General features: G+C 38.5%; 98 protein-coding genes, 4 tRNA genes and 1 riboswitch (2 of these 103 only partly in view). Of the genes, 56 read left to right on the forward strand and 46 right to left on the reverse strand.

All coding sequences use genetic code 11. The annotated features are described in order from the left end of the window. Positions 1-3,275, forward strand: partial view of a choice-of-anchor L domain-containing protein gene (locus P1K33_RS12595; RefSeq protein ID WP_284653340.1) — the 3' portion only. Its footprint begins 4,696 nt before the window's first position; the window shows 3,275 of its 7,971 coding nt (coding positions 4,697-7,971); its start codon lies off the left edge, out of view; it ends in the stop codon at positions 3,273-3,275. A 36-nt stretch (positions 3,276-3,311) separates the two neighbouring features. Here the strand turns inward: P1K33_RS12595 and P1K33_RS12600 are convergent, their stop codons facing one another. The 3 genes from P1K33_RS12600 to P1K33_RS12610 are packed head-to-tail and all read right to left on the reverse strand — an operon-like array spanning position 3,312 to position 5,280. Continuing rightward, positions 3,312-3,662, reverse strand: coding sequence for a DUF1801 domain-containing protein (locus P1K33_RS12600; RefSeq protein WP_350028979.1), 351 nt, complete (start codon positions 3,660-3,662; stop codon positions 3,312-3,314). Positions 3,663-3,674: 12 nt separating this feature from the next. Further along, positions 3,675-3,896, reverse strand: a complete 222-nt coding sequence (locus P1K33_RS12605) for a hypothetical protein (RefSeq protein WP_284653342.1) — start codon at positions 3,894-3,896, stop codon at positions 3,675-3,677. A 10-nt stretch (positions 3,897-3,906) separates the two neighbouring features. Further along, positions 3,907-5,280, reverse strand: a complete 1,374-nt coding sequence (locus P1K33_RS12610) for a M28 family peptidase (RefSeq protein WP_284653343.1) — start codon at positions 5,278-5,280, stop codon at positions 3,907-3,909. Between the two features lie 86 nt (positions 5,281-5,366). Between P1K33_RS12610 and P1K33_RS12615 the strand changes: the two genes are divergently transcribed. Genes P1K33_RS12615 through creD form a run of 6 tightly spaced genes read left to right on the forward strand, consistent with a single transcriptional unit; the run spans position 5,367 to position 9,135 of the window. Beyond that, positions 5,367-5,978 carry a hypothetical protein gene (locus tag P1K33_RS12615; RefSeq protein WP_284653344.1) on the forward strand — a complete coding sequence of 204 codons (612 nt, stop codon included), beginning with the start codon at positions 5,367-5,369 and terminating at the stop codon, positions 5,976-5,978. Next, positions 5,979-6,275 (forward strand): winged helix-turn-helix domain-containing protein, encoded by a 297-nt coding sequence (locus P1K33_RS12620; protein WP_284653345.1) that lies wholly within the window; start codon positions 5,979-5,981, stop codon positions 6,273-6,275. Between the two features lie 53 nt (positions 6,276-6,328). Beyond that, on the forward strand, positions 6,329-6,784 hold the full coding sequence (locus P1K33_RS12625) for a hypothetical protein (RefSeq protein ID WP_284653346.1): 456 nt from the start codon (positions 6,329-6,331) through the stop codon (positions 6,782-6,784). Beyond that, the gene (locus P1K33_RS12630; RefSeq protein ID WP_284653347.1) at positions 6,785-7,462 is read left to right on the forward strand and encodes a DUF1361 domain-containing protein; all 678 of its coding nucleotides are present in this window, start codon (positions 6,785-6,787) and stop codon (positions 7,460-7,462) included. It begins immediately after the preceding gene. Continuing rightward, positions 7,443-7,766 (forward strand): hypothetical protein, encoded by a 324-nt coding sequence (locus tag P1K33_RS12635; protein WP_284653348.1) that lies wholly within the window; start codon positions 7,443-7,445, stop codon positions 7,764-7,766. Before P1K33_RS12630 ends, P1K33_RS12635 begins: the two co-directional genes overlap by 20 nt. 13 nt (positions 7,767-7,779) lie before the next feature. After that, positions 7,780-9,135, forward strand: a complete 1,356-nt coding sequence (creD, locus tag P1K33_RS12640) for a cell envelope integrity protein CreD (protein ID WP_284653349.1) — start codon at positions 7,780-7,782, stop codon at positions 9,133-9,135. A gap of 42 nt (positions 9,136-9,177) precedes the next feature. Here the strand turns inward: creD and P1K33_RS12645 are convergent, their stop codons facing one another. From P1K33_RS12645 to P1K33_RS12675, 7 genes are all read right to left on the reverse strand, one after another. After that, complete coding sequence (locus P1K33_RS12645; protein ID WP_284653350.1) at positions 9,178-10,224, reverse strand: o-succinylbenzoate synthase; 1,047 nt, start codon at positions 10,222-10,224, stop codon at positions 9,178-9,180. A 3-nt stretch (positions 10,225-10,227) separates the two neighbouring features. Then, a complete protein-coding gene (locus P1K33_RS12650; RefSeq protein ID WP_284653351.1) occupies positions 10,228-11,442 on the reverse strand; it encodes a tetratricopeptide repeat protein in 1,215 nt (404 codons plus the stop codon). 148 nt (positions 11,443-11,590) lie between these two features. Next, positions 11,591-12,268, reverse strand: a complete 678-nt coding sequence (locus P1K33_RS12655) for a metal-dependent hydrolase (protein WP_284653352.1) — start codon at positions 12,266-12,268, stop codon at positions 11,591-11,593. Between the two features lie 15 nt (positions 12,269-12,283). Then, the gene (menA, locus tag P1K33_RS12660) at positions 12,284-13,234 is read right to left on the reverse strand and encodes a 1,4-dihydroxy-2-naphthoate octaprenyltransferase (RefSeq protein ID WP_284653353.1); all 951 of its coding nucleotides are present in this window, start codon (positions 13,232-13,234) and stop codon (positions 12,284-12,286) included. 16 nt (positions 13,235-13,250) lie between these two features. After that, entirely contained in the window at positions 13,251-14,753 is a 1,503-nt protein-coding gene (locus P1K33_RS12665) for a PH domain-containing protein (RefSeq protein ID WP_284653354.1), read from the reverse strand. After that, complete coding sequence (locus P1K33_RS12670) at positions 14,753-15,286, reverse strand: PH domain-containing protein (protein ID WP_284653355.1); 534 nt, start codon at positions 15,284-15,286, stop codon at positions 14,753-14,755. Before P1K33_RS12670 ends, P1K33_RS12665 begins: the two co-directional genes overlap by 1 nt. Next, positions 15,274-16,116 (reverse strand): 1,4-dihydroxy-2-naphthoyl-CoA synthase, encoded by an 843-nt coding sequence (locus P1K33_RS12675; protein ID WP_284653356.1) that lies wholly within the window; start codon positions 16,114-16,116, stop codon positions 15,274-15,276. Before P1K33_RS12675 ends, P1K33_RS12670 begins: the two co-directional genes overlap by 13 nt. Positions 16,117-16,243: 127 nt before the next feature. Here P1K33_RS12675 and P1K33_RS12680 point away from each other — a divergent pair, with 127 nt between their 5' ends. From P1K33_RS12680 to P1K33_RS12705, 6 genes are all read left to right on the forward strand, one after another. Continuing rightward, positions 16,244-17,335 (forward strand): C1 family peptidase, encoded by a 1,092-nt coding sequence (locus P1K33_RS12680; RefSeq protein WP_284653357.1) that lies wholly within the window; start codon positions 16,244-16,246, stop codon positions 17,333-17,335. A gap of 87 nt (positions 17,336-17,422) precedes the next feature. Then, positions 17,423-18,667, forward strand: coding sequence for an MFS transporter (locus P1K33_RS12685; RefSeq protein WP_284653358.1), 1,245 nt, complete (start codon positions 17,423-17,425; stop codon positions 18,665-18,667). Between the two features lie 10 nt (positions 18,668-18,677). Beyond that, positions 18,678-19,199, forward strand: coding sequence for a hypothetical protein (locus P1K33_RS12690; protein ID WP_284653359.1), 522 nt, complete (start codon positions 18,678-18,680; stop codon positions 19,197-19,199). A gap of 114 nt (positions 19,200-19,313) precedes the next feature. After that, complete coding sequence (gene lipA / locus P1K33_RS12695; protein WP_284653360.1) at positions 19,314-20,183, forward strand: lipoyl synthase; 870 nt, start codon at positions 19,314-19,316, stop codon at positions 20,181-20,183. A gap of 12 nt (positions 20,184-20,195) precedes the next feature. After that, positions 20,196-21,188: a type I glyceraldehyde-3-phosphate dehydrogenase gene (gene gap, locus P1K33_RS12700; protein WP_284653361.1), complete on the forward strand. Its 993-nt coding sequence runs from the start codon at positions 20,196-20,198 to the stop codon at positions 21,186-21,188. 46 nt (positions 21,189-21,234) lie between these two features. Continuing rightward, entirely contained in the window at positions 21,235-23,403 is a 2,169-nt protein-coding gene (locus P1K33_RS12705; protein WP_284653362.1) for an ATP-binding protein, read from the forward strand. Here the strand turns inward: P1K33_RS12705 and P1K33_RS12710 are convergent. Continuing rightward, positions 23,400-24,212 (reverse strand): purine-nucleoside phosphorylase, encoded by an 813-nt coding sequence (locus P1K33_RS12710; protein ID WP_284653363.1) that lies wholly within the window; start codon positions 24,210-24,212, stop codon positions 23,400-23,402. The two genes, P1K33_RS12705 and P1K33_RS12710, sit on opposite strands and share 4 nt — an antisense overlap. Further along, entirely contained in the window at positions 24,184-25,227 is a 1,044-nt protein-coding gene (gene lpxK / locus P1K33_RS12715) for a tetraacyldisaccharide 4'-kinase (RefSeq protein ID WP_284653364.1), read from the reverse strand. The genes P1K33_RS12710 and lpxK overlap by 29 nt, the downstream gene beginning before the upstream one ends. A gap of 57 nt (positions 25,228-25,284) precedes the next feature. Here lpxK and P1K33_RS12720 point away from each other — a divergent pair, with 57 nt between their 5' ends. The 12 genes from P1K33_RS12720 (at position 25,285) to P1K33_RS12775 (ending at position 38,022) form a co-directional block, all read left to right on the forward strand. Then, positions 25,285-25,854, forward strand: a complete 570-nt coding sequence (locus P1K33_RS12720; RefSeq protein ID WP_284653365.1) for a hypothetical protein — start codon at positions 25,285-25,287, stop codon at positions 25,852-25,854. Between the two features lie 97 nt (positions 25,855-25,951). Next, positions 25,952-27,046 carry a Nif3-like dinuclear metal center hexameric protein gene (locus tag P1K33_RS12725; RefSeq protein WP_284653366.1) on the forward strand — a complete coding sequence of 365 codons (1,095 nt, stop codon included), beginning with the start codon at positions 25,952-25,954 and terminating at the stop codon, positions 27,044-27,046. Between the two features lie 3 nt (positions 27,047-27,049). Then, the gene (locus P1K33_RS12730; RefSeq protein WP_284653367.1) at positions 27,050-27,829 is read left to right on the forward strand and encodes a zinc ribbon domain-containing protein; all 780 of its coding nucleotides are present in this window, start codon (positions 27,050-27,052) and stop codon (positions 27,827-27,829) included. Between the two features lie 31 nt (positions 27,830-27,860). After that, positions 27,861-28,706: an alpha/beta fold hydrolase gene (locus tag P1K33_RS12735; RefSeq protein ID WP_284653368.1), complete on the forward strand. Its 846-nt coding sequence runs from the start codon at positions 27,861-27,863 to the stop codon at positions 28,704-28,706. Between the two features lie 222 nt (positions 28,707-28,928). Then, positions 28,929-29,756, forward strand: coding sequence for a helix-turn-helix domain-containing protein (locus tag P1K33_RS12740; RefSeq protein ID WP_284653369.1), 828 nt, complete (start codon positions 28,929-28,931; stop codon positions 29,754-29,756). 99 nt (positions 29,757-29,855) lie between these two features. Then, positions 29,856-30,425, forward strand: a complete 570-nt coding sequence (locus P1K33_RS12745) for a sugar O-acetyltransferase (protein WP_284653370.1) — start codon at positions 29,856-29,858, stop codon at positions 30,423-30,425. A gap of 10 nt (positions 30,426-30,435) precedes the next feature. Then, positions 30,436-31,479, forward strand: a complete 1,044-nt coding sequence (locus P1K33_RS12750) for an alpha/beta hydrolase (RefSeq protein ID WP_284653371.1) — start codon at positions 30,436-30,438, stop codon at positions 31,477-31,479. Continuing rightward, positions 31,476-31,943 carry a cyclophilin-like fold protein gene (locus tag P1K33_RS12755; protein ID WP_284653372.1) on the forward strand — a complete coding sequence of 156 codons (468 nt, stop codon included), beginning with the start codon at positions 31,476-31,478 and terminating at the stop codon, positions 31,941-31,943. The genes P1K33_RS12750 and P1K33_RS12755 overlap by 4 nt, the downstream gene beginning before the upstream one ends. Before the next feature lie 231 nt (positions 31,944-32,174). Next, on the forward strand, positions 32,175-34,799 hold the full coding sequence (gene cphA / locus P1K33_RS12760) for a cyanophycin synthetase (protein WP_284653373.1): 2,625 nt from the start codon (positions 32,175-32,177) through the stop codon (positions 34,797-34,799). Positions 34,800-34,903: 104 nt separating this feature from the next. Further along, the gene (locus P1K33_RS12765) at positions 34,904-35,362 is read left to right on the forward strand and encodes a DinB family protein (protein ID WP_284653375.1); all 459 of its coding nucleotides are present in this window, start codon (positions 34,904-34,906) and stop codon (positions 35,360-35,362) included. Between the two features lie 10 nt (positions 35,363-35,372). Next, positions 35,373-35,834: a DUF1569 domain-containing protein gene (locus P1K33_RS12770; RefSeq protein ID WP_284653376.1), complete on the forward strand. Its 462-nt coding sequence runs from the start codon at positions 35,373-35,375 to the stop codon at positions 35,832-35,834. Between the two features lie 55 nt (positions 35,835-35,889). Beyond that, positions 35,890-38,022 carry a S9 family peptidase gene (locus P1K33_RS12775; protein WP_284653378.1) on the forward strand — a complete coding sequence of 711 codons (2,133 nt, stop codon included), beginning with the start codon at positions 35,890-35,892 and terminating at the stop codon, positions 38,020-38,022. A 61-nt stretch (positions 38,023-38,083) separates the two neighbouring features. On the opposite strand, the gene P1K33_RS12780 is transcribed toward P1K33_RS12775, so the two are convergent. The 9 genes from P1K33_RS12780 to P1K33_RS12820 all read right to left on the reverse strand — a co-directional run bounded on the left by P1K33_RS12780 (position 38,084) and on the right by P1K33_RS12820 (position 48,245). Then, on the reverse strand, positions 38,084-39,343 hold the full coding sequence (locus tag P1K33_RS12780) for an asparagine synthetase B (RefSeq protein WP_284653379.1): 1,260 nt from the start codon (positions 39,341-39,343) through the stop codon (positions 38,084-38,086). An 87-nt stretch (positions 39,344-39,430) separates the two neighbouring features. Beyond that, positions 39,431-40,975 (reverse strand): replicative DNA helicase, encoded by a 1,545-nt coding sequence (gene dnaB, locus P1K33_RS12785; RefSeq protein ID WP_284653380.1) that lies wholly within the window; start codon positions 40,973-40,975, stop codon positions 39,431-39,433. Positions 40,976-41,114: 139 nt separating this feature from the next. Continuing rightward, on the reverse strand, positions 41,115-42,068 hold the full coding sequence (locus P1K33_RS12790; RefSeq protein WP_284653381.1) for an acetyl-CoA carboxylase carboxyltransferase subunit alpha: 954 nt from the start codon (positions 42,066-42,068) through the stop codon (positions 41,115-41,117). Positions 42,069-42,168: 100 nt separating this feature from the next. Continuing rightward, on the reverse strand, positions 42,169-43,059 hold the full coding sequence (locus tag P1K33_RS12795) for a DMT family transporter (RefSeq protein WP_284653382.1): 891 nt from the start codon (positions 43,057-43,059) through the stop codon (positions 42,169-42,171). Continuing rightward, entirely contained in the window at positions 43,046-44,131 is a 1,086-nt protein-coding gene (locus P1K33_RS12800) for an LptF/LptG family permease (protein WP_284653383.1), read from the reverse strand. Before P1K33_RS12800 ends, P1K33_RS12795 begins: the two co-directional genes overlap by 14 nt. Positions 44,132-44,203: 72 nt before the next feature. Further along, a complete protein-coding gene (gene tgt / locus P1K33_RS12805) occupies positions 44,204-45,334 on the reverse strand; it encodes a tRNA guanosine(34) transglycosylase Tgt (RefSeq protein ID WP_284653384.1) in 1,131 nt (376 codons plus the stop codon). A gap of 189 nt (positions 45,335-45,523) precedes the next feature. After that, positions 45,524-45,838 carry a hypothetical protein gene (locus P1K33_RS12810; RefSeq protein WP_284653385.1) on the reverse strand — a complete coding sequence of 105 codons (315 nt, stop codon included), beginning with the start codon at positions 45,836-45,838 and terminating at the stop codon, positions 45,524-45,526. A gap of 148 nt (positions 45,839-45,986) precedes the next feature. Continuing rightward, positions 45,987-47,651, reverse strand: coding sequence for a T9SS type A sorting domain-containing protein (locus tag P1K33_RS12815; RefSeq protein WP_284653386.1), 1,665 nt, complete (start codon positions 47,649-47,651; stop codon positions 45,987-45,989). 189 nt (positions 47,652-47,840) lie between these two features. Next, positions 47,841-48,245 carry a response regulator gene (locus tag P1K33_RS12820; RefSeq protein WP_284653387.1) on the reverse strand — a complete coding sequence of 135 codons (405 nt, stop codon included), beginning with the start codon at positions 48,243-48,245 and terminating at the stop codon, positions 47,841-47,843. A gap of 198 nt (positions 48,246-48,443) precedes the next feature. On the opposite strand from P1K33_RS12820, the gene P1K33_RS12825 reads away from it, so the two are divergent. From P1K33_RS12825 to P1K33_RS12835, 3 genes are read left to right on the forward strand one after another with little or no spacing between them, the layout of a single operon-like run. Continuing rightward, on the forward strand, positions 48,444-49,295 hold the full coding sequence (locus P1K33_RS12825; RefSeq protein WP_284653388.1) for a transketolase: 852 nt from the start codon (positions 48,444-48,446) through the stop codon (positions 49,293-49,295). 26 nt (positions 49,296-49,321) lie between these two features. Beyond that, positions 49,322-49,975 (forward strand): hypothetical protein, encoded by a 654-nt coding sequence (locus tag P1K33_RS12830; protein ID WP_284653389.1) that lies wholly within the window; start codon positions 49,322-49,324, stop codon positions 49,973-49,975. Between the two features lie 2 nt (positions 49,976-49,977). After that, on the forward strand, positions 49,978-50,931 hold the full coding sequence (locus tag P1K33_RS12835) for a transketolase family protein (protein WP_284653390.1): 954 nt from the start codon (positions 49,978-49,980) through the stop codon (positions 50,929-50,931). 68 nt (positions 50,932-50,999) lie between these two features. On the opposite strand, the gene bamM is transcribed toward P1K33_RS12835, so the two are convergent. After that, on the reverse strand, positions 51,000-52,049 hold the full coding sequence (bamM, locus tag P1K33_RS12840) for a BamM family beta-barrel-assembly machinery protein (protein WP_284653391.1): 1,050 nt from the start codon (positions 52,047-52,049) through the stop codon (positions 51,000-51,002). A 79-nt stretch (positions 52,050-52,128) separates the two neighbouring features. Between bamM and P1K33_RS12845 the strand changes: the two genes are divergently transcribed. Beyond that, positions 52,129-52,509: an RNA-binding S4 domain-containing protein gene (locus P1K33_RS12845; protein ID WP_284653392.1), complete on the forward strand. Its 381-nt coding sequence runs from the start codon at positions 52,129-52,131 to the stop codon at positions 52,507-52,509. Between the two features lie 98 nt (positions 52,510-52,607). On the opposite strand, the gene P1K33_RS12850 is transcribed toward P1K33_RS12845, so the two are convergent. The 3 genes from P1K33_RS12850 to P1K33_RS12860 form a co-directional block, all read right to left on the reverse strand. Continuing rightward, positions 52,608-61,103, reverse strand: a complete 8,496-nt coding sequence (locus P1K33_RS12850) for an NIDO-like domain-containing protein (protein WP_284653393.1) — start codon at positions 61,101-61,103, stop codon at positions 52,608-52,610. 229 nt (positions 61,104-61,332) lie between these two features. Beyond that, positions 61,333-66,759, reverse strand: a complete 5,427-nt coding sequence (locus P1K33_RS12855; RefSeq protein ID WP_284653394.1) for a RemA C-terminal-like gliding motility protein — start codon at positions 66,757-66,759, stop codon at positions 61,333-61,335. A 653-nt stretch (positions 66,760-67,412) separates the two neighbouring features. After that, positions 67,413-73,268, reverse strand: a complete 5,856-nt coding sequence (locus tag P1K33_RS12860) for a RemA C-terminal-like gliding motility protein (RefSeq protein WP_284653396.1) — start codon at positions 73,266-73,268, stop codon at positions 67,413-67,415. 400 nt (positions 73,269-73,668) lie between these two features. Between P1K33_RS12860 and P1K33_RS12865 the strand changes: the two genes are divergently transcribed. Beyond that, positions 73,669-74,166 carry a phosphoribosyltransferase family protein gene (locus P1K33_RS12865; RefSeq protein WP_284653397.1) on the forward strand — a complete coding sequence of 166 codons (498 nt, stop codon included), beginning with the start codon at positions 73,669-73,671 and terminating at the stop codon, positions 74,164-74,166. Here the strand turns inward: P1K33_RS12865 and P1K33_RS12870 are convergent. Beyond that, positions 74,158-74,676 (reverse strand): shikimate kinase, encoded by a 519-nt coding sequence (locus tag P1K33_RS12870; protein WP_284653398.1) that lies wholly within the window; start codon positions 74,674-74,676, stop codon positions 74,158-74,160. The genes P1K33_RS12865 and P1K33_RS12870 overlap by 9 nt on opposite strands. Before the next feature lie 128 nt (positions 74,677-74,804). On the opposite strand from P1K33_RS12870, the gene P1K33_RS12875 reads away from it, so the two are divergent. The 7 genes from P1K33_RS12875 to P1K33_RS12905 all read left to right on the forward strand — a co-directional run bounded on the left by P1K33_RS12875 (position 74,805) and on the right by P1K33_RS12905 (position 79,158). Then, positions 74,805-74,877, forward strand: a tRNA-Lys gene (locus tag P1K33_RS12875). A gap of 26 nt (positions 74,878-74,903) precedes the next feature. Further along, positions 74,904-74,976, forward strand: a tRNA-Lys gene (locus tag P1K33_RS12880). Positions 74,977-75,015: 39 nt separating this feature from the next. Beyond that, a tRNA-Leu gene (locus P1K33_RS12885) sits at positions 75,016-75,099 on the forward strand. Between the two features lie 263 nt (positions 75,100-75,362). Further along, entirely contained in the window at positions 75,363-76,259 is an 897-nt protein-coding gene (locus tag P1K33_RS12890) for a MerR family transcriptional regulator (protein ID WP_284653399.1), read from the forward strand. 49 nt (positions 76,260-76,308) lie between these two features. Beyond that, complete coding sequence (gene crtID, locus P1K33_RS12895) at positions 76,309-77,769, forward strand: bifunctional phytoene desaturase/3,4-desaturase (RefSeq protein ID WP_284653400.1); 1,461 nt, start codon at positions 76,309-76,311, stop codon at positions 77,767-77,769. Between the two features lie 100 nt (positions 77,770-77,869). After that, positions 77,870-78,709 (forward strand): phytoene/squalene synthase family protein, encoded by an 840-nt coding sequence (locus tag P1K33_RS12900; protein ID WP_284653401.1) that lies wholly within the window; start codon positions 77,870-77,872, stop codon positions 78,707-78,709. A gap of 5 nt (positions 78,710-78,714) precedes the next feature. Beyond that, a complete protein-coding gene (locus P1K33_RS12905) occupies positions 78,715-79,158 on the forward strand; it encodes a sterol desaturase family protein (protein ID WP_284653402.1) in 444 nt (147 codons plus the stop codon). 27 nt (positions 79,159-79,185) lie between these two features. Here the strand turns inward: P1K33_RS12905 and P1K33_RS12910 are convergent, their stop codons facing one another. The 5 genes from P1K33_RS12910 to P1K33_RS12930 form a co-directional block, all read right to left on the reverse strand. Next, on the reverse strand, positions 79,186-80,397 hold the full coding sequence (locus tag P1K33_RS12910; RefSeq protein WP_284653403.1) for a carboxypeptidase-like regulatory domain-containing protein: 1,212 nt from the start codon (positions 80,395-80,397) through the stop codon (positions 79,186-79,188). A 135-nt stretch (positions 80,398-80,532) separates the two neighbouring features. Continuing rightward, entirely contained in the window at positions 80,533-81,114 is a 582-nt protein-coding gene (locus tag P1K33_RS12915; RefSeq protein ID WP_284653404.1) for a GFO_1091 family lipoprotein, read from the reverse strand. A 7-nt stretch (positions 81,115-81,121) separates the two neighbouring features. Then, positions 81,122-81,670, reverse strand: coding sequence for a GFO_1090 family protein (locus tag P1K33_RS12920; RefSeq protein ID WP_284653405.1), 549 nt, complete (start codon positions 81,668-81,670; stop codon positions 81,122-81,124). A gap of 15 nt (positions 81,671-81,685) precedes the next feature. Then, positions 81,686-82,126 carry a PG0215 family putative anti-sigma factor gene (locus P1K33_RS12925; RefSeq protein ID WP_284653406.1) on the reverse strand — a complete coding sequence of 147 codons (441 nt, stop codon included), beginning with the start codon at positions 82,124-82,126 and terminating at the stop codon, positions 81,686-81,688. Next, positions 82,113-82,622 (reverse strand): GFO_1088 family ECF-type sigma factor, encoded by a 510-nt coding sequence (locus P1K33_RS12930; protein WP_284653407.1) that lies wholly within the window; start codon positions 82,620-82,622, stop codon positions 82,113-82,115. Before P1K33_RS12930 ends, P1K33_RS12925 begins: the two co-directional genes overlap by 14 nt. A gap of 120 nt (positions 82,623-82,742) precedes the next feature. On the opposite strand from P1K33_RS12930, the gene P1K33_RS12935 reads away from it, so the two are divergent. Continuing rightward, positions 82,743-84,161, forward strand: a complete 1,419-nt coding sequence (locus tag P1K33_RS12935; protein ID WP_284653408.1) for a GFO_1087 family putative carboxy terminal peptidase — start codon at positions 82,743-82,745, stop codon at positions 84,159-84,161. A gap of 49 nt (positions 84,162-84,210) precedes the next feature. After that, positions 84,211-85,395, forward strand: a complete 1,185-nt coding sequence (locus tag P1K33_RS12940) for a T9SS type A sorting domain-containing protein (protein ID WP_284653409.1) — start codon at positions 84,211-84,213, stop codon at positions 85,393-85,395. A 59-nt stretch (positions 85,396-85,454) separates the two neighbouring features. On the opposite strand, the gene P1K33_RS12945 is transcribed toward P1K33_RS12940, so the two are convergent. Then, the gene (locus tag P1K33_RS12945; RefSeq protein WP_284653410.1) at positions 85,455-85,640 is read right to left on the reverse strand and encodes a hypothetical protein; all 186 of its coding nucleotides are present in this window, start codon (positions 85,638-85,640) and stop codon (positions 85,455-85,457) included. A 165-nt stretch (positions 85,641-85,805) separates the two neighbouring features. Next, positions 85,806-87,758 carry a TonB-dependent receptor plug domain-containing protein gene (locus tag P1K33_RS12950; RefSeq protein ID WP_284653411.1) on the reverse strand — a complete coding sequence of 651 codons (1,953 nt, stop codon included), beginning with the start codon at positions 87,756-87,758 and terminating at the stop codon, positions 85,806-85,808. An 82-nt stretch (positions 87,759-87,840) separates the two neighbouring features. Continuing rightward, positions 87,841-88,041: riboswitch (cobalamin riboswitch) on the reverse strand. A gap of 47 nt (positions 88,042-88,088) precedes the next feature. Here P1K33_RS12950 and P1K33_RS12955 point away from each other — a divergent pair. The 4 genes from P1K33_RS12955 to P1K33_RS12970 are packed head-to-tail and all read left to right on the forward strand — an operon-like array spanning position 88,089 to position 91,490. Next, entirely contained in the window at positions 88,089-89,225 is a 1,137-nt protein-coding gene (locus P1K33_RS12955; protein WP_284653412.1) for an ABC transporter substrate-binding protein, read from the forward strand. Between the two features lies 1 nt (position 89,226). Next, complete coding sequence (locus tag P1K33_RS12960) at positions 89,227-90,258, forward strand: iron chelate uptake ABC transporter family permease subunit (RefSeq protein ID WP_372508248.1); 1,032 nt, start codon at positions 89,227-89,229, stop codon at positions 90,256-90,258. Position 90,259: 1 nt separating this feature from the next. Then, positions 90,260-90,700, forward strand: coding sequence for a hypothetical protein (locus tag P1K33_RS12965; protein WP_284653413.1), 441 nt, complete (start codon positions 90,260-90,262; stop codon positions 90,698-90,700). Position 90,701: 1 nt separating this feature from the next. Further along, positions 90,702-91,490, forward strand: a complete 789-nt coding sequence (locus tag P1K33_RS12970; RefSeq protein ID WP_284653414.1) for an ABC transporter ATP-binding protein — start codon at positions 90,702-90,704, stop codon at positions 91,488-91,490. Here P1K33_RS12970 and P1K33_RS12975 read toward each other — a convergent pair. From P1K33_RS12975 to P1K33_RS12985, 3 genes are all read right to left on the reverse strand, one after another. Continuing rightward, complete coding sequence (locus tag P1K33_RS12975; RefSeq protein ID WP_284653415.1) at positions 91,477-91,929, reverse strand: tRNA (cytidine(34)-2'-O)-methyltransferase; 453 nt, start codon at positions 91,927-91,929, stop codon at positions 91,477-91,479. The genes P1K33_RS12970 and P1K33_RS12975 overlap by 14 nt on opposite strands. Positions 91,930-91,943: 14 nt before the next feature. Beyond that, positions 91,944-92,516 (reverse strand): pseudouridine synthase, encoded by a 573-nt coding sequence (locus tag P1K33_RS12980; RefSeq protein ID WP_284653416.1) that lies wholly within the window; start codon positions 92,514-92,516, stop codon positions 91,944-91,946. A gap of 72 nt (positions 92,517-92,588) precedes the next feature. Continuing rightward, entirely contained in the window at positions 92,589-93,536 is a 948-nt protein-coding gene (locus tag P1K33_RS12985) for a proline and serine-rich protein 1 family protein (RefSeq protein WP_284653417.1), read from the reverse strand. A 146-nt stretch (positions 93,537-93,682) separates the two neighbouring features. Here P1K33_RS12985 and P1K33_RS12990 point away from each other — a divergent pair, with 146 nt between their 5' ends. The 6 genes from P1K33_RS12990 to P1K33_RS13015 all read left to right on the forward strand — a co-directional run bounded on the left by P1K33_RS12990 (position 93,683) and on the right by P1K33_RS13015 (position 102,219). Further along, positions 93,683-95,005, forward strand: coding sequence for a DNA recombination protein RmuC (locus tag P1K33_RS12990; protein WP_284653418.1), 1,323 nt, complete (start codon positions 93,683-93,685; stop codon positions 95,003-95,005). Next, the gene (locus P1K33_RS12995) at positions 94,998-95,540 is read left to right on the forward strand and encodes an acyl-CoA thioesterase (RefSeq protein ID WP_284653419.1); all 543 of its coding nucleotides are present in this window, start codon (positions 94,998-95,000) and stop codon (positions 95,538-95,540) included. Before P1K33_RS12990 ends, P1K33_RS12995 begins: the two co-directional genes overlap by 8 nt. Positions 95,541-95,656: 116 nt before the next feature. Next, positions 95,657-96,757, forward strand: a complete 1,101-nt coding sequence (locus P1K33_RS13000; RefSeq protein ID WP_284653420.1) for a hypothetical protein — start codon at positions 95,657-95,659, stop codon at positions 96,755-96,757. Positions 96,758-96,792: 35 nt separating this feature from the next. Beyond that, a complete protein-coding gene (locus P1K33_RS13005; RefSeq protein WP_284653421.1) occupies positions 96,793-98,823 on the forward strand; it encodes a CRTAC1 family protein in 2,031 nt (676 codons plus the stop codon). Between the two features lie 163 nt (positions 98,824-98,986). Beyond that, complete coding sequence (locus tag P1K33_RS13010) at positions 98,987-100,111, forward strand: hypothetical protein (RefSeq protein WP_284653422.1); 1,125 nt, start codon at positions 98,987-98,989, stop codon at positions 100,109-100,111. Between the two features lie 50 nt (positions 100,112-100,161). Next, positions 100,162-102,219 carry an FG-GAP-like repeat-containing protein gene (locus P1K33_RS13015; RefSeq protein WP_284653423.1) on the forward strand — a complete coding sequence of 686 codons (2,058 nt, stop codon included), beginning with the start codon at positions 100,162-100,164 and terminating at the stop codon, positions 102,217-102,219. Between the two features lie 69 nt (positions 102,220-102,288). On the opposite strand, the gene P1K33_RS13020 is transcribed toward P1K33_RS13015, so the two are convergent. Both P1K33_RS13020 and P1K33_RS13025 read right to left on the reverse strand, forming a co-directional pair. After that, positions 102,289-103,137, reverse strand: a complete 849-nt coding sequence (locus tag P1K33_RS13020; protein ID WP_284653424.1) for a DUF5777 family beta-barrel protein — start codon at positions 103,135-103,137, stop codon at positions 102,289-102,291. Between the two features lie 46 nt (positions 103,138-103,183). Continuing rightward, entirely contained in the window at positions 103,184-103,576 is a 393-nt protein-coding gene (locus tag P1K33_RS13025) for an OB-fold protein (RefSeq protein WP_284653425.1), read from the reverse strand. A gap of 77 nt (positions 103,577-103,653) precedes the next feature. Here P1K33_RS13025 and P1K33_RS13030 point away from each other — a divergent pair, with 77 nt between their 5' ends. After that, the gene (locus tag P1K33_RS13030; RefSeq protein WP_284653426.1) at positions 103,654-104,022 is read left to right on the forward strand and encodes a hypothetical protein; all 369 of its coding nucleotides are present in this window, start codon (positions 103,654-103,656) and stop codon (positions 104,020-104,022) included. Between the two features lie 9 nt (positions 104,023-104,031). Then, positions 104,032-104,568, forward strand: a complete 537-nt coding sequence (locus tag P1K33_RS13035; RefSeq protein WP_284653427.1) for a YceI family protein — start codon at positions 104,032-104,034, stop codon at positions 104,566-104,568. A gap of 30 nt (positions 104,569-104,598) precedes the next feature. Here P1K33_RS13035 and P1K33_RS13040 read toward each other — a convergent pair whose 3' ends face one another. The 3 genes from P1K33_RS13040 to P1K33_RS13050 are packed head-to-tail and all read right to left on the reverse strand — an operon-like array spanning position 104,599 to position 106,525. Then, entirely contained in the window at positions 104,599-105,555 is a 957-nt protein-coding gene (locus P1K33_RS13040; RefSeq protein ID WP_284653428.1) for an ion channel, read from the reverse strand. Next, entirely contained in the window at positions 105,512-106,066 is a 555-nt protein-coding gene (locus tag P1K33_RS13045; protein ID WP_284653429.1) for a GNAT family N-acetyltransferase, read from the reverse strand. The genes P1K33_RS13040 and P1K33_RS13045 overlap by 44 nt, the downstream gene beginning before the upstream one ends. A gap of 3 nt (positions 106,067-106,069) precedes the next feature. Then, complete coding sequence (locus tag P1K33_RS13050; protein ID WP_284653430.1) at positions 106,070-106,525, reverse strand: DUF1801 domain-containing protein; 456 nt, start codon at positions 106,523-106,525, stop codon at positions 106,070-106,072. A gap of 71 nt (positions 106,526-106,596) precedes the next feature. Here P1K33_RS13050 and P1K33_RS13055 point away from each other — a divergent pair, with 71 nt between their 5' ends. From P1K33_RS13055 to P1K33_RS13065, 3 genes are read left to right on the forward strand one after another with little or no spacing between them, the layout of a single operon-like run. After that, positions 106,597-107,664, forward strand: coding sequence for a DUF3667 domain-containing protein (locus P1K33_RS13055; protein ID WP_284653431.1), 1,068 nt, complete (start codon positions 106,597-106,599; stop codon positions 107,662-107,664). 11 nt (positions 107,665-107,675) lie between these two features. Further along, complete coding sequence (locus tag P1K33_RS13060; protein ID WP_284653432.1) at positions 107,676-108,698, forward strand: M28 family metallopeptidase; 1,023 nt, start codon at positions 107,676-107,678, stop codon at positions 108,696-108,698. Between the two features lie 12 nt (positions 108,699-108,710). Continuing rightward, positions 108,711-109,286, forward strand: a complete 576-nt coding sequence (locus P1K33_RS13065) for a hypothetical protein (protein WP_284653433.1) — start codon at positions 108,711-108,713, stop codon at positions 109,284-109,286. A 39-nt stretch (positions 109,287-109,325) separates the two neighbouring features. Here the strand turns inward: P1K33_RS13065 and P1K33_RS13070 are convergent, their stop codons facing one another. From P1K33_RS13070 to P1K33_RS13090, 5 genes are all read right to left on the reverse strand, one after another. Beyond that, complete coding sequence (locus P1K33_RS13070) at positions 109,326-109,751, reverse strand: DUF1801 domain-containing protein (protein WP_284653434.1); 426 nt, start codon at positions 109,749-109,751, stop codon at positions 109,326-109,328. A 486-nt stretch (positions 109,752-110,237) separates the two neighbouring features. Further along, positions 110,238-110,313 (reverse strand) — tRNA-His (locus P1K33_RS13075). Positions 110,314-110,399: 86 nt separating this feature from the next. Beyond that, positions 110,400-111,116 (reverse strand): bacillithiol biosynthesis deacetylase BshB1, encoded by a 717-nt coding sequence (gene bshB1 / locus P1K33_RS13080; protein ID WP_284653435.1) that lies wholly within the window; start codon positions 111,114-111,116, stop codon positions 110,400-110,402. 100 nt (positions 111,117-111,216) lie between these two features. Beyond that, positions 111,217-112,281, reverse strand: a complete 1,065-nt coding sequence (locus P1K33_RS13085) for a chorismate-binding protein (RefSeq protein WP_284653436.1) — start codon at positions 112,279-112,281, stop codon at positions 111,217-111,219. After that, a complete protein-coding gene (locus P1K33_RS13090) occupies positions 112,278-112,703 on the reverse strand; it encodes a PaaI family thioesterase (RefSeq protein ID WP_284653437.1) in 426 nt (141 codons plus the stop codon). Before P1K33_RS13090 ends, P1K33_RS13085 begins: the two co-directional genes overlap by 4 nt. Positions 112,704-112,882: 179 nt before the next feature. Here P1K33_RS13090 and P1K33_RS13095 point away from each other — a divergent pair, with 179 nt between their 5' ends. Together P1K33_RS13095 and purL are read left to right on the forward strand one after the other, a co-directional pair. Further along, a complete protein-coding gene (locus tag P1K33_RS13095; RefSeq protein ID WP_284653438.1) occupies positions 112,883-114,397 on the forward strand; it encodes a hypothetical protein in 1,515 nt (504 codons plus the stop codon). Positions 114,398-114,512: 115 nt separating this feature from the next. Beyond that, positions 114,513-115,343, forward strand: the beginning of a protein-coding gene (gene purL / locus P1K33_RS13100; protein ID WP_284653439.1) for a phosphoribosylformylglycinamidine synthase. It continues 2,832 nt past the right edge of the window; only the first 831 of its 3,663 coding nucleotides appear in the window; its start codon is at positions 114,513-114,515; its stop codon lies off the right edge, out of view.

Genomic DNA, 115,343 nt, shown 5'->3' on the forward strand with positions numbered 1-115,343 from the left:
TTGACAATACACAAACTGCCACTTACACATTCACACCGACCCCGGGACAATGTGCTGCAACAACAACCATGTCAATTACAGTTTATCAAAACTGTGCTTTCGGAAGTTTTGCAAGTGCGGTTTGGTTGACCAATTGTGCAACCGGTAATTTCTTTAATACCGTTGGATCAGGAAGCTCAATCATCGGGCCTGCTGAAAATATATTCCCTAATACTGATTTCGGAACTTATGTTTCCAATTCAAATACCTTTAAATTAAGAGGTGCTGAAGTTAAAACATTCAAAAGTGCTACTGCCAATGTATGTAGTGCTAGATTGTTCTATAGAATTTATCCGCAATCGGGAACACCGGGAGCTTTCACAACATTAAATCTTCCTTTCTTTGAAGATTGTACCGCTGGTACATTCCCAAGTGGTGGACCTTGTAATACCGGTGATCAAAAATGGCAACGTGTATTGAATGATGCTCAATCACCTGTTGATTTAACGGCTTATCCTGCCGGGGATTATGTAATAGAAGTGTATTATGAAGTTACAGGTGATGTGACTTCAACCACTGAATGTGATGACACGATTTTAATCAATAACAATGGTGCCAATTTTATTGCTACTTATACGTTACAGGCAAATCCAACATTCACATTTACTAATCCAACAACCTGTACAGGTTCTGACGGTACTATTACCATTGGAAGTTTAGCTCCTGCAACTGTCTATTCACTGACTTATTCAGATGACAGTACTTCTGTTGGGCCAATTACCATTACTACTGATAATAATGGAAACTATACCTTAACCGGATTAAGCAATGGAACTTATTCAAACTTTAATTTAACCGTTAACAGTTGTGTAATCAACTCTACGGATGTAATTACTTTGAATGCGACAGGAACTGCTGTTGCAACCAGCACCAACCCTGCTACATGTGGTGGAACTACTGGTACAATTACCATCAGTAATTTAGATCCTAATCAAGTATATACAGTGACCTATTTGGATGATACCGTAACGGTTGGCCCAACAAATATGACAGCCGATGCAAACGGATTAATTGTCTTGACTGGATTGAATGCCGGTGTTTATGGTCCATTTACCTTTGTTACGCCTAACTGTACTGTAACGGCACCAACGGCAACTTTAGTTGATCCGGGAGCACCGATAGTAACAGTTAACAGTGCTAATATCTGTAACGGTCAAAACACTACGATCACAGCAACTCCTCAAGTGCCGGGAAGTTATAGTTATGCATGGACTGTACCTGCAGGATTCCCGAATCCTGGTAACGTTGCCAGTTTCGTAACATCTGTACCGGGTGCCTATACTGTAGTGGTTACACCGCTGGTTACTACTTTCTGTAATGGAAGTTTTGAAACTCCAACAGCGACAGGTCAGTTCCCTAATATGCTTAATGAAAATCTTGTTCCATGTTGGGATACAACTGCTGCTGATGGTGTTATTGAAGTATGGCCTCCAGCTGGATTTGAAAATGTATTTGCTTATCAAGGCGGTCAGTTTATAGAAATGAACGGAACCTCGATAGCTACAATATTCCAGGATTTCACAACATCACCCGGAGCTCAACTGCAAATTTCATTTGCACACAGAGGTCGTCAGGGTAATGATACCGTAGGAGTTGAAATCGGACCTACTGGTGGACCATACGTAAACATAGGAAACTTTACAGATGGCAATACAGCATGGGTTTTACACAATTTAACCTATACTGTTCCGGCTAGTGGCGGAAATAATTACACCCTAAGATTTGTATCAGTATCAAGTACCGGTGGAAATCCGTCAGTTGGTAATTTCCTTGATGCTGTAAATGTTACTTCATCGGGTTGTGCTTCAAGTCCGGTTACCGGAACTGTTACACTAACGCCTTCTGTAACTTTGACTTTGACAACTGCCAATAATACACAAACGGTTTGTGTAAACACTGCGATTGCCAATATTGTCTATGCTTCAACTGATGCAACTGATGTTACTGTTACCGGTCTTCCATCTGGAGTAACCGGAGTGTATAACGCTACAACCGGTGCATTCACCATTAGTGGAAGTCCAACACAAACCGGCACGTTCAATTTCACAGTGACCTCAACTGTAAGTTGTAATACTGTAACCCTAACCGGTACTATCACTGTAACGCCAACAAATAACTCAACATTTGCGCCTATTACTATTTGTAGTGGACAAAATGTGACGTTACCGGCAACTTCGCTGGAAGGAACAACAGGAACCTGGAATCCGGCAACTGTAGACAATACCCAAACAGCAACTTATACATTTACTCCAAACACGGGTCAATGTGCGCTTCAGGGAAGTTTAACGGTTACCGTTAACCCGAATATCACACCGACATTCCCTGGGGTAGCTCCAATTTGTTCAGGTGACACGTTGAACCCATTACCAACTACTTCAAATGAAGGTTTTGTTGGAACATGGTCACCGGCTTTAAACAATACAGCAACCACGACGTACACATTTACACCTGATGCAGGTCCGTGTGCGACGACTGCAACGATGACCATTACGGTTAACCAACCGGTAGCTGCTACATTTAATGCAATTCCGGCGCTTTGTTCCGGAGGAACTGCTCCTACGCTTCCGGCAACTTCATTAGAAGGATTTACCGGAACCTGGACACCAGCAGTAATTGACAATACAGCTTCAGCAACCTATACTTTTGTTCCGGATGCTGGTCAATGTGCTACCAATGGAAGCCTTGCGGTAACTGTACAAAGTAGTTTTGATTTTGAAATCACTGGAAATTGTGTTGGAAATGATTTCGTTCTTGAAGTTACTGCAGTAAACGGTACTTTTGATGTTGATACCGCTAGTTATAACTGGTTTAATAGCGACCTACAATTAGTCGGTACAAATTCAAATACCTTCAACGTTAGTGACTATTTGAGTTCAACGCCTGCAAGTGAAACGCTGCCAATTACATTCTCTGTAACGGTTACTACACCTGATGGTTGTACCAAAAATGAACAAATCACTTTGGATCAAATCTCTTGTGGTATTCAAAAAGGTATTTCTGCCAATAATGATGGTAGCAATGACTTCTTTGATTTGACACAATTCGATGTTAGAAACCTGACTATCTTCAACCGTTACGGTATGAAAGTTTATAGTAAAAGTCAGTATAGAGACGAATGGAAAGGTCAATCTGATAAAGGAGATGAATTACCGGATGGTACTTACTATTATGTCATCGAATTTAACGGTGGTGGTGAAGCCAAAACAGGTTGGATTTATATCAACCGCGAACAATAAAAACAATTAAAAAAGCCCCGAATCTCGGGGCTTTTTTTAATATAGCTTTTTAGCTTCTTCTATAACTGAAGCCAAAACATCATTTTCAATTTTATCTAAAGCATAATAACGCAATGACTTAATTGTATTTCTGCCGTTATCTGCAATCAAATGCTCCAGATTATTTTTCAACTGAAAACCTTTGGCAAAACCCACATCTACAAATTGGTGTTTGTGACTGGCATTGAGATAGCAAAATGGTTTTTTCTTATAGTAGAAATAGGGAATTCCCCATTTGTATTCCAAACTAACTTCCGGCAACGTATGCTCAACAACTGTAATAATGTGAAGCAACATACTGCGGTACTTTTCGGGTTGATTGAGGATGTAAATTTCTGTTGGTTTCAATTGAGTAAAATACTATTTCTCCTTATTTCTTTTTGTTGCGAATTTATATAATTTAATATTCAGCCAAAACAATGCACTAAAAACTAAAACTGCTGCAAAGCAATAGCCAAGATTAAAAGCCAGGTCTTTTTTATTATTAATAACATCTTTGATTATACCGAAAATACCACTCAGCAAAAGAACAAACAAAAACATACTCAACAGCTGCAAACCAAAAAACAGAAACTTCTTCATAATCAATAAATTAATCGATTCCGTATTGGTCAAACAAATAAACCAAAGCAGCCATCGTGGCTGAACCTAATTCCAATTCTCTTTTATTGATTGCATCAAAAGTATCATTGGCGGCGTGATGGTAATCAAAATAACGCTGAGAATCGGGTCTTAATCCGGCTTTTACAAGCTTATTAGAGGTTAATGGTTCAATATCTGAACCGGTATGTCCTTTTACAAAATTGTGGATTAGATAAGGCTCAAATAATGAGTTCCATCCTTTCGCTTTATTGAAGTTGGCTTCGTCACATTCAAATGAAAATCCTCTTGGCGAAAATCCACCGGCATCGCTTTCCAAAGCAAAAATGTGGTTTTCCTTATTGGCTTTTGACAATTCCTCATATTTCTTTCCACCTTTTCCACCAAACTCTTCATTCATAAATAACACAGCCCTGATGGTGTTTTTTGGTTTATAATTCAACCGTTTGAAAAGTTCCAAAACCGCCATGCTCTGCACACAACCTGCACCATCGTCATGTGAACCGTCGCCCAAATCCCAGGAATCCAAATGACCGCCAACCACCATGATTTTTTCAGGATGTTCAGAACCTGTAATTTCTCCAATCACATTGTACGAAAGCACATCTTCATATCGCTGACAAGATTGCTTGAAGTAAAATTTCAGGTGTGGATTCTCCTTTAGTCTTTGGCTCAATAATTCAGCACCATTCGTACTAATCGCTGCCGCAGGTATTTTTTGAGCATCAGGTAAATCCCCATAACTCGTAGCTCCGGTATGTGGAAAATCATCAAGTCTTAAATTTAAGGAGCGAACAATCGCACCAACAGCACCAAACTTAGCTGCTTCCTGAGCACCGGCTCTTCTCTGATCACCACAACGACCGTAAGAAACAAAAGCATCTATGTTTTCCGGCTCCATCGGACGATTGTAAAAAACTATTTTGCCTTTGATTTTGGCTTCGCCTAATGTTTCCAATTCTTTAATACTGTGCACTTCGATAACCTCGGCAGTCAAACCGTTTTTAGAAGTAGCAACCGAACCGCCAAGCGCACAAATCGGCACACTGGTTTTACTTTTTTTGTCCAAAATATAAGCCGTTTCCTTTTCGCCTCTTACCCATTTCGGGACCATGACTTCCTGAAGATAAACCCTGTCGAGTCCTAATGTTTCCAATTGTTGCTTGGTATAAGTCACGCCTTTTTCAGCACCGACCGAACCCGACATTCTCTGTCCTACTTTGTTAGACAAATCATCCAGCCAGGAATAGCATTTCGAATTGGTTAAAGCCGATTTATAGATATCACTCAGCATCTGCTCATCTTTGGTTTGGGCAAAACCCATCGAACATAATAAAAACGCCGTACCGAAAAGGACTTTTTTCATAGGAATAATTTTTATCAAAAATAAATGAAAAAACATTTGGTCACAGAAAAAATATTCATTTACTTTGTTTTTCAAAGTACTTTAATATGGAAGCTAAAGATTATCTAAAAGACATTCAGGACATCAAACAAATGATGGCACAATCGACTCAGTTTATTTCTTTGAGCGGTTTATCGGGAATCATGGCCGGATTGTATGCTTTAGGCGGTGCAGTCGTGGTAAACTTTTTAATAGATAATCACCAGTCAAGGTACATCACCCTGGAAAGCACTACTTTCAAATTGATCATCGCCGTTGCTATGGCTGTATTGGTTTTGTCTCTAATCACAGCTTATATCATGACCGCAAACAAGGCGAAGAAAATGGGTGAAAAAGTGTGGAACCCTTCGTCGAAAAGACTGTTAATTAATTTTTGCATTCCGCTGTTTACGGGTGGTATTTTGTCCTTACTTTTATTAAGACACGGAATTTACGGACTCATAGCGCCTATCACGCTGATATTTTATGGATTGGCTTGTGTGAATGCCAGTAAATATACCTTGCGCGATGTTCGGTATTTGGGCATCACCGAAATTATTTTGGGCTTAATTGCCGTAGAATACTCAGGTTACGGATTGTATGTGTGGATTGTTGGTTTTGGGCTTTGCCACATTATTTACGGTGCGGTGATGTATTACAAATACGATCGAAATAATTAAATGAAAAACATTATCCAAAATATCAATAAAGCCTTTGATCATCGAATACGTTTGGGGATTATGTCGGTATTGATGGTCAATGAGAGTGCCGATTTTAATATGCTCAAGGAACTACTGGGCGTCACGGACGGGAATTTAGCCAGCCACACCAAAGCATTAGAAACAGAAGAATACATCATGATCGAAAAACAATTCATAGGAAAGAAACCCAATACGCGTTACATCGCGACGGCAACAGGAAAAAAAGCCTTTCAGGATCATATTGAAGCACTTGAAAAATTAATATCAAAAAGCTAACCCATTTTTTTATCTATTTACTTTGAAAAACAAAGTACTTTTAAAATTAATTTATGAGAGATTTAATCATCGAAAAAATGTATGAGTGGAGCAAAAAGCCCTATCAAAAGTTCTTCAAGAAGAACGAACCCTGGAAAGTCAAACCCAAAGAACTAATCCAATATCCGCAGGAAAGCCTGGGATTTCACATGGGTTGCTTTCTGTTGAAATACAATTTTGAAATGCAGCCAAAACTCGAAGACCATGACGTGATTCACGTGCTGACCAACACCGGCGTTTCGGTTATTGAGGAAATCGGGATGCAATATTATTTATTGGGTAACGGCAAAAGAAGTGCCTATCTGTATATGGTCATTTTCATTGGAACGCTCTTCTATCCTACCCGATTCAAAACCTTTTTGGATTATTATAAAAGAGGGAAAAACGCGCATCATTTCTACGATTTAGATTTTGAAAAATTACTGCTTATCCCAATAGAAAACATTCAAAACTCCTTTAACATCAAATAAATGAACTTAGTCCTAAAACTTTTCAATCAGAATAAAAAAGCCAACCAATTGCTGCTTTTCTATAGCATTTATTGCGTTTCACTCTTACTGGTCAGAGCCAAAATTACCCATTCAATTTACCTGTTCTTCCTCATTTGGAATCTATTCCTGGCGGTGATTCCTTATGCAATCACTACACATTTGCTGACTTTGGATTTTAAAAACACCTCCAAATTTAAAATCCTGGCGATTACAGCAATTTGGCTGGCTTTTATCCCGAATGCATTTTACATCATCACCGATTTGGTGCATTTGGCCAATTCTGAAGGCCATATTTTCTGGCTCGATTTGATTATTGTGAGCTCACATGCGTTGATTGGGTTTGCCTTTGGGTTGATGTCCTTACAGCATTTTGAAAAATTAGTCTGGGAATTAACCACGGCTCGAAAAGTCAGCTTACTCATTCCTGTCATTTGCTTTCTGTGTGGCATCGGAATTTACATTGGGCGGATCCTGCGCTACAACAGTTGGGACATCATCAGCAATCCGCTGGACTTGGCCATTGATTTATTCCAAATGGCATTTTCGCCAAAATCGATGCTCTTTGCCATTCACTTTGGCGTATTCATCTATTTCTCTTTTCTCATCAAAAAGAATTTAACATCAAATAATCATACTCATGGAAACACAAATTTTTAACAAAACCGAAACCTCAGGCCGGTTTTCAACCTATCTGGCTATTGGTTCATTTGCCATCGGCACATTAATCCTACTCCTTTATCTGCTCTTTCAGGATAATGGCTACTTACTGATAATCGGCTTCTTTTATGTGCTTTTTGCTTCGCTATTCAACGGACTTGTCTTACTGAATCTGTTATATCGGTTTTGTATTTATCCCAATGACCGGGAAACTTTAGCCATAAAAATGCTGATAATGATAGCCAACATTCCCATCGCCATTCTCTATTTCTATATCGCAATGCAACAAAATTATTCATACTAAAAACAAGTAAATCATGGAAAATCAAGAACACCAAAACACCGAAGAAAAAACATTCTTTCAATCGACAACCGCCAAAATGATTATGGTCGGTTTGCTCACGCTCTTTTTACTCATTCCGCTCTTTTATGTTCAGAATTTAATTGCTGAACGTTCCCAGCGAAAGTCGGAAGTCGTCAATGAAATTGCCACATTATGGGGAAGCGATGTTGCTTTTTACGGACCGGTTTTGAGAATACCGTATAACTCTTATGAAAATATCAATGTAACCGATACCAAAACCGGTGTAACGACCATTCAGAAGAAAGCAACAACCAGTTATGCCTATTTCTTCCCGAATGAATTGACCAATACTTCAAAAGTGAAGAAAAATGAATCCCTAAAACGCGGACTTTTCAATCCGGTAGTTTTTACGGCAGACATGAGTTTTAAAGGAAATTTCACCGCGCCTAATTTTGCCAAACTCAATATCCCGGAAGAAAGCATTCAATGGGACAAAGCTTCTATTATCGTTAAAACAACCAATCTGAAAAGCATCAAAAGCGAATTAAAAATTCAGCTGAACAACGAAAAACTTTCTTTTGAGCCGCAAAACAACGACAAAAGCGAATACAGCATTTTGGCGACCACTATTTTTAATTACAAAACTTTGGCCGGTAATGACAAAATCAATTTCAATTTTGGCATTACCTATAACGGAAGCAACAGCATCAACTTCATTCCGATTGGAAAAGTGACCAATGTGTCTATCGACTCCGATTGGGAATCACCAAGTTTTGAAGGCACATTTGCTGCCAATGACACTACCAAAGTGGTAAATAAAGATGGTTTTCACGTAGATTGGAAAGTTTTGGACATCAACAGAACGTTTTCGCAGCAATACACCAACTTTATGCCCGATTTGGATGATTACCTCTTTGGCGTAAAATTAATCGATACTGTGGATGAATATCAGCAAAACGAAAGGGTTTCCAAGTATGGCTTCCTGGTGATTGGTTTAACCTTCCTGATTTTCTTCCTGATTCAGTCCATCAGCAAAATCAATATCCACATTTTCCAGTATTCTATGATTGGCATCGCGCTGATTATGTTCTATACACTTTTGATCTCCATTACAGAACACAGTAGCTTTACTTTGGCGTATGGCATTTCCGGAATTGCAGTAGTCATCATGATTACGCTCTATTCAATTTCGATACTCAAAAACAGAAAGTTTCCGCTCTTTATCGCAACCTCACTTTCGGTATTGTACACGTTCATTTATGTAATTATCCAAATGGAAGATTATGCACTTTTGGTAGGAAGCATTGGCTTGTTCTTTATCCTCGGAGCAGTGATGTATTTCTCCCGAAAAATTGATTGGGGAAAATAACTTTTCAGCCTATAAAAAACCTGCTTTATGAGCAGGTTTTTTTTATTTAAAATTGTCCAAATCGATTTTCCAGTCGAGGTCATTTCGATACCAAAGTTGGCCTTGGGAAACTTCGAGCGGACAATCAAAATTATTGTCATACAAACTTCCGGTACCTAAACCTTGCGGCATCAAATTATTCAGTCCAAAAGTAAATTGGGCAATAGCGTTCAAACCGATGTTACTTTCCAAAGCGGAAGTAATCCACCAACCGATACTTAATTTTTCGGCTATGGAAATCCATTCCAAAGTACCGCGAAATCCACCGATAAAACTCGGCTTCAAAATGATGTATTGTGGCTTAATTTTTTGCAGCAATTGTTCCTTCTCTTCAAAAGAAAACACACCGATGAGTTCTTCGTCCAAAGCAATGGGCAAATTGGTGTTTTTACACAGAACTGACATCATGTCAGTATGATTTTTTTGAATCGGCTGCTCTATGCTATGTAATTTAAAACCAGTGATTTGATTAATTTTATTTAAAGCTTCATTTTCAGAAAAAGCACCGTTAGCATCGACCCGAATCTCAATGGTTTGCTCATCAAAATTTTGACGGATAAAACGCAAAAGATCTAATTCTTTATCAAAATCTATCGCGCCAATCTTCAATTTTATACAGCTAAAACCCTGCGCAATTTTGTCTTCAATTTGCTGTTTCATAAACGCTTCGTCACCCATCCAAACGAGTCCGTTAATCACTATGGATTTTTCTCCGGAAGTAAATTCAGAAGGAAATAAAACAAACGGATTTTGACTTCTCATCGACAGAAAAGCCATTTCAATTCCGAATTGAATCGATGGAAACTCGAGTAATTCATTCCACAATTTTTCCTCCCCAAGATGAATATTTTCACAAACCCATTGCAGTTTTTCTTCATAATCGGGACGATCATCAGCCGATAATCCACGTAGAATTCCGCACTCACCTATTCCTTTTTTAAACTCATTTTCGATCACAATAAACCAGGTTTCCTTAGTCGTCAAAACGCCTCTGGAAGTACCCGAAGGTTGCTTAAAACGGAGCACATATTTATGGTAAGTTGCTTTCATTTTTTAGTCTAAAACGCGAAGGATTTTTTTGAAATTTTTTGTTGGCAATCCTCTTTTTTGAAAGTTGAGAAAGTCAATTCTGACTTGTTCCTTCCAAGGTTTTTCTGTTGATAAATTTTGACTCTGATACTTTTTATGGATTTCTTTAGCCTCAGAAAGTCGATCCGTAAACATATAAACATGGGCCAAATCAAGATAAAAAATGATTTCGGCTGGATTTAATTCTAATCCTTTTTGATAAGCTTCTTCGGCTTTTGAATATTGCTTAGAAAGCAAATAATAATCGCCCAATATACCGTAACCTCTATAATTTTGCCTATTCTTGGCCACCATTTCAGATTGAATCAAGTCAATGGCTTCAGTGGTTTTTCCATCCTTGAACAGCTTTGCCGCTTTATCACAAACCACTTGACACCATTTATCAATTTCACCCGTTTTGGTCAGACTTGCTTCAGTAGCAATTTCAATGGCTCTGTTTTTCTCGGCTGGCAATAATTGTTTAAAATAGGGATATTTGAATTTGTCCATGATGTTTTCCAAAAACAAACCATAAAACTGGTCTTTTTTAGTAAGATAGTTCACAACTTCCAATTTTGAAGCCAATGCCAATACCTCCTTTTTGCCTTCCACTGTCCAGCCTTTTCTTAAATTGTAATCAACCCACGGCACAACTTCCAGGACAACCTTTGCCTTCATGAGCCAATTGCCACTTTCAAAGCCAAACCAGAGGTTTTGCGCACCCTGAGGAATGCATCTTGACTTTTCTGTAAGCAACTTTGCTGATTTGCTTACCGGTTCGTCCTGACTGGCACAGGCATTTTTGAGAACGCCTGTTTTTTCATATTGTAAAGCATCATTCTCATTGGTAAACACATAAAACTTACACTTGTCTTCCCCGGTAATCGCAGAAAGCAAAAATACCGTTCCGGCTGCGCCCTGACTAATCCCTGACGGATCAGGAATGGATTTTAGGATAGAAACCAAACTGGAACTCAATTTCTGATTGTCATCCAAAACGGACATGCGGTAAACGACTTCAGTGGTTCCGACAGGAAAGTCGGCTGTTTTAAGTATTTTACGCTTTCCGGCGTCGAGGATAATGGTTTCATTGGTGTTTCTGACATTGTCCCAAAAGCCTTCTTCGCTTTGCGCAAAGCTGATAGTCGAACAACCCCAAAACAAACCTAATAACAAGTACTTAATATATGTAAATTTCATTTTTTTAGTGGTCATATATTGAATCACCTTTTATTTATTGGTGTTTGCTTACGCAAACTCTTTGTCTGTGGTGATTTCATATTCTATTTTTCGTTTTTAAAACAAGAAGAGTGCCAAAACTGACACTCTTATTTTTGTATGGAGCAAATCATAATTTAATACTTTGCCCGATATCAAGCAGCATCAGGTCTTTTCCGGCGTCGAAGAACTTCTTCTTCGCTTCATCATGATTGATGACAATAAATCCGAAAGTATCATAATGACAACCCAATATCTTGTCGCAATCGACAAAATCTGCTGCTAAAATCGCATCTTCCACATCCATGGTGAAATTATTGCCGATGGGGAAAATGGCCAAATCCAATTTGGTTCTCATCGGAATCAGTTTCATATCCATTGTCAGCGCCGTATCGCCCGAGATATAGATGTTTTTGTGTTCGCCTTCAATCACAAATCCGCCCGGATTTCCGCCATAACTGCCATCAGGAAACGAGCTTGAATGAATGGCATTAACATATTTTACTTTTCCAAAATCAAATTGCCAGCTTCCACCGTGATTCATCGGATGGTATTGAAAACCTTTGTTGCCATAATGTGTTGCGATTTCCCAATTGGAAACAACAATCGAATTGTTATTCTTCGCAATGGTTTCCACATCGAGGATATGATCCTGATGCGCGTGTGTCAAAAGGATATAATCGGCTTTTAAGCTATTAATATCAATATGACCGGCATTTGGATTACCTGAGATAAACGGATCGATTATGATGTGTTTTCCGCTTACTTCAATTCCGATGCTGGAATGTCCGTAGAAGGTTATTTTCATAACTTAACTTTTAAATTAAACTAAATTCACCACAACATCTGAGATAAAAAATATCAAACTCAAAGCCAGTAAAATCGAAAGCAAAAAAGTAGTAATAGCTAATTTTTTCAACTCAGGATCTAAAAGTTTTGGGTTTTTATTTCTGTAAACAGTTAACAAATGGCTCATCAAAGGAAAATAAGCCACCACAAAAATATATTGGTCAAAATTAAAATCATTTAGAAAAGCAAACAACAACACCAGAACCATAGCGGTAATCACCAAAAAGAAATGGTATTTTTTGGCAGTTGCACCGCCCATTTTTACAACAATCGTATTCTTTCCTGCTTTTCTGTCGCTTTCTTCATCACGCATATTGTTTAAATTCAGCACTCCAACACTCAAAAAACCAATCGCAATGGAAGGTAGAAACAACAGCCAGTTGAGTTCTTTGGCAAACATAAAATACGAGCCAAAAGTACTCACCAGTCCAAAGAAAATAAACACAAACAAATCGCCGTAACCTCTGTAACCATAAGCGCCTTTTCCAACGGTATAGCGGATTGCAGAAGCAATCGCCATAATCCCGAGTACCAAAAAGATAATCGAATAGTAGAAATATTTAAAGTGAAACGCATTGTAAATTAAGGCGATGGCTGACAAGAATGTCAATAAGGCCGTAATGACAATTCCTTTTTTCATCGCTTGTGGTGAAATGGCACCGCTTTGAATGGCGCGTTTTGGCCCAACTCTATCATCATTATCCGTGCCTTTTACGCCGTCACCGTAATCGTTGGCGAAATTGGACAATATCTGCAAACCAACAGTGGTCAGTAACAGTAATCCGAAAATCCTCCAGTTAAAAACTTGTGTCGGTGTCAAAACTTCTTCGGTCGGTCTGGAAAGTGCATAAAAACTTCCAACAATAATTCCCGATACCGAAAGTGGCAATGTTCTAACGCGTGCGGCTTCAATCCAGTGTTTCATAGTAGTTTTAATTTATTTACATCCAATTGCTGTTTGAGGTTTCAATCTCATACAACCAAAGGTTTACATACTCGTTTATTTTATCAAACTTTCCCAAATGAAAAGTAATGTTTCCGCCTGCAGTATGCATCGTCAGCGAACCTATATTTAAGCTTTTGTGCCAAAATAACTGTGAAGTCGTTATGGCTTGTATTTTTTCAATCTGAATGATGTTATGATCAATATCCCAGGCACCACTTTGCTTGATGATATGATTGTCATTGACAAACAATCGGTAATTCCTGAACCCGAAAAACAATACAACCAATACAAAAACGGCATAAAAAACAGCCACATTTAAGTATTCAAATGCTTTGGGTTCAATATAATTTCCAAATATCCAATAACCCGTTAAAGGTAGTACAATTATCAGAAAAATGGAAAATATCAGTTTGCGAAAATTAGGCTTCATCATAATGCCTTTTTGCGGTAGTTCCTTGAACAACAATTTCAAAATTTCATCGCGTTCAAAAGCATTACAGCCTGGAATTTCAATCAGTGATTTGCTTTCCTGCTTTCCGTTGCTAATGGCCTGCTTGATTTTTATCTCAAGGACATCGAGCTTTTTTTGAAGATAATTTCTGGAAATTTTGACAATCTGAACTTTCTCTGGTTTCAATATGGTGCTTTGGGTATTTATAAGACCATACGTCAACATTAACGAACCTTTTTGTTTCGTTACTGCATAATCGAAAAACTTGATTAAGGTACGGCCGATATTGATCAGAAAAACAACACTGAACATAATCAGGACGAATATCAAACCTGAATACCACAGCGAATTGTTATCGACAAAACCTTCTATGCGTTCGGTTTTGATAAAGTCTTCCGCTCCGGCCTGATGGAGGTTTTCATAAATCGTAAAAAAGAACGTCAGTATCAATCCGACACTTTTGACATAATTAGAAGTAATCCCGATTTTCAGTAAGCTGACCAAATTAATTTTGAGGAAAGGAATGGCTTTCTGTTCTGTTGTTTCTGTTGTAACTTCATTTTCAGCAACAACCGCTTTCTTGCCTTCGTTTTCCAGCAATTTCGATTTTAAGGCAATCGCCAACTTATGCGAAATGGCTTTGATATTACCTTCTTTCTTATCGCTTCCGGCGGTATCGACATCTAACGCATAAACACCAATGATTCGTTGTACCAACGATTGTTTGATATTTACCTGCTGGATTTTATGCAGTTGAATAGTCGTTCTGGTTTTGTTGATGATGCCATCGCTGATGATAAACTCATCGTTTTCGTCATCAATATGGAAAGTAAAATTGCGGTATTTCAGAAAAGAATATATTCCCAACCAGGTAAACATCCCTAATAAAATCAATGAACCAACCAAAATTGATTTTGAGTCTGCTTTAAATAAGGTAATCACAATAATCGGCCAGGTCGCTTTTAACACCTGAAAGGCGGATTCTAAAAAAATCACTAAAATGCCCACCAAAGACTGGCGTTGTGGCTGATTAAAATTGGTTTCCATTACAATTGCTTTTGAATTTTACCCATCAACAATTGTTTGATATTTTCGGCTTCTTCTTTGGCAATTCCGGGAATTTCAATATCACTCGAAACACCACCTGCAGTGAATATTTCCACTTTGGCCAAACCAAAAAAACGGGCAATAAAACCTTCGTGAAGTGCTACGTGCTGTACGCGATTATAAGGAATAACCATCGTATTGGTCGCAATAATGCCACTGCGAAAGATAACATCGTGATTCCTGAAAGCGTATGCTTTTTTCTTAAATCCGATATAGGCAAAAAGCAAAAAGAACAAAACAAACAGTATATAAGCCGTAATAAAAAGCCAATTATTTTCGGCGATTTCTTCAATAAAAATGATTGCAACTGTAAGCGCAATACCAACCAACAAAAGCAGTATTCCCCTGGAGAGCAATATCTCCTTCCAATAATTTGGATGCAATTTGGTCAATGCTACCGTTTCATATCTCGGTAAACTTGTAGTATCTATGGTTTCGTTTGTAAAGTCTTCCATAGCCGTTAAGGAATCCATTTATTTTTCCCAAAGTTGGGTTTTCTCTTTTCCAAAAAGGCATTTCTTCCTTCAATGGCTTCATCCGTCATGTATGCCAAACGCGTGGCTTCTCCAGCGAAAACCTGTTGACCAACCATACCGTCATCAGTTAAATTCATCGCAAACTTCAGCATTTTGATGGAGGTTGGTGATTTCTCCAAAATCTCCTGCGCCCATTGGTAAGCTGTATCTTCCAGTTCTTCATGCGGAATCACCGCATTGACCATGCCCATTTCAAAAGCGTCCTGTGCGGAATAATTTCGACCCAAAAAGAAAATCTCACGCGCTTTCTTTTGCCCAACCATTTTGGCCAGATAAGCCGAACCATAACCACCGTCAAAGCTTGTTACATCCGCATCGGTTTGTTTAAAAATAGCGTATTCCTTGCTCGCCAATGTCAAATCACAAACTACGTGCAAACTGTGTCCGCCTCCAACAGCCCAACCCGGAACAACCGCGATGACCACTTTTGGCATAAATCGAATCAAACGCTGTACTTCAAGGATATTTAACCTGTGGTAGCCATCTTCGCCAACATAACCCTGATGACCGCGGGCTTTTTGGTCCCCGCCGCTGCAAAAAGACCAAATACCGTCTTTGGTGCTTGGGCCTTCAGCCGATAACAAAACCACACCGATAGAAGTGTCTTCCATGGCGTCATAAAAAGCTTTATATAATTCGCTGGTGGTTTTCGGGCGGAAAGCATTGCGGACATTCGGTCGGTTAAACGCAATTCGGGCAACGCCATCACATTTTTTATAGGTGATATCTTCAAATGCTGCGGCAGTAATCCAATTGATGGTACTCATATCAAAAGTTGCTTTATAAGGATTATTATATTTTAGTTAAAAATATTTGTCTGCTGACAAAAACTATTATTTTAGCGTAAAAATAAATCATTTGTTTGACTTTAACCACAACACAAATCATATTCTTATGAATAAAACACTGCTTACCATTGCCTCGCTATTTTTCGGTTTAAATACGTTTGCCCAAGCGTATGATTTTCAAACCATTAAAAATATTGAAGCCACTCCGGTTACCGCACAGGAAAACACGGGAACGTGCTGGAGTTTCTCTTCCACTTCCTTTTTAGAAGCCGAAATCATTCGTACTACAGGTACTACAATCGACTTATCTGAGATGTACAATGTGAGAAATACCTATTTGGATAAAGGAGAAAATTACGTTTCGCGTCAGGGAAAAGCACAATTTGGCGAAGGTGGCTTGAATCATGACGTTATCAATAGCGCTTTGAAATATGGTATTGCACTTCAAAATGAATTCTCAGGAAAAATTTATGATACCGCCAAACACGATCACACCCGATTGGTAAAAGAACTGAATGCCATACTCAAAAAAGCAGTTGAAGACACTCCGGTTAAATACCCAACATGGAAAACCGACTATACAGCGGTTTTAGATAAATATATGGGCACGACAGCCAATGTAAAACCAATTAGTGCTGCCGCTTTTTTAGCCAATTACAAAATCAATTTACACGATTATGTTACGATTACTTCTTTTACCCATCAGCCTGTTTATAGCCAATTCATTCTGAATATTCCTGATAATTTTGCCAATGGTTCTTTTTACAATCTGCCTTTGGATGAATTTGTTCAGAATATTGATTATGCTTTGGACAAAGGATTTACCGTTGCCATAGACAGTGATGTGAGCGAAGCAACTTTTTCGACCAGAACCGGTGTCGCAGTAATCCCTGAAAATGCAGAAGATGTTAACCTGATTAAAGTCGAAATCAAACCGGAGAAAAAAATCACCCCAGAATTCCGCCAGGCTGAGTTCGAAAATTACAATACTACCGATGATCATTTGATGCATATTGTAGGCAAATCCAAAGACCAAAAAGGAAATATCTATTACAAAGTCAAAAATTCCTGGGGCAATAAATCGGGAATTGAAGGCTATGTTTATATGAGTGTTTCTTATTTGAGATTAAAAGCCATTTCAGTTTTATTACACAAAGACGCACTGATGCCGCAGACTAAAAAAGCTTTGGGTTTATAGCCAACCAACATAGAATCACATTATTAAAACCTGCTTTTAGCAGGTTTTTTGTTTTTATTTCTATATTTATCCAAACAAATAAACAAAATGCAACAATTTACCCGCCAGGAAAAGCTCAGGCACTTATTTGGTTTCCCCGTAATCATTGCCTCTTTGGGCTATTTTGTAGATATCTATGATTTGCTTCTTTTTGGGATTGTACGCATTCCCAGTCTGAATGATATGGGATTGGAAGCTGATACTGTTGGTACCATGATTATCAATTACCAAATGGTTGGACTCGTTTTGGGCGGTATTATCTGGGGCATTTTCGGGGATAAAAAAGGAAGGCTTTCGGTGCTTTTTGGTTCAATAATAGTGTATTCCTTAGCCAATATTGCCTGTGGCTTTTTACCGCAAATGGATTTTGCAGACAAAGGCGTAATTTATGCCTGGCTTCGTTTTATTGCCGGAATTGGTTTGGCTGGTGAATTGGGTGCCGGAATCACTTTGGTTTCCGAAACCTTACCCAAAGAACTTCGTGCTATCGGAACGTCAATCATTGCCGGCTTTGGGGTTTTGGGTGCTGTGGTAGCACAATTCACCGTAGAGCTCGCGGGAAGCTGGACAACCGCTTATTTTATTGGCGGTGGATTAGGATTGATGTTGTTGGTACTGAGAATCAGTGTTGCTGAAAGCGGCATGTTTAAAAATGTTAAGGAAAACCATTCGATTAAAAGAGGTGATTTTTTGGCTTTTTTTACCACCAAAAAGCTTTTTGTCAAATATCTAAAATGTATTTTAATTGGTGTCCCGATTTGGTATTGCATTGGGATTTTGGTTTTTATGGCCAATCAATTTGCTCCCGAAATGGGCATCACGTCTATCAATCCGGGGAAAGCCATTATGTGGACCTATATCTCAACTTCTGTGGGTGATTTTTCCTCCGGCTTTATTTCCCATGCTTTGCGTTCGCGTAAAAAGACCATTCTTTATATGCAAATGTTTACCTTTATTGGGGTAGCCTTACTCCTTTTTAGTGGTAACAAAAGTGAAAATATGTATTATTTCTACTGTGGCTGGATTGGCTTGGGCTCTGGTTTCTGGGCAATGTTTGTAACCGTTTCCGCAGAACAATTTGGCACCAATATGCGAAGTACTGCCACTACCAGTGTGCCCAATATGGTTCGTGGCTCAGTACCGATTATGCTGATTGGGTTCGATTATTTAAAACTCAGCAATACGGTGATTTTCTCGGCGGCTGTTATCGGACTGATTGCATTTTCTTTGGGAATTTATGCAACCTTTACCATCAGTGAAACACATAATAGAGAAATGGATTTTGTGGAATGATAATAACACTATGAAAAAACTCGGAACCTTTCTGCTTATCATTTTAATTTCTGCACTATTAGCGGCTATTTACGGTGCATTGCACGATCAGGTAACTTATACTATTTCGAGTGAATATTTCACCGTATTTAAGTTTGACCAATTTGGCTTTACCGATTGGGGCCATAAAAATCCGAGGGCAACAACTGCTTTAATTGGAATATTGGCTACTTGGTGGGTCGGATTGTTTATCGGTATTTTTCAGGGCTTGATTGGTTTCATTCACAAAACACCAAAGCTGATGTTTCAATATGCTTTCAAAGCGGTATTGATAACATTAGGCATTACCATAATTTTTGGTTTTGTTGGTTATCTAACCGAGAAATTTAACCCTACGGCTTATCCTGATTGCTGTTCTCCATATACCATAAAAGATGGAAAGAGTTTTCGGATTGTTGGTTCCATTCACAATTACAGTTATGCCGGCGGTGAAATTGGTGCCTTTATCGGAATTGCTTATCAAATTATTATGAAAAGAAAAACGATGGTTTAAATCCGCTTTTTTAACAACAATTTTGGAATCTAAAATTAAGAATTCTAAATCCAACCTTTGTATCTTTGCAATTCGAAAACGAGCGTCAGCATACTGACGAAGCAAATTGCAATTATGGAATCAGTCCTCGACAATAACTTACCCGTTGGCAAACCTAAATGGCTAAAAGTCAAATTGCCTATCGGTCAAAAATATACTGAACTTCGCGGTTTGGTTGACAAATACAAACTCAACACCATTTGTACTTCGGGCAGTTGCCCAAATATGGGCGAATGTTGGGGCGAAGGAACAGCCACCTTTATGATTTTAGGGAATATCTGTACGCGTTCCTGTGGTTTTTGCGGCGTTAAAACCGGAAGACCTGAAACCGTAGATTGGGACGAACCGGAGAAAGTAGCGCGCTCGATTAAAATCATGAAAATCAAACACGCCGTAATCACCAGTGTGGATCGCGACGATTTGAAAGATATGGGTTCGATTATCTGGTTTGAAACCGTGCAGGCGATTCGCAGAATGAATCCGGAAACAACTTTAGAAACCTTAATTCCCGATTTCCAAGGCGTAGAAAGAATTATCGACCGCATCGTGGAAGCCAATCCGGAAGTGGTTTCACACAACGTAGAAACGGTTCGTCGCTTAACCCGTGAAGTGAGAATCCAGGCAAAATATGACCGTAGTTTGGCTGTGTTGAAATACTTAAAACAACAAGGCATCAAAAGAACCAAATCGGGTATCATGCTTGGCTTGGGTGAAACCGAAGAAGAAGTGATCCAAACAATGCGCGATTTAAGAGATAATGATGTCGACATCGTAACGATCGGACAATATTTGCAACCCAGCAAAAAACACTTACCCGTAAAAGAATTCATCAGACCGGAACAATTCGAGAAGTACGAAAAAATCGGAAAAGAAATGGGATTCCGTCACGTAGAAAGTGGCGCTTTGGTACGTTCTTCTTATCACGCCGAAAAACACATTCTTTAATACGCTGTTTCCATGAGCAAAACATGCATTGCCATCAATGGTTTTGGAAGAATTGGCCGTAATCTGTTTCGATTATTGCTCAATCATCCTAACATTGAAGTCGTAGCCATCAATGACATCGCCGACAATCGCACGATGGCGCATTTAATCAAGTACGACAGCATTCACGGCGTTTTGCCTTTTGAAGTTTCTTATGATGACAAATCAATTATCGTAAACGGACAACATTATACTTTTTTTCACGAAAGCAACATCAGCAACCTCAAATGGGAGAATATTGATTTTGTGGTGGAAAGCACCGGGAAATACAAGACATTCGAAGAAATCAACCAACATGTTTCAGCCGGAGCCAAAAAAGTCATTCTTTCCGCACCAAGTGAAGTACCCGAAATCAAAACAGTAGTTTTAGGTGTTAACGAAAACATTTTAGAAGGAACTGAAGTTATCGTGTCCAATGCCAGTTGTACGACTAATAATGCCGCACCGATGATTCAGGTCATCAACGAATTGTGTGGCATTGAACAAGCCTATATCACTACGGTTCACTCCTATACTACCGACCAAAGTTTACACGATCAACCGCACAAAGATTTGCGTCGTGCCCGTGGTGCGAGTCAGTCGATTGTACCAACCACAACCGGTGCGGCCAAAGCACTTACTAAAATCTTCCCTGAAATGGAAGGCAAAATCGGAGGCAGCGGTATCCGCGTTCCGGTTCCCGATGGTTCACTAACAGATATTACCTGTTATGTCAAAAAACAAGTGACCATTGAAGAAATCAATTTGGCGTTTAAAAAAGCGGCGGAAACCAACTTAAAGGGAATTCTCGCTTATACCGAAGACCCGATTGTTTCTGTCGATATTTTGGGCAATCAAAACTCCTGCCTGTTTGACGCGCAACTCACTTCTGTCATTGATAAAATGGTAAAAGTCGTGGGTTGGTATGACAATGAAATAGGTTATTCTTGTCGAATAATTGACTTGATTATTTTGTTAAAAAAATAATTTTACTACATTTATAGCCCTAAATCTTTATAAATCCTGCAAAACCATGAGATGGTTCTTTCTTATATTACTATTTCAAACCTTAAGCTTTGGACAAAAAAAAGCGGCTGTACCTCTTGACAGTACGGCTTATTATATTGATTTAGCCAATTTTAATAAAAAGACCAACAACTACAAGTCTTCTTTATATTTTTCGCAGAAAGCAATCAATTACGCAAAATTTCACGGCAATACGAAGCAAAAAGCTGACGCATTGTATTCATTGGGCTCAACCTATTTTGAACTTAAAAAATATGATGATGCTATAGATGTTTTTTCCCAATGTGCCACTTTATTAAGCAATATTCCACCATCGAGCCAGCAAGCCATTTGCTATTACAACATGGGAATGTGTTATATGAATCTGGATGATTTTGCCAAAGCGGAAGTCAATTTTAATAAATCACAAGCCGTTTATAATATTTTAAAAATTGATGCTTCGGAACCGTTGATGCTTCAAAAAGGGATTTTATATCGAAATAAAGGAAGAATACAATTAGCCTCAAGGTTATTCAATGAAATTATTTCAAAACCTGATACTGAAGATATTTACAAAACCAAAGCGGAAGCTTTGTACCAATTGGGCGCTATTGAAGAAAGTCTGAACCACAACAACCTGGCGATAAATTATCTCAATAGGGCTTTAATGTTAAATGCCAGGGATAACAATCTGGATCAAAAAGCAGCCATTTTATTATCACTCAGCCGCACCAACGAAAAGTTGCTAAACCTAAAAAAATCACATGATTTCCTTAAACAGCATTTGGAATTAAAAGACAGTCTTTCCAGTTCCAATAACCTAAAACTGGATGCCAATGATTATGCTGAATTCAAGGAAAGTGAGCGAATGAAGGCGATTGACCAAATGACAAAAGAAAATTTGGCACAACAAAAAACCAACAAATTCATCAAACTGATTAGTATTTTAGGGATTGCCTTAATCTCGATATTATCGCTTTTGAGTTTGTCGCTTTACAAAAACAACATCATCAGAAGCAAAACCAATGAGCTGTTAAAAGACAAAAACTTTGAACTGCAATTGGCCAAAGAAAAAGCTGAAAAAGCGTCTCAGGCAAGAGCAGAATTTCTCTCTACGGTGAGTCATGAGTTGCGAACGCCATTGAATGCCATTAACGGAATTACACATTTGTTGATTGAAGATAATCCAAAGCAAACCCAATTGCATTACCTCAATTCGCTCAAGTTTTCGGGGAACTATTTAATGACTTTTATCAATGAAATCCTCGAAATCAACCGAATTGATTCGAGCAATATCCAAATTGAGTACATCCATTTCAATCTGAAACAGTTATTGACCGATATTCAAAATTCGATGGAAGAAATTGCGGCCCGAAACCACAACAAATTCATCTTAGAAATTGATGATTCCATACCGGAAGTCTTGTTGGGCGACCCGACAAAGTTGTCGCAAATTTTTATCAATCTGATCAACAATGCCTTAAAGTTTACACAAAATGGCGAAGTAACGGTTTTGGCCAAAATGGTAGATCAGGGCGACGATTTTTCGAGAATTAATTTTATCATCAGCGATACCGGAATTGGGATTCCGGAAGAAAAACAGGAAACCATTTTTGACAGTTTCTCGCAAGGTTCCATCGAAATCAACCGAAAATATGGAGGCACAGGTTTAGGCTTGACCATTGTAAAAAAACTGGTTGATTTATTGGGTGGCGAAATCAGCCTGAAAAGTGAAGTGGGCATCGGAACTACTTTTGCCTTTGAAATCAATTTACTCAACGGGAATCCGGAAGTTAAGTTTGAAAAACCGGCTCAATATTCTGATGAAGTCTTAGTAAACAAAATTGTTTTTGTGGTGGAAGACAACAAAATCAACCAAATGGTAACCAAAAAAATGCTCGAAAACAAAGGCATGAAATGCAAAATCGTTGACAACGGTGAAGAAGCTGTCGAAGTGATGCGCGGTGATCATGACTTTGATTTGGTACTGATGGATGTGCATTTGCCGGGCATCAACGGAACCATTGCGACACAAAACATTCGTGAATTCAATAAGGAAATACCAATCATCGCGCTAACTGCAATTTCATTGAATGAGAACAGGGAAATGCTGATGTCTTTCGGAATGACCGATGTAATAACCAAACCATTCGAACCGGAAAATTTCTATCGGGTAATTGCCCAGAATTTGAGTTAATATTGCAAAATCAACTCTTTGATGAGTTGTCTAACCTTTGGTTCAGCTTCCTGAGCTGCTTTCAATACTTCTTCATGAGTAATGTTTTCCAAATGCTCTTCGCTTCCGATATCGGTGATGACTGAAATCCCGAAAGTTTCCAATTCCATATGACGGGCTACGATAACTTCCGGAACGGTTGACATTCCAACGCAATCTGCGCCCAAAACTTTGACCATTTTGTATTCGTGCAAGGTTTCAAATGTAGGTCCCTGCAATCCCATATAAACACCGTCTTGAAGTTCGATGTTGGCCGCTTTGGCTATTTCTTTAATCTTAGCAATCATTTTTGGACTGTAAGGTTCGCTCATATTGACAAATCGCGGGCCGAAACGGGAATCATTTTTTCCCCTTAACGGATGTTCGGGCATCATATTGATGTGATCGGTAATAATCGCAATCGTTCCTACTTTATAATTCGGATTCACACCACCGGAAGCATTGGAAACAATAAGTTTTGTTACCCCAATATATTTCATCACTCTCACCGGAAACGTAACTTCCTGCATCGAATAACCTTCATAAAAATGAAATCTTCCCTGCATCGCCACGACTTTTTTGTCGCCAATGGTTCCAAAAACCAAAGCGCCTTTGTGGCCTTCGACTGTTGACACCGGAAAGTTGGGTATTTCGTTGTATGGTAAAGTGAATTCCACTTTAATGTCATCGGTAAAGCTTCCCAATCCTGAACCCAAAATCACGCCATATTCGGGCGTAAAATTGGTTTTATTCTTTATATAATTAACGGTTTCCTGTACGAGTTCCCACATAGTCTAAAATAGTTTGGTCAAAAGTGCCGCTGTCGCGAAGTAATTTACTTTTGATTGGTAAATAATATAATTGCGCTGCGAAAATTTCAGCCTCCAAACGTACAAAATCTTTTTCGGTGGTGACAATTATTTTATGGTTGGCTTTGTTTTTTATGTCCAAAATATCGCTGTCGCTAAAATGATGGTGATCCGGAAATTCCATAACCATATCATTTCCAGACTGTAATTCGTCAAAGAATGGTTTGGGTTTGGCAATACCGGCCAGTAATAATTTTTCCTGTGATTTGATATCAGCGACTTCCAAACTGCCATTTTGATTATAAACCTTGTCATCATACTCCACAAAACTGAAGAAAATAACCTTGGCATTGTCATTGCGAGGAACGAGGAATCTCATCAATTTTCTACTAATTTCTTCCTGCTCAATATCGCTTAGATTTGACGGACATTTAGTAACTATAATCACATTGGCTCTTTTGGCTCCATTTCTGCTTTCGCGAAGATTTCCCGTTGGTAAAATATAATCATCACAAAACAAATCGCCATAAGAAGTTAAGAGAATATAAAATCCGGCTTTGACTTTTCGGTGTTGGAAAGCATCATCGAGTAAAATGATTTCAGGCTTTTCCTTTTGACTCAACAATTGAGAGATACCGTTTCTTCGGTCGGCATCGACTGCAACTTGAATCTGAGGAAACTTTTGAAAATACTGAAATGGTTCGTCACCAAGGATTTCCGCATTTGCATTGGCATCCGCCAAAATAAAGCCTTCTGATTGTCGCTTGTAACCCCGACTTAAAGTAGCCACTTTATAATTGGGAGAAAGCAACCGAATCAAATACTCAATCTGTGGTGTTTTTCCGGTGCCGCCAACGCTAAGATTTCCCACAGCAATTACGGGAATGTCGAAAGAATACGATTTTAGTATACCTTTATCGTAAAGATAATTTCTAACAGAAGTGATGAAGCCATAGAGAATGGCAAAAGGGAAAAGTAATTTTCGCAACAAAATCATAGTACGAAAGTAACGATTTTTTATCTTTGAATGAAAATATTACAGTTGCAATAAGTAATGAAACCACTCCATCTACTATTTCTTTTATTATTTCTATTGGTTGCGCCTATGTCTTTTTCCCAGGAAACAGACAATACGGCTATACTCAAAATCATTTTTACCAAATATTATAAAAACGAAAAAGTCATTGCCAAAGGCAGATTGCAACTCCTGAGCTTTTATTGCAACAAAGCGCCTAACAACGAAGAAGTATTGGAAGTCATTTCGAAAAACGATTTGCTCAAAAAAAACGCTGCCGAAATCAAAAAACAGATAGTGATTGGCATAAACGAAGATTGGTCCAAGGAATACAATATGTTGTTTGACAACCAAAACCAATATTTGAAAAGCAAAGTCAATGCCTGTTTGTCTTTGGAAGAATTTCAAAAACTCTCTGAGCAATATGGTGAGAACAACCAGCGTTTGCTTATTGTCAACAAACCGATTTATTTTGCCAAAGGCCAATACGCTTTGGTTAAAGTCGCTTTCTACAGAAACATTGAACACAACAGCGGACGGTTTCTATTACTCGAAAAAATCAATGGGGAATGGATTATTAAAGAATATTTAAACGAATGGGCGACTTAGTCAGAAGGCAGTTGGCAGAACGCCGTTGGCAGAACGCCGTTGGCAGATTTAAAATAATTTAAAAAAATATTCGTGCATTCGTGGCGAAAAAAACGATATGAAAATAAAAGAAATCCTCTCAACCTTAGAAGAAATGGCGCCTTTAGCCTATGCCGAAGACTTTGACAATGTAGGTTTGCTCGTTGGCGACGCCAATGCGGAAGCCACCGGAATTCTGGTTTGCCACGACGCTTTGGAAATCGTTATCGATGAAGCGATTGCTAAGCATTGCAATCTGGTGGTTTGCTTCCATCCTATTATTTTTTCAGGACTGAAGAAAATTACGGGTAAAAATTATGTCGAGCGCGCCGTACTCAAAGCCATCAAAAATGATATTGCCATTTATGCGGTTCATACCGCTTTAGACAATCACAAACACGGCGTGAATAAAATCTTTAGTAATGCTTTAGGCTTGACCAATACTAAAATTTTGGTTCCAAAGAAAAACTTCATCCAAAAACTGGTGACCTATACCATTCCGGAAAATGTGGAAACCTTACGCAATGCTTTATTTGATGCCGGAGCCGGAAAAATCGGCAACTATGAAGATTGTAGTTTCAACTCCAAAGGGATTGGCACTTATATGGGCAACGAAGACAGTAATCCTGAAGTAGGCAACCGATTTGAATTTGTCGAAAACGAAGAAATCAAAATCGAAGTCACTTTTGAAAAACATTTGCAGTCCAAAGTACTCAAAGCGTTATTCACCAGTCACATTTATGAAGAAGTCGCTTATGAGATTTACGAACTCCAAAACCAACACCAAAACATTGGCCTCGGAATGATTGGCGAACTCGAAAAACCAATGAGCGAAAAAGACTTTTTAGCCTTTGTAAAAGACAAAATGCAATGCGGTGGCATTCGCCACAGTGCCTTATTGGGCAAACCCATTCAGAAAGTCGCTGTTCTTGGCGGTTCGGGAAGCTTTGCCATCAGCAATGCCAAACAAGCCGGAGCGGATATTTTTCTCACCGCCGATTTGAAGTATCATGACTTTTATCAGGCCGAAAACCAACTGATTTTAGCCGATATCGGACACTTTGAAAGCGAAAGATTTACAAAAAATTATATTGTTGATTTTCTTAAGAAAAAAATCCTTAATTTTGCAATCATTTTTTCGGAAGAAAATACAAATCCAGTTAAGTACTTATAAAATATGGCGACTACAAAAGAACTAAGTGTTGAAGACAAATTAAGAGCTATCTACGACCTGCAAATCATAGATACAAGAATTGATGAAATCAGAAACGTTAGAGGAGAATTACCTTTAGAAGTGGAAGATTTAGAAGATGAAGTTACTGGTTTGAGCACTCGTTTAGATAAATTAAAATCTGATTTGGTTACGATTGAAGACCAAATCAAAACTAAAAAAAGTGCCATCGAAGAACACCAGGCAGCAATTAAAAAATATACTGAGCAACAAAAAAACGTTCGCAACAACAGAGAATTCAACTCTTTGACTAAAGAAGTAGAATTCCAGGAATTGGAAATTCAATTGGCTGAAAAGCAAATCAAAGAATTGAAAGCTTCTATCGAACACAAAAAAGAAGTGATTTCAAGCTCTAAAGAAAAATTAGACCAAAAATCTTCTCACTTAAAACACAAAAAAGCGGAATTGAACGATATCATGGCAGAAACCCAAAAAGAAGAAAACTTCTTGATGGAAAAATCAGCCGAGTTTGAAGCTTTAATCGAAGAAAGATTATTAGCGGCTTACAAAAGAATCCGTTCAAGCGTTCGCAACGGTTTGGCAGTAGTTTCAATTGAGCGTGGTGCTTCGGCAGGATCGTTCTTTACGATTCCACCACAAACTCAGGTTGAAATTGCAGCCCGCAAGAAAATCATCACCGATGAGCATTCAGGAAGAATCTTAGTAGATGCTTCATTGGCTGAAGAAGAAAGAGAAAAAATGCAAAAATTATTTGCTCACCTATAATAATTAATCCCGATTCGTTCGGGATTTTTTTATGAAGAAAATCCAGTATTTTTTGATCACCAAATCGGTTGGTTTGTACATCAACCTCATCAGCTATTTCCTTCCTGAAAAGGCCAGGGATATGGCATACGAGATTTTCAGCCAACCGCGAAAAGGCAAACTAAAAAAGGACAAACTCCCAAAAACCTTAAAAAACACCCAACAGGAAACTTTGCATTATGACGGGGAAGATTTCCAAACCTATATTTGGCAAGGTTCGGAAGAGATTATCCTTTTATTGCACGGCTGGGAAAGCAATGCTTCACGTTGGAAAAAATTGCTGAATTACCTCAAACCTTTGGGCAAAACTATCATTGCCATTGATGCGCCGGCGCACGGTCAAAGCACCGGTAAAGAATTCAACACACCAAGATATGCTGAATTCATCCATGTTCTGGCACAAAAATACAATCCAAAAATCCTGATTGGCCATTCCATTGGCGGCGCTTCCATCACTTATTATCTGCACAAATATCCCAACGATAATATCGAAAAAGTGGTCATGCTCGGCGCACCTTCAAGCTTCAAAAAAGTAAGCGATAATTTTGTCGATATCCTGAGCCTGAATGACAAGATGAAAACGCTTTTGGAAACGTATTATCAGGAAAAATTCAACATCCGCCTGGATGATTTCGCCGGACATTTATTTGCCAAAAACTTTGTTCAAAAAGCCATGATTGCCCACGACCTTCACGACAATGTCATCCTCGTGGAAGAAGGAAGAAACTACGCCAATTCCTGGAAAAATGCCACCTATATCGAAACCCAAGGCTTAGGCCACAGTATGCACGACAAGGATTTGTACCAAAAAATCTCCGATTTTATTTCAGAAGCGTAAAGGCTTGCGCTCATTTGTTTTCCATTTCCCTGCTGTCCGTTCTACTTGATATCACTTCCATCAGGGCTAAACAGCCATTGTCTTTTGTATCAGTAAACTCATTTCAAACCAACAATATTACACTTCAATTGAGCTTTACAGAAAGACAAAATGAACCTTACAGTAAAGCAATTCAAGAATATAAACTCTACTTTTGTATGTTAATAAGGTAATAAGAAAATTATGAACGTTCAACAAGACGATAAATTAAAAACCATCGCTTATTCAGGAATATTTCTTTCGTGCTTTTCTGATTACAGCGAAAAGTGCATTCATGCAACACCGGAGCACGTTTTGGTGTACTTGTATTCGGGCGAACAACTGATTGAGGATCGCAATAGAACAATAACACTTCAGGCGGGCGACTGTGCGTTTATACGAAGAGACCACCGATTAAAAATGTACAAAAACAGCAAAGGGGAAGAATTGTACAAAGGTATTTCTTTGACCTTTAAACGTAATGTTTTGCGTGAATTTTACAGCAAAATGGACAAAGCCGAAATGCCAAAAAATATTCCACTTTCAGATGATTATGTTTTTAAATTATCGCCAACACCTGATATTGAAAGTCTCTTTCAGTCTTTAACACCATATTTTGACAGCAACGTGAAACCCACAGAAGGCGTTACGCATTTGAAATTATTGGAAGGAATTTACGCTTTATTAAATAATAACGAACAGCTTTACCCAATTCTTTTCGACTTTGCAGAACCTTGGAAAGTGGACATTTTAGAGTTTTTAAATGAAAATTATGCGGATGAACTTTCGATGGAGCAAATCGCTTCATTTACAGGAAGAAGTTTGGCAACTTTCAAAAGAGATTTTAAAAAAATAAGCGGTCTAACACCACAAAAATGGCTCATCAAAAGAAGGCTCGAAGCTGCTTATGTAAAACTAAAAGAAGAAGGCAAAAAAGTACAAGATGTATATGTGGAAGTCGGTTTTAGAAATCCTTCTCACTTTTCAACCGCTTTTAAAAAACAGTATGGCTTTCCTCCTACAGAGATTTGATTTCAACAAAATATTGAGCTTCTAAGAAAGATTATTTGAGCCTTGCAGTAAAGTCACTGCGGGGCTTTCTGTTTAATTTTGCTTTGTTAATTAGTCCCAATGGAAGCAATTGCAACAGAAAACATATTCTACAGATTAAAGAAAGGCAAAACCATTTCGCACCTTGATTTAGATGCTTATCAAATACGAGAAGCGTCGTTTGCGACAAAAAAATTACTCATTCAAATGAATAACACTAGTAATGAAAAAGAAATTCGGGATTTGTTGAGCCAAATTACAAACATCAAAATTGACGAAAGCGTAACTGTATTTCCACCGTTACACATCAATTACGGAAAGCATACTAAAATTGGCAAAAATGTATTTATCAACTTTGATTGCGTTTTTCTTGACTTGGGAGGAATTACTATAGAAGACAATGTCCTGATTGCTCCAAAAGTGAGTTTACTGACAGAAGGTCATCCTACTTCAATAGCGGACCGACATTCTTTAATCCCGAAACCCATTCACATCAAAAAAAATGCCTGGATTGGAGCAAATGCTACCATTTTGCAAGGTGTAACCATTGGCGTAAATGCAATCGTAGCCGCAGGCGCAGTGGTTTCAAATGATGTCCCTGATAATACCATCGTAGGTGGAATTCCTGCAAAAATTTTAAAAACAATTTAATTTAATAAAAATGAAAAAAACTTTGATTATTGCAATAATGTTCCTTGTAACACTACAAGCATTTGCACAAGACACAAAATCTAAATCTAACAAAATGGAAACAACAGAACATTATACTTTTCAATTAAGTGATAAAGTAACCCGTCAAAAAGTAACCTTCAAAAACCGTTATGGAATCACGCTTTCCGGCGATTTATATGTTCCAAAAAATAGTGGAACTGAAAAATTATCTGCATTAGCTATCAGCGGCCCTTTTGGAGCAGTAAAAGAACAATCTTCCGGTTTGTATGCTAACCAAATGGCCGAACGTGGTTTCATTGCTTTTGCTTTCGATCCATCATATACAGGAGAAAGCAGTGGCGAACCTCGTAATATTGCTTCATCTGATATTAATACCGAAGATTTCAGCGCAGCTGTGGATTTTTTAGGACTTCAAAAAAATGTAGATAGAAATAAAATTGGCATCATTGGGATTTGTGGTTTTGGAGGTTTTGCATTAAACGCTGTAGCTGCAGACAAAAGAGTAAAAGCAGTAGCTACAACAAGTCTGTATGATATTCCCAGAGTGATGTCAAACGGATACAATGATAAAACAACTCTTGAAGAACGTACTAAAATGTTAGAACAATTGAGCATACAGCGATGGGAGGATGCTGAAAACAGAAAACCAAAGTATAGCGCACAACCTAATCCTGATAAATTAACCGGGAATGAACCACAATTCATAAAAGAATATTTTGATTATTACAAAACGCCACGTGGCTTTCATTCACGTTCTATCAATTCAAATGGAGCTTGGGCTAATACTTCTGCAATTGGATTAACAAATATGCAAATCTTAGCACATCTGAAAGAAATCTCTCCACGACCAATGCTACTAATTGCTGGAGAAAATGCACATTCACGTTATATGAGTGAAGATATTTACAAATTAGCAGCCGAGCCAAAAGAATTAATGATTATTCCAAATGCTGTTCACGTTGATTTATACGATAAAATTGATGTAATTCCTTTTGACAAACTGGAAGCCTTTTTCAAGAAAAATTTAAAATGATGAAGCATTCATTATTCATTGTTTTGACATTTATTCCAGTTGTTATCAGTTATGCATCGTCTTGCACTAAAGGGGACAACAATATTGCAAGGGTAAACAACAACAAAATAACTAATTATAAAATTAAAATAACAGCCAATTCACAAACGTTTACAGCTACACTTTTCGCTAATAATTCGGCAAAAGCATTTAAGGAAATGTTACCCTTAACCCTTAATATGATTGAGCTGAACAGTAACGAGAAATATTATGATTTGCCAAACAATCTTCCAACAAATTCCTTCAATCTCGGAACGATAAAAAATGGCGACTTAATGTTATATGGCTCAAAAACTTTGGTGCTGTTTTACAAATCTTTTCCAACATCTTACAGCTACACAAAATTGGGAACAGTAGATGATGTAACAGGTTTAGCATCTGCATTAGGTTCAGGAAATGTATCTGTACGTTTTGAATTAGAATAGCGGGAAAATTGTTTTTATTCTTGGAATAGACCGTGATTATATAGTTGTCCCGTTGCAAAGCAACGGGACAACTATTTTCATAAAATTCTGAAAATCAATACTCCAAAAACAAACCAACTATAAGCATTGTTATCTTTTTAGCTTTTCTTCAAAAAAAATAGGCTGTAAAAACAAATATTTCCTATTTTTAACAAAATCATTACCTATTAACGTTACAAATTATTCTCAATCATGAAGATTCTAAAAATACAGGCTTTACGTGGACCAAATATCTGGAGTGTACAACGCAAAAAATTAATCCAAATGCGTTTGGATTTGGAGGAAATGGAGCAATCGCCAACCAACAAAATTGAAGGTTTCCGCGAACGTATCGAAGCGATGTTTCCCACCATGATTGAGCACCGTTGTTCTGAAGGAACGCGTGGTGGATTCTTCTCCAGAATCGAGCGCGGTACCTGGATGGGCCATGTGATTGAGCATATTGCCTTAGAAATCCAAACCCTTGCCGGTATGGAAACCGGATTCGGAAGAACCCGTGAAACCAAAACACCGGGCGTATATAATGTTGTTTTTAGCTATACCGAGGAAAACGTTGGAATGTTTGCCGCCGAAAGTGCGGTTGCCATTGCCGAAGCCTTAATCGCCGGAACTGACTATGATGTAGAAGCCGATATCCAAAAAATGCGTGAAATTCGTGAACGCGTGCGTCTCGGACCATCCACTGGAAGTATCGTAGATGAAGCAGTTGCCCGTGACATTCCTTGGATTCGGTTGGGAACCAATTCCTTAGTACAACTAGGTTATGGTGTCAATCAAATGCGTTTCCAAGCCACAATCACTTGCAAAACCAGCAGTATCGCAGTAGATATTGCCTGCAACAAAGAACAGACCAAAAAAATGCTCGACTTGGCTTCGATTCCGGTAGCCAATGGTGGCATTTGTGTTGATGAAGAAGATTTGACCGAAGTAATCAAAAAAATAGGCTATCCGATTGTTATCAAACCATTAGACGGCAATCACGGAAAAGGTGCATCTATCAACGTAGTAACTTGGGAAGATGCCGTTGCCGGATTGGAATATGCCCAAAAATATAGCCGCAGGGTGATTGTGGAAAAATTCATCACCGGTTTTGACTTTAGGGTTTTGGTGATTGACAACAAATTGGTTGCTGCAGCCAAAAGAGAACCGGCGCACGTTGTCGGAAACGGAAAAGACACCATTCAAACTTTAATCGAAGAAACCAACAAAGATCCGAGACGTGGTTACGGACATGAGAATGTCTTAACCCAAATTGACGTCGACAGGGATACTTTAGACTTATTGGAAAAATTAAATTATACCGTAGATTCGGTGCCCAAAAATGGCGAAATCGTTTACCTGAAATCAACAGCCAACCTGAGTACCGGCGGAACATCAATTGACGTGACCGATATGATGCACCCGGAAAATATTTTCCTTTGCGAACGTATTTCCCGTGTGATTGGTTTGGATGTTTGTGGTGTCGATATCATGGCCGAAAACTTAACGCAACCGTTAAAGGAAAATGGCGGTTGTATTTTGGAAGTCAATGCTGCTCCGGGTTTTCGTATGCACTTGGCGCCTAGCGAAGGTTTGCCGAGAAACGTTGCCGCACCGGTAATCGACATGCTCTATCCTCCCGGAAAACCAAGCCGTATTCCGATTATTGCGGTAACGGGAACCAATGGCAAAACCACCACTACCCGATTATTGGCACACATTGTAAAAAATAACGGCTACAAAGTCGGTTTCACCACTTCGGATGGTATATATGTTCAAAACCACATGATGGAAAAAGGCGACACGACCGGACCGCTTTCTGCAGAATATATTTTGAAAGATCCAACGGTAGAATTTGCGGTATTGGAAACCGCTCGTGGTGGAATTCTTCGCTCCGGTTTGGGATTCAGCCGATGTGACATTGCCATTATAACCAACATACAGGAAGACCATTTAGGTTTGGCTGACATTCACACTTTAGATGATTTGGCACGCGTAAAAGCAACGGTTGTTCGTTCCGTTAAAAAAGACGGTTGGGCCATTCTAAACGCCGAAGATGAGCAGTGTTTGAAAATCGCCAACGAATTGAGTTGTAACATCGCCTATTTCAGTATGGACGAAAACAACCCGAAAGTACAGCAATTTGCCAAAGAAGGAAAAATTGTAGCGGTTTATGAAAACGGATACATCACGGTTAAAAAAGGCGAATGGAAAATCAGGGTGGAACGCGCGACTCACGTGCCTTTGACTTTGGGTGGAAAAGCAAAATTCATGATTGCAAATGCTTTGGCAGCGACTTTAGCAGCCTATTTACAAGGGTTCAAAACTGAAGATATCAGTTTGTCGTTACAGACGTTTATTCCGAGTGCGGCACAAACTCCGGGTCGTATGAATATTTTTGAATTCAAGAAATTCAAAGTTTTGATTGACTTTGCCCATAATCCTTCAGGTTATAAAGGTGTGGAAGAATATTTATCCTCTGTCGATGCGACCAAAAAAATCGGAATCATTGCCGGTGTTGGTGACCGAAGAGATGAAGACATCAGAGAATGTGCTACTATAGCGGCGCGTATGTTTGACCATATCATTATCCGTCAGGAGAAATATTTACGCGGAAGAACTGAAGAGGAAATCATCGGTTTGATTATGGAAGGCATCAATGCTTCCGGCAGAAATGTAACTCATGAAATCATTGCCAAAGAAGTTGAAGCCATCAAACATGCTATCAACAGCGCACAAGACGGCACTTTCATCACGGCTTTGAGCGACGTAGTGACCAATGCTATTGACATTGTCCAGGAATATTTGGACAAGGAAAATGAAGGTGGAAATGTCTAAAACCTAAGCTGTCAATAAAACAAATCCCACCCGAGCCTAAGGCGAATTGAGCGTAGCTAAATTCCATTAGGCCTTTGGGATTTTTTTGAATAAACAATGGCAAAATGAACGACCAAATCGATACTTGGCACATCAACAACCGCATCAACCTGTATCTGCTTGACGCGATTGACGAAAGTTACCTGAATGACATTTCGGCTTCCAAAGGTAGAAAAGTAGGCGACCAATTCGCGCACCTGCACAATGTCAGAATGATGTGGCTCAAAGCAGCTGCTCCGGAATTACTCGAAGGTTTATTAAAGCTTGATAAAGAAGTTCAAATCGATAAAGCGTTATTGACCAAAGAACTAAACAATAGTGCTGAAGCCATAGCTAAACTTTTGGAAAAAGGTTTTGCCGAGAACAGAATCAAAGGTTTCAAACCGCATCCAGCAGCTTTTCTGGGTTATTTGATTTCACATGAAAGCCATCACCGGGGGCAAATTGTATTAACACTCAAACAATCGGGACATCCGATTGACCAAAAGACACAATTTGGTTTATGGGAATGGGGAACACGATAATTAGAATTTTATGACCCAACTAAACAAACTTCTTGACCAAATCGAAAGCCACATTCCACATCTTGAAAAGAGGAATGACAAAATTTCGCTATCTACTATTGGCTGGCAGTTAGACCACAGCCTGCTGGTCATCAATGCCGTAATAGGTCAATTAAAAAGTTCGAATCCTGAATTTTACAAATGGAAATTCAAATGGATAAGACTATTCATCCGCATAACCAACAAAATACCAAGGGGAAAAGTCAGGGTTCCTAAATCGGTTAAACCAATTGATGTTGCGACGGTCGAAGAATTAAAAGTCAAATTAGAACAAGCCAGACAGAATATCTCCGCCTTGAAAACACTACATAAAAACAGTTATTTCACTCATCCGTTTTTTGGCGATTTGAATTTGAAGCCTACAATCTGGTTTCTTAAACTGCATACCAATCACCATTTGAAGATTGTGAATGACATCATACGCAAAGGATAATTTTAACAAAAAGATTATCCTTTTTTTATACATTTACGCCACTAAATTTCTAACTATGAACAAACAAATATTTGCAGCATTACTATGCTTTATTACTGCTACCAGTTTCGGACAACTCAAAAAAATCTCATTAGATGAAGCAGTAATGCAACAAGGCAGAGCTTTCAGAGCAGATGGATTAACCGGCTTTCAATGGATACCAAATACGAATAAGTATACCTTCTATTCCGATGGTTTCACTAAATTGAAAACCGCTACAACAACAAACGATGCGGCAACCGAGTTAATTACTTTGGCTGAATTAAACAATGCTTTAGGTACCAAATTAAAGAGTTTTTCCGGATTACAATGGATGGACAGCAATACATTCATGATTGCGGAAAATGGTAAATACTACCAATATAATATTACTTCCAAAACCGGAAAACAAGTAATGCAGGCACCGGAAAAAGTGGAAAACATTACTTTCGACAGCAGTAAAACCAACTTGGCTTTTACAGAAGACAACAATCTTTTCTTTATCGATAAAAATAGCAACAGAATTGCGGTTACCAATGAAAGCAACAAAGGAATTGTTTCGGGACAAAGCATTGCGCGCAATGAATTTGGCATCAGAGATGGGATTTTCTGGTCGCCTAAATCGTCCTTTTTAGCTTTCTATCAAAAAGATGAAACTGAAGTTGCCGATTATCCTTTATTGGACATCAACGAAACACCGGGGAAATTGGTAAGTATGAAGTACCCGATGATTGGGCAAAAAAGTGAAAAACCGAGAGTTGGAATTTTCAATTTGGCCACCCAAAAAACAGTTTTTATCACGCCACGTGGCAATTCTGATGATTACTTAACCAATTTATCCTGGACACCGGACGAAAAATACGTACTGATAGCCGAATTGAACCGTGCTCAGAATGATATGTCCCTGAATGTGTATGATGCCAATACCGGAGCATTTGTGAGAATGATTCTGAATGAAAAAAACCCACGTTGGGTAGAACCCGAGCATAAAGCCTTTTTCCCGAATGCCAAATCAAACAACTTTGTTTGGTTTAGCGAGAAAGACGGTTTCCCAAATCTTTATTACTATTCTATCGAAGGAAAGTTAATCAAGCAATTGACCAACAACCAATTCGTGGTTCGCGATATTATTGCGGCCAATACAGCCGGAAACGAAATTTATTTCAAAGCAACCGGTCCAAATCCAACCAACATGTTGGCTTACAAAGTGGATTTGAAAGGCAAGCAAACCTTAATCACCAAAGACCAAGGCGTTCACAATGTGATTCCAAGTGCCGATGGGAATTGGTTTTTTGACGAATTTTCAAATCACGATACACCATCAAAATCATTGCTATATGACAAGGGTTTAAAAGCCAAAACGCTTTTGGTGAGCAAAAACAAATATGACGGTTATGAAATGGGTACAGCCGAAATCAAAACCATCAAATCCGCTGATGGAACAACCGATTTATATACGCGTTTGATCAAACCGAGTAACTTTGACACAAATAAAAAATACCCGGTCTTGGTATATGTATATGGTGGTCCGCATGCCCAAATGATTACCAATTCCTATTTGGATGGCGCCAGTCTATGGATGTATTGGATGGCAGAACAAGGCTATTTGGTCTTTACCTTAGACAATCGCGGTTCGGACAACAGAGGCTTTGCATTTGAAAGTGCGATTCACGGAAACTTAGGCGCAAATGAAATGGACGACCAGTTAAAAGGGGTCGATTATTTGAAATCACTGCCTTATGTTGATGGCAATCGCCTAGCCGTTCACGGTTGGAGCTACGGCGGATTCATGACCACTTCACTGATGTTGCGCAAGCCGGATGTGTTTAAAGTGGGCGTTGCCGGCGGACCGGTAATCGACTGGAAATGGTACGAAGTGATGTATGGCGAGCGTTATATGGACACGCCTGCTGAAAATCCAAAAGGTTTTGAAGAAACAACCGTATACAATTATGTAAAAAACCTAAAAGGCAAACTGCTTTTAATTCACGGAACGGGCGATGATACTGTGGTAGAACAACACAATTTGGCCTTGGTGAAAAAATTTGTGGAAGCGCAAAAACAAGTGGATTATTTCCCTTACCCAATGCACAAGCACAATGTAACCGGCAAAGACCGCGTGCATTTGATGACTAAAGTGTTGAATTATGTGATTGATAATAACAAATAGCAGAACGCAGATTTTAGAACGCAGACCTAAAAAAACCGAAACGATTGTTTCGGTTTTTTTATTAAGTTTTCTGTGGTTTCTTTCTCGCCGCAGGGAATAAAACATTGTTTAATATCAATCGGAATCCCGGGGAATTCGGATGTAAGTCAAGTACTGTTGGCTCATCGCCTACCCTGTGTTGGTAATCCTCAGGATCGTGGCCACCATAGAAGGTAAAGAATCCTTTTCCTTTTTGTCCGTGAATGTAACGCGCTTCATCGTTCAATTCGTTTTTACCCAAAGTCAACACGCTTGATTTAATCAATCTGCTGTCAAACGAAGTCGTTTGTCCCATAAATCCTTTGACCAACTGCGTGTGGTTTTGACACAGCATACTCGGAATCACATCCCATTTGGCAGAGAATTCCATTAGGGTGAAATAATCCTTTTCAAACGGAATTCGACGTTTCTCAGTCATATCAATATCCGAAAACTCATAGTGTTCCGGTTTTCTGTCTAAGATAAAATCTTTAAAAGCAAACGTTCGGCTGTAATCAATTTTCGATTGGTAATTGGCTTCACTGTCGTCACCATCAAACATCGGTTCGCAAATATCAACACCTTCGGCTGAAAGCGCAATATCAAAACTATCTGTCGCCGAACACATGGCAAACATAAAGCCGCCACCAATCACGAAATCGCGTATTTTTTTGGCTACCGCCAATTTCTCATTGGATACTTTTGGATAACCTAGTTTTTTAGCCAAAGCTTCCGCTTCTTTCTTTTGTTCGATATACCAAGGCGCATTTCTATACGCTCCGTAAAACTTACCATACTGACCGGTGAAATCCTCGTGGTGCAAATGCAGCCAATCGTATAAAATCAATTGGTCACTCAAAACTTCTTCGTCATAAACCACTTTAAACGGGATTTCGGCATACGTCAACACCATCGTTACCGCATCATCCCATGGTTGTTTTCCCGGTGGTGAATAGACCGCAATTTTTGGTGCTTTTTCTAAGACTACGGTTTCCATATTTTGTGACGGACTCGAAATATCATCCAAAATCGATTGCATTTCTCCATCCGATAACACTTCAAAACTTACACCCCGAATCTGGCATTCTTTGCGAATTTCAGGCACATCGGGCAATAAAAAAGAACCGCCGCGGTAGTTGAGCAACCAGCTCGCTTTGTATTGTTTGTCTAAGGCCCAATAAGTAATTCCATAGGCTTTTAGGTGATTCTTCTGTGCAACTTCATCCATGGGCAACAATAGGAAACCGGCCTTCATGGAAAAGGAAATCAGCAGGAGAAATAGGTATAGTGATTTTTTAAACATTTTTGCAAAATAATAACCCAAAGATAACAGATTTACTGTGAAGAAAAACATAAAAAAATCCTAAGCATTGCTTAGGATTATACTGCTTTAAAACGGCACATCACTGTCGTCATCATTGTTGATATTACTGCCAAAAGCTTCGTTGGGAGATGGCAGATTCTTAGTCATAAACGGATTGTCATCGTGGTTCATTTTGGAAGGCAAATCGTCAAATCCACCACCGTATTCTTCCAGGTTGTCAAACTTACCAAGGTTTCCGATGAACTTCAGACGTATATTTTCCAAGGAACCGTTACGGTGCTTGGCGATGATAAATTCGGCCTGACCGGCGGTTGGTGATTGCTCATCATCATCCCATTCGTCAATTTTGTAATATTCCGGACGATAGATAAACGATACGATATCGGCATCCTGCTCAATCGCTCCCGATTCACGCAAGTCGGATAGTAAAGGTCTTTTACTTGAACCACGCGTTTCCACGGCACGCGACAACTGTGATAAGGCAATTACCGGCACTTCCAATTCTTTGGCTAACGCTTTCAGGTTACGCGAAATGGTCGAGATTTCCTGTTCACGGTTTCCGCCGCCTTTACCATTGCTTCCACCGGCAGTCATCAACTGAAGGTAATCGACGATAATCAACTTGATACCATGTTGTGAAGACAAACGTCTTGCTTTCGCTCTTAAATCGAAGATGGAAAGCGATGGCGTATCGTCAATATATAAAGGCGCTTTTTCTAAGTCTTTTACTTTGGTAGACAATTGCTCCCATTCGTGTTTTTCGAGTTTTCCGGTTCTTAGCTTTTCCGAAGACAAACCAGTTTCCGAAGAAATCAAACGGGTGATTAACTGTACGGATGACATCTCCAGCGAGAACAATGCTACCGGATGACCAAAGTCAATTGCCATGTTACGTGCCATCGACAATACGAAGGCGGTTTTACCCATACCCGGACGAGCTGCGATGATAATCAAATCGGATGGTTGCCAACCTGAAGTTACTTTGTCCAGTTTTTCAAAACCGGTAGCGATTCCGCTCAAACCTTCTTTGTTGGCAATTTCTTCAATTCTTTTTTTCGCCTGGATCACCAAACTTTGTGCGGTTTCAGAGCTGCGTTTGATATTGCCTTGCGTTACTTCGTATAATTTGGATTCCGCTTTGTCGAGCAAATCAAATACATCGGTTGATTCATCATAAGACTCTTCAATGATTTCCGAAGAGATTTTGATTAAGCTTCGTTGGATGTATTTCTGTAAAATGATGCGTGAGTGAAACTCGATATGCGCCGAAGACGATATTTTTTGCGTGAGCTGGATCAGGTAAAAATCACCACCGGCCAAATCCAGTTTTCCTGCTTTTTTCAGCTGAGCCGAAACTGTTAACAAGTCAATAGGCTGAGAATCTGTGAATAACTGAAAAATAGCTTCAAAAATATGTTTGTGAGCGTCTTTGTAAAAAGCATCGGGTTGGAGAATATCAATTACCTCATCGACACCTTTTTTATCAATCATCATCGCGCCCAACACGGCTTCTTCCAAATCCATTGCCTGTGGCGGGAGTTTTCCTTTTTCTAAGTTGATGATGGTAGTTTTATCTACTTTGATAGGGTTAATATTTCTGAGATTTTCCATGAAACGAAAGTAGCTTTTTTTGTGACATTTATGGTTTAGAGTTATCCAAGACCAATGTTTATAAGTTTATGTTTTTTGTTAACAACCAAAAAAAAATCCGAAACCAGAGGGCTTCGGATTTAGATATATTTTGTAAGTTTTATTCCTTGTATTCGCCCATCTTGCTGTATTTATCCATCCTTTGAGCGACTAACTCTTCTGTTGATAAATCTTTCAATTCGTTAAAGGCTTTCATAATATATTGCTCCACGGTTTTGAATGTTGTTTCCTTATCATAGTGCGCTCCGCCTAATGGTTCCGGAATTACATCATCGACCAATTTCATTTTTTTCATATCTGAAGAAGTCAGTTTCAAGGCTTCGGCAGCTTGTTCTTTGTATTCCCAACTTTTCCATAAGATAGACGAACAAGATTCGGGAGAAATAACAGAATACCAAGTGTTTTCCATCATTAAAACCCGGTCTCCTACTCCTATTCCTAAAGCACCACCCGAAGCACCTTCTCCAATGATCACACAGATAATAGGTACTTTTAGGCGCACCATTTCCAAAATGTTTCTGGCAATGGCTTCCCCTTGCCCTCTTTCTTCCGCTTCCAAACCAGGATAAGCACCCGGAGTATCGATTAAAGTTACAACAGGAAGGTTGAATTTCTCTGCCATTTTCATCAAACGCAACGCTTTGCGGTAACCTTCAGGGCTGGCCATACCGAAATTACGCAACTGACGCATTTTGGTATTGATTCCTTTTTGTTGCCCGATCAGCATAAAAGACTGACCGTCAATTTTGCCTAAACCACCAACCATTGCTTTGTCATCTTTGAAATTTCTGTCGCCAAACATTTCAAGGAAAGTACCTTTGGTAAGGTTTGTAATGTGCTCTAAAGTATAGGGTCTGTTCGGATGACGCGACAATTGTACACGTTGCCAAGCGGTTAGGTTTTTATAGATTTTCCTTTTGGTATCCTCTAATTTTTTTTCAATTTGTTTACAAGTATCAGTGACATCGACATTGGATTCTGCACCGATTAATTGGCATTTATCGAGTTGTTCTTCTAATTCTTTAATTGGAAGTTCAAAATCTAAATATTCCATAGGGTTGTTTGTTTTGTTTAATCGAACAGCAAATATAAAATTTTAAATTGTGAAAAAAAGCAATTCTTGCGGATTAGTTTTAAACAAAGTTAACCTTGGTCTAACCTTTATTTAATGATGTCTTTCTGGTTTTGATCACCGCATTTAAGAGTACGGTAATTAAGATAATCACCGCGCCAATGTAAAATTCAAAGCTCATTTTTTCCTTGTCCTCAAAAATCAATACGGCTAAAATGATTCCGTAAATCGGTTCCAGATTGATGGTCAGCATTACTGTATAAGGACTTAAAAACTTCATTACTGCTGTAGATGCAATAAAAGCATAAGCAGTACAAACCGAACTCAATATCAATAAATAGATTAAATCTTTCATTGAAAGCTGGAAAAACTCAATCGAAAAACTCTGCCCAAACAGCAAAATAAAAGTAAAAAAAACGACGCCGCCACTGAGCTCGTAAAATGAAATCACCGTGGCATCATAGGACTTAACTAACCTGCTGTTGATCACCGAAAACAAGGCGGATAAAAAAGCACAGGTCAGCGCTGTGACAATGCCCCAGAAGTAGTTGCCTTCAACGTTGAAAATGATATACAAACCAACCACAACAAGCAATCCGAAGAAAACTTCATAGGGAACAATCTTTTTGCCATATAAAACAGGTTCGATTAAAGAGGCAAATAAAGCACCGGTAGACAGACAAGCCAGCGTAATGGAAACATTCGAAATTTTAATGGCATGAAAAAAGGTAAACCAATGCAGGGCTATAATCAATCCGGAGAATAAGAACTGAAGCAATATTTTGGGCGGAACCTTTAAAGGTAATTTTTTGTAGTAAATATAAATGACGATGAAACCAACGGCAAAAAGCATTCGGAACCAAACCAGCGGCAAGGCATCAAGGGTAATTAAGGCGCCAAGTATAGCGGTAAATCCCCAAATGAACACAATCAGATGAAGATGCAGATAGCTTTTTATATTATCGCTTGGCATTTCTTAAAAGGTAAATGGCTAAGGCTCCAAAAACAATATTAGGCGTCCAAACCGCTAATAGTGGCGGCGCTGTTGATTTTTCGGCGAGAACCCCAAAAACCTTATCCAGGAAGACAAAGGCAAACGCCAATACAATACCGATAGCTAGATTGGCTCCCATTCCACCACGGCGTTTCATAGCCGAAACCGCAACCGCAATAATGGTCAGGATAAAGGCCGAAACCGGAATACTGTATTTTTTGTACAACACCACCAAATAAGTATTGATATTGGAAGAACCACGGGCTTTTTCTTTGTCAATAAACTTGTGTAACTCGTTAAGCGGCAATGTTTCTGCTATATAAACAACCGGTGTTAAATCTTCCAGATCAAAGTTAAAAACAGTGTCCTTTTTTTCTCCGGTTTCAATGATATCACCCATTGCACCAACTTTTCTTTTGGTGTAACTGTACAAAGTGTAATTTTGTTTCTTCTCATTCCATCTAATTCGTCTGGCAATCAGCTTGAATTTTAATTTATCGTTTTCAAATTTCTCCATAGCGAAATTGAAAGCCGTTTTGTTGAGATCCTCATAATTGGTTACAAAAATATATTCATCCTTGCTGATTTGACGAAACACATCGGAGTTGTCCCGCATTTCGTTTTGTCCGTTACCAATGAGATAGGTATACCTGAAATTCTTAAATCCGGCACTGGCGCTTGGCACCAAAAAAACACTCATTATCAAGGCGAAAATGGATACGATAGTAGCGCCGATAATATAAGGACGCAAAAATCGGGTAAAGGAAATTCCTGAACTCAATATGGCAATGATTTCAGTGTTGTTGGCGAGTTTTGATGTAAACCAAATCACCGAAAGGAAAAGAAATATCGGAAATAATAAATTGGCAAAATAAATCGTAAAGTCGAGATAGTAGGCCGCAATCTTATCAAACGGCACTTTGTTCTCAATCATTCTGTTGACTTTTTCCGAAACGTCAATTACGATTCCAATAGGAATAAACATCAGCAACATCACTGAGAATGTGGCTAAATAACGCTTGAGGATGTATTTGTCAATTATCTTTAACATTGTTGGTTATTTGGTTATGCGGTTATTTGGTTATTCGGAACAAATCACCGAATTAACAAATCACCAAATCAACTATAATCTTTGACTCATTTGTTTTACCATCATGTCTTTCCAGGTTCTGAAATCTCCTGCTAAGATATGTTTTCTGGCTTCACGAACCAACCACATATAGAAACCTAAATTGTGGATGGTGGCGATTTGTTTTCCAAGATATTCATTGGCGGCAAACAAATGGCGCAGGTAAGCTTTAGTATATTCGGTATCTACAAAAGTATGACCCATTTCATCTATCGGAGAAAAATCGGCTTCCCATTTTTTGTTTTTGATATTGATGGTACCATTTGCCGTAAATAACATTCCGTTACGGGCATTACGCGTTGGCATCACACAATCGAACATGTCAATACCCAAAGCGATGTTTTCCAAAATATTAATTGGCGTTCCAACACCCATCAAATATCGTGGTTTGTCCTGTGGCAAAATAGCGGTTACTACCTCGGTCATCGCGTACATTTCTTCGGCCGGTTCGCCTACCGATAAACCACCGATGGCATTTCCCTGCGCTCCGGCATTGGCAATATATTCAGCCGATTGCGCGCGCAAATCTTTATAAGTACTTCCCTGAACTATCGGAAAGAATGTTTGTTCGTAACCATATTTAAAAGGCAATTTCTCCAAATGGTTGATGCATCGATCCAACCAACGGTGCGTCATGTGCATCGAGCGTTGGGCATAACGATAATCACATGGATATGGCGTACATTCATCAAAGGCCATAATGATATCAGCACCAATAGTACGCTGGATTTCCATTACATTTTCGGGTGTAAATACGTGATAAGAACCATCAATGTGTGATTTGAATTTCACGCCTTCCTCTTTGATTTTTCGGTTGGCCGAAAGCGAATACACCTGGTAACCACCGCTATCGGTCAAAATATTCCTGTCCCAGTTCATGAACTTGTGCAAACCACCGGCTTTTTCAAGGATATCGGTTTGCGGACGCAAATACAGATGATAGGTATTCCCAAGGATAATATCGGGATTGATTTCTTCTTTCAGTTCGCGTTGGTGTACTCCTTTTACCGAAGCTACAGTTCCAACGGGCATAAATATTGGGGTTTCAATTACGCCATGGTCGGTAGTAATGCTTCCGGCACGCGCACTTGAATTGGGATCATTGGCTAATAAATCAAATTTCATTTGTCTTTCTCTTAATCAGTCGGCAAAGATAAAAGAATTAGGATTTGGGAATTAGCATTTAGGATTTTATTTAACAGAATTCTCCTTTATCATCCATTAAAAAAAAGACAACTCATTTTTACAATGGATTGTCTTTAATACAAAACTAAACAAAACTAATTTCTACTTGGAGAAGAAGAAATTATACTTTTAAGAAAAATAGGGAGAATCAGGATTAGAATTTAGTTTTAGGCTTAGAAAGTTTTTCTCAAATTCATCCTTGTCGTCATTTTCTTCGTCCTCCTCTTCAGCATTGTCATCGCTTGTCTCTTTGGTTTTTTCCTTTTGTTTGGGTAATTTATCTAAATAATCATCTGTGTTATTATGTGAAACCCTATCCGGACTTGAATTGGTATTTATCACCTCTTTTTGTTGTGGCTTTTCTTCCGAATGCGAGTCATAGGCGCTTTGGGTTTGTGCCTTAGTTTCCGGTTTATTTTGACTTAAATTATGCTTCTTTTCCATTCTTTTATATCAGATCCTCGAATTGAGAATAAGTAAAAGTAAGGCAACCTAGCGATCTAAGGTTTTACAATTCTGCATCAGATTTATATGATTACCACATTTATAAAATAAAAAAAGGGTCATTACTGACCCTTTTTTTTGCAATTTCTTATTGCTTCATTGCTTTCGCATATTTTATACTGCCATCCTGCATCGTCAAAGTCAGAATGTAAAGCCCGGAATTTAAATCCCCCAAATAGATTTCCTGCTGAGGCTGTTCAACCGTTCTGACCAATTTACCGGTTGGCTCTGTAAAGGAAATCGTTTTCACCTCATGTGCATTATCCAAATGAATAATATCGGTAAATGGTACAGGATACACTTTAATTTTTTGCTCTGTTACATCAACAGTAGACAAAGCTTGTGTCAGTGTAACGGTTACTTTCCATGTATTATTATCAACCCTGTTATATTCAGCACTACAGCCAGAACCTCCATAGGTTCTCCAAGCTCTTAGGTCAAAAGTAACATTCCCCGTAAGACCATTGGCAATGGTTAATCCGGTTCGGTTGTAAGCATAAGTTCCCGTTGTACCTCCAACTCCGGAAGAAATTGCGGCTTCGGTTGTATTGTTCGTAGTACATACCAAAATTGATCTTTGCTCACTCATCCAACCATTACTTGCGGTGGTCATCGTATAAGACACATTGGTCGAGGCAATTTGAAAGCCTGCAGGAACATTTATCGTTAATGACCCGGGACATGCGGTTGTACTTGTTATTGTAGGTCCGGTAGAATACTCAGTATTGATATCCCCAAGGGTATAAGTAGTTTCCATTTGACCGGTTGTAAAGACTTTGAGTTGCCAAAACCCTTGCTCAGTGCCACAATTAGATCTGACCCAGAAATAATAGGTTGCTCCCATGTTAAGCCCTGAAAGTGTAACCGTAGTTACTCCTGCGCCAACACTACCGGTTGGGGTTGTTGAAGCTGTTGGGGCTGTAGAAGAGCTACTGTAATAATAATCATAACCTGATGAAGGTGCGCTTGCCGGTGCCGTCCAGTTAAAAATTCCACCATCATTGGTAGAGGCAAAAGTTATATTTGTTGGCCCTGAACAACTTGTGTAGGCATTAGCAGAAAAACCAAAGATATTAGGAATTCCTCCTGTTGTCTTGGTAACGGTAACGCTATTGATAAGCTTTGATTGATTGGAAACATTTATGTTTAACGGAATTTGATACAGTCTAGGATTTGTTCCACCTCCAGTTTCTAAAACATCATTTGTTATATTGATTCTTCCTATGCCTTGAATGGCAAAATTAGCGCCACCATACCAGTCTGAAATAGCAAGTCCTGTAAATGTTTCGGTTGTAGCATCGGCAAAGTTTACGGTTACGTTTACGGTACACGCACCACTCCCTCCTGTAGCCAACATGTATAAATTAACTGCTGCTAAAGGATTGGTAAATGCTAAAGTACCTGAATCATTAATATTTTCAAGTCTCAAAGCGTTATTACCACTATAAGAGGCCAATTGATAACTTAGTCCTGCCGGTGAAGCAACCGCGCTATTTATAAGCCCGTTTATCGGAAGTCCATAGGTCAATGGTGTGCTACCTGAAGTTAATTGAAAATCTCTTGAAACAAAGGCATAATTCACGCCATCAACATCATTGGTGGTTGATGTGGCAGATGCTCCTATGCCATTAGCAATGACATCGGCATTAAAACCACTTTGAATTGGGACCATTTGTAGGTTTTGTGCGTTAGTTTTTTGAAAAACCAACAAAACTGATGCAATAGAAGAAATAAATAGTAGTGTTTTTTTCATAATTGATTAGGTAGTTAGATTAATTTGGTGTCGAATTTACGATTTATCATTAGAAAAATCCAATATCAATAGTAGTTTAACAATAATCTCTATTTAAAAAAAACAGTTATATAAAAAAACAGCCTCAAATCCCTTCGAGGCTGTTTGCAAAATAGTGGTAAAGGTTGATTAATTGTATTTGCTATAGGTTTAAGAAGTAGTTTTATAACTAGCCAAATGAGCATTCAGTACTTCTTCCAAAGATTCTCTGTAATCGTGAACGTGGTGTTTTTTCATCAAATAATTAACGCCAAGATCAGAAAAATGACGCACCAATTTTTTTGGATAAGCCCCCGAAACCATAACTATTGGAATTTTTTTCAGGGTATCAGACTTTTTGATAATTTCCAAAATCTCCTGTCCATTGAGTATCGGCATGTGTACATCAAGAAAAATGATGTCCGGTTTTTCAACTTCTGTCTCCAAAACCAACAGCATAATCCTGCCTTCAGCAAATACCCTAACATTGTGTCCCAGGTCTTCAGCCACTTCTCTAAAGAAGTCTAAATCCTCATAATCATCATCTAAATAAAAAAGTGTTCTTGAATTTTTCATAGCCTTAACATTTGAAGTAAAACTACTTGAAATTTAAAATAAGGTCGTTACAGAATATTCCGCTTTTTTTATAAAATTTCTACCTGAGGCAAAAAGTTCTTTCATTCTTAATAATCCCTTGATAACTAATTTGTAAAACTTTTGCGGCTTGCAAAAATTAGAATTACTTTTGAGCCCAATAATTTATATCTATTTATAATGTCTAACACACAACATTTACAAGATTTCACAACACAAGTACGCAGAGATATTCTACGTATGGTTCATGCTGTAAACTCGGGACATCCGGGTGGTTCATTAGGCTGTGCCGAATTTTTCACAGTGTTATACCAACACTTATTGGAAAGAAAACCGGGATTTGACATGGATGGTAAAGGCGAAGATTTATTCTTCTTGTCCAACGGTCACATTTCTCCTGTTTTCTACAGCGTTTTAGCGCGTTCAGGATATTTCCCTGTTTCAGAATTGGCTACGTTCAGAAAACTGAACACACGTTTACAAGGACATCCAACGACTCACGAAGGTTTACCGGGTGTGAGAATTGCTTCGGGTTCTTTAGGACAAGGAATGTCGGTTGCCATTGGTGCCGCACAAGCTAAAAAACTAAACAATGACAATCACCTTATTTATTCCCTTCATGGAGATGGTGAATTACAGGAAGGCCAAAACTGGGAAGCCATCATGTATGCTTCGGCTAAAAATGTAGATAACCTTATTGCTACCATTGACTTAAACGGTCAACAAATTGATGGTGCTACCAAGGATGTATTGAATATGGGTAACCTGAGAGCTAAATTTGAAGCTTTTGACTGGGATGTATTGGAAATCAAAGAAGGAAACAACATTGAAGCCATCATTACCGGAATGACTGAGGCGAAAAACAGAACCGGAAAAGGAAAACCTGTTTGTGTTTTGTTACACACCGTCATGGGTCATGGTGTTGATTTTATGATGCACACGCATGCCTGGCATGGAAAAGCACCAAACGATGAACAATTGGCTACCGGATTGGCACAAAACTATAATGTTGGCGGTGAATCAGATTATTAAGAAGTAACCTTTAAACCGTAATCCAGATGAGAAACATTCTTTTAATACTATTATTTTTAGGACAATCCGTTTTTTGTCAGGAGTATCATTTTGATCGTTTCGTTCAATATAAAGAAACAAGTTTTGCTTATCAGGGATATACATTTACAACCGTTTATTTCAATTCAAAAAATCCATCTTATTATTTAGTCAACAGAAGCTGGAATAGCCAAATAAACGCCTATATCGTTGATAACATTACAAATACAACACATAATTTCTTTATTGAAGATCTTAGTAAAAACAAAGAGTATGCATATTTGAATTCTAAAAAATTCAATCCTGCTGATTGCGAAATTGACTGTTCAAAAAACAGCATTGAAGAAGCAAATAATGCGGGGCAGTTTACTAAGATTACCTACAATGAATTTACAAACGCCAAAAAAAAGAGAAAGGATTACGAAATTGAAGTTATTGTAAAACCAAGCGAATTCACTTGTTTAAAACCATTGATAAGAATTTTGCAACACCATTTCTTATTTTGTGAAGAATTAACAACAACAGATAACAGTTTACCTGTTTCAGCGAAATTAACAAGAGGAAAAGAAATTCGTTCAGAACAAAAATTAGAAGCCACAGGCAATATAGATTTGGATTTCTCAGTAAAAAAAGAATCTATAAAATACACAACAACTAACTAGAAATGAAAAAATACGAAAACACAGGAAGTAAAGATACCCGTTCAGGATTCGGAGCAGGAATGACCGAATTGGGACAAAAAAATGAAAATGTCGTGGCACTTTGTGCGGACTTGATTGGTTCGTTAAAGTTTGACGATTTCAAAAAGAATCACCCGGAGCGCTTTTTCCAGATTGGAATTGCAGAAGCCAATATGATTGGAATCGCAGCCGGTTTAACTATTGGCGGAAAGATTCCTTTTACCGGGACTTTTGCCAATTTCTCAACAGGTCGTGTTTATGACCAAATTCGTCAATCAGTGGCTTATTCTGATAAGAATGTGAAGATTTGTGCTTCACATGCCGGTTTGACTTTAGGGGAAGATGGTGCAACACACCAAATCCTGGAGGATATTGGCTTGATGAAAATGTTACCTGGTATGACTGTAATCAACACTTGTGATTACAACCAAACCAAAGCAGCAACGATTGCCTTAGCGGATCATCACGGTCCGGCTTATTTGCGTTTTGGTCGTCCGGTAGTGCCTAACTTCACTCCTGCTGACGAACCATTTGTAATTGGCAAAGCCATTATGTTAAACGAAGGTACTGATGTTACGATTATAGCAACCGGTCACTTGGTTTGGGAAGCTTTGATTGCGGCTGAAGCTTTGGAAGCCAAAGGCATTTCGGCAGAAGTAATCAACATTCACACGATAAAACCATTGGATGATGACGCCATTTTGAAATCGGTGGCCAAAACAGGATGTGTCGTTACCGCGGAAGAGCACAACTTTTTAGGTGGTTTAGGCGAAAGCGTAGCAAGAGTTTTGGCTTTGAACAACCCAAAACCACAAGAGTTTGTAGCTGTAAATGACAGCTTTGGTGAAAGTGGTACTCCTGAACAATTGATGGAGAAATACAAACTGAACAACCAAGCGATTGTCGCTGCCGTTGAGAAAGTACTCAAAAGAAAATAAAGAAATACGGTTCAATAAAAAAGCCGGCTTGTAAATTACAAGCCGGCTTTTTTAGTTTTATATTTTAATTAGTGACAAACCGCAGTTAGATGCTTTTTCTTGTTATCGCTACACAAAGGAATATTTGCATAAGGATAGGCATCACCCGTTACCGGGTCTTTGATTTCTGTTTTAGTCATGAACGAATCTCCATCATCATCAATATCAATAAAATCAGGCGTTCCATCACCATCAGTATCATCAGGATTATCAACGCCTTCAGCAAACACTCTTACATAACCATCAGCCACACCATCAACTTCTGTGAGTGTACCATCACTATTTACAATCGATGATACTACATCTTCCTGATAAGAATCAATACCGTCGCCATCATTGTCAACTCTTTGAATTTCGTATAATTTAAAACTGAAAATTAGTGGTGAATAACCCGGAACAGCAGTTGAGCCACCATTATAATAACCCAATCCGGAAGGTATGAACATTACTCCTGCACCAAAATCGAAATAGCTTACAGTTCCATCAGGGTTTCCAACATAACTTCCTGTTTTGAATTTTGGTAAAATTTCACTCCAGCCTTTAATTAGGGAAGATAAAGTCAAATAGCTTTGTGCATCTTCTGATCTTTCAAACTCAAAGAATTTAAGCACATCAACCTCTGTTTCCTGTCCATTAATGGTTTGCGTTTCCTTTGCGGTATACAAATAGTTTCCAACATAAGAAGTCAAGACTCTGTCAACGTTACAAGGTGCTTTTTCAATATCAGCAGCCGGAGAAGTGTTTCTGTCTATTTCTCCTCTTAAAGGAATATAGTAAATTTTATAGGTGATATCATTTTGGTTAACATACATCGTCTTCAAAATACCCATATCCATAATTGAAGTTTCTGTTCCGCCTGCTTCAATTTTGGTAAAAGTTACATCCTGATCATTAGTTGCACCCGGATTATCTTCAACAGTCATGGTATGTGTATCCAAGAACTCTTCAATCTTAGCCATGTCCTTTTCATACTGCTCTGAGTAATCTCTCAGAGGTTCAGAATCATCATCATTATTATTACAAGAAACTATCAATAATCCTACAGTAAAGAAAGCAATAGTTTTAAAAAAATTATTCATTTTTGTTTGATTTTAGAGCTCGCAAGATACAATATTGATTTATTTTTGTAAACTATTTAACGTTGATTTTGGAAAAAAAATGAGAGTTGATAAATATTTATGGTGTGTTCGCTATTACAAAACCAGAAACATGGTTACCGAGGCTTGCCGTAAAAATCAAATTACGGTCAACGGACAAGTAGCCAAGGCTTCCCGAGAGGTTTTCCCAACCGACAAAATCACTTTCAGAAAAGATCAGATCACTTATATCATCACGGTTTTAGATATTCCTGCCAATAGAGTTGGCGCCAAACTGGTTGATGTTTACCGAAAAGACGAAACACCTCCTGAAACTTTTGCCCATTTAGAATTACTAAAACTATCCAAAGAACATTACCGAAAAACAGGCACCGGAAGACCTACCAAGAAAGACAGAAGAGACCTGGAAGACTTTGAATTTGATACAGAAGACGAAGCATAGCATTCTTCAAAACGGTTAATCAAAATAATTTAAATTTTTTAAGCATAAAAAAACCCATCAATTACTTGATGGGTTTTTCATTATTAATTATTTGTTATTTATCGTTTAACAACGCGAACAGTTTGAACTGTTTCATCTTGAGTTACAACTACATTATAAACTCCTGATGGGTAATTGTTACCTATTGGAGAAGTTCCCAAATCAGCAACAGTAACAGATTTTTGTTCAACTAATCTACCTACCATGTCATAAACTTTGATAGCGATTACTGATGTACTTGTTGTTTTAACATCAATCATAAAGTTAGCTGCAAATGGGTTAGGATAAGCAGTCGCTTTAAATGGCTCAGCAGTAACTTGTTTAGATGCTGCCGGCGTGATGATGCTACAATCTTTAGCATAATCAGTAAATGTACCAAACAATTCCAAGGCAACGGCCACAGTATAAGTTGCTCCCGGAGTTAATCCTGAGAACTGGCTTAAGGTGAAGCTTGCAGTAGCATTAGTTACTGTTTGTTGGTAGTTAATATCACCAAACTCATCATAAGAAGTTAATCTGAAACGATAAGCTGTAGCTCCAGGGAATGCAATTGCATTGATTGGAGAAGTGTTTGATGGTACTAAATAATCCTCACATTGAGATGCAACAAGAGAAGTCTCCGGTGCAGCCGGTGTGAATACTGAACAACGTTGTCCGTATTGTGACCAAGCTTCAAATCCAGCTAATTTAACACGGATTTGTACATCTACTCTGTATTCAGTATTGAATAATATTGGTAAACCTACTACGTCAGTTAACTTAAAGTTAGGCACTGTACGCTCAATATAGTAATATGTTGTAGGCGCACTGGCTAAAGACACTCTGAAACGGTATAAATTAGTTGATGATACCGTATTAGCATTAATAGTAGAGTTAACGAATAACAATGTTGCTCCACACTGCGCTGTTACTACTTTAGTAGTAGCAACCGATGCAGTTGTTAACGAACAAGTACTACCGTAATAACCTTGAACATTACCATTCAGGATAGCTGCAACTCTAATGGTAAATGTCGTACCATAAGCATAGTTATCAGCATCTGTCAATTTGAAGTGGTGTTGACTACTTTGAACAATAGAAACTACACCTGTATCAGTATTCGTGATTTCAAATTGGTAACCTGTTACAGTGTAACCAAAAACACTTGCCTGAGAACAGTTGATCTGATTGTTCAATCCGTTATTGATACTACCACAAACATTTGAAGTAATATTAACCACAACTGGATTGAATGCTATTTGGTAAGTTCTAGGAGCACCATAACATCCATTCGCGTAAGGTGTAATCGTCACCGTTGAAGGAGTCGCTGTAGGGATGAAAGACGGAATAGCAGTTACGCCATTTACATCAGCCAATCCAGAAGCTGCACCACCACTGATGTTGAACGTTACTCCTGATGGAGTTCCAGTCAACGGAATAGCTGCAGTTGGGAAACCACTGTAATAATTTTGGTTTGCCACAGCATTAACTGTTGGTGTTGGGTGAACAATGATAGTTACCGTTCCTGATTGTGCATTAGAACAAGTTGTTGAACTTGAATCCTGAACACTAACCAAAGTATAAGTAAATGTACCTGCCGTTCCTGTAGGTTGAGCTATAGTAGCTGTATTACCTGAAGAAACGATAGTTTGATAACCTCCTCCATTAAATCTATAGGTAAATGTATATGGTGCAGTTCCGGTAGCTCCTGTAAAGGTTACTAAAGGCGCCGTATCATTTTGACATACCGCAGTTGAACCACTGATAGTAGCAGTCGGAAGTGGATTAACAGTGATTGTCGCTGTTGCAAAACCTCCAATTACACCTCCATATACCGGATAAACAAAAATAGTAGCCGAACCAGGAGTTGGTACAAACGATGGTATTGCACTTACACCTGTAACATCAGCTAAACCTACACTGGCACCTCCAGTAATGTTGAATGTAACTCCAACATCAGTTAAAAGAGAAGCAGGAGAAGCAGTCAATGGAATAGCGCTTGTTGTTGCACCTTCACAGTAAGACTGATTCGCAATAGGATTTGTGTTTACCGCACTTACAACGATGTTATAAGATACAGATGCTCCTGTACAGTTGTTAGCTTTTGGCGTAATAGTTACCGTAGCTGAACCAGTAGTAGGAATAAACGAAGGAATAGTTGTTATTCCAGTAGCATTTGCCAATCCAATAGCTGCACCACCACTGATATCAAATGTTACACCTGAAGGTGTTCCAGTTAACGGAATAGCTGCTGTTGCCAAACCATTGTAGTACAATTGGTTTGCAGGAGCTACTGCTGTAGGTGTAGGGTTAACTGTAGCATTTACTGATACTGTTTTTTTACATCCTTTACCATTGGTAACTTCTACTGAATATGTTCCACTGTTCGCAGGTGTAGCATTAGCTATACTTGGGTTTTGAACAGTTGATGTAAAGCTACTAGGTCCAGTCCAAGCATAAGAATAGGCTAATGGTGTGAATGTTAAACTCTGACCATTTACTAAACTGGCAGTATTTGATGAATACTGAAGTGCTGAAGTGCTATTGTATTGAATACCAATAGTTGCGTTAGCACCAGCATCATATGTTGCACTACCAAAGATAACATCAGGGTAAACAAAATTGATTACACCTGTAGTCAAATTCAATTGAACTTGGAATGTGATAGAACCTGTTGTAAAGGCATCATGAGCCATAGTAGTAAACTGAATAATGTATAAATTACCAACAGTTTGCGTTTTACAAGTAGCTCCTGTTTGGATATCTAAATCATCCCAGAATGGTGCAAGGAAAGTATTTCCTGCTGAACTGGCAGTACTAGGTAATGCTACATTAGAGAACGAAACTTCTCCCGTAGTAGAACCAAACACAATCAGTCCATTATTACCAATTCTTGCTGTGGTATAAGACACACCATTGAAAATAAAGGCAGGGAAAGTGATATTGTGCTCACTATCATCAGCCAAAGTTCCAACAGAAGTTCCTGTAGCATTAATATCAATAAAGGCTACACCACTGTTAGTGTTTAAATTATAACCGGCTTGTGGAGGAATTGTTACGTTAAGATTTAAAGTACTGCCCTCACAAACTGCCGGAGCACTTAATACAGGAGCAGGTAAAGCATTAATAGTTAAACTATAAGTAACCGATGTTCCTGTACAACCATTGGCTTTTGGCGTAATGGTAATAGTAGCTGTACCACTTGCTGTTGGAGCAAATGAAGGAATTTGAGTAACTCCTGTTTGATTTGCTAAACCTAATGCAGCACCACCGCTTATATCATAAGTAACACCACTTGGCGTTCCTACTAAAGGTGTAACCGGTACAACAGCATCAAAACAATAGGCTTGAGCTGCTGGCGCAACTGCTGTTGGTGTTGGGAAAACAGTCAATACCGAAGCAGAGCTTGTTACCGTAGTACAATTAGTCACATTTACAGTATAACTTCCTGAATTTGCAGGTGTTGTTCCTGTGATAGTTAAAGTAGCCGTTGTTGCTCCTGAAACTCCCGAACCGTTTGATAATGGAGAGCCATCTTTAAACCATTGGTATGTCAATGGAGTAGCACTAGAAGCTGCAACTGTAAAGGTAGCTGTTGCTCCTTGACACAATTGTTGAGAAGCTACTGGTCCTGAAGTAATAACAGGTGCTGCAGAATCAACAGTAACAGCCGCTGAATTAGTAGCTGTACAACCTTGGCTTGAAGTAACAGTAACTCCATATGTTGTATTTACAGCAGGGTTAGCCGTTGTAGAGGCTCCTGATCCAGTAAATCCTGAAGGAGTTGATGACCAAGCATAAGTATAAGTTGCCGTTCCGTTTCCTAGAGGACTGAAACGATATACTCTTCCGCTATCCGGTAAAAGTGGAGCTGCAAAAGTACCTAAGGCAACCGTTGAAGAACTGCTTGTACCTACAGTTGGTGTAGACCATGAACCTGTATTACTTAATGATCTTACGTTAGCAGCTGCTGTACTCGCACCTCTTAAACCAACCTGAACTGTTCCAGATGAAGTTCTTGCCGAAGCTGTAGTAAATGATCCATAACGAATCTCAACAGCATTAGTTCCTTCATATAACCAAATTTGGAAGTTTCCGGTTTCAGGATTAACAGTTGAAGAGAAACTCTTAATATTAGTCCATTCGATTTTGGTAATTCTACTACCCACTGCTCCTGATGTTTGCACATAATAGGTAGTTGAAGTAGTATTATTTCCATTTAAATCTCTATTGAAAGCAGCAATAATATTATTATCAGATCCGCTTAATGCACTATAATTGGTTGTTGAAGTTGAAGCTGCCCCCAATTGAATCCAACCATTCGCATTGATTTTAAATGTTGTAAAGTTAGCATTTCCATAGTTAAATGTAAATGGTAACGTTTGAGTAGCTGAAATAGCATCATCCATTGATGATAAAGTAACCGCAGTTGTTCCCACACCACCAACTATCGAAGCATACGGAGCTGTGGTATTCACAAAGGTATAACCTCCAACAGCCATTGGCGTTGGAACCAAATTAACTAAAGCAGCTGTTGAGCTTAAAGCAACTGGAGCTCCCGGACATACTGTAGCCGGAGCAGCCGTTGCTGTAGCTGTGAAAGAAGCACCAACTCCAACTGTTGTTTGAGCAGTATTAGTACAACCATTTGAATCTGTACCGGTAACTGTATAAACAGTGCTCACTGAAGGCGTTACACTAATTGATGTTCCCGTTTCAGACGTTGACCATGAATAACTGTTAATATTACTTCCACCTGCGGTTAAAATTACTGCTCCACCACTTGGAGTACAGTAAGATGCAGCAGACGAAGAAACTGTAATAGTTGGGTTACCCACTGAAATAGTAGCAGCGTTAGATTCTAAATCCGCACATTTACCTGGTCCTGAACCAGCACCTGTTACAAATGCTTTATAAAAATAAGACCCAACAGGCGTTGCTGAAGTAGTAGTTACAGATAAATTATTAGTATTTGCTCCTGAATAAGAGGCTCCTGCAGGTGTACCCGCGGCCAAAGTATTCCAAGGTCCGGCTGCTGAAGTAGCATATTTCCATTGTACACTTGCTACTGAACCTGAAGTTGCAATAGATAATGGTGTAACAGTGGTTACTTTACAAACATTAACTGGTGTAGCAGATACGTTAGTTACTATAGCAACTGGAGTATAAGCATTAAGTGTAGCCACTGAACTGTCTAAGAAGAAGTCCAATTGACATTTGAATTGATAGTTGTTATGAGTTGGATTGATACCTGAAACAGTCAATGTTTTAGGGCTAAAATCATTAGCACCAGCGAACGTTAAACCTGTAACTCCGTCAAAACCGTCAACAATATCTGTGAAGTTTAAGCCACCATCAGTACTGATTTGCCATTGAACGTTATAAGGCTCATCACCTGTTGTTACAATAGTAAATGAAGTACTTGAAGCACCACATAAGCTAACACTTGCAGGTTGAGTAGAGAAACCTGTACTGGTTACATTTAACACTGCTTCAATTGGTGCCAAAGTAGCACAAGGTGCTAAACCTGTTACCAAACATCTATATTGATACGTATCAAAACCTAAAGTAATATTATCAACATTCAAAATACTTGAGGTTTCACCTGTATAATCAGGATTAGCAGCTAAAATATTCTGCCATCCGTTAACGTTATCATTTACTTGCCATTGGTAAGTTACAATTCCTGTAGTTACCACTTCAAAAGTAGTTGGTTGACCCGGAGAAACAGTTCTGGTAGTAGTTCCTGAAACAATTGATCCCGGTTGATTTACCGTTACTGTAACTTGAGATGTACTAGAACAAGATGGTGTAGTATCATTACTTGTTGCCATTACATTATAAGTAGTGGTAACCATCGGGCTTACATTTACTGAAGCACCAGTTAAAGTAGCACCGCCACCAACTGGCGTCCAGCTGTATGAATTACTTCCACCTGAAATAGCAGTCAAAGTACCACTAGTACCAGCACAAATTGTAATTGGATTTACACTAAATGTAGGTAGTGGAGCAACAGCTATAGATACACTTCCGCTAGCTGTACAACCATAACCTGTAGTAGCAGTAGCTGTATATGTTTTACTAACTGTAATACCTGTAGCGGTAGTTGGGTTAGCCGAAGCACTTGTTAATGTACTTCCTGCAGGGCTTTCAGTCCATGAATAAGTCAAAGCATCAACACCTCCTGTGATAGTCACATTATAATCCTGAGTTTCACCCCATCCGCTTGAAGAAGCTCCACAAGCTTGGTTATTAGCTACTGGAGAGTCGTTTCCGGCAACAAGACGTAAACGTGTAACGCCATTAAAAGCTAAAGCCGGTACGGTAAAAGTAACTGTAGCCGTTCCACCTGAACCAGCATTAGTAGAAGCTCCTAAAAATTCAGAAGTATCAAATGAACCATCTTTGTTGTAATCAATCCATGCACCAAAATATTGGTTAGGATCTGTTCCGAAAGAAACCGAGATAGTACTTGAACCTGGCGACAAAGTAGTAGTCGTTGTAGCTGTACTTGGATTAAAATAAGTATAGCGAGCAGCGCCTCCACAACCTGAAGTTGCATTGTTAATAGAACCTAAAGTTACATTAGTAACATCATCTCCTGAACAACCACTTCCGTGTGTAGAATCACAATAAACAGAAGAACCCCCTGTTACAGCAGTAGCCGTAAGCGTAGCAGTTCCATTACCACAAACACTTGTAACTGAAGAAGTAACACTACTCATGGTTACTGCAGGAGCTAAAGTTACTGTAGCAGTAGTTGATGCTGTACAGTTGTTAGCAAATGTAGCAGTTGCTGTATATAAAGTATTAACTGTAGGACTTACAGTAATTGAGCTTCCTGAACCAGAATAAGCGGTTGCAGTCCATGCAAATGTAGCTGGCTCAGAAGCCGTAACACTGAGTGTTGTTGACTCACCAGGACAAATAGCAAAATCACCTGTAATCGCATTAATCGTTCCAGGGAAGTTAACAGTTACAGTGGCCACTGATGAATAAGAAACAGTTAAAGGATCAGCAATACAATATACTTTTAAACGGTATGAAGTAGTTGCTGTTATAGTACCTGTACTTAAATTGGAATAACCCGGCGAAGCAGTTCCGATAGGCACTCCTGCCGTAGCAAAATTATCGGTAGATGATTCCCATTGGTATCTTGTACCGGTTCCATCACTATATCCTGTAGCTGTAATAGTAGTTGAACCAGAATTACAATATACCGGTGTTCCTGCAGTAGCAGTTCCCGCAACAGGAGTAGTACAAGTAACACATGTACCTGTATATAAGGCTTGAATAGAAAAACCTGAACCTGTAGCACTAACGTCAGAAGTAAACTGAACAGTGATAGGTTGCCCAGGAGCACTACTGAAAGGTGTCATTGTTCCACCCGAAGTACCATTATAGGTATACAATAAAGTTCCACTGGTACCAACACCAGCATATATTCTAACATAATCAAAACTGGATTCTAGATAACCCCAAGAACCAGTAATAGAGATTACACCTGTTCCAGAGTTATCTAAAACTGTATAACCGTTTGCATTGTTAGCATAATCACCTGTAGGACCTGCATGGTCAAACAATAAAGTATTAGTACCACAATCAACTGTGCTATTTCCACTAAACGGGATATTAGTACTTACACAAGGAGTACCTGTGTAAGAAACTGAATTAGAGAAATTACTAGTCCCCGGAGCAGTGCTACAGGTTGTTAATATTCTATAGAACTTTGTTCCTAAAGTAGTGGTTAAATTATAAGAACTAGAAGTAGCTCCAGCGATGTCTGTCCATGTGCTATTATCCGGCGATGATTGCCAAATATATGAAACACCTGTTCCAAAAGTCAAACCAGCACTGTTTAAAGTAACTGAACCACCTGCACATCCTGAAGTTCCAGAGATAGTAGCAGTACCTGCATTAGGCGTTCCATTACATACTAATGGCGGTGGTGAAATAGAAAAAGTACCCGGACATGGACTAGCCGGTGAAGGCCAGGTATCAAACCAAATAAAATACTCAACCCCAGCAGTCAAAGTAACACTAAGACTTTTAGAAGTTGCACTGCTACTTACTGCATCAACACAAGTTCCTCCTGAAGTGGGACATCCTTGGTAAACAAAGATACCGGTCCAGGATTGACCTGCAATCGAAATAATGTGTACTCCGGTAGTTGTTGGCGTCAAAGTATAAAGGGATTCAAAACCTCCTTTATAAAAGTTAGACGCAGCACCACAAACCGTCGGTACATTTGTAGCATTCAAATCATCTGTTGTTCCACAAACCAACGCTTGGTTAGTTATGGGTAAAGATGCAGCACTTAAAGGAATTGCATTAGGACAAGTCGTTACCGGAGTAACAACACTTGTTGCACTTGCCTTTTTGTCTTTACCTGAATTAGTTATCCCAACGGACGGATTGTGTCCAAAGGAAACTAAAAAAGATAATAACAGCACACACATCATGCCTGTTTGAACAAAACTTCGCGTGGGATTAGGCGATAGCCCAACCACTTCCTGCGACAGTTTTTTGAGCCAGGTTCGCGAACGTGAACTCAAGTTAGTGTAGTTGTTAATCATAATTATAAAATTGGGTTAATAAGAAATGTGAATGTATATAAATTGTTAAATAAATGTGAAACAATAGCATCCTTATTCGATTAAAGGTGACTAATCATCGCTCAAACAAAACGATGACTTTCTTTTTTCTTACAGAAAAAGAAAAGACCAATAAAAGAATAAAAGACGTGAGGAAAATAAAATACCTAACCATTCATTATAAAACAGTTAGGTATCTATAACTTCGATGTTAACGAACCACTTTTTTGGTTACTATTCCACCGTTTTCTCCTTCAATTTTAACAAGCAATACTTGTTGTGTAGTAGGTAATGTTGCAAACACTGTGACAGTGTCTCCTATTTGCTTTTGGGAAGCAATTTCTCGGCCTCTGACATCAAAAATGGTTACATTTTTCATATTCTCAGTACCCGAGTTGATATGTAATCCTGAATTATTTTGGTAAAGCACCACCGTATTTTCATTAAATACCGGGTTATTTGTACCCAACGCTTCAGTTGTATAACGCAATACAAAACGCTCTTCGAATGTACCACTCACAGTAGCAAAAGTATACGGTGACACTTTTAAATTGTGTATTACGTTTAATAGTTTATCTTCTAAATAAATATCTTGTGATACAAACAATCCGTCAAAGTCAGAAAGCTTAACAGTATAAGTACCATCAATCGTTGATTTATATCCTAACGGAATGGTTTCATTTACATCAAATGCCAATGGTTTTCCCTGGATGCTCAACTTGGTATTCTCAACCATTGTATAAAGCTGAATTACATTTCCAACATCTACCATGTCACCATCGAAAAGACGATCAATTCCATTGGTAGCTGTTTCAACGTATCCAATTAGAGCTTGTTTGAAAGCACCTTCGGTATTGCTAATATCTAACCAATATCTGTGTTTTTCCAAAGACAACTCTGCACTGGCACTAGTATTCGCATAAGGAGACAATCTGTAGAACTGACTGTTATTTCCTGCTGCACGCATACTGTTTTTGAATGTTGCTGTTCCGTTTGAGAATCCTTTAATAAAGAATCCTTGTCCAGACGCAATATATCCTAATGGCACTTGATTACTTCCGCCAGCTCCAATCATCGGGTTAGTAGCTGCAGTAGTTCCTCCCACTAAATTGTAAATCGCGTAATCACTACCTGTATACTGGTATGAACCATCTAATGGCGTATTGTGTGTCCAGAAATAAAGCGTTCCGTTTACATTGGTATTCGCTGGGTCTGTTATGAAAGCACTGGCTGATAATGAACTCGAATATGGATTACCAATTAAGTTCATTTGTGCTGCTCCACCCACAATTGGCGTAGTGATGGTTCCATTATTTGGTGTACCAATAAAAGTAGCTGTATAAGTAGCCGGATTAACGATATCATAATTATATGGTGCACGGATAATGTATCCTTTTCCAACACTCATTAAATTGTTTGAAGCAATATACTGCCAGTTATTGATGCTCGCATCATAATAATAATAATGATCAAATGGTGTATTCGGAGAAACATCCACTAAAGTCTGAGGGTTAACCGGTGTCGACCAATAAGTATAATCAAATTGACGAACAGGAGTTGTTGTTCTGCTATAGCTGATATTTCCTGTGTTGCCTCCTGAATAAACACCCGGTGCATTGGCAACGTCAACAACCTGATACAAACTCGCATTATTTCCGAACGTTAAAGTTCCTCCTGCAACTGCAACAGCATTTTGAACCGTTAAAGTTCCAACATCAAATAAGACATTACCACTGGTAACGGTTACACTACAGGTAGATAAATTTCCTGAAGTAGCACTTGCATGAACCGAAGAAGTAAAGTTCCCTTGGAAATCAGCACCTATCAAATTGGTTGGTCCTGTCCCGTTTGACCAGGCTGAACCATTCCAAATAGCTTTGTTGAAAGTAATGGTAATAACATTTGAATACACATCTGTACAACCTGCCAAATTCACCACTGCTCTGAAGTAACGAGTACCTGTAAAAGTTCCGATTTGCGCTGAAGTTAAAGGTGTTGCCCCACTCGCAGCTATATCTGTTACTCCTGCAGTAAAAGCTAAATCATTAGCATATTGCCACTTGACTATCGTACCGGTATATCCGGTCAAAGTCAAATTAGCTGCCAAACCTGAACAAACATTTTGATCACTCGAAGCTGTCCCTGCAACGGCACCGCTAATAACAAAAGTCGTAGCCGTTCTACAAGTTGAATTTGAAGAACAAGCAGCATAATAAGTCCAAGTTCCGGGAGTATTGGTATCAACTAATCCTGAACCGGCAACTCCTACCGGATTGAAAGGACTTCCGGTAACCGGTAATGCTGAACCGCCTGAAGCAGTCGTATACCATTGGATTTGTTGTGCTGCATAAAGCAATACACTTCCTCCTGATGGTGGCGTTACAGTCCAGGTGTAAGGTCCTGACGTACTGGTAAAATAGAAAGTAGAATATATTGTATAAGTAACTCCTGCTGTTAAAAGCACGGTCATTTGAGGTTCTACCCCAGGACCCGAGTCATCATCACCGATAACAAACGTACCTGTTGCACAACTTCCCGGCGTAAACGCTCCGGTAGTAATATAACCCATAGAGTCAGTACCACTGGACATTAGGAAAACATAAGTTCCGGTAACACTTACCTGGAATGAGATTGCATCATAAGTATGGTTTGTACCTGTAAATCCACAAGTTGTTGAATTGGCAGAACCAAAAGGTTTTGGTGCCACAGGATCTGTTCCTACTTCCCAGCTACCCGGCATTGAAGTAACAGAATTTGAATAACCGTTACATGAAGTTGAACTTGAAATGGTTCCTGATCCTCCGGTACATATTGTAACACCTGTTGTTGTAGGCGGTGGTGCTAACACTGTGAAATCACCCGCACTGGTAACAGACAACTGTGCTGTGAAAATTTTAATTTTTCCGGTAACAGCATTCACCGGTAAAGTCGCTGTAATTTGTGTAGAACTGTTTACAACAAACGAAGCTGAAACTCCTCCAATCGTAACGTTGGTTATCCCAACAAAGTTAGTACCTGTAATAACAACACTTACCCCTGCTACACAGTTGTTGGTTGTTGGTGTAAAACTGGTAATAGTAGGAACGTTAGAGATACATACAATGGATGCTGTCCAACCTGCACTGATAACAGAACTGTCTGAACGGAATTGGAAAGTTAACGAACCATCTGCTGCGGTAGATAATATTGATCCCGGAGATTGTGTTCCTGACCAGGCATCTGCCGGACAAGTCTGTGGCAAAAATCCGGCGGCTCTTCCTGAAGGCATCAAAGTACCGGCTGCTGAAGTTCCACTGTAAATCATTAAACCATCCCAGTTATTTTCTGTGGCAAATGAGTTGAAAATTACCATCAACTTAGCACCAGGCGTAGTTGGTATAAAAGTATAGGAATATGGATCATAAGAAGGAAAACCTGTTCTTTCATTATTTACATAATTTCCTGCAGTACCACCACTATCCGTAAAAGTGATATTGGCACCACAAGTTACATTATATGGTGTGGTTAAATCAGATATTCTGATGGTTGTTGGTGTGGTAATATTGGTAGTTGTAAAAGTAGCATAGGTTGTGGACCAAATACTGATTTGACCACCACAATTAGCACGAACCCAAACATAATAAGTTGTATTTGGAGACAAAGTAGAAAAAGTAATACCGTTTGTTGGCGATGTACCTGTTCCTGAATCTGTATATACCGGTGGCGTATTGCTTGTTGAAATAAAATAAGCATATCCATTAGATGGCGTTCCGGTTATCGGTGCATTCCACGAAAGTGTTGCCCCGAAATCATTTACACCACTCACCGGACTTCCCGGATAAGTTGGAGGCAAACAAGTTTCAAGTTCTATTTTAATATTGTCTAAGTTCAATTGTGTCGAACCGTTCTCCAAGTCATCCACAAAGAAACGCAAGTAGTAAGTACCTGTTGTTGATGGTGTATAGTTAACAATATTCGAGTTAATTACTGAAAAGAAACCATTATAAGCAATCGATTGTGAAATATTAGAAGCAGTTGCTGCTACGTTATTGGTAGGATGACCAATCAAAACCTCCAAACTTGCATATCCGTTTAAGTTGGTAGAATAGTCATAACTGATACGGTATAAAGTACCGGCAGTTAAGGTAACCCCTTGACTAAAGAAGCTGTCTCCTACTCCATTGGAGAATATATTACCATTGGTCGCATTCGATTGGAACGCACCATCGGTAGCAGTACAGGTAGGCAAAACACCACCTACTAAACCATTAAAGTTTTCTAAATAAACAATACTTTGCGGGCTACACAAAGTTGTTGAAGAGATTGGCCCAAGCCAGGTACTGGTACTGCCTGCACCACAATTAGAACGTACCCAGAAATAATAAAGTGTCGAACTTGACAAACCGGTTACGGTTCCTGATGTAGTACCGCTGGTAGCTGTTGGCGTAGTGCCCGAAGTTGGAGCCGTATTTGAAGTACTGTGGTAAATATCATAATTAGCTGCTGCACCCGACCAAGTCAAATAAGCAGTGTCATGTGACAAACCATTCCCCCCGGAAAAAGCTAAACCACTTGGTGCCGCACAACCCACACATTCCACTTTGATATCAAAACCGGCAAGTGGCGTTGTAGCACCCGAGACAAACCGAATGGTGATATAACCATTAGCATCAGTAGAAGTATATACTGTAGTAGCCGGTAAAGTGGTTGTGCTTGTATAAGCATTCAACAAAACCGTACCACCGGTTCCACTACCATTGTAAACAGTAATATTACTACTCGCATCGGTAGCAAATGAATTCTGGAAGGTGATTTTTACTTTATCGGTAGCATTCGCCGGAGCAAATTGCCAGGTTTGATTTTGACTAACATTATAACGATCTGAAGAACCTCCCTGATCATAGAATGTCAAACTGCCCGTCGCCGGAACAGTGATGGCATTACAAGAAGTTGTTGCCCCTAATTCAGGAACCACTATAGTATTTGAAGCCGATGTAGCTGATGTCCATGAAAAGTCATCCAAAAGAATGTTTCCAGCTGTACTTGTTGCTCTGTTATCCACAACTCTAAAACGATAGCCTTCAGCTGTTGTTGGAAATGAAGCGGAAACCGTAACCAAATAAGCTGCTGAGACTCCAGTAGCTGCAGGTAAAGCCGGGACAGTTGCAGTTAAGGAAATCGTATTATAAAACCCGGTAACATTATTAGTTCCATTTGGAATGGCATACCAGTTGGTTCCGCCATTATCCGAAAACTCAAATGAGTAAGCCGTTGTAGTACCCGACTTTCTGATGTAAAAAGAAAATGTGCTCGGCGCCGTGATAATCGGTGACGCTACGGAAGCATTCACACTATTTGTCGCCGTGGTATGGCGTATCGCGTTATTTCCGGTCCTACACGTAGCAGCTCCGGTCTGCACCACAAAGAAATCATCAGCCGTATTGGCCGCATTTCTTCCGGCAAAAACCCATCCGGCTGCCTGCATACCAGCAATAGTATTCACACTCTCAAAACCTTGGTAAGGTCCGATACACTGTGCGGTTGCTTTTTGGAAATTACTTCCTAAAAATACCAGAAGTAGTAGGAACAGGTATTGATATGAAATTGTTTTTTTCGTTCGAAGAACATTACCCGAGGCATTAAGTAAAGTTTGTTTCATAGTTTATTTGTTTTGTTGTGTGGCATTCTTGTTATATAGTAACAGACAAATCGATGTTACCCTATGGTTATGATGTTAAAAATACATCTTTAAACTTTTTTTTTAACAGTTTGTTTACCTAAAAATAATTTGTTTTCGATAAACTGTCCAATGTTTCCGACCAATGCCGAAGCATCAACCGTTCGTCGATAAAATCACATTCTAAATGATAGTAAAAGTAGTACATTCTGTGAGCGTATTGACTACAATAACCTGCTCAAACTTAATGAATTTTGGTATTTTCGGGTGCGCTAAATTAACAAATTGTCAATACTTTACAAGAATTGTTAATAAGTTGTTATAGTTTTTGGCTTTTAATCAGCATTTTATGTAAAAACCTCACACTTTTGGAAACATAAATTTAAGGCATTGATTACAAATGTTGTAGCGCTGTATAGGTGAAAGAAAGCAATTTTGTTAAAATCGAAAAAAATTAATGGCTTTTTTGATATTGTCGCAAAACAGCAAGAACTTATCCGCTATCAGAAAAATTCTAGCGGCTAATAGAAGGATTCTCACAGTTTCCGAAGGCATTCCCTTAAATGAAAAAAGGAGTTTGGGCACTGCCAAAAGAATTATTGCACCAGGAAACTAAACTTATAAAATTGGAAGACTTATCGAATTACTTTCTTGGTCACTGTCACTCCATCAGTGGTTGTAATTTGAATCAATAGCACTTCGTTGGCCAATCCGCCGCTCACTGTAGTTTGTGTTGCGTTGATATCTTTTCTCTCTATCAGCAAACGACCTCTGATATCAAATACTTTCACCGATTCCATTACAAAGTCTCCGGTTGAAATCACAAAGTTGTTGTCGTTGTTTTTATAGATAACTATCTGATTGGCTGTCAATACGGGGTTTTCAATACCTAAAGCATTGTTGGTAAATATAATATTGAAACGGCTGTCAAAAGTACCGGCTTCGGTAACAAAAGTATAATCGCCTTGGGTCAAATCGTGTACCATATTCAAAAGAGTATCTTCAATGTAAACCTTTTGGGATTCAAACAAACCATCAAAGTTAGACAGTTTTATTTGGTAAGTAGATGCTTCAATTGATTTATATCCTATCGGAATAACATCATTTTCATTAAAAGGCAATGCCCGTCCCTGAATAGACAATTTCTTATCTTCCTGCAACACATAGAAAGTTACTGCGTTACCAACATCAACCATTTCGCCATCAAATCCACGATCTAGTCCTGTATTGGTCGCATTTTGGATATAAGCAATCAACATTTGTTTGAAACCACCATCAGCATTGGAAATATCGAGCCAAAAACGGTGGCGCTCCAAATCATCAAATGAAGAAGTCATATTCGCCGGTGGATTACTCATTCTAAAGAACTGATCATTGTTACCGGCCAATCGCATGCTGTTTTTAAAGGATAAATTTCCTGAAGACAAACCTTTAACAAAGAATCCTTGTCCTGAAGCTATTTTACCATTTGGAATACTGTTATTCAAACCTGAATTCACTGAGCTGGATCCGGTTCCTACGCCACCGGCATAATTGTACAACGCATAATCATTCGTGGTATAATTTCCGGCTGTGATTGGCGTGTTGTGTGTCCATAAATAAATAGTGGCATCAATCAACGGTACATTGTTGGCATCCGATAAAAAGGCATTGGCACTCAAAGCACTTGGATATGGATTTCCGAACAAGTTAAACTGATTTGCTCCACCAACAACCGGGATCGATATATTTCCTGTATGAGGCACTCCAACAAATGAACCTGCATAAACATTTGGTGTCACTTCATTAAATGGTGCCACTTCAGGTGTTCTGACAAGGTATCCTTTTCCGGCTACCATTGGCGTTGATGTATTGGCATAAGCCCAATTCCCTGCTGCAGAATCAAAATAGAAGAACAATGGCGAATTAGGAGAAAAATTCAATAACGTTTGACCACTTACCGGTGATGACCAATAGATATAGTCATAAATCTTAATTGGCGTACTGGTTCTTTTATAGGTAATGTTTCCAGTGTTTGTAATTGGCACCGAATTAAGGGTCGTATTCACCTGAACTAAACTGGCATTATTCTGGAAAGTAAGCGAACCTCCAATAACCCTTACGTCATTTTGAACGGTTAAAGTGTGTCCCGAATTAAAGTTTACCGTTCCGGATTGCACCTCAACAGAACAAGCATCAATACTTGCCGTAGAAGAATAATTACCGGCGAATATTACTTTGATGCTTGATGATGGCAAACCATTATTCCATGACGAACCGTTCCATGTGGTTGATGGGAAACTAATGGAAACCGAATTGGTATAAACCACCGGACAACTTCCACTTTGAAGTACAACACGATAATATCGCACACCTGAGAAAGTACCTATTGCTGCTGAAGTTAAGGTTGCTGTGGTATTGGCGATAGTAGTCAAACCAGTTGTAAATGCTGAATCAGTAGCATATTCCCAACGCACTATTGTTCCGGATGAACCAACTAATGTCAGATCACTTGCTGTCGTATTACCACAAAGCAATTGTGTACTCGATAGTGTTCCAAGAGTTGGTGTTGGCGAAACTGTAATGGTTGTTGTGCCGCTTGTTGAACAGCCATTGGCTCCTACTACAGTACCGGTATAAACAGTTGTAGCATCTGGTTTTGCATAAATGACACCTGTTGGTGTACCACTGATATATTGCGTAGCTGCAGTAGAATCAAAATACAAACCGGTTGGTGGTGCCCAACTAACTTCTACCGCGAGACTTCCCGTAATTTTCACATTGTCAACCGCCCAACCGTAATCCCAGGTTGCATCATATAAGAACCTAATCTTCACATTCGAATTACCCACATAACTATTCATGCTAACTGTAGCATTGGAAAAAGCAGATGCTGTACCTTGAGTGGCCAGGAAACTGGTTAATATTGCCCAATTGGCTCCATTGTCAATGGACACTTCCACTCTGGCTTTATTTCCTCCGATATACCTCAAATAATGATAAAAATTCAAAGAGGCAGAAGTATAACCTACCAAACTGATAGAAGGCGATTCTAAATAAGTTATCGTTCTATTGGTTCCCGGACTTCCCTGAGCATCAGAATTAGTCATATAAAATTGTGAGGCATCATTGCTGCTTGCGTTAAAAGTCCAATAGGAACTGGCATAAGCATAAGGACTTGTTCTCAATGTCCATGCCGAATTGGCAATGATTCCACCTGTTGAAAGATTGGTTTTGATCCAGTTATTGGTTGCCGCATTGAAATTCTCGTTAAAAATAATAACCGGAGTTGCGGCAGCTAAACTGGCACTTAACAGTTGTATGCTTCCTTGGCAAATAGTTGCTGTAGCTGGAACTATACTCACCGCTGGCGGTTCCGGTTTTACCGTTACCGTATATGAAATGACTGAAGTACATAATCCTCCCGACGATTGTGAAGCGGTCAAGGAATATGTGGTGGTGGTAGTTGGTGCAAAAGTATATCCTGCAGCAATTGAGCCTGAAAGCCCTACGGTAGTATTCCAGCTAAATAAGTTATAGGAAGACGCACCAGTTATTGTTACCAATCCGGTAACATCGTTTTGACAAATGGTTGTTGATGATCCGCTAAATGAAATGGCCGGAGCGGCAGTAACAGTAGCCGTTACCGGTGTTAACAGAGAGCGACAAATATTGGAAAACTTCCAGTTATAAGCATAGAGATAAAAAGTACTGTCAAAACCATTTCCTGTAACATTGGCAATGGTAGAGGTATAAGGATAAGAAGCACTGTCAATGTTGGAGATTATACCGGCTGCCGGTAGTGTTTGAAAGTAAACAAAATAATTTCCTACTGTCAAATCTAATGCAAAAGTAATAGTTTGCGCTGTATTTCCTCCGGCTACACTCGTAACGTAAGGATAGGACGCAATTTGAACATTAGAGCTATTCCTGAAAACCAGGGTTCCGCTCTGACCGGAAACCATTGGATAAATATCAAAAGATTGTAATGTAGTCGCGGTAGTAACCGAAAAACTAACAAAGGTTGATGTTGTCTGAACCCCTAATGCACCACCTTGTAATAACGGAGATATCGGCCCAACCGGAACCAATCCTCCCGGTGCTCTCGATTGTGCATAATAAGTAGTGGTTGAAGACAATGTTGGTGTAACAAAATTATTTCCGGTTCCAACCAACGTTGTCCCGGCTGCATCTGAATACCATTCTATTGTTGAACCTGAAGCTCCTATGGCCTGCAAAGTGGTAGAACCTCCACCACAAAGCGTTCCATTGGTAACACTCAATGATATTGACGCTGCACAATCTGTACTAAATGCTTCAATATTACTCCAGACACTTCTGTCCGTTCCAAGGCATTTACCACGAACCCATACATAATATAATGTCGCAGGAGTCAATCCTGTAATAGTGGCTGTAGTAATGCCAAAGCCAACAGTTCCTGTTGGTGTTACTGAAAAACCAGGTGTGGTATTAGAAGTGCTTACATAATATTCGTAACCATTATCAGGTTCAGGCGATGAGGCTTCCCAAGTGATGCCTGCCGTGGTGCTACCGACAGTAGTCACCACAAGATTCGCTGGCTCAAAACAAGTTGGCGATACAATAACACTAATATCATCAATCATTATTTTACTTTGATTGGCAAAACTATATCCTTGAAACCCTAGATAAAAAACACTATTGGTTACCGGCGTAAAATCGACAGTGGCTGTTTGATAAACGGTATTAATGATACTGGATAAATCCAGGATAGTATTATTCATATTGGCTTCCGATGCTCCGGTACCTAAACGAACTCTCAGGTTTTCGGCAAAAGATCCTGCACTTAAAGTATTGTACTTGAATTTTAATCGATAGGTTACTCCTGCTGTTAAATTCAATCCCGGCGTAAAAAACCAATCATTGGTATCCGTCGCCGTATTGGTTACCAAATGGAATGAGTTTGGCGTTGAAGCAGCCAAAGTATTTTGTACTTTCCAGATTACCGCATCTGTATTATCATCTGATATGGTAAAACAAGTTGGAACCGTATTGATTGCAGTAGTATCAAAATTTTGGAAATAAGGAATTGGAAACGCACCACAAGTCGTAGTCACCGTTACCGTTGCACTATTAAGGTTACAGTTAATTCCAATAGCCCGAACCCTAAAGTAATAAGTCGTAATCGGACTTAAACCTGAAACAACAAAACTGGTCACATTGCCCATTGAAAGGCCTGTGTAAGCCGGAAGTATTGCTGTAAAAGTATTGTTTGTGGAAACATCTATAAGATAATCTGTTGCACCCGTAACTGCTGTCCATGAAGCTGTAAAAGAATTTCCTTCAACCGTTGAAGCAGACACACCGGATGGTGGATCGATACAAGTTGTTTTTGAAGTGGAAATCATGGTGGCCAAATTGTAAACCGGTCCTCCAAGACAACCTGAATTATAAGGAATTACCCAATAGTAATAAGTGGTGTTTGACGCCAGGGAAGTTTGCGTAAACATAGTAGCATTACTCGCACTGATTACGGTATAGGTCCCTGAAATCACATTGGTAGCAGCCCAATATGTCCCATTAACAATATCAGCACTGGTTGGCGCAACGTTAGTCGTGCTTCTGACAACCAAATAATTAGACGGTGCAGGACTCGCAGCAGTAAAGCTGTTTCCAACAAATGAAGAATTGCTGACACTGGTACTTCCTACTACAAGACCGGAAGGAACTCCTGTAGGAGTAGTACATGTTGCAGAGGGTGTAAAAGTATATTTAAGTCCGTTATTCGGATACTCTGTCAAACTGGTTCTTGCCGTACTTGAATTGGCTGTACCGGTAACGGTTTTACCAAGCCATGGAACATTTGTATTGGTTCCTGTTTGCAGACGGTTCTGAACATCACCCTGTAAAAAGACATTGCTATCTCCTCGTATACCAACCTGGGTGTTTAAAACTGTAGCATTATCAGGAGCACAGGCACCATAAGAAAGTTCAATTACGTCAGTAGTTTCTACCAATCTGATTTGGAAATTGAAATTTCCGGTAATTGATTTTCTGGCCGCATTGGTCCATTGCACTACAAAAATTCTGTTAGGCGAGCTTCCAAGCGTTTTATAAGTTATATTGTCTGTGGATGATATTAAGTCCATTCCAAGCGCACTAATCGTTCCGCCAGCAGTAAACACAGTTGCCACGCTCAATGGAAGATAAGTATTTGAAACCGGTTGGACCCCAAATGAGATAAAACCATTCGGACTGATATAACACTGAGTCTGAACAATCCCATCATAAGTAAAATTAAATCCGATAGGTGCCTGAAATGCAGCACCGGCAGTATGGTCATCCCATGGCGCTGTATAAGCAACAGAAGGTGTTGTAAGCGCAGTGTAGGTTGAGCTTGATTCGCTAAAACTATAGGTACTAACCTGTGAATAACCGCGTTGAGAAATAAAAATAAAAAGTACTGCTGTAAAAAAAACAGGCAAAATTCTTTTTACAGAGCATAGATTTTCTTTGTTCAGCGTGGTATTCATATATATGTTTTGACTCAAGGCTTATTGAAACACAATTTTACACTTTAAATGTTTGTATCTTAAATGTTTAAAATGTAAAAAACTGAAATTCCGAATCGGTAAATTTATACGAAAAGTTTAAAATAAAAAGTTTAAAAAAATAATTTTTGAAATAAATCGTCAAAATGTTAAAAAGTACCGCTGTTTCACCATTTTATAAGCATAATATTCTTATAGTTCTAATGGATTTCTTTCAATTAACATCAAATTATCACTACAATTTACAAAAAAAATCACTTAAAACAAATCAGTTAGTGCCAAAAAAAAGGCAAAAAAACAAGACAAATGATAATGCCACATAATTGTTTAAATAAAATCAATAAAAAACAAAGTGTTTTCTATCTTTGAAAAAAATAATACCATGGGGCAAAATATCATACTTAACCATCAGGAAATAGAGCACAAAATCAGACGCATCGCTTATCAGATATACGAAACCTTTGCTGATGAAGAGGAAATTGTATTGGCAGGAATTGCCAATAACGGATATATTTTAGCCGAAAAAATAAGTGTTGTTTTAAAAAATATTTCAACGATCAATATTGTTTTATGCGAGGTAAAAATTGACAAACAAAACCCTTTCAATCCGATTACGACTTCAATCCCAAAAGAAACCTACAGCAACAAGAATTTAATATTAGTTGATGATGTCCTAAACTCGGGAACAACACTGGTTTATGGCGTAAAACATTTTTTAGAAGTGCCAATTAAAAAGTTCAAAACCGTCGTTCTGATTGACAGAAATCACAAAAAATTTCCGGTAAAAGCAGATTTTAAAGGTATTTCCCTTTCTACTTCATCAAAAGAACACGTTCATGTAGTGTTTGAGAAAAATAATAACTATGCCTATTTAGTCTAACAAGGCTAAGATTTCGTCGACTATTTTGACTGGTGTTTTGCCATCGGTATCAATCTTAACCGTTGCCTGATTGTAGTAATAACTTCGATCGAATAAGTTTTTGGCAATAAATTCCTTGAGTTCGACTTCTGATTGATTGGCCACCAAAGGTCTTTCCCCATCGTTATTTTTAAGCCTGTCAAATAACACTTCAATAGAAGCTTTCAGATAGATTGATTTCACCTTATCTCCATTAAGCAATAAATGATTGTTGGAATAGCATGGTGTTCCGCCACCAGTACTGATTATAAGGCTTTCGCCATTATCAAGCAGTTTTTTTAATGCTGTGTGTTCCTGCTTTCTGAAATAGATTTCGCCTTTCTGCTTAAAAATCTCGGGAACAGATAATTTTGCTTCACTTTCAATTATTTTATCCAAATCCAACCATTTCATCTGCAGTTTTTCAGCCAAGATTTTACCAATAGTTGTCTTTCCAACGGCCATATACCCCACTAAAATAATTTTCTGCATCGCAATAAAACCTTATAAATTAAGCCATTAAGACCTCTCATTAAAAAAAGCCAAATTTATAATAAAATTGCTTTGAAATATAAATAATAAGGCCTTATATTTGCACCCGCATTCAAGAAATGAAAATAGACTCGATAGCTCAGTTGGTAGAGCACAACACTTTTAATGTTGGGGTCCTGGGTTCGAGCCCCAGTCGGGTCACAATTTTTCTTTCTTTTGATGCTAAAGACTCGATAGCTCAGTTGGTAGAGCACAACACTTTTAATGTTGGGGTCCTGGGTTCGAGCCCCAGTCGGGTCACAAAAAGTCGAACAGCATTGTTTGACTTTTTTTGTTTTAGGCCACGTGGAGAAATTGGTAGACTTGCCATCTTGAGGGGGTGGTGTTCGAAAGGACGTGTGGGTTCGAATCCCATCGTGGTCACGAATGAATCAAAAAATTGGAGAAAAATAGGAAGCTTGCTTCAGTATTTTTCTCCTTTTTTGATTCTCAAAGCGGAGCTTTGTGGGAACTTGCGAAGCAAAATCCCTATTATTCAAAGCGGAGCTTCGTGGAAAGAACGAATTCAATCTATATTTTTACCAGAGTAAAATCAGTTGAATTGAATCATTTTTTAAAAGTTTATATCCAAAAAAGTCATTCCTAAACATATTTGATTAATTTTGTTTAACTAATTCATATAAAAGATGAACAACGTTAAGAGTGTCTTTAGCATAAAAGATTTGGAAAACCTTTCAGGAATTAAAGCGCATACCATTAGAATATGGGAGAAGAGATACAGCGTACTTGAACCTATGCGCACCGAAACCAATATTCGAATGTATGATTTAACCAACCTACAGAAGCTTTTAAACATTACACTATTACACAACTACGGTTATAAAATTTCAAAAATATCCAAACTTTCAACAGAAAGAATTCCGCAACTGGTCAACGAAATCATTTCTGAAAAAAGCGCCAAGCATCATGCGATAAGTTCGTTTAAAATGGCCATGATGAATTTTGATCAAACACTTTTCTTTTCCACTTATAATAAACTGCTTTCCGAAAAATCGTTTAGAGAGATTTTTTATGAAGTCTTTATCCCTTTAATCAACGAAATTGGGATGCTTTGGCAAACAGATACTATAACACCGGCGCACGAACATTTTATCTCTTACCTTATTAAACAAAAAATATTAACTAATACAGAACAAGTTCAAATAAAAGAACCAACGCGGTTAGACAGGGTTTTCGTCTTGTATCTTCCTATGAATGAAATTCATGAATTGGGATTGATGTATTTAAACTATGAGATTTTAAGCCTTGGCTACAAAACAGTCTATTTGGGAGAAAGCGTGCCGATTGAAAGCTTAAAAGACATGAAAAAGCACTTTGACAACATTACTTATATTTGTTACACAACGGTTGAGCCTAATAAATCCGAAATCAATAATTACATCAAAAATTTAAAACAGGAAATTCTTGAAGAATCATCGAATTTATACCTTATAGGGCGAATGATCGCAAATATAGATTCCAAATTAATTACCGAAAAAACCACTACATTTAATTCAATCAAAGAATTAGTGGATTATTTATAAGTTAAAAAATATTTTATTGTTTAACTTTTTTGTATTTTTGTTAAACAATATGAAAAAACAAATCAAAATAATCGGCTCCGGATTTTCCTCATTGGCTGCTTCGTGCTATTTAGCCCAGCAAGGACATGAGGTAACGGTCTATGAAAAAAATGCAACCATAGGCGGAAGAGCGCGCCAACTCAAAAAAGACGGATTTACTTTTGACATTGGCCCAACCTGGTATTGGATGCCCGATGTTTTTGAACGCTTTTTCTCAGACTTTGGCAAAAAACCTTCCGATTATTATGAGCTCATCAAACTTTCTCCGGCTTATCAGGTGTATTTTGGGGTAAAAGAGTTCATAACCATCGCCGATAATCTTCAGGAAATTATAGACACCTTTGAATCTGTTGAAAAAGGCAGCGGTCAAAAACTGAGGGCATTCATGAAAGAAGCACAAAGCAATTATGACATTGCCATCAAAGATTTGGTCTATCGCCCGGGAGTTTCTCCTTTAGAATTGGTCACTTTGGAAACTGCAAAAAAGGTCAATCAGTTTTTTGGCAACATCTCCAAAGACATCCGCAGACAATTTAACAACACTAAGCTAATCCAAATACTCGAATTTCCCGTACTTTTTCTTGGAGCCAAACCTTCAGACACGCCATCATTCTATAGTTTTATGAATTTTGCCGATTTTGGTTTGGGTACCTGGCATCCTAAAAACGGTATGTATAGCGTGATTTTAGCCATGGAAAAACTGGCTAAAGAGTTAGGCGTTGTCATTCATACCCAAGCGAACATTGAAAAAATTATAGTCGAAAACGGTATGGCCAAAGCAATCGTAGTGAATGGAAAAATAATAAATGGCGACATCATTTTGAGTGGCGCCGATTACCACCATTCGGAAACTTTACTGGACGAAAAATACAGAGCCTATTCTGAAAAGTATTGGGAGAAGAAAACTTTTGCACCTTCTTCGCTCCTATTCTATGTGGGTTTTGACAAGAAAATTGAGAATACAGAGCACCATTCTTTGTTCTTTGATGTTGATTTTGATACGCATGCCAGAGACATTTATGACAATCCGAAATGGCCCAGAAATCCTTTATTTTATGCCAGTTTCCCTTCAAAAACCGACACCAATGCGGCACCCGAAGGTAAAGAAGCCGGTATCTTTTTGATCCCGCTGGCTCCGGGTTTGGAAGACACCCCTGAACTAAGAAATCTGTATTTTGATAAAATAATCAATCGCTTTGAAAAACTGACGCAACAAACCGTAAAAGACAAGATTCTTTTTAAGGAATCCTTTTGCATCAATGATTTTATCAAAGACTATAATTCATATAAAGGGAATGCTTATGGGTTAGCCAATACCCTGATGCAAACCGCTTTTTTAAGACCCAAACTGAAAAGTAAGAAAGTCGGGAATCTCTATTTTACCGGACAATTAACCGTTCCGGGACCAGGCGTTCCACCTTCGCTTATTTCAGGAAAACTCGTTGCCGAACTCATTCAAAAAAATCTGTAATTCTATCTTTATGAAATGAGCATTGCAAAGTATACTAGAAATTTGAAAATGTTATATGCGAATTACATATGACCAATATAAAAACAATAAGCATCAGCATATGAAATCAATTTTTGACACCGTATCCTTCGATTGCAGCCGTAATGTGACTCAAGCCTACAGCACTTCATTTTCGGCTGCTGTTAAGATGTTGGCACCAAGCATCCGTCAGGACATTTATAATATTTATGGGTTTGTCCGCTTTGCTGACGAAATTGTAGATACCTTTCACGACTACGACAAAGAAGCTTTGTTTGAAATGTTTGAAAAGGATTTGGCCAGCGCTTTAGCCAATAAAATTAGTCTGAATCCGATATTAAATTCTTTCCAGCATACAGTTCACAAATATGGAATTCCGCAGACCATGATTGATGATTTCATGAAAAGCATGAAACTCGACCTGCATAAAACCGTTTATAAATCTTTTGAAGAATACAATGAGTATATTTATGGTTCTGCTGATGTTGTAGGCTTAATGTGTCTCAAAGTGTTTGTGAGAGGGGATGGCAATAAATTTCGTGAACTCGAAGAAGCAGCCATGCGATTGGGCTCAGCGTTTCAGAAAGTGAATTTTCTTCGCGATCTGAAAGCCGATTATGAAGATTTGAACCGAACGTATTTTCCGAATACCGATTTATCAAAACTGGATGAATGTTCTAAAGATGCTATTATCAAAGAAATTGAAGCCGATTTTCAGGCTGGATTTGAAGGCATTTTAAAATTACCTTTGGAAGCCAAATTTGGTGTTTATACAGCTTATGTGTATTACAAAAAGTTGTTATCCAAATTAAAAAAAACGCCTTCATTGGAAATCAAAAACACCAGAATCCGCGTACCTGATTATGAAAAATTGGGGCTTTTGGCCAAATGTTATGTCAATTACCGTTTGAACTTATTATAAATATCATGCTCCTACATATATTTGTTTTTATCGCTACGTTTTGCATCATGGAATTTATGGCTTGGTTCAGCCACAAATACATTATGCATGGCTTTCTCTGGAATTTACACGCCGATCACCATAAAAAAGACCACGATTCCTGGTTTGAACGCAATGACGCTTTTTTTATTTTTTATGCCGTAATCAGCATTGGTTTCTTTTTGCTTTGGCAAAATGACATACTCGAAATCGGATTGGCTATCGGATTAGGCATTTTCGCTTATGGTTTGGCTTATTTTACGGTTCATGATATTTTCATCCATCAACGTTTTAAATTGTTCCGAAATGCGAACAATCGCTACGCTAGAGCTGTGAGACGAGCCCATAAAATGCACCACAAACATTTGGGCAAAGAACACGGAGAATGCTTTGGAATGCTCGTTGTTCCGTTTAAATATTTTAAGAAATAAAAAGTCCCGATTGAATCGGGACTTTTTTTATGGTTGTGACTTTGCTTCTAAATCCCGAATGATTTTTTCTTCTTTATCAGTCAACAGTATCGCATTATTGTTTTTCCAGAACGGTGTGGTGAAATGGGTGCCAAACTCAAACAAAGATTTGCCTTCATACACTTTCTTTAAATCAAAACCGCTGGTGTCTTTGGTAAAATTAGTCACTACCATATCCATTTTCAATTCGATATTATCATCAAACTTGTTTTTCTTTTTGACATTGAACTTGAAACCAACCGAAAGATTACTCATCACATAACTCCCGTTACTCATCTTATAATTGGCTTTGACATCATTTTCCAAAATCGTGAATCGGAACAACAAAAGATTGATATCGTTGGCATACTTAATCTTTGCCGCATCTTTTTGAAATGAAACCGAATAAATCAAGTTAGTCTTTGGGTCATAGGTAACAAAACCTTTGAACAAATGCTCTTCAACACTATCAATCGGATTGAAATATAAGGTCATCATTTCATTTCCATCCCCATCTTTTTTTGATTTTAAAATAAACTCATACTTCTTAAAATCTTTGTTCTTGAGAATCGTTCTTTCCAAAAATCTGAAATTATCAACATTCCCGGGAAGCTCATCAATATTAAAAGCACTTTTAATATCATCAAAAACGCTTTCGTTCCCATCTTCTTCCATTTTGGGAATTTTATAAGCCCTTGCCTGCTTTACATTCAAATCGGAAACCAATTTTTTGTTGTGGTGGTTGAGCAAATAATCCAGTTCACCATCAGAGAACTTCGTAAATCGGTCATTAACCCTAACAAATTCACGGAAATAACTGTTCATTACAATCGGTGTGGTAAACTTTTCCTTGGAAGTCTCAATAATCAGTTCGAGCAAATCCTGCATGCCGCCTTTGACAATAATGACTTCCTCCAAATCATTGATTTTGGATTCCAGATAAAATTCATTATCCTTGATAGCGGTCAGGGCAATCTTAAAGTCTTTATAACCCATGGCTGATATTTTCAGCGTATCAGTTACTTTGGGCAGCACAAACTCAAAAGCACCTTCATCATTGGAAATGGTACTGAAATTACTTTTGAGCGTACCAATATTGGCTCCGGGAATTGGCAGCAGGTTGGTCAGGTCTTTCACAACACCTTTTACGGTAATGTTTTGTGCATAAGAGACATAGGTCGAACCTAATAAAAATAAGATAAGGAGTGATTTATATTTCATGGATTAAAGAGAATTAGAGATGTTTATTCGGATACAAATTAGTAAAAAATTGTAGTAAAAATGAGTCTTTTAAAATTATTAATAAAAAAAGCCCAGAACATTGTTCTGGGCTTTTCCAATTAACCTCAATAAATTTTATTTAATCAAACCTTCCAGGGGCTTTAGTTGTGCCATATCAATATTGGCAGTTTTCAGAATGGAAAGCATGTTCATGATATTATTCGGATTCATGTCATCGCCTAAGATTCGAACCACGGCAAAACCATTGTCTTCTTTTTTGGCAAATAAAATAAACTCATCTATGTTATCTTCATCACCCACGAAACTAATCGATGCGGCATCATTTCCTTCGCCAATTTTCATCAGTTGCTGGTATTCCTGTCTTTTTAATATTTTGGATACTTTCTGGCTCTCAACTTCGTATTGGGCAGCGTTTTTATCATCTTTTTTAAACGCCAGGATGTTCATTTTATCAAATGATTCCAAAGCGGTTTTTTGCTCAGGTGTCAATTTGGTTTTGTCCACATTGATGATACTCGGGGAAACGTCCAAAGCGACAAATTCTTTCTTTTCAGAATTCTCTACAAAATACTTTTGAAGGCTTGGTTCGTTATTACAACCCATCAATAACATTGAGGCCAATACGGCGATGAAAATGGTTGATTTACTCACAACTTTATTATTGTTTATTTTGTATTCGTGAATCTTCGATTTCATGGCGCTGTTATTTTGATCCTTTCGGCCCTTTTGGCCCTTTTGGCCCTTTTGAAGCTTTTTTCAAATCATCGCCACCAGGCAATTTCATTTTATCGGTCAAAACCGAAAGCTCATTCAGGTCGAAATCTCCGGTTAGTGACATCAAAACCGTCTCATCTTTTCCGCTGCCGTCAATAAACATCAACAACTCTTTAACCTGAGAATCAGACGAACCCGATTTCACATAGATTTTGACACTTTTTCCGCCTTCGTTAACACGCATCAGCTCTTCTAAAGCAGCCGTTTTCAAATATTTATCTGCTGTGGATTTCATTTCACCAGCCTTTAAATCACTGGTCGTAACAAACACCTTAAGGTTATCCAGTTTCTTTATAAGGTCAACGTATTGTTGCGTTTCCTTGTCTTCCACTTTCATTTTACTCAACAGCGAAAACATTTTCTTATTGACAATTACGGCCTTAATCTTCTCCTGATCTTCGAATTTATCGAAAACAGTCTGGGCAAAAATGCTGTTTGAAGCCAATACCAATACTATGCTTAAAATTAATTTCTTCATGATTTCTTTATTTTTTTATTTAAAAACTTTGTTTTTTGATTGTTCGTATTCATTAATATATTCCATACTTCCTAAGCCTTCATTTACGCTTTCTGAAATCAAAGCCAGGGCTTTTTGCGTTTCTCTGAACGCCACTTCAGGATCATCATACGTACCCAAATCTTCTGATTCAGTTGGTTGATTGAAAGTAAATAAAGCTACGCCAAGCATCACGACCACAGAAGCGGCAACCGATAACCAAACTACGCTTGAGCGTTTCTTAGTTTTTAATGGAATCGTTGCGGTAAACTGTTCCTGTTTTGCTTGAGTCGCAAAACCAAATATAGGCTTGTATTGCTCTAAAGGCGGAGCAACATGCTCTGAAGAAAAGTAGGCCTTTAACTCTTTCTCTTCGGCTATAGTGGTTTTTGCTTCGAAGTATTTTTCTAATAAATTTTCTATTCTATCCAATGCCATAATGATGTGTTTTTATCATGGTTTCTCTTATCGTTTTTCTTGCTCTTGACAAAGCCGTACGTATCGCAGGCTCATTCATATCTAATATCCTGCCTATTTCCTCAAATTCCATTTCTTCAATGTCGCGCATTTGAACAATCAGTTTTTGCTGTTCAGGCAGGTCGTTCATTATTTTTTCAACCCAATTCCAAGTGTCTCTGTCTTCTACTTTTTGTTGCAAACCCGCTTCCCTATCGGTAAAGTTGTTGTGCACAATTTTCATATTACTCGCACGCTTTGATTTCAATTGGTCCAAACAATAATTTTTGGTCATTGTCATTGCTACGGCTTCCACACTTTTATAGTCGTCTAAACTTTCGTTCTTATTCCACAATTTCACCAAAACTTCCTGCGTTGCATCTTCGGCTTCTTCCGTGCTCACGAGTAATCGCTTCGCCATTCGAAAGACTTTATCCTTAAAAGGATTCACCAATAGCATAAACTCTTTTTGGTTCATTGAAACAACGCATGGTTAGTGGTTATATGGTCAAGACGAGCCACAATTTTATTTGTTACAAACAAATTACAAATATTAATCTAAACTTAGTAAATTTACGTTTATTAAATAAAACCTGCTATGAAGAAATATGTATTAACCTCATTATTCCTATTGTTGCTTGTGCTTCCTTTTGGTTGTGAAGACAATGACGACAATCCGGTACCCAATAATCTTGTCATCAATGATTTTATCTGGAAAGGCATGAATTTATATTATCTGTGGCAAGCCGATGTTCCTAATTTAGCCAACAGCAAAGATGATAATCCAGGCCAGTATTATTCCTTTTTACAATCATATACCAATCCTGGAGATTTCTTTAATTCGCTCAGAACTGATGCGGCTACTGATAGATTTAGTGTGATTTACAGCGATTATGATGTACTCGAAGGCGTACTTTCGGGCAATACACTGAATAACGGAATGGATTTTGGCTTAAAGCATATCAATGCAACCACCGACATATTTGGTTGGGTGAGGTACATTATTCCCGGCTCAGACGCGGCAACCAAAGACATTCATCGTGGTGATGTTTTTTATGCTATTGATGGAATTCCGCTAAATGATAGTAATTATCGCGCATTGGTATTTGGCAGCAATGAAACCTATACCGTTAATTTGGCTGATTACAGTATTGACAGCAACGATTTTGTTACGATTACGCCAAACGGGCAATCGGTAACCTTAACCAAAACCGCTTTGGCAGAAAATCCTATTTTTTTAAATACCGTAATTACCCAAGGCACACACAATATTGGTTATTTGATGTACAATGGTTTTTACAGCAGTTATGATAGCCAACTGAACACTGCTTTTGGAAATTTTATTTCCCAAAACGTAACCGATTTGGTACTTGATTTACGTTATAATTCGGGTGGTTCTGTGACAACGGCAACCAAATTGGCCAGCATGATCACCGGACAATTTACCGGACAAACCTTTGCCAAACAACAATGGAATGCCAGAGCACAAGCTTATTTTCAGGAAAACAATCCTGGTTCGCTGGAAAATAAATTCGTTGGTGGATTAAATAGCCTGAACCTCAACAAAGTGTATATTTTAACCTCCAAAGCTTCGGCTTCTGCCAGTGAATTGGTAATCAATTGCCTGAAACCTTATGTGACTGTGGTACAAATTGGTGACGTAACAACCGGAAAAAATGTAGGTTCGGTGACTTTATATGACTCACCGACATTTGCCAAGCAAAATGTGAATCCGTCACACAAATATGCGATGCAGCCAATCGTTTTGAAAATAGTGAATAAAGATAATTTTGGCGATTATACCGCCGGAATCTTGCCAACTTTTTCATTACCGGAAAATCTGGATAATCTAGGTGTTTTGGGTAATGTTGACGAGCCGTTATTAAACGCAGCCATCAACCAAATCATCGCCAGCGGCAAACGACTACCGGAATTACCTAACATTATCCATCGTGACTTTACCGATGCCAAAGCGATTAACCCGCTGCGAAGCGAGATGTATGTGGATCATAAATAATATAAAAGACGCCTTTAGCAAATAAGTAAAAATTATAATTAGTTAAGAAATGAAAAAACTAAAAACAAAACTGTCTTTACTATTTTTTCTTTTTTGTTATGCATCATTTGCACAAGGCGAATTTGTTGTAGAAATCAACAGGGTAACCGGTGCCTATGCCAAGGTTGGTCCACAAATTCCAAACTTAAGTTGGGTTATGACCGATGAAAGTGGCTACATTGGAAATCAAGGTATCTATCTGATAACGGGTATTGGAAGTTCATTATATTCCGTTTCTGTTGATAACGGGGCTACTTTATATAATTGCTCTGCTCCAAACACTATGGGTTTTGAGTTTGACAATACTAACAACACTATGTATGCTATTAAATGGGGAACCACTAATAAAAGTCTTATCGCTTTAGATTATACAACCGGTACTACAACCTATTTAGGCAGTCCATTCTCTAATGAGAATGTGAATCAGGGAGACTATTATGCTTATGATCAAAATAATCACAGGTATATATTTTTTGACTATTCCGGTAGACTTTACTCTATAAACACTAGCACTGGGGCTGTTATATCAAATCCGACTTTAAATTCACCTCCGGGTTTCGGCATAAGAAATATGTCTTTTGACAATAGTACCGGAACCTTATATGCAATTATGAGAAATGAAAGTACTCAAAAAACTATTTTGGCTACCATCAATCCTGCCAATGGTAATGTTACAACATTGGGTCAAGAAACTTCAAACGGTCTTCCCAATGGTACCGGAACGATTGATGAAGCCAATCAATACTATATTTATTGTTACGGCTTTGGACCTGCAATACTCATCGTAACTCTTAATTTAATTGATGGCAGCCTGGTCAGCTCTGTCTTAATGGACTATGAGGATGTGAATGACAATTTCTATGGTTTAGAATTTGATAACAATTTAGGCAAACTTTATGCTATGCATTGGGACAATGAAATTATTCTAAGCAACACCTCACAACAATCACAACAATTTAAAGGAATATACCCTAATCCTATCAGTGACTATGGCCTATTAGAAATCCCGCAGTCGTATAGTAGCGAACTTAAATTATCTATATACAATTCATTGGGTACATTAGTTCGAACACAAGAAAATATCAATGCAAGTACCATCAGAATAGACAAAGAAGACTTATCACAAGGCATCTATTTTTATAATCTGATGCATCAGGGAAAATCCATAAACAACGGGAAATTTATAATTAAATAAATTTCTAAGTTCCCAATCAAAAATACCGTTTTTAAGCATTTCTAGCAGCTAAAAACGATTTATCTATTCCCTGTGAAACTGTGTGACGTTCCTCTTGGAGCTTTACCGTTACCATTTGTGGCGCCATTGGTTCCAGTTCTGTCAGAAGCGGTTCCATGATTGGCATAATAGCTTGATCCGCATGAAAACAACAACAATACTGTAAATGCCAATAAAGCTGAACGAAGGTTGAATAAATTTTTCATAATCAATTATTTTTAAGCGTTATAAATTTACTTTCTTCTAAATACTTAATCCTTACAAGTTTACGTTTTAATGTTATACAATTTTTAGGTCCAATTAAGTGCATAAAAAAGGCCAACCTCTCGGTTGGCCTTTTTACCACAATTATAAAAACTATGTTTAACCAATTAAAAAACAAAGTTTAACCCCAGCTTGAAATTTCTTCCTCGGGTAGAGTAACCGATATTTTCAACGAATTCCTCGTTTAATATATTTGTCGCTGCGCCAAAAACACTCAATCGGTTCTTAACCAATTCATATTTTACCAAAGCATTTACCAATTGGTAGGAATCCAATTTTACAAAAGTCGTAGCAAAGGTGTTTCCATCAAAAAAAGCATCGTTTCTCGCGTCAAAATACTGGTAGTTCGCATTCAAAAACAATCTATCTGTAGCCTGAAAATCAATTCCTGCATTTACCTTGTGCTTTGGAATCAAACGGTCTAAAGCTTCATCAACTTCCGTAAAGGTATAGTTTGCATTCAATTTTACTTTTGAAGTCAAATCAAAAGCCAAGGTAGTTTCAACACCTTTTGCTTTGTTTTCTCCGTCAACATTTACGTAATAAGCTTCGAAGGTGTTTGGATCAAAAAAGAAGTCAAATGAATTGGTTTCGTCACGATAAAAGGCCATTGCGCTTAATCTTAATTTTTTATCCAACAATTGGGTTTCAAAACCAGCTTCAATGGTCGTGTTTTTCTCCGGTGTTAACTTCGTATTGCCATACTCAGAGTACAATTGGTACAAACTCGGCGTGATATAAGCTGTGCTGTAAGAAGCCAATAATTTGAAAGGAATATTGGTACCGAAATTAAATGACGGATTGAAATTGCACACAAAATTATTCCCATACGCACTGTGATTGTTTAATCTGGCACCGGCATTGATATTCAAACCAAAGTCGAAATTATATACCAATGTAGTATAACCGTCAGCGATGTTGAACTTGGCCGCTTTGTTATCCAAATTGCCATAAGGCGAGCCATTCATCATATCATTAAACTGATATGTAGCACCCAAAATCACCGAGAAATCTTTGTTCACATTGTATTTGTTCACACCGTCAACAACCACATTTCTTGATTCATATAAGAAATAATCGGTTTCGGTGGTGAAAGTATTGTATTCGCTGTAATCACGTATGATTTTGGTAAAACCCGAATTCAGGATGAATTCTCCTTTGTTATACTTGTACTTTGGAGAGAATCCGAAACGGAACTGTTCTGAAGTAGTCGTATTGACATCGGTATCATAAAAACCGGTATTGTCAAAACTCAAATCGTACCCATTTTTCAATCGGTCATAGTTAGCAAAGAAATCTAATGTTAGCTGTTGTGTCGCTTTGAAACCCAATTTGGCTATCGCGTTTTGTCTCGAAAAGCTATCGGTTTCATAATTGTCATTTGGATTTGCCGGAGCAATTTGGGAGATGTTTCCGGTTTCCGTACTGTTGAAACCTGCAAAGAAATTCACTTTTTTGTAGTTTCCGTTGACCGAAATCCCTTGGTTGAAATCCTGTCCGTTATACTTTTCATCGTCAGCAGTATTATTAGAACCAATGTTGATGTAGGCATTTCCCTGAATGGTTTTTTTCGACGCTTTTTTCAAGGTAATATTGATGACACCGGTTGCCGCACCTGTACCATATAATGTACTCGCCGCACCTTTCATTACCTCGATTCTTTCCACTTGTTCCACCGGAAGCAAACGCAGGTCATATTCCAAACTAATCCCAGAAGCATCGGTTACCGGGATACCGTCAATCAATATTAAAACCTGTCTGTTTTTACCACCACGGATGTAATACCCCAAGTTTTTTCCGTTGGCCGATTGATTCCCGTTGATTTCAACACCGGCAACCTGAGATAAAACGGTGGCCAAACTCTGCCCCGATTTTTTTTCTAAATCCTTAGCCGAAATCACTTCGATTACTTTTCCTGATTTTTCTTGGCGCTGCGCAAATTTGGTATCGGAAATGACCACTTCTTTCAATGGATTCACTTTGGTGGAATCCTGTTCCTGTGCATAGGCACAAGTAGTCAGCAAAGCCAAAATAGCTGCTGCTCTAACTGTTTTTTTCATTTTTTTAATTCAACAATAATTTGATAATCTTGGGAGAAAAGCATAGAATTTACCCATACCCAAACCTTTTGTCCCGAAAGTTTGTTACTCGATGAAATAGGCAGGTCTCCTGGCTTGCGTCTTGTTGTTTACCTTCTCATTCCGGCTTATCGGAACAATGGTGTTGTAGATAACAACAAGCTTGATAGCTTACAGTTGCGGGAACAGCTTTGGATTTAAACCAAATTCCCTTTTAATGCGATTTTGAAAAACAGAAATCGCAACCTTAATTCGGGTGCAAAGGTAAAGTATAAATTAAAAACAAAACAATACTTTTGCAAAAACAATTTGATGAAATCCTTTTACAACACCCTGCTGCTCGCTTTTGTTTCTTTGTTATTCGTACAATGCAAAACCGAAACCAATTCAGCTCCAACTGCTAGCGCTGAAAACACAGTTCAGTATGCTAAAGGTTTTACCATTCAAAATTATGATGGCTATTCAGTCATAACCGTTCAAAATCCTTGGCCAAAAGCCACCAAAACTTATAAATACATCCTCAAAGAAAAAGACGGAATCGTTCCCGATAGCTTACAACAAAACACGATTATAGAAGTTCCGGTTAAAAGAGTTGTCGTGACCTCTACTACACATATTCCGTCATTGGAAATACTGGATAAAGAAAACACTTTAGTTGGCTTTCCGCACCTGGATTATATTTCATCTGAAAAAGTCAGAGCCCGAATTGAGGCCGGAAAAGTCAAAGAACTGGGAATGAATCAAAGCCTTAACACCGAAGTCATCCTCAATCTGAAACCCGACGTGATTATCGGTTATGGCATAGACAACAACAACCCAACTTTGGACAACTTACAAAAAAGCGGTCTGAAAGTCATGCTGAACGGCGACTGGAATGAAGAAACGCCACTGGGTAAAGCCGAATGGGTAAAGTTTTTTGGCGCGTTATACGGCAAACAAAAAGAAGCCAACGAAATCTTTACCAAAATTGAGAAAGACTATCTGAATACGATTAAAATTGTCAAAAACGCTACCGCTTCGCCTACAGTTTTAGCCGGAGATATGTTTGAAGGTCGTTGGTATCTGCCAAAAGGAACAAGTTGGGGAAGTTTAATGCTAAAAGAAGCCAAAGGCAATTATCTATGGGCTGAAACGACCGGAACCGGAAGTTTGTCTTTGTCGTTTGAATCCGTATTTGAAAAGGCACAGAATGCTGACATCTGGATTACATCAGGACAGTTTTCTTCCTTAAAGGAAATGACAGACATGAATCCGCATTATGAACAGTTTAAGGCATTCACTAATAAAAACGTATATTCGTTCAGCGGAAAAAAAGGAAAAACCGGTGGCATTTTATATTATGAATTGGCGCCCAACAGACCAGATATCGTTTTGAAAGACATTGTCAAAATTTTACATCCGGAATTGTTACCGGGTTACAAACCTTTCTTTTTTGAGAAATTGAAATAATTTGAAAACCAACAGTCGAAATACTTTACTCTTTACCCTTTTGTCATTGACCTTCTTGGCGGCATTGCTCCTGAACATTTCTTTTGGTCAGGTTGCGATTCCGGTGAAGGAAGTCTTTAAAAGTTTGATTGGCAGTCAGGCCGAAAAAGAAACCTGGGACTATATTATTGTGAATTTTAGATTACCCAAAGCGATTACGGCTACCCTGGTTGGTATTGGCCTTTCCATCAGCGGTTTATTGATGCAGACTTTATTCAGAAATCCATTGGCCGGACCGTATGTTCTCGGATTGAGCTCCGGTTCGAGTTTGGGTGTCGCTTTTGTCATACTAGGCGCGGGATTATTGCCTGCGGTTTTTTCACAGTTTTTATTGTCTTCTTATGGCATCATCTTAGCTTCCTGCATCGGAAGTTTATTGGTCTTGCTGATGATATTAATTGTCTCCCAGCGTTTGCGCGATACCATGTCGATATTAATTGTCGGATTGATGTTTAGCAGTTTTACCGGAGCGATTGTGAGTGTGTTTAGTTATTTCAGTACGGCCGAACAATTACAGAAATACACCTTTTGGTCGATGGGAAACATTGGGAATTTATCCTGGCAGAATATTACTTTGCTGGCGATTTCAGTGATTATTGGGTTGCTTTTGAGTTTGCTCACCTTAAAACCTTTGGATGCTTTATTGTTGGGCGAAAACTATGCTAAAAGCATGGGATTGAATATCAAAAAAGCACGTTATACTATCATATTTGCGACGAGTATTTTAGCCGGAAGCATTACGGCATTTGCCGGTCCGATTGCCTTTGTTGGTTTAGCGGTGCCGCATTTGGCCAAATTGATTTTTCAAACGAGTAATCATAGAACTTTATTCACAAGTACTATACTAATCGGCGCCATAATTATGTTATTTTGTGATACGGTTTCGCAAATGCCGGGCTTTGATTTTACCTTACCTATTAACGCCATCACCTCTATCATCGGTGCACCGGTGGTGATTTGGCTTATTGTAAATCGAAAAAAAACAATGATGTAAAATGAAAAGATTGATTTCAAAAATAATCTCCTTAACGTGTTTGGCACTATTGTTTACCTTTTCCGGCTGTGCTGAATTGACCGATTGCATCATCAGTGCCAAACCACAGTTGCCAACAAAAACCTTACACATCGGACAGGTTGGCATTCCGTATAGTGAATACATCAAGGCTTCGGTGAGGCATGATAGCAATGACGACTATTATGACTATGATTTTAACATAGATGGAAGTGTGCCGCCAGGAATCATCTATCAATTTCACGACAGAAGGATTCTTTTTTCCGGAACACCAACTATTCCCGGCTCTTATACTTTCAGGGTACATTTGACTATTAGTTATGATGATGGTGCTTATGAAGGTAGCGGACTTTTTGATGACAGTAATACCATCTGCTTTGGAAATGATAACACTCAGAAAACGTATACCATAATTGTTCAATAATTTGAAGGATAACAAAATCATATTGACCACGACCAGTTTGAGCATTGGATACCATTCCAAAAAGAAACACCATGTCATTGCTGAAAATCTAAATTTGAATTTGGCTGCCGGACAATTGATTTCACTGGTTGGTGCCAACGGTATTGGAAAATCCACGTTGTTGCGAACCATCACCGGAATTCAGAAACCCTTAAAAGGTGCCGTTTTTCTCAATGAAAAGAACATCCATGATTTCAATGCTTTAGCATTGGCACAGCATTTAAGCTTGGTGCTGACTGAAAAATTACCGCAAAGTAATCTAACCGTTTTTGAACTCATCGCTTTGGGAAGACAACCTTACACCAACTGGCTGGGCAATCTTTCGGGTGAAGACCATGAGAAAATCAGCCAGGCAATTGCGTTGACACATATCGAACATTTGATTGATAAAAAGCATCATGAAATCAGTGATGGGCAATTACAAATTGTACTTATCGCCAGGGCTTTGGCACAAGACACGCCGCTGATTATTTTGGATGAACCCACAACGCATTTGGATTTATTCCACAAGGTTTCGGTTTTTAAACTATTGAAGAAACTATCCCAGGAAACGGGAAAATGTATTTTGTTTTCGACACACGATATTGATTTGGCGATTCAATTAAGCGATGAAATGATTGTAATGACCGAGGGGAATTTGGTACAAGACCAACCTTGCAATCTCATTACAAAAGGCGTTTTCAGTTCGCTTTTCAAAGACGATTCCATCACTTTTGATAGTGACAAAGGGAAGTTTATTATTTCAAACTAATTTGCCTTTTCGCTTCGCCAACGACAAACGCCACCGAATTGGCAATATTATAACTGCGGATTAAATTGGACATCGGTATGGTCAGATGATTTTCAAATTGGGCTAAAACTTCTTGACTCAAACCCACGCTTTCTTTCCCAAAAACCAACCAATCCTCATCCTGAAATTCAGCTTCGTAAATTGATTTAGTGGCGTGTGAACTCATTAGAAACACTCTGGATTTGTCTTTGATTTGGGTCACCCATTCGGCCACGTTTTGGTATTCTTTGACTTCCAAATGCACCCAATAATCCAAACCCGAACGCTTCAGATTCTTATCATTGATTTCAAACCCAAACGGATGGATCAAATGCAAACGGCTTTGCGTTCCGACACTGAGACGGCCAATGTTTCCGGTGTTGTTTGGGATTTCGGGTTCGACAAGAACGATGTTGAGCATATTCGTTAATTTGGTTATTTGGTTATTTGAAAATGAGAGACTTCTAAAACCTCACCGGCTTTCAGGTTTTGCAAATGTAAGTTTCCAACGCGGATTCTCACCAACCGAAGTGTCGGAAATCCAACCGCTGCGGTCATTTTTCGCACCTGACGGAATTTGCCTTCGGTTAGTGTAATGGAAACCCAACTCGTTGGTCCGTGGCGTTCATCGCGGATTCTTCTGCCTTCGCCAATGGAATCGGGCAATTCGGTTATGATTTTGGCTTCACAATTTTTGGTCGTATACCGAATGCCCTTGAAACCAATTTCGACACCTGCTTTTAGTTGTTCAACCGCTTCCTGGGTAATCAATCCATCGACCTGGGCATAATATTCTTTCTCGATGGTTTGGCTTCTTACTATTTCGCTCATCATGCCATCGGTAGTCAATAACAATAAGCCTTCCGAATCTTCATCCAAACGACCAATGGCCATAGTGCCTTCGGGAAAATCATAGAGTTCGCCAAGCAACTTTTTGTGACGCTTCTTCTCATAGATGAATTGGCTCAAATACCCGTGTGGTTTGTGAATTAAGAAATGTTGGTGCATAAAGCGGATTTTGGCAAAAATAAAAAAGACCATCCGAAAAGGACAGTCTTTCTTGATTATATTCAAAAAATATTATTGTCTGCTTTGAACGTAATCTGACAATTCATCCACATTACTGCTAAAATTAAAGATTCCGTTGAGCTTGAAATAATTTTTTGGTTCGTTACAATAGTCATAAGCATATTTGGCAAATTCCAATTTGTTGTCCTCAAAACTAAAAGTGTTGGTAATTTGAATGATTTGGTCCACATTCAAACAATTGGCTGTGATTACCTGTTTCGCTGTTTTTAATCGGGTGTCTTCAAAACTTTGCTTTTTAATCGTTGCCATTGCCGTATTGAAATTAGCCGAAGTCATGCCGCTTCTTCCACCGCAACCTCTAACAGGTTCGTGATAATCGGTATGGTGGGTTGTTCCACCAACGTTAGTAGTCGTCGTTGTGGTGGTTTGGGTAACTGTTCCTCCGCCCATTGAATCATTGATGGTCACACCCATATTAACGCCACCAACATTGACGCCTACGCCAACCGCAACACCATCTGTTTGAGTGGTTGTAGTTGTAGTCGTTTGAGAAACTCCGGTAGTTTGTTGTACTGCTACAGGTCTTGGTTGTCCGTAATGAATGATGTGCACATTGGAAGCCGGAATAAAGTCGGGCTGCACTGGGATTGACGAGAAATAGTTGAACTTCATTTTCGTCTTGTTGTTTTTGTCCCGCTTAATTTTATAAGTCACATCGGCAAAAATGCCATCGACATCGGTTAACATCAAATTATTTTTAGAAATGTCTGCCAAGGTTTTGTCTTCAAATTTGATTTTGGCATTGTAATAAGGTTGGTTCAAATCCTCTACTCTCAAATTGGTTTGCGGAGTATCATTAATAACTTCTCCGTTGAGAATTAAAGTAAATTTATCTCCGTCTTCAGAGAAAATGGTTAGATGTCCTACCGCTCCATTTCGTTGGGCAAATGACAGTGAGGAAACCAGTAATAGCGCTAATAGAGTAATTTTTCTTATCATAACTAATAATTTAAATAGGGTTATTATATTGTAGTTTATTTAATTTTGCTCATTTCAAAAACGATGCCAATTTAAAAACATTTTTCAAAAGTCACCTCTTATTTAAGTTAAATCTGTGTATATTTAGACTCTTATTTTTAGAATTTATGAACGACAGTTTAATGATTATAATAGCCTTTATTTTAGCCTTAGCCATTGGAATTTTCCTTGGCAAAACATTGTTCGCCGCCAAATCACAATCTGATAAAGCTTCGCTGGAAGAAAAAATAAACGGTTTGCTGCAACAAATTGAGCAAATCAAAAATCAGCTGAATCAAACGGTTCAGGAACGCGAAAACATCCGTACCGAAAAAGAAGCTTTGGCCATCCAATTGTCGAAAAAAGAAGTCGATTTTGAGAATCTTTGGGAACGCAACAAAGAACAAAAAGAGGAAGTCGAAAAATTACAAGAGAAGTTTACCAAAGAATTTGAAAATTTGGCCAACAAAATCCTCGAAGAAAAAACAGTCAAGTTTACCGAACAAAACAAGGAAAACCTCAAAAACATACTCGTTCCCTTAAATGAGAGAATCCAACTTTTCGAAAAGAAAGTCGAAGACACTCACAAGGAAAGCATTGATTATCATGCAGCGCTACGCCAACAAATATTGGGCTTGCGCGAAATGAACGAACAGATGAGCAAAGAAACTTTGAACCTGACGAAAGCGTTGAAAGGCGACAGCAAAATGCAGGGCAATTGGGGCGAATTGATTTTGGAGCGTGTACTGGAAAAATCGGGCTTGGAAAAAGGCCGTGAATATGAAGTACAGCAAAGTTTCACCACCGAAGACGGCAACCGAGTGTTTCCCGATGTGGTGATTAATTTACCCGATGGCAAGAAAATGGTGGTCGATTCTAAAGTGACTCTGACCGCTTACGAACGCTATGTCAATGCCGAAGATGATGCTGAAAAAGCACAATTCCTGAAAGAACATGTTATTTCCATCCGAAGACACGTGGACCAATTGAGCGAAAAGAATTACCAGGATTTGTACCAAATGGAAAGCCCTGATTTTGTATTGCTGTTTATCCCGATTGAATCGGCATTTGCGTTGGCATTGAATGAAGACACAACCCTGTACAACAAGGCTTTTGAAAAGAATATTGTCATTGTAACGCCATCAACTTTATTAGCAACATTGCGCACCATTGACAGCATGTGGACAAACCAAAAGCAACAGGAAAATGCTTTGGAAATTGCCAGACAAGCCGGTGCTTTATATGATAAATTTGAAGGTTTTGTGGCTGATTTGGTCAAAATTGGGAAGAAAATGGACGAAGCCAAAATGGAATACCAAGGTGCCATGAACAAATTGGTTGATGGTAAAGGAAACTTGGTCAACAGCGTAGAAAAATTGAAAAAAATGGGTGCCAAAGCCAAGAAAGCCTTACCAGAAAATATCCTAACGCGAGCCGAAAAAGATGAATAGCGAATTCAAAACAGTAGATTCTTCCAAGATTACCATATCCGAATTGATGCTGCCTTCTCACACTAATTTCAGCGGTAAAATTCACGGTGGTTATATTTTGTCATTGCTCGATCAGATTGCGTTTGCTTGTGCTTCCAAATTCTCAGGTCATTATTGCGTCACGGCTTCGGTGGACACCGTTGATTTCCTCAACCCGATTGAAGTTGGTGAACTGGTTACCATGAAAGCCAGCGTGAATTATGTCGGTAAAAGTTCGATGATCATTGGCATTCGTGTAGAAGCTGAAAACATACAAACCGGCGCAGTGAAACATTGCAATTCCAGTTATTTTACGATGGTTGCCAAAGATGAAGCAGGAAATAACATTCAGGTTCCGGGATTAATTTTGGCCAATGATGAAGAAATAAGACGTTTCTGTAATTGCATCAAATTAATTTCACTTAAAAAAGACAAAAATCAGCACGAGGAAATTTTTGATTACAAATCAGAAGAATCCATAGAAAAGCTGAAAACTTACCATGTGAAGTTGTTATAATTTTATAACAAAATCTAAACTATTCGTATTGAAATCAAAATATTTTTAGTGGTAAATAGATAATTAATAGGATATTATAAAAAAATCATTATTTTTGGTTGCCATTAACAAAAAATATGAAAAAGCATTACATCCTACTTACACTTACAGTTTTATTTTTAAGCATTTTTATCGCCTGTTCTGACAACGATGATGAGTACACTCCTGTTTCTCCGGTTGTTGTAGATTTAACCTTGGTTCCTTACCCAAAGTTATCGGATTATCACTTTTTTGAAGGCGATATGACAGAACAAAATCCATCATTAAATGTAATTCCTTACGAACCTGCAAGTTCACTTTTTACGGATTATGCTTCGAAAAAGAGATTCATTTGGATGCCTGAAGGAGTGAAAGCCAATTATGTAGCCGACAATAAAATCCTGGATTTCCCTGTAGGAACCGTTTTAATAAAAACATTTTACTACACAACCATTCAGCCTGATGACAGCAAGCAAATGATTGAAACCAGGTTGATGATCAGACATGAAGATGGCTGGCATTTTTATGAATATTTATGGAACGATGAGCAAACCGATGCTGATTTAGTGATTGGAACTGATTTCGTCAACGGAAGTTCCAAAACCATTACTTTCAAAAAACCAAACAACGAGATTGTCACCACAGATTATAGAATTCCTTCCGATGCGGAGTGTTTCGCCTGTCATAAAATCAATGAAGTGGCCACGCCAATTGGAGTTAAACCACAAAACCTGAATCATAATTTCACCTTTAGTAACGGCAGCCAAAACCAATTGGCAAAATTGGTTCAACAAGGTTATTTGACAAGTTATCCATCTTCTATTACTTCTACTATAGATTATCATGATGCCTCACAGCCCTTAGATTTAAGGGTTCGTTCTTATATAGATGCCAATTGTGCACATTGCCATCAGGATGAAGCGCGTTGTTACTATCGTCCTGTGCGTTTTCCATTCAGCCAAACCAATGTAGATTCTAATATTGGGATTTGTTTGACAGCTGATGAACCGGTAGGAGCCAATCCTGTCTTAACAAAAGTGGTTTCTCCTGGTAATTACAGTAAATCGATCATACATTATAGAATCAGCACCAATGAAGAGAGCGAAAGAATGCCGTTATTAGGCAGAACCATTGTTCATGACGAAGGTGTTGAACTGATTGAGGAATGGATTTCTTCGTTAACACAAACCTGTAACTAAACTAAAACAATCTTATACCACATTAACCACAAATTATGAAAAAAACTTTACTTACAATCATTTTATTTTTTAGCATTTCTGCAGTCTTTGCACAGGCCACTTGTGCCACTGCAGCTACTGTTGCTATAAATTCAACGACATCAGCGCCTGCCTTTACTTTTGAAAGCGGAACTGCACCTACCAACTTATGTGGCTTAGGAAATGGCAGTGGCAGCAAAGGAAAATGGTACAAATTTACCGCAGTATCAAACATGAATGTTACCATTTCGACTGATTTACCTGTTAACAATAATCGTGACACTCGTCTTATTGTTTATACAGGAGATTGCACCGGATTGGTTTGTGTAGGTTCAAATGATGACTACAACGGGACAAATTCTTCACAAGTAACCTTTGCTGTTACAGCAGGAACAACTTATACTTTTGCTTTTGACAACAGATACAGTAATGGTGCTTTCTCCTTTACAGTTATGGAAGCTGCTCCATCAGCTCCGGACAGATTGTCCTTTACCTCACAGCCTGTAACCGGAATTGCCGGTGGATACAACAATTGTATAGTGGATATGAATGGAGATTACTTAGATGATATCGTATCTGCCATTGACAATACCAATTTGGCAATTACGTACCAACAGGCAAATGGTACATTCACAACAACGGCATTTACTGTTGCCAACACTACTGTGCAACCCTCTTGGAGTATTGCTGCCGGTGATTATGACGACAATGGTTACAATGACTTAATATACGGTTCAGGAAGCGGTGTTACCTTCTTAAAAGCCAACAATACCGGAACTGCCTTTACAACAGACAGAAAAACTCAAAGTTATTTGGTTCAACGCACCAATTTTGTTGATATCAACAACGACGGTTTGTTGGATGCTTTTGCTTGTGATGATAATGCTCCAAACAGATATTATCTTAATGACGGTACCAATTTGAACCATGTTCAAGGTGGTATTGGAGATTTTGCTTCAGGAGGAAATTATGCTTCAAACTGGATTGATTATGACAATGATGGAGATATCGATATGATGTTAGCCAAATGTGGTCAAGGTGGATCAGGTGTTGGAGGAAACATCAACCAATTACACCGAAACAACGGAAACGGAACTTATACGAATGTGGCTGCTGCTGCCAACATGGCTGACCCGGAACAAACTTGGTCATGTGCAGTAGGTGATTATAATAATGACGGATGGATGGACGTAATTGTTGGGGTAAACTCTGCTTCTGATGGTTATACCAATGTTAAAAAAAATAATGGTGACGGAACTTTTACTAGCGTAACTGCCGGTTCAGGTTATGACACTAACACTTGGTTAGGAAGAGAATATGTTGCTGCTGATTTTGACAATGATGGATTTCTTGATGTTTTAGGTTCAGGAAACAACATCATGTTTGGTGATGGTAATTTTCATTTTGTAGCCAATCCAAATTCGTATCAGCTCTCTACTGTTGACCGACCAATCGGTGATTTGAATAATGATGGATTTTTAGATATCCAAAACGGAAATAATGTATTGTTCAACAACGGAAACACAAACCGTTGGTTGAAAGTAAATCTTCACGGAATTCAAAGTAACAGAAACGGAATCGGAGCGCGTATTGAAATTTATGGCGCTTGGGGCAAACAAATCAGAGATGTTCAAAGCGGAACCGGATTCCAAAACATGAGTACCATCACGGCTCATTTTGGACTTGGACAGGAAACTGTAATTGACCAAGTAATCATCAGATGGCCATCAGGCGTTGTTGATACGGTTGTTAATCCGGCAAGTAATCAATCATTGCTTGTGGTTGAAGGTTCAACTTTAGGAGTTAATGAATTTACCACCAGCAATTTTAGCTTGTATCCGGTACCAGCCAGAAGCACCCTTACCATTTCTTCTGATAATTTAGTTTTCAAAAATGCTGATATTTTTGATTTAACCGGAAAAAAGGTTTTATCAACAAAATTAGAGACACCATCTATAAATGTTGAGTCTCTTTCAAAAGGAACTTATATCATCTTATTAATCGATGAGAGCAACAACCGATATACTCAAAAATTCATAAAGGAATAAACACTCTGTTGTTTATGAAAGACTCTATTTTTAGCTTAAAAATAGAGTCTTTTCTTTTTATTAACACATTAATATTTTGCAAAAAAAGAAATCGTATCCAAATAGTTACTAGATAGTTAAAAAAAAATTACTATTTTTGGTTTTGAATTTTTCACAGGAGTAAATGAAGAAAAATTATTTTATAAGCTTATTCATCTTAATCGTCATTTTTATTGTTGCTTGTTCAGAAAGCAACAGTGATGAATATGTGCCGGTTTCTCCTGTATCAGTTAATTTAGCACAAGTCCCCTATCTTAAATTATCAGATTATAAATTTTTTGAAGGAGAAATGAAAGAGCAAATTCCGGCTTTGAATGTGATTCCTTTCGCTCCGTCAAGTTCGCTTTTTTCTGATTATGCCCACAAAAAAAGATTCGTTTGGATGCCATCAGGGAGTAAGGCCACCTTTGTTGCTGACAACAAAGTTTTGGAGTTGCCTGTAGGTTCAGCCTTGATTAAAACATTTTATTATGATAATGTGCAGCCGGAAAATGTGACTCGTATCATTGAAACCCGGGTGATGATTCGCAAAGCAACAGGATGGATTTTTGCTAATTATGTATGGAATGCAGAACAAACAGAAGCCCTTTTGGATTTAGCAGGAAGTTATACTCCGGTTACATTTAAAGATGATAATAATAATACCCGAAGCGTAGATTACAGAATTCCATCGGAGGTACAATGTATGGTTTGCCATAAAAACAATGAGGTAATTGACAATGATGTAGTAATTACCTATATGCCAATTGGAATCAAACCTCAAAATTTGAATTACAATTACAATTATGGTTCTGTTTCAAAGAATCAATTAACCAAATGGGTAGAACAAAATTATCTGGACGCTAATTTTACTTATCCGACGGCAGAAAATACCACTATCAACTATAGTGATACTTCTAAGCCTTTAGAGTTAAGAGCCCGTTCTTATGTTGACATCAATTGTGCACATTGCCATCAGCACAACAGACATTGTGATTACAGGCCAATGCGATTTGCTTTTAGTGAAAGTGGCGCTGTGAATGGTCATACCAATATGGGTGTTTGTGTTCCTACAGCTGACATGCAGGAGTTTCCTTCGGCCTATAATACAATTGTAAAACCGGGAAGTACCGAACGTTCAATGATGTATTACCGAATCAACACCACTAATGAAGCCTACAGAATGCCGTTGCATGGAAGAACATTAATACACGATGAAGGCGTAGCGCTCATGGGAGAGTGGATCAACTCATTAACAACTTGTCCATAAAAAATAAATTTGATTAACCATAAATTCAATTAACAACTAAACTATTAATAATGAAAAAAATTACTCTTATTATTGCCTTGCTTTTTGTGGCTCAGTTCACAAAAGCGCAAGACAGTTGTAGTTCGGCAGTAGCTATTACTGCAGGTTTCCACGTGGTTGGGCCTATTAACGGGGCAGTTCCTACACCTTGTGAAGGTGGTGATGCAGTCGATACTGCAGGTGGCCGCATTCCGGGTGGAGAATGGTATGCCTATACGCCTACCCAAAACTACACTGTGACTATCTCCTCAGACATCGCTCAGAACAATCCCAGAGTTGACACACGTTTCCACGTTTATACCGGGGCAAATTGTTTTAGCTTAACTTGTTTTGGTGGAGATGATGATAGTGGTCTTAACTATTCATCAATTGATGTTTTTAACGTAACTGCAGGGACAACATACTATATTGCCTGGGATAACCGATGGTTGTCAAATGCTCAAAATGTTGGCTTTACTTTTCAACTGAGTGAAGCGGCTGTTGTAGTACCACCCGTTACACCTGTTACTTATACTTTACAAACTGTTGCTTCAATCAATAGTGGTTATAATATTTGTGTAGCCGATATGAATGGTGACCACCTGGATGATATCGCCGGGGTAAGCAACAACAATTTAAGAATTCACAACCAAGGTGCAGGAGGATCATTAACCGTAACGGATTTCCCAATTACAGGAACCAGTTTAATGCCTACCTGGAGTTTGGCTGCCGGTGACTATAACCGTGATGGTTTTAATGATTTGATTTTAGGAAGCAATGGCGGTATCTCAATTTGGAGATCAAATGGCGGAACAGGATATACCAGCATTACACCCGGGGAATATATTTTCTGCCAAAGAACCAATTTTGCTGACCTTAACAAGGATGGGAACTTAGATTTATTTTCTTGTCATGATATTGCACCTAATGTATATTATCTGAACGATGGTGCGGGCAATTTGACTTATTACCAATCAAACACTACTGCTGGATCAATGAATTTGAGTTCAGGAGGTGGAAATTATTCTACTTTGTTTACCGATTTTGACAATGATGGTGATACCGATGTATTCATTTCAAAATGTTCAGGACCACCGTGTCAAATGTTCAGATATGACGGAGGAAATGTATATACCAATGTTTCTGCCATAACAGGTGTAAATATTACACCTATCCAAACTTGGTCTTCAGGTATTGCTGATTTTGACAATGATGGCGATATGGATATTATCATTACCGCAAGTTCAGGAACCCACAAGTTTTTTAGAAACAATTTTGAAACTACAAATACTTTAAGTGCGTTTACCAACATAACCACAGGATCAGGATGGGATGCCAATGCGTCTACCAATATTGACAACATAGCTTATGATTTTGACAATGATGGTCGTGTTGACGTTTTAGGCGGTGGCAACAAAATCATGTTCAACCAAGGAAATAACGTTTTTGCTCCTGTAACTTATTCAGGAATTACTGTTGGTTCTGTAGGTGACTTAAACAATGATGGTTTCCTTGATATCTTAAACAACAATACGATTCGTTATGCAGTTCCAAATGGAAACAATTGGCTTAAAGTAGCGTTCCAAGGGATTCAAAGTAACAGAAACGGAATTGGCGCCAGAGTTGAGATTTATGGTACTTGGGGTAAACAAATCAGAGATGTACGTAGTGGTGAAGGATTCAGATACATGAGTTCACTAAATGTTCATTTCGGTATCGGAACTGCAACTGCTATCAACCAGGTAATTGTAAGATGGCCTTCAGGTATTGTTGATACTTACAACAATGTTACGCCAAACCAAACTTTATTTATAGTAGAAGGTGCTTCTTTAGCCAGCAATGCATTTGAAAACTCTGTATTTACAGTGTATCCAAACCCTGTGAAAAGCAACATCAACATTGCTCTAAATACCGCTAATCCGGTTGAATTTAAAGCAGCTACCATATTTGACTTAAACGGCAGAATGGTTCAACAATCAGCCGTTCAAAATCAAACCATTGTGGTTGACCAATTGGCTACCGGTACTTACATCCTGATGTTGACAGACGACCAAGGAAAAGATTACTCTCAAAAATTTGTTAAGGAATAACCCCTATTCTTTTATGCATAAAAAAAGTCCCGATTGAATCGGGACTTTTTGTTTTATATCAAATTGGTTTTAAAAAACCCTCAGCAGATTGAATCCGAAGAAGATATCGCCTCTCATCCAATCACCGGTAGAATGTCCTAAGAAACCTGTTTCATGAATGCCTTGAGAATTACTAAAGTGCATTTGGAAAACGTGACCTCCGGTTTCTAAATCAACTCCGATTGATAAAGGGTCTGTGCGAAACGGTGAGGTATCCGATCTGTTCAGATTGGCTGCATAATCCAGATTAACCGACCATCTTTTGGCAAATTTGTATCTTCCACCCATTGCAATGGCATATTGACTATTGTCCTGATTGTCATCAATTACAAAATTCTCATGGTAAAATGTTGGTGCCAATTCCAAAGACAAATTAGTATTCACTTTTCTGGACACCAACAATTGGGCAACATAAGCCAGTCTGTTTTCGAATTTCATCTCAGGGTAAATACTTTCTTTTAAAGTGTTGTCTATTGCCAAACTGGTGAAAGCGGCAATGGCTACCGGAAAACCATTTTTTTCCTGGGATTTGACCAAAAATTTACCCGAAAAGTCATAAGCCGGTTCGCTACGTGCAGCACTAACAGTCAACCAATCGGTAACACCATAAACAAATTTCAGTTGGGTTACCGCATTATCCAATCCATAAAAACCTTCGAAACCGTCTTTAATTGAACCAAATCGGTGGGCAACAATAAAATACAAATCACCTTTGGCCGCCAGCTTGGTAGATTCGATATTAACAATCTTTAAACCTTTAAACGCCGCTTCGACTTTATCTTTTTTGGTTCTAGCGCTGTCTTTGTCAATTTCATTTAACAAATCATCCTGGGCAAACATACCCAAAGGAAGTAATAACAATAATAATACTTTTTTCATGGCTTAATTACAATTTTATTGAACATAACAATTTTTAGCGTGACTATTATTCTACTTTGGTACACTGGTCCATTTGAATTTGATTCATTATATCACCGTCATATCCTACCAGTCGTCCTTTTAAAGTAATTGAATCCCCTACTTTACTGTCTTGGGAGAGTTTATCAGTAAATGTTGCGGAAAGATTTTCATCCACAGTTATAATATTGGCTTCGAAATCTATCTCAGATATTTTACCTTTGATGACTAACGTTTTATTAGAATATTTAGCATTCGCAGTGCCTTCATTGGTTTTAAATGCGCCAAAAACCTCTTGCACGGTAGTTGTAAAGGAAGCATCTTCTGTCGCAATATCTCGATGCTCCTGATATACGTATTTATAAACCCCAAACCCTACTACAACTAAAATAATTACCAAAATGAAAACCTTTTTCTTCATATTAACGTTAATTTAGAATTATACTATGTAAACTTAAGCCATTTTTTTTATTATTTTTATTGAAAAAAACTAAAATTATGAAAAAGCATTTCATTTTAATTTCATCATTTGTTCTCGGCACAGTTCTTGTCAGTAGCTGTACAAATGATTCCTCTGATGATTTATCAGGCAACATTGATCTCGATGAAGTTACTTATACGAATACAGTAAAAGCCATCATTGACAACAACTGTATTAGTTGCCACGCAGCAACGCCAATAAATGGAGCACCAATGTCATTAACCACATACGAAAATGTGAAGCAAGCGGTTCTGAACAGAGGCTTATTAGACCGAATTTCCAGAACACAAGGCGCACCGGGCATGATGCCAAACGGCGGAACGCGCTTACCGCAAGCTGTTATCGATAAGGTTCAGGCCTGGGCAAATAATGGATTAATCGAATAAACATTAATTATGAAAAAGATATTGTTTTTTAGCCTTTTATTAGTCTCGACGCAAAATTTTGCACAGAAACTAATTACCAAAACCGGAAAAGTAACTTTTGAAGCTTCAGTGCCCGCGTTTGAGGAAGTGAAAGCCAAAAATGACGCCGTAACCTGTATTTTGAATGCCGATACCGGAGAAATCGCAAGCTTAGCCTTGATGAAAGGATTTCGCTTTAAGGTAGCTTTGATGGAAGAACACTTCAATGAAAACTATGTTGAAAGTGATAAATATCCCAAAGCCACCTTCAAAGGAAAAATAGATAATTTTGACTTGGCAAAATTGACCGCAACAGCCAAAGACTATACCATCAAAGGGAAACTGGAACTCCATGGGAAAACGAAAGACATCACCGTAACTGCCAAAATAAAGAAATCGGATGCCGGAGTTGAAATTGACTCTAATTTTTCTGTCAACACCGATGATTTCGATATAGAAATCCCAAGTGTAGTCAGTAAGAAACTGACCAAGAAAGTCGCCGTAACTTTAGACGTTACGCTTAAATAAAAAAATCCCCTGATTACTCGGGGGATTTTTTTATAAAGCAACTTTTTCAAAGGCATTTAATTTGTCTATGTGCAAAACGGTTCGGTTGTCATCACTGCTTCTGGAAAACATCGGCAGGAATTTGGCACCAAAAACCACTTCGTTAAAGGAATAAGAAGTTCGTTTCACCACAGTCGTACTGAACATATCGTCAAATACTTTTAGATAAACCAGAATTTCTCCATTGGTATTTTTAAAATCCTCTTCGGTTAAATTATAAAACGGACTGCTTTCTGTTATCGGATGCACTAAAGTCCAACTCAAAGTCAAAGCGTTGATCTTGGACAATTCCAAATCGAGGTTATAAAATTTATTGACCAACTTTCCGTTTTCCTCAATGGTCATTCCCAATGTCATTTTGGCTTCCGCATCGGTCAGATTGGTATTTTTAAAAGGTGTCAAACGAATCATCAGTCCGGTTCCTTTACCAAACGGTGCGATCAACGCATTTTCCGAGAACATTAAAAAAGCTTTTGGCATACTGAATCTTCCATAGAACAAACCGGTAGCTATGGCAAAACTCAGCAAACCAAATAAAGCTTCAACTGCCGCCACAAAACTTGTCAAAAAGCCGCTCGGACTGATGTGGCCATAACCTACAGTCGTATAGGTTTGGATGCTAAAGAAAAAAGTCTGTCCAAATTTATCCCAAGCCGTCGAAGCTTCTATTCCTTTCAAATGCTCTACTCCAATCACATAATAAATACTGGCAAAACAGAAATTGACCACAAAGTAAAACAACACAATGATCAACATGAATTTCCAGCGTGGAATATTCACCATCGTGTGGTACCAACTGATGCTGTCAAAGAAACCAATCCCGGTTTTCTTGACATTGGCGTTACCGCTTTTGGTAATAAACCGGCCGCCATAACTGGTAGCATTGGCACCAAATCCGGTATTACTATCGGTTTTTGCCTTGCTGTTTATTTTTTTCAGAAACTCCATTTAGCTGTTTTTTAAGTATCGGTTTTTCCATCACATAATCATCCATGATATAACCTCGTCCAATATCAATCACTTCTTCCTTAACGATGTCAAACCCTAATCTCTGATAGAAATGCAGAGCAGGATTGTATTTATTGACATTCAGGAATACAGCGGTATTGTCCTGGATTTTGGCCTGAATCGTAATATAATCCAATAAAACTTTTCCAATGCCTTTTCCCTGTTGGGTTGAGAGTATATAAATTTTATGGATCTTGGTCTTATTCGTGGCATTGCAATCAAACTCATAAGACGCAAAACCAACCGGAATATCGCTTTCTTTGGCCAAAATAAAATGATGTTGCTTTTCATTCGCCTGCTCCTGAAGTGAGGCTTTGCTGTACATCATATCCATCATATAATCGAATTGGGCTTTGCTCAAAATTGAACCGTAGGTTTTAGGCCAAACTTCCTTGGCAATGGCTATGACATCCGTAAAATTCGGGTCGGTGTTATTTTCAATAACAATCATTACTTATTTATTAAAAGCGGATTCGTAGGTTTTAATCCAATTGTCGACAGAGACTTTTCGGGTCAATTCTGCAATCAATTCATAGGGAATGTCATCCATTTTTTTGAAACGAATACAACTTTTCCCCATGTCTAATTTATATTTGCAATGCTTGGCATATTCGGAAACAAACCAATCATGCAACGCCGGATTGGCATAAATGCCCATATGGTAGAGCGCCACAAAGCCTTTTTGTGAGGCAACCGACATAAATGGCAATGGCAATTTAGGATCACAATGATAGCCTTTTGGGTAAATGCTATGTGGTACCGAATAGCAAAGCATGCCATAACCTATGCCTTCCTTAAAGCCTTCCGGCAGATTATCGAGTATGGCTTTTCGCAATTTTTCAATGACCATTTTTCTGTCTTCAGGCAATTCATTGATATAGTCTTCTGTAGTGGTTGCTTTAGATTGCATGGTTTTGGATTTTGTTTCCCAAAAATAGAAATAATTTTATAGATTTACGTATTGATTTTTATTACAAAGTTATGTCCAAGAGTTCGCTGAGAAATGATAAAACGTGCTTAAACTGTCGTTACGTTGTTGAAAATAGATTCTGTCCCAATTGCGGACAGGAAAACACCGATACCCGAAAAACATTTCACCACCTTTTTGTACACTTTTTCGAAGACTTAACGCATTATGAAAATGCCTTTTGGAAAACCATCAGGAACTTATATTTCAAACCGGCTTCGCTGACCAAAGAATATCTTTCGGGGAAACGCCTCTCCTATTTGGCTCCGGTGCGTTTGTACATTTTTATCAGTTTTGTGACTTTCTTTCTTCTTTTTCTTTTCCCCAATGATATTGGCGACAGCGATGACTTGATAGACCTGAATCAAACCCAGACTATCCAAGTGCCAGATGGCCATGGCGGTGTTAAGGACAGCCTGATTTCTAAAACGAAAATAAAAATGGCCGACCTTATCAAAGCAAGAGAAAAAGAGCAAAGGGAAAAGAAACTTACCAATGCAGAACAAAACAAGGATTTCCTGTATTTTGGCTATGACAACCAGAGAGAGTTGGATTCGATGCAAAAATATGGGCCTGCAGCCGAAAGATTATCCGATTGGGAATATGATATTACCAAAAGGACACTGGCGATAAAGGCCAAATATACCCAACGGGAAATACTGACTAAGTTCCTAGAGGAAGCCAAGCGCAATTTCCCGAAAGTCCTGTTTATCTATATGCCGTTGTTTGCTCTTGTCCTGTGGCTGTTCCATGGCAAAAGACGTTGGTATTATTTTGATCACGGTATATTTACACTGCATTATTTTTCGTTTTTATTGTTGTCAGCATTATTGCTTTTCATCTTTAGGAAAATTATGGGTTGCTTTGTTGACAATACTTTCACCAGTGTCATTTCCTTTGTGGTCAATGCGGCCGGTTATATTTGGATGTTTTATTATTTCTTTCCGGCTCACCATCGTTTTTATGGCGAAACACGATTTATATCACTTCTAAAAAGTATGGCAATGTTCTTGATTAATGTTATTTTGATAACATTCATGTTGACTGCTTTTATGCTTTATACTTTTATCAATATTCATTAAATTCTGAAATCATGACAAAAAAAATAATCACACTATCGCTGCTCATCATGTTCTTTACCAGTTGCAGTGCCCAAAAATCGAGTGCTGGCAAAGCTTATGCAAGACCTGATCTCAGTGCTATTTCAACAGAAAGCCTGCGCACCAATCTGACCTATATTGCTTCCGACGAGACTGAAGGTCGTGAAACCGGCAGCGAAGGACAAAAAAAAGCCGGGAAATTCATGATTGATTTCTACAAAAGAAACGGGATTGCTTTTCCAACCGGCGCCAAAGATTATTACCAGCCGATTCCTGCTGCCTATCTGAATGAAAAATACAATGAAAACCTGGGCGACTCAGAGAACATTTGGGCCTTTATCGAAGGTTCTGAAAAGCCGGAGGAAATCGTGGTGATTTCGGCGCATTATGACCATGTGGGCATCAAAAGAGGCGAAATCTATAACGGTGCCGATGATGACGGTTCGGGAACAGTAGCCATTATGGAAATCGCAGCCGCTTTTCAAAAAGCCAAAAATGAAGGCCACGGTCCAAAGCGTTCCATCTTGATTCTTCACGTAACCGGTGAAGAACACGGTTTGCACGGTTCGCGTTTTTATTCGGAAAACCCTTTGTTTCCGTTAAAGAATACCGTAGCCGATGTCAATATCGATATGATTGGACGCCGCGATGATTTTCACAAAGACAGTAACAACTATGTGTATGTGATTGGTTCCGATTATTTATCTTCCGATTTGTACAACATCTGCGAAAACGCCAATAAGGAATTCACCCAACTGACCATTGATTACAAATACAACGACAAAAAAGACCCAAACCGTTTTTACTATCGTTCCGACCATTACAACTTTGCCAAAAACGGCATTCCATCGGTATTCCTGTTCAATGGAACGCATGCCGATTACCACAAACCGGGTGATGAAGTAAGCAAAATAGAATTTGATGCACTGACCAAACGCACGCAATATGCCTTTGCCATTGCCTGGGAAATTGCCAATAGGGATAAGAAATTGGTGGTGGATAAAAAAGATGAGTAATAAAACAACAATATGAAAGCAACTCTTGGGTATTTACTTTTATCAACAAGTCTTTTGATTTCACCTGACATTTCCATGTATGGTGTAAAAATCGGAGATGCAGAAAGTTCATTAAAAAAAATCAAATTAGAAGTCATCGCCAAAGAAGACAATATCACAAAGTACCGAACCGAAAACAACAATGATTTTTCTGTTACAACTAGTGATAAAAGGGTCGTTTATATGGAAAATGACTGGCTACAGGATTCAAAAAGCAAAAAACCACTATTTACTGATTTCGAATTTGGCTCAACTTCCTTACAGGACATCCGAAATACTTTTGGCAGCAATGGATTTACTTACAGAGCACGTGGAAGTTTTACAACCAAAACCGATGTCATTACTTTCAATTGTTATGAATTGGATTCTCCAAACAATGAAATACTGGTAGTGATTACAAAAGCGTCTTTAAAAGATAATCTTAATGAAGATAATATTGCCGAAAAATTAAAGCTGGATGCCATAATCATAGCAAACACAAATTATCTGGATGAAATTTGGGACAAAGAAAAAGTCTACGACCCAAAGAATATAAAAGTAAAACTATAAAAACAAAAAAGCCTCTATTCCCAGAGGCTTTTTATGCAATTATAGTTCTCGCTCAAACCTATCTTTTATGGCCGCTTTGAGTATTTCGAGATTGATATCCTTCAGGGCTTTGAACTTAATGCAATAGCCGGTTACGCTCGCTTTGCCTAAATTTTTTCCATAGGTATTGGCCAAATAAGCCTTATCCTCGATTCCCATGATATAAACCGAAATCCCGGTGGTGTTGGCGCTCAAACCAATTTGATAAAACTCCCTGGTTTTTCCATCTGCATATTTTATAGTGTAAAATCCATAGCCGATATTCGGATTGGAAACCGTTTTGCCTTCCTCATTTTTACCATCCAAAAACCACAATTTACAGTCTGGTTGTATTTCCTGAATGATACGATGCAAGGCTTCCATGTCGCTGCACTTCGACTCTGGCTGGCTCTTGATATAGGCTAAGATTTGATCTTGTATTTTCATATTATAGTTTTTTGTTAGCACTTGAACTTAGTAATTTCGGAATGGTAAAACCAAACTGGCTATAGAGTCAAACGGTTGTTGACAGAGGTCTTTAATGAAGAGTATTTATTAGCCTTTTGATTAATTCGCATGTTATTATTATAAAAACCACTCCCGTAATTAAATATAATCGCCACGAAAAGCTTCTATTATATAGATATGAATAATCTTCAGAACTGTTATCATAATCTCTTTCTTTAACTTTTCTATAGTTTCTATAGAACCAATATAACAGTGCAAGAAGAAATAATTCTATACCTATTAAGAGAAATATATTTTCGTCTTGAATAAATTTCGCTTGCTCCATTCTTTTCTGCGGTTTGGGTTAAAAATCTCTGCTAACTTACAGACTGTAACAAGTTGCCTCTCAAAGATAAAAAAATCCGGATAGTTTTAGGAAAGCATACAAACAAAAAAAGCCTCCATTACTGGAGGCTTTACAATTCTGGGTGAAAGACGGGTCTCGAACCCGCGACCTTCGGAACCACAATCCGACGCTCTAACCAACTGAGCTACAATCACCATTTAGCTTTCTAACTAGGTATAGTTACTTTTGCGAGTGCAAATATAGTGCAAAAGTTAACTCTTGCAAACATTCTTTTTACTTTTTTAAATCAAATCGGATAAGCTGTTGACAGCCACATACCTTTCAACGGTGAAACCTTCGGCATATTCCACACCAACCAATCTTCCGAAGTCCTGAGAGCGATAGTGAATGCTTTCCAAAAAGTTTTTGGTCGCAATCGGTGTTACCGGTTCGTTGGAGTTTTCAGAATAAAACTGAGAGCTGTAAGCCAAAATAGACGCTTCTTTTTTATCGATAAAATCCGTAATGTCCACCACAAAATCGGGCTCGATGTTTTTCCATTGGATATAATGATAGACTACTTTTGGTCGCCACGCTTCCTGGGTTTCATCTTCGTGTGTCGTTTCAATCTTTCTCAATCCCGATAAGAAACAGGCGTCCGAAACCAGTTTGCTGCCTTTGCCATGATCGATATGACGGTCATCCACAGCGTTGCAGATTACGATTTCGGGTTTGTATTTTCGGATGCGTTTGATGATTTCCATTTGGTGTGCTTCATCATTGACAAAAAATCCATCGCGCATGTCGAGGTTTTCACGAACTGAAATTCCTAAAATTTCGGCAGCCAGTTTGGATTCCTTATTTCTAATTTCCACCGAACCACGCGTTCCGAGTTCGCCACGCGTCAAATCGATAATGCCGACTTTTTTCCCAAGGGAAACTTCTTTGGCTATGGTGCCGGAGCATCCTAATTCAACGTCATCGGGATGTGCTCCAAAAGCAAGTATATCTAGTTTCATATTTTACTATTATTATATTACGAACTAAAGTTCGTGTACCTGAAGCCCACTGGGCTTCCTCCTCTTAATCTCAAATACTTTGAGTTGACAAAAATACAACTTACACTATAGATTTTTTCATCGTCATCGATTTATTCACCGTTTCCATAAATTCATCCTCAGGAACGCTGTCTTTGGTAATACCGCAACCGATGAACAATTCGGCCGTATCGCCTATTATTTTCATACAGCGCAAATTGACAAACAAATCGGATTGTTCGGTTCGAAATGTCGCCAAATCGATATTCAATTCGCCTAGGAAACCCGAATAATATTCGCGGTCGTAGCTTTCATTTTTGAGGATAAAGGCTCTGGCTGCTTCTTTGGGCAAGCCACAAACGGCAGATGTTGGATGTAATGCCGTGATGATTTCCCCTTTGGCTTTTTTGGATTTAATCGTCGCCGCAATATCGGTTTTGATGTGCCATAAATTCCCGGCTTTCACCGAGTACGGACTCGAAACCGTCATTTCACTGACTTTATCCTGTAAACCGGTCGTGATGAATTCGGTCACCAAACGCTGTTCTTCGATTTCCTTTTCATGCCAGGAAACGGTTTCAGCATTAGTGGCAATTTGCGTTCCGGCCAAAGCCACGGTTTGTAATGATCTTTGGTTGATTTTGAGGAATTGTTCGGGTGTTGCACCCATCCACATTCCTATTTTGGGATGGTAAAAACAATATTTAAACGCAGTCGGATAAAACGCAATGAGCTTTTTTAAAACCAACTCCAAATTGAAATGGTGAACATCAACCTGTTCTTTTCGGGATAAAACCACTTTTTCAAAAGCACCTTTATTAATCGCATCAATGCCTCTTTGTACCAGGTTTTCAAAGACTATTTTAGCAGTTTGATCAATGACAGGCGAAATATTATTGGGAACCAAATAATCTTTCACGTTAATCATTTCCACATAAACATCCGATTCTTTCTGAGGAATATACGGAATCAAATCGGCCTCAAATGGCGCAAAAACAAAACCTTTGGCGGCAAAATCATCCAGAAAATAGAGATGGTCATTTTTTTGGAACAAACCAACCATTCTATCCGAATTGGGTTTCGCATAGAGTACAAAAGGCAATTGCTGCCCCAAATGCGTTCTGACTTTGATGAATAAATCGGTCATGATCTTCTGGGTAAAATCATGTTGGTCAACTTACAAAGCGAGATGAGTTTGTCGTTCTCATCGGTGATTTTAATTTCCCAAAGGTGAATGCTTCGGCCCTGGTGAATGATTCTGGCGGTACAATAAACCGTTCCTTCGCGTTTGCTTTTTAAATGATTGGCAGAAATTTCTATGCCGCGGACTTCCTGTTTGTCTGTATTGATAAACATCAGCGAAGCCGCACTGCCAACGCTCTCCGCTAAAGCGACCGTTGCGCCGCCGTGTAACAATCCCATCGGTTGGTGTACTCTGGAATTGACCGGCATTTTGGCTGTTAAAAATCCTTCTCCGGCATCGATGTATTCTATCTCTAAGGTTTGCATCAAAGTGTTGTTACACCATTCATTGCATAACTGGAGTACTTTTTCTTTATCAAATGTCATAGCTTCTTTTTGAGACTATAAAATTACTACTTATTTCCCACAACAAAAACACCAATTAAAAAATGAAAATACTAAAAGTCCTTTTTTATCGTTATTAGTAAAGTCAATCTTCAAATTTTCAAATTGGCCTATTTTCAAATTAAACTTTAATACTTACATTTACAAAAATTCATATATCAATGCGCAAAATTATTATCCTTTTTATTGTTGGTTTAGCCATCTCCGTGAGTTCATGCCGTGAAGACTTTGAGTTTGAACCTAGCACAGGCAACCTGACTTTCTCTAAAGACACTGTTTATCTGGATACCGTATTTACCAATATCGGTTCGAGTACTTATTCTTTGAAAGTATATAATAAAAGCGATAAAGACATCAAGATTCCAACGATACAATTAGGAAGAGGCCAAGCTTCCAAATACCGCATGACCGTTGACGGAATGATTGGTGACAATAACCGAATCTTCCACAATGTTGAATTATTGGCCAAAGACAGTTTGTACATCTTTATTGAAGTGACTTCTGATGTGGCTTCTGCGAATCCTACTGATTTCCTATATACCGATCAAATTCAGTTTGACAGTGGCGATAATTTCCAAAAAGTGGAATTGGTTACGCTGATTCAGGATGCTTATTTTTTATATCCTAAAAAATTTGCCGATGGCACTACCGAAACCTTGCCGATTGGCGATGAGGAAGTGTATGGATTTTATTTAGACCATAGTGATCCGGTTAATGGCGATGAATATGTTTGGGGTAATGACAAGCCTTATGTCATCTATGGATATGGCGCAGTGCCCAATGGCGAAACGCTCAATGTCCAACCCGGAGCGCGAATCCATTTTCACGCCGATTCAGGTTTGATTGTTGGCAATGGCGCAACCTTAAAAATAAACGGTCAATTATCGACAACCGAAGCTTTGGAAAACGAAGTCATTTTTGAAGGCGACCGTTTGGAACCGGACTTTTCAGATGTTCCGGGACAATGGGGAACGATTTGGCTGACCGATGGTAGTACCAATAATGAAATCAATCATTTGACACTTAAAAACGCCGTTGTCGGTTTGCTCATTGACCACAATGACGGCACAACAACCACTATTAAAAACACCCAAATTTATAACTGTTCGAATATTGGAATTTATGCCAAAACCGCAAAAATAAGCGGTGAAAACCTGGTAATCAACTATGCCGGAGAAGCAGCGCTTGCCTGTACGCTGGGCGGAAGTTATGAATTCAAGCATTGTACCTTCAACAACAACTGGTCGAGTTCACGACAAGTGGCCGTTTTACTGAACAATTATTACAAAGACGAAGCCGGTACACCTTTCCCTTTTGCTTTAGACCAAGCCGATTTTAAAAACTGTATCATTTATGGCAGTAACTCTTATGAGTTGACCCTGGATCCTAATGATTCAGTTGCTTTCAATTATTCGTTTACCAAATGTGTAATCAAATTCGGAAGCAGTACCAATCCGCTTTACAGTTGGATTTTCAATAATCCTGAGATTAGAAGAAATGAAAATCCTGATTTTTTAGATGTACAAAATAACAAATTGAATATTGGTGAAGCCTCGTTAGCTCGTGACTTTGGTGATGATGTTGGCGTTCCGACCGATATTTTGGGAATAACCAGAATCCCAACCAATGGTTTGTACGATGTGGGTGCCTATCAGCATGAAATTTTTCCCGATTAATTTCTCCAAACCAATTTTAGGTTTCATTTTTTTAGCCTAAATTTGCACCTACAACAACTAACACCCGAGGCGTAGCCGAATTGTATGGAGCGCAGCGGAATAAAATAACAACACAATGATTCATTTCTTCGGAAACGAAAGTAATACCGTTTTTGCCGTGCAAGCGCAAAACGAACTTTCGGCAGAAACTATCTCAAAATTAAACTGGCTTTTTAACAACGCACATAAAATAGAAAAATCCGTCCTGACGGATTTTTTTGTTGGTCCACGTGCCGCTATGGTTACGCCTTGGAGCACGAATGCTGTTGAAATAACCCAAAATATGGGCATCGAAGGCATCATCAGAATTGAGGAATTCGAAAAAGTTGCGACAAACTTTACTGATTTTGATCCAATGTTGTCGCAGAAATACAGCGAGCTAACTCAGGATATTTTCACCATCAACATCCAACCGGAACCGATTCTGGAAATCGATGATATTGATGCTTATAACAAACAGGAAGGTTTGGCATTGAGTTCGGAAGAAGTAGAATATCTGAATGGCGTGGCGAAGAAAATTGGTCGAAAACTAACCGATTCAGAAGTTTTTGGTTTTTCTCAAGCCAACTCAGAGCACTGCCGTCATAAAATCTTCAACGGAACTTTTGTAATTGATGGTCAGGAAAAAGAAACTTCACTTTTCAAGTTAATCAAAAAAACATCCGCCGAAAATCCAAACGATATTGTTTCGGCTTATAAAGATAATGTGGCTTTTGTCAAAGGTCCTAGAGTGACACAGTTCGCTCCAAAAAGCGCCGACAAACCTGATTTTTACGAAACCAAAGAATTTGATTCGGTGATTTCACTAAAAGCGGAAACACATAACTTTCCAACTACTGTTGAACCATTTAATGGTGCGGCTACCGGTTCGGGTGGAGAAATTCGCGATAGATTAGCTGGCGGACAA

This window comes from Flavobacterium terrisoli (assembly GCF_030167905.1).
In the GTDB taxonomy this organism is placed as follows: Bacteria; Bacteroidota; Bacteroidia; order Flavobacteriales; family Flavobacteriaceae; genus Flavobacterium; species Flavobacterium terrisoli.

Excerpts from the sequence above, each read along its gene's own strand:
- P1K33_RS12995 (WP_284653419.1), top strand. The coding sequence starts at position 94,998 with ATGAATAGCGAATTCAAAACAGTAGATTCTTCCAAGATTACCATATCC.
- P1K33_RS12930 (WP_284653407.1), bottom strand. The coding sequence starts at position 82,622 with ATGAACCAAAAAGAGTTTATGCTATTGGTGAATCCTTTTAAGGATAAA.
- P1K33_RS13055 (WP_284653431.1), top strand. The coding sequence starts at position 106,597 with ATGTCCAAGAGTTCGCTGAGAAATGATAAAACGTGCTTAAACTGTCGT.
- P1K33_RS12670 (WP_284653355.1), bottom strand. The coding sequence starts at position 15,286 with ATGGATTCCTTAACGGCTATGGAAGACTTTACAAACGAAACCATAGAT.
- P1K33_RS12650 (WP_284653351.1), bottom strand. The coding sequence starts at position 11,442 with ATGAAATTTACATATATTAAGTACTTGTTATTAGGTTTGTTTTGGGGT.
- tgt (WP_284653384.1), bottom strand. The coding sequence starts at position 45,334 with ATGAAATTTGATTTATTAGCCAATGATCCCAATTCAAGTGCGCGTGCC.
- P1K33_RS12665 (WP_284653354.1), bottom strand. The coding sequence starts at position 14,753 with ATGGAAACCAATTTTAATCAGCCACAACGCCAGTCTTTGGTGGGCATT.
- P1K33_RS12680 (WP_284653357.1), top strand. The coding sequence starts at position 16,244 with ATGAATAAAACACTGCTTACCATTGCCTCGCTATTTTTCGGTTTAAAT.
- P1K33_RS13065 (WP_284653433.1), top strand. The coding sequence starts at position 108,711 with ATGAAAGCAACTCTTGGGTATTTACTTTTATCAACAAGTCTTTTGATT.
- P1K33_RS13025 (WP_284653425.1), bottom strand. The coding sequence starts at position 103,576 with ATGAAGAAAAAGGTTTTCATTTTGGTAATTATTTTAGTTGTAGTAGGG.
- P1K33_RS12750 (WP_284653371.1), top strand. The coding sequence starts at position 30,436 with ATGAAAAAAACTTTGATTATTGCAATAATGTTCCTTGTAACACTACAA.
- creD (WP_284653349.1), top strand. The coding sequence starts at position 7,780 with ATGGAAAATCAAGAACACCAAAACACCGAAGAAAAAACATTCTTTCAA.
- P1K33_RS12725 (WP_284653366.1), top strand. The coding sequence starts at position 25,952 with ATGAAAATAAAAGAAATCCTCTCAACCTTAGAAGAAATGGCGCCTTTA.
- P1K33_RS13035 (WP_284653427.1), top strand. The coding sequence starts at position 104,032 with ATGAAAAAGATATTGTTTTTTAGCCTTTTATTAGTCTCGACGCAAAAT.
- P1K33_RS12915 (WP_284653404.1), bottom strand. The coding sequence starts at position 81,114 with ATGAAATCGAAGATTCACGAATACAAAATAAACAATAATAAAGTTGTG.
- P1K33_RS12955 (WP_284653412.1), top strand. The coding sequence starts at position 88,089 with ATGAAATCCTTTTACAACACCCTGCTGCTCGCTTTTGTTTCTTTGTTA.
- P1K33_RS12950 (WP_284653411.1), bottom strand. The coding sequence starts at position 87,758 with ATGAAAAAAACAGTTAGAGCAGCAGCTATTTTGGCTTTGCTGACTACT.
- P1K33_RS13005 (WP_284653421.1), top strand. The coding sequence starts at position 96,793 with ATGAAAAAAACTTTACTTACAATCATTTTATTTTTTAGCATTTCTGCA.
- P1K33_RS12620 (WP_284653345.1), top strand. The coding sequence starts at position 5,979 with ATGAAAAACATTATCCAAAATATCAATAAAGCCTTTGATCATCGAATA.
- P1K33_RS12765 (WP_284653375.1), top strand. The coding sequence starts at position 34,904 with ATGAACGACCAAATCGATACTTGGCACATCAACAACCGCATCAACCTG.
- dnaB (WP_284653380.1), bottom strand. The coding sequence starts at position 40,975 with ATGGAAAATCTCAGAAATATTAACCCTATCAAAGTAGATAAAACTACC.
- P1K33_RS12780 (WP_284653379.1), bottom strand. The coding sequence starts at position 39,343 with ATGTTTAAAAAATCACTATACCTATTTCTCCTGCTGATTTCCTTTTCC.
- P1K33_RS12775 (WP_284653378.1), top strand. The coding sequence starts at position 35,890 with ATGAACAAACAAATATTTGCAGCATTACTATGCTTTATTACTGCTACC.
- P1K33_RS12690 (WP_284653359.1), top strand. The coding sequence starts at position 18,678 with ATGAAAAAACTCGGAACCTTTCTGCTTATCATTTTAATTTCTGCACTA.
- P1K33_RS12935 (WP_284653408.1), top strand. The coding sequence starts at position 82,743 with ATGAAGAAATATGTATTAACCTCATTATTCCTATTGTTGCTTGTGCTT.
- P1K33_RS12905 (WP_284653402.1), top strand. The coding sequence starts at position 78,715 with ATGCTCCTACATATATTTGTTTTTATCGCTACGTTTTGCATCATGGAA.
- P1K33_RS12745 (WP_284653370.1), top strand. The coding sequence starts at position 29,856 with ATGGAAGCAATTGCAACAGAAAACATATTCTACAGATTAAAGAAAGGC.
- crtID (WP_284653400.1), top strand. The coding sequence starts at position 76,309 with ATGAAAAAACAAATCAAAATAATCGGCTCCGGATTTTCCTCATTGGCT.
- P1K33_RS12900 (WP_284653401.1), top strand. The coding sequence starts at position 77,870 with ATGAAATCAATTTTTGACACCGTATCCTTCGATTGCAGCCGTAATGTG.
- P1K33_RS12645 (WP_284653350.1), bottom strand. The coding sequence starts at position 10,224 with ATGAAAGCAACTTACCATAAATATGTGCTCCGTTTTAAGCAACCTTCG.
- P1K33_RS12710 (WP_284653363.1), bottom strand. The coding sequence starts at position 24,212 with ATGTGGGAACTCGTACAGGAAACCGTTAATTATATAAAGAATAAAACC.
- P1K33_RS12860 (WP_284653396.1), bottom strand. The coding sequence starts at position 73,268 with ATGAATACCACGCTGAACAAAGAAAATCTATGCTCTGTAAAAAGAATT.
- P1K33_RS12925 (WP_284653406.1), bottom strand. The coding sequence starts at position 82,126 with ATGGCATTGGATAGAATAGAAAATTTATTAGAAAAATACTTCGAAGCA.
- lpxK (WP_284653364.1), bottom strand. The coding sequence starts at position 25,227 with ATGATTTTGTTGCGAAAATTACTTTTCCCTTTTGCCATTCTCTATGGC.
- P1K33_RS12845 (WP_284653392.1), top strand. The coding sequence starts at position 52,129 with ATGAGAGTTGATAAATATTTATGGTGTGTTCGCTATTACAAAACCAGA.
- P1K33_RS13090 (WP_284653437.1), bottom strand. The coding sequence starts at position 112,703 with ATGACATTTGATAAAGAAAAAGTACTCCAGTTATGCAATGAATGGTGT.
- cphA (WP_284653373.1), top strand. The coding sequence starts at position 32,175 with ATGAAGATTCTAAAAATACAGGCTTTACGTGGACCAAATATCTGGAGT.
- P1K33_RS12740 (WP_284653369.1), top strand. The coding sequence starts at position 28,929 with ATGAACGTTCAACAAGACGATAAATTAAAAACCATCGCTTATTCAGGA.
- P1K33_RS12920 (WP_284653405.1), bottom strand. The coding sequence starts at position 81,670 with ATGAAGAAATTAATTTTAAGCATAGTATTGGTATTGGCTTCAAACAGC.
- P1K33_RS12910 (WP_284653403.1), bottom strand. The coding sequence starts at position 80,397 with ATGAAATATAAATCACTCCTTATCTTATTTTTATTAGGTTCGACCTAT.
- P1K33_RS13070 (WP_284653434.1), bottom strand. The coding sequence starts at position 109,751 with ATGAAAATACAAGATCAAATCTTAGCCTATATCAAGAGCCAGCCAGAG.
- P1K33_RS12655 (WP_284653352.1), bottom strand. The coding sequence starts at position 12,268 with ATGAAAATAACCTTCTACGGACATTCCAGCATCGGAATTGAAGTAAGC.
- P1K33_RS12755 (WP_284653372.1), top strand. The coding sequence starts at position 31,476 with ATGATGAAGCATTCATTATTCATTGTTTTGACATTTATTCCAGTTGTT.
- P1K33_RS12990 (WP_284653418.1), top strand. The coding sequence starts at position 93,683 with ATGAACGACAGTTTAATGATTATAATAGCCTTTATTTTAGCCTTAGCC.
- lipA (WP_284653360.1), top strand. The coding sequence starts at position 19,314 with ATGGAATCAGTCCTCGACAATAACTTACCCGTTGGCAAACCTAAATGG.
- P1K33_RS12965 (WP_284653413.1), top strand. The coding sequence starts at position 90,260 with ATGAAAAGATTGATTTCAAAAATAATCTCCTTAACGTGTTTGGCACTA.
- P1K33_RS12800 (WP_284653383.1), bottom strand. The coding sequence starts at position 44,131 with ATGTTAAAGATAATTGACAAATACATCCTCAAGCGTTATTTAGCCACA.
- P1K33_RS12940 (WP_284653409.1), top strand. The coding sequence starts at position 84,211 with ATGAAAAAACTAAAAACAAAACTGTCTTTACTATTTTTTCTTTTTTGT.
- P1K33_RS12980 (WP_284653416.1), bottom strand. The coding sequence starts at position 92,516 with ATGCACCAACATTTCTTAATTCACAAACCACACGGGTATTTGAGCCAA.
- P1K33_RS13085 (WP_284653436.1), bottom strand. The coding sequence starts at position 112,281 with ATGACCGATTTATTCATCAAAGTCAGAACGCATTTGGGGCAGCAATTG.
- P1K33_RS13040 (WP_284653428.1), bottom strand. The coding sequence starts at position 105,555 with ATGGAGTTTCTGAAAAAAATAAACAGCAAGGCAAAAACCGATAGTAAT.
- P1K33_RS13015 (WP_284653423.1), top strand. The coding sequence starts at position 100,162 with ATGAAAAAAATTACTCTTATTATTGCCTTGCTTTTTGTGGCTCAGTTC.
- P1K33_RS13045 (WP_284653429.1), bottom strand. The coding sequence starts at position 106,066 with ATGATTGTTATTGAAAATAACACCGACCCGAATTTTACGGATGTCATA.
- P1K33_RS12625 (WP_284653346.1), top strand. The coding sequence starts at position 6,329 with ATGAGAGATTTAATCATCGAAAAAATGTATGAGTGGAGCAAAAAGCCC.
- P1K33_RS12850 (WP_284653393.1), bottom strand. The coding sequence starts at position 61,103 with ATGATTAACAACTACACTAACTTGAGTTCACGTTCGCGAACCTGGCTC.
- bshB1 (WP_284653435.1), bottom strand. The coding sequence starts at position 111,116 with ATGAAACTAGATATACTTGCTTTTGGAGCACATCCCGATGACGTTGAA.
- P1K33_RS12985 (WP_284653417.1), bottom strand. The coding sequence starts at position 93,536 with ATGATAAGAAAAATTACTCTATTAGCGCTATTACTGGTTTCCTCACTG.
- P1K33_RS12945 (WP_284653410.1), bottom strand. The coding sequence starts at position 85,640 with ATGAAAAATTTATTCAACCTTCGTTCAGCTTTATTGGCATTTACAGTA.
- P1K33_RS13010 (WP_284653422.1), top strand. The coding sequence starts at position 98,987 with ATGAAGAAAAATTATTTTATAAGCTTATTCATCTTAATCGTCATTTTT.
- P1K33_RS13050 (WP_284653430.1), bottom strand. The coding sequence starts at position 106,525 with ATGCAATCTAAAGCAACCACTACAGAAGACTATATCAATGAATTGCCT.
- P1K33_RS13020 (WP_284653424.1), bottom strand. The coding sequence starts at position 103,137 with ATGAAAAAAGTATTATTATTGTTATTACTTCCTTTGGGTATGTTTGCC.
- P1K33_RS13030 (WP_284653426.1), top strand. The coding sequence starts at position 103,654 with ATGAAAAAGCATTTCATTTTAATTTCATCATTTGTTCTCGGCACAGTT.
- P1K33_RS12835 (WP_284653390.1), top strand. The coding sequence starts at position 49,978 with ATGAAAAAATACGAAAACACAGGAAGTAAAGATACCCGTTCAGGATTC.
- P1K33_RS12890 (WP_284653399.1), top strand. The coding sequence starts at position 75,363 with ATGAACAACGTTAAGAGTGTCTTTAGCATAAAAGATTTGGAAAACCTT.
- menA (WP_284653353.1), bottom strand. The coding sequence starts at position 13,234 with ATGAAACACTGGATTGAAGCCGCACGCGTTAGAACATTGCCACTTTCG.
- P1K33_RS12635 (WP_284653348.1), top strand. The coding sequence starts at position 7,443 with ATGGAAACACAAATTTTTAACAAAACCGAAACCTCAGGCCGGTTTTCA.
- P1K33_RS12855 (WP_284653394.1), bottom strand. The coding sequence starts at position 66,759 with ATGAAACAAACTTTACTTAATGCCTCGGGTAATGTTCTTCGAACGAAA.
- P1K33_RS12615 (WP_284653344.1), top strand. The coding sequence starts at position 5,367 with ATGGAAGCTAAAGATTATCTAAAAGACATTCAGGACATCAAACAAATG.
- P1K33_RS13095 (WP_284653438.1), top strand. The coding sequence starts at position 112,883 with ATGCGCAAAATTATTATCCTTTTTATTGTTGGTTTAGCCATCTCCGTG.
- P1K33_RS12975 (WP_284653415.1), bottom strand. The coding sequence starts at position 91,929 with ATGCTCAACATCGTTCTTGTCGAACCCGAAATCCCAAACAACACCGGA.
- P1K33_RS12630 (WP_284653347.1), top strand. The coding sequence starts at position 6,785 with ATGAACTTAGTCCTAAAACTTTTCAATCAGAATAAAAAAGCCAACCAA.
- P1K33_RS12820 (WP_284653387.1), bottom strand. The coding sequence starts at position 48,245 with ATGAAAAATTCAAGAACACTTTTTTATTTAGATGATGATTATGAGGAT.
- P1K33_RS12825 (WP_284653388.1), top strand. The coding sequence starts at position 48,444 with ATGTCTAACACACAACATTTACAAGATTTCACAACACAAGTACGCAGA.
- P1K33_RS12795 (WP_284653382.1), bottom strand. The coding sequence starts at position 43,059 with ATGCCAAGCGATAATATAAAAAGCTATCTGCATCTTCATCTGATTGTG.
- P1K33_RS12770 (WP_284653376.1), top strand. The coding sequence starts at position 35,373 with ATGACCCAACTAAACAAACTTCTTGACCAAATCGAAAGCCACATTCCA.
- P1K33_RS12675 (WP_284653356.1), bottom strand. The coding sequence starts at position 16,116 with ATGAGTACCATCAATTGGATTACTGCCGCAGCATTTGAAGATATCACC.
- P1K33_RS12830 (WP_284653389.1), top strand. The coding sequence starts at position 49,322 with ATGAGAAACATTCTTTTAATACTATTATTTTTAGGACAATCCGTTTTT.
- P1K33_RS13060 (WP_284653432.1), top strand. The coding sequence starts at position 107,676 with ATGACAAAAAAAATAATCACACTATCGCTGCTCATCATGTTCTTTACC.
- P1K33_RS12790 (WP_284653381.1), bottom strand. The coding sequence starts at position 42,068 with ATGGAATATTTAGATTTTGAACTTCCAATTAAAGAATTAGAAGAACAA.
- P1K33_RS12810 (WP_284653385.1), bottom strand. The coding sequence starts at position 45,838 with ATGGAAAAGAAGCATAATTTAAGTCAAAATAAACCGGAAACTAAGGCA.
- P1K33_RS12815 (WP_284653386.1), bottom strand. The coding sequence starts at position 47,651 with ATGAAAAAAACACTACTATTTATTTCTTCTATTGCATCAGTTTTGTTG.
- P1K33_RS12870 (WP_284653398.1), bottom strand. The coding sequence starts at position 74,676 with ATGCAGAAAATTATTTTAGTGGGGTATATGGCCGTTGGAAAGACAACT.
- P1K33_RS12730 (WP_284653367.1), top strand. The coding sequence starts at position 27,050 with ATGGCGACTACAAAAGAACTAAGTGTTGAAGACAAATTAAGAGCTATC.
- P1K33_RS12705 (WP_284653362.1), top strand. The coding sequence starts at position 21,235 with ATGAGATGGTTCTTTCTTATATTACTATTTCAAACCTTAAGCTTTGGA.
- P1K33_RS12685 (WP_284653358.1), top strand. The coding sequence starts at position 17,423 with ATGCAACAATTTACCCGCCAGGAAAAGCTCAGGCACTTATTTGGTTTC.
- P1K33_RS12610 (WP_284653343.1), bottom strand. The coding sequence starts at position 5,280 with ATGAAAAAAGTCCTTTTCGGTACGGCGTTTTTATTATGTTCGATGGGT.
- P1K33_RS13000 (WP_284653420.1), top strand. The coding sequence starts at position 95,657 with ATGAAAAAGCATTACATCCTACTTACACTTACAGTTTTATTTTTAAGC.
- P1K33_RS12865 (WP_284653397.1), top strand. The coding sequence starts at position 73,669 with ATGGGGCAAAATATCATACTTAACCATCAGGAAATAGAGCACAAAATC.
- P1K33_RS12605 (WP_284653342.1), bottom strand. The coding sequence starts at position 3,896 with ATGAAGAAGTTTCTGTTTTTTGGTTTGCAGCTGTTGAGTATGTTTTTG.
- bamM (WP_284653391.1), bottom strand. The coding sequence starts at position 52,049 with ATGAATAATTTTTTTAAAACTATTGCTTTCTTTACTGTAGGATTATTG.
- P1K33_RS12720 (WP_284653365.1), top strand. The coding sequence starts at position 25,285 with ATGAAACCACTCCATCTACTATTTCTTTTATTATTTCTATTGGTTGCG.
- P1K33_RS12735 (WP_284653368.1), top strand. The coding sequence starts at position 27,861 with ATGAAGAAAATCCAGTATTTTTTGATCACCAAATCGGTTGGTTTGTAC.
- gap (WP_284653361.1), top strand. The coding sequence starts at position 20,196 with ATGAGCAAAACATGCATTGCCATCAATGGTTTTGGAAGAATTGGCCGT.